Source organism: Bacillus sp. NH11B, from assembly GCF_001884205.1.
Lineage (GTDB): Bacteria > Bacillota > Bacilli > Bacillales > Bacillaceae_G > Bacillus_A > Bacillus_A proteolyticus.
Genome location: NZ_MAOG01000147.1, coordinates 1 through 115,343 on the forward strand (window position 1 = coordinate 1; position 115,343 = coordinate 115,343).

Sequence of the window (115,343 nt, forward strand, 5' to 3'; positions counted from 1 at the left end):
TAACATCTTTTCTCTTATAAACTTAGGTACAATAGGGACGAAAGCTGGAATAGATGCAAGAATCATCTTTATGCGTATTTGCGCAAATACAAAGACTGGGTCCAATAAACTAGCCGTAGCAATATGCTCTGGATTATATCTGGCCAAATTCATTGTTGTCCAACCTTCTGTAGAAAATCCTGTATAATTACCTTCACAAAAAATAAATTCATCTTTAATATTGTAAACCCATTATCTTTGTTATTTGTTTGAAACGCTCCCCAATATCGATTTAAACAAAAACTCCCCTTAAATCAAAAATGATTACGGGGAGTCAGTTAAATATGATGAAGTTACAGTTCGGATTTCACTTGAACAGAAACATTGTTTTTAATTAAATTTTTGACGTCTTTAAAGGTAACAAAATTGTTACTTTGCTCATCCCAAAGACGGAAACGAATTGAACGCAAGCTTGTGGCAAGAGTAATCGTTGGTACATTTTTTAAAGGAAGCGTATTATTGTGTGCCTCTTCTAGTTTATAGTTAGGTACTCTTGGACTCAAATGGTGAACATGATGATATCCAATATTACCAGTTAGAAATTGCAGAATTTTCGGAAGTTTATAAAATGAACTTCCCTCCACTGCCGCTTTCACATATTCCCACTCTTTATCTTCTTCAAAATAAGAATCCTCGAATGTGTGCTGTACGTAAAACAGCCAAATACCTACTGAACCTGCTATTAAGAATATCGTACCATGTACTAAAAGAAACGATTGCCATCCGATTGCCCAGCAAAGTACCCCTACTAAAGCAACAATTAAAACATTCGTCAAATAAGTGTTCATGCGTTCTTTCTTTCTAGCACCTTTTCTGTTAAATCTATTTTTAAGAAGGAAAACATAAATCGGACCTAATCCAAACATAACCAACGGATTGCGATATAAACGATATGCTAAACGGCGTCTAAATGGTGCTGCTAAATATTCATTCACTGTAAGCGTCCAAATATCTCCTGTACCTCGCTTATCCAAATTACCACTTGTAGCGTGATGAACGGAATGCTCATGCCCCCATTGATCAAACGGGAATAAAGTTAAAACACCCATACATGTTCCTACTATTCTATTTACACGGCGACTTTTAAAAAAAGAATAATGGGTACAATCATGAAAAATAATGAAAATCCGTGTCATAAATCCAGCTGCTAACAGAGATGGAACCAATGCTAACCAATAAGAAACGGACAAACTTTTATAAGCAAGGTACCATAAGATAATAAATGGCACTACCGTATTGATGATTTGCCAAATACTTTTTTTTGCCGTTGATTTTTCAAAAGGAGCAACTTGTTTTTTTAAATTTTTAGTATTTTGTAAGGTCATTTTTCTAATTCCTTTCCTTTTTGTTGCTAATTCGTATTATAACACATTATTAGTAGTAGGTGTTATATGTAGGTATAATAAATATTTTATAATATAAAAATCTCTTTTTTCTTACTCATTCCTTACAAATTGCTTACGTCCAGAATAACTTCTATTAATGCTAGTCTCATTATCTTTTTACGAAGATTCGTCATTGGTGTTCCTCCAATAAGCTGTTTTCGACATCCTCAATGTAACATTCGTATGTAAACAAGGATTTTATTTTACATAACATTTACGTAAGCTTATATTTATTCTTTTTTATTATTAATTCTCCATTGTCACGAAACTAACAATAACCAGTTTTCTAAAACGATAAAAAACGAATAACATACACAATGAACGTAATGTTCACTTGTTGCAACTGATTTTACCGGAACTGGATCTATTTCATGAAACAAATCAAATTGCATTTTAAATAAAAAACTAGTCTATTTTGAAAACTTCCCTCACTTTTATTTAACTTTTATTCTATATAAAATGTAAAAATTTAATGTCCGTTTATTTAATTTCAAATCTATGATATATTCAAAATATTAATCACACAAAGTTAAGATTTAGAAAACAAGTTAAATTTATGAAAAAATACATTTTATTTTCATACTAAAATCACATAGTTTTTAGTATAGAAAGGAGATTCAAAATTTGAATAAGAATTTAACCAAAATTACATTAATAAGCGGTATCGCTCTTATACTTTATCATTTTTTCAAATGGTATTTAGTTGAATTCCTTACCCCATTCGTTATGCCATTTCTTTCAATAATAGTTCATGGATTGTTTTTCTTAATATTAATTTTCACAATCATACATCTTATCAAATACAAAAATTGGAAACCGTTAATTATTCAACTAATCATAGTAATTACTTGGATTTGTATACCATTTAATGAGATTTATATAAATTTAGATTTTATTATCTATAAAGAAGACCGTGAAAAAGTTATAGCACTTATAGAACATAAAGAGTTAACTCCTAATGTTCATTATGATAGTAGACAAATTCATTTACCTAAACAGTTTGCATCCACTTCCAAAAACGGTGGGGATGTAATTATTCAACAAAATAAAAATGGTATTTCTGTTTTCTTTTTTACTTATCGTGGTATATTAGATAATTTTTCAGGATTTATTTACACACCAAATGATACTAGACCAAACAAATACGACTTTAATAATGAATATAAAGAGATCACAAAAATAGAAAAAAGCTGGTATTATGTCACATCATATTAAAGAACACAAAAATTTTCTTTTAATTATATTAAAAACATACCGTATTTATAGAAAGAGAATGCTTGTATACTATATACTGATTTGTACTGTATTCCCTAATTAGGCCCGACACGAATTCTTGTCGTATTAGCTCATTCAAGGTGATGCAATTTTTTCACAAGCGATACATCTTTTTTATCATATACGTCGCTTTAACACCACTCAATATAGAGGTTGCTGTTTTAAATGACTCGAATCTTAACATAGGAGTAGCATCACACATCAATCAACTTAAGATTTTTCTCGTTTCGGATTATTTGTTTTTCTCAGCTTGATTGTGACAGGGTACTGCCAACAAAAAGTGATTTTCGTACGCTAAGCAATCTTCTATATAAAAAAGCCGATTTCCTGTAATCTAAAGGATAATCGGCTTTTTTATATTCATTTATTTGTAGTAGTTGAAGAAATTCTAAAGGTATAATCATATTAATTATTATCTATAAAATAATTCGCTTCTCAGTTTTAGAGTCGAAATAATGAACTTTATCCATATTCAAAACTAGATCTATATTTGATTGACTTTGCACATCTAAAGAAGTATCCACACGAGCTACAAAGGATTGACCATTAATGTTAGAATATAGATATGTTTCTGCCCCCATTAATTCTGCTACATCAATACACACCGTTACTTTTGCGTTATATGGTAACGCCTTGATTGCTTTTCCATAATAAAAATCTTCTGGACGTACTCCTATTATGATTTCTTTATTCGTATATCCGTTATTTCGCAAGCCTTTCATCTTCTCTTCTGGCACTTCAATTTTCCACTTATCAATCATAACTGCATTATCTGTTAATACTCCTTTGAAAAAATTCATTCCAGGAGAACCAATGAATCCGCCAACAAATACATTCTCTGGATTATCATACACTTCTTTCGGTGTACCGACTTGTTGTACAATCCCATCTTTTAGCACAACAAGACGAGTTGCCATCGTCATCGCTTCTATTTGATCGTGTGTAACGTACACGGTTGTTGTTTGCAGCTGCTTGTGTAATTTTGTAATCTCAGCACGCATTTGAACGCGTAGCTTCGCATCTAAGTTTGATAAAGGCTCGTCCATTAAAAATACTTTTGCATTTCGAACAATCGCTCGGCCCAAGGCAACACGCTGGCGCTGCCCACCTGAAAGTGCCTTTGGCTTTCGGCTTAAATACTGCTCAAGCCCAAGAATTTTTGCTGCATGTTGCACACGCTGGTCAATTTCTTCTTTACTGTATTTTCGTAGTTTTAATCCAAATGCCATGTTTTCATAAACACTCATATGCGGATACAGTGCATAGTTTTGAAACACCATTGCGATATCTCTATCTTTCGGCGAAATATCATTTACACGTTTTCCGTCAATATAAAAGTCGCCATCTGAAATCTCTTCAAGTCCTGCAATCATACGTAATGTTGTAGATTTCCCACACCCTGAAGGGCCAACCAAAACGATAAATTCTCCATCATTTACTTCTAGGTTAAAATCTTTTACGATTGTCACATCATGATCATATTTTTTGTAAATGTTTTTGAATGATAGTTGAGCCATAATATCCTCCTAGAATTTGAGCTATATTTATACATATTGTTAAAAATTATGATGACATGAATTATAAAATTTTCGAAATATCCTTCATACTGTCTAAAATATAATCTGCTTTTCCTTCTAAATCTTCTTTCCTACTCGCACCCGATAAGACGCCCACTACTTTAATATTACTATTTCTCGCAAATGTAACGTCTGTTAATGTATCACCTACCATAAGCACATCTTCTTCAGTTAGAGAAAATTTTTCTTTAAACATATGATAAAAATCACTTTCAGGTTTTGTTCTATTCACACCATCATCTGCACCTAAAAAATCTACGTAATCATATAACTCAGTCATTTTCAGAGAATGAATCGCTGCATCCACATCGTCTGCCGTAACAACCCCAATAATATATTCATTGTCTTTTAAATATCGTAACGTTTCCTTTGCACCTTCCACTTCTGTAAATACAAGATCGTCTGCTGTAGAGTACTTTTTGAATAAAAGACATACATCATGAATGAAATTCTCTTTATCCACATGTTGATTTTCTAACAACGAGTACCACGCAGCCGCAATAAAGTAATTTGTGCGACATGCTAGTAAACTCGTACTCTCAAAATCGTTGTCATTCATACCAATAATCGATAAGTAATCATCTCTTTTACTTTTTTCATTTGGATACGTTTGAAATATATCATCTAACACACGATGCACAATTTTGTACCAAACTGAATCTAACTGTATTAATGTTCCATCTTTATCAAAAATAATTGCTTTATTCACCTTTTATTCCCCCTATAACTTCATTCCATGTTTTCATATTTTTATTCTCAACTTTATTATGAATAGGATTAATAAACGCTACTAATTCGTCCTCTTCCCATCCCTCAACCCTAGCATACACCCCTTCATTTAATGAAAATTCAAAAGTTACGTTGCTGCCAGATTTTTGTTCAATTATTTTCCCATTTATTATTAGTCTCCACTCACACGGTTTGTCAGTAGAAATATTGTAAATAATGTTTCCTTTAGCCTCATCACCGACATAAATCGTTTCACCTTCGTTTTGAATATCTATCGCTAATTTTCTAAATCGAGAGAAATAAATCCGTCCCTTTTTGATTGCAAATTTTAAGTTTTTAATAGATAAACCATTACATAATACATATGTTCCTGGATCACCATAAATGGATGGGTCTTTTGATCCTGGGAATGTTTTAGACGGATGTAAATGAGAATCACTTCCTCCTATTCCCCAGATTTTAAGACCATTTGACCACATTTGATCGAAACAACGTAAAGCTTCTAAAGTAGATGATTTACTTTTTTTATAAGTTGGATCACACATAATTTCCATCGTATGAACATTTTCTAAGTTAATATTCACTTGGTTCGCCCAAGGCTTCATAAACGGATGATTCACACTCAATAAATAACCTTTTTCTTTCAAGAAAGAAAATAGTTCATTCATTGTTTCCGCGCTAAACGATTCATCTACATACTTTGTAAAATCAACGTATTCCTTTATCCCGAATATGTTGTAATGACCGTAAGGAGTTGTAAGTTCCATAGATGGTATAATTAATGTGTTTCCTTTTTGATACGATGGCATAACAATATTGTGTTCCGTCGCATATAAAAAATCTAATTCCTGTTTTTCACATACTGTCATTCCAAGTTCATCATCTATCTCGCCATCGGTTAAATCTGTGTGCTCATGAAATTCTCCTTTGTACCAGCGATATTCTTCATTTATTATCTTTTCATAATTGTATTCATCAATAAAAACATTTTCCTTGCAAAAGTGATCTCTATTATACTTTCGTTCCAATTGATCATTCACTACTATATTTACTGTATAGTTAACTTTTTCTCCGGTAAACTTTACTGCTTTCTTTGCACAATGCGGAATATAGACGACTTCTAATTCCCAATTACCTGACTGTATTTCTCCTCCACTACAACCAGCAGAGCAAAATATTGAATCTTTCGAAACGACTAGTTTTTCATTTGCAACTGGCGTTTGATATTGTATACGTACATAACCGTTAGGGTCTCGCAAGATTAATAAAAGCGGGATTTTCCGGCTGTCCCCTTGATCAATAATTAATGTGAAATTTTTAATATCAGTTTCATCCATTTGGAAACAATGTTTATTTTTTACGAATGGAGAGAGTGTTATCATACTTGTTATTTCGATCATCATTCTCACACCTTTTTACGTTTTAATGAAGGAATTTTAGAGGCACTTTCTTCGTTCAAAAGCACCTCATGTTGGTAATATTACTTCTTCTTTTTCAGAACTTTATCTAACTCTTCTTGCGCAACTTTAGCTGCTTCATCTAATGCTTTTTTCGCTGGAACTCCTTCAATCTCTACTTTATCTTTCGCCACATTTAAGGCGTCATTAATTTTACCGCCCGTTGGATCTACAAATGGTCCCACTCCATAATTGTTAGCTTGTTCTAATGGAACTAATGCTTGTGGTTGTTTTTTAACGAATTCAGCATATGGACCATACTCTGTTACATTGTTACGAACAGGGATATATCCTGTAGCCATGGACCATTCAGCCGTTTTCTCCGTACTTGTCGCAAACTTCATAAAGTCATACGCGCCTTTTGCTACTTCTGGATCAATGTTTCTCGTTAATGTGAATAAATATGTTTCTAGCTTTGGCGCTGGTTTATTATTACCCCAAGCAGGCTGAGGTAATGCTTCAAATGTGTTAAGGCGTTCTTCTTCCGTCATTCCTTTTCCTAATGATTTAAAAACAAATCCTTGATCACCAGATGATCCTGTAAATCCTAATGTTCTACCTTCAACTAAATCAATTACAGTTTTATCCCAATATTCCCATCCAGTACCACCTGAATGTATTTTCATAATTTTATCTTCATGTAGCCATGTACGGAATTTCTCCCATACCGAAACCCAAGTGTCATCGTTAATTAATACTTTTTTACCATCTTCGCTTAATACGTTTCCACCGGCACTGCGAACCGCATCAATTAAATTGGAAGTTCCCCACATCGGCATCCAGCCCGCATATGTCACATTTCCATTTTCACCACGTTTTGCGACTGTTTTTGCTACCTTTTCTACACCTTCCCACGTCTTTAAATCATCTTTTGTAAAGCCATTCTCCGCTAATGCTTTTTTATTGTAATAAAGAATTTGCGTTGTACCGTAGAATGGAATTCCATACAACTTCTCGTCAATTGTTGCTTGCTCCATAAACCCTTTTCCATAATCTTCTTTTTTGAAATTAGTATCATTTTTAACATATTCATCTATAGGTACGATTAACTGTTTTTTAGCATATTCTTGAATGACATCAGAACCTAGTAATGCAATTGCTTCTTGGTTATTCGCTGCAAATCCACTTTGTAACTTTTGATATGACTCATCGTAGCTACCCGTTTTTGTCGTTTTCACTACATATTTGTCCTGACTTTTATTGTATTCTTCCACAATCTTATCTACACGATTCGCAAGAGAGCCCCCTACTCCATTAATGAATGGAACAACAACCTTCTCTCCTTCTTTACTCGCTTTAACCGTACTTCCTTTTCCGCCTGAACAACCCGCAAGTGCACTAACAAACAATGTTATAACTGTTAGAAGCATGAATAGTTTTTTCATCCCACAAATCTCCCTTACTATTTAATTACCCCTTTATTCCTGAATCAGTAACACCTGATAAGAACCATTTTTGTAGAATCAAAAATACGATTAAGAGCGGCACTGTTGCGATTGTACTTGCAACCATAATGTGTGACCAATCTCGCCCTAAGGAACTATTAATGAAATAATCAGCAATTCCATTCGTAATTAACTTTTGCGTATTATCTTTCAATATAAGAGCCGGCCAGACGTAATTATTATAATTACCAATAAATGTGACCAATCCTAGTGTTACAAATGATGATCGTGTCATTGGAAAAATAATTTTCCAAAGAATACGCCAATCACTTGCTCCATCAATTTTGGCTGCTTCTACTATTTCAAAACCAACTTTGTGGAACGTTTGTTTTAAATAGAAAATACCGAATACGCTAACAGCCATAGAAATCATGTATCCAAAATGTGAATCAAGTAGCCCGAATTTCCCTAACATTACATATACAGGAACATACGAAACAGCTCCAGGAATCATATAGGTTGCCATCACGACACTAAATGTAATATTTTTACCTTTAAACTTGTAAAATGCTAACATATAAGCAAACAGTGCAGATGAAACAAGCACATATATAGTAATGATGAAAGATGTATAAAAACTATTAAATAAATATGTGTTAAATGGTAGTATGTCTAATACTTGTCGATAATTTTCCCAGTGAAATTCTTTAGGCCAAAAACCTCCTTGTAATACTTCACTAGATGTTTTAAACGAACCAAGTACCATCCATATGAACGGAAAAACAAATAGTATACTTGATAATGCTAAAAAGAGATGCTTTACAATTAATGGACCTTTTTTCATATTATTCACCTTAATAGTTCACCCACTTATCACCTATTATTTTGTTAATAACAGATAGTAAAATTGTAATGATTAGTATGATAAATGCGATTGCTGTTGCAGATCCCATATCAAACTGTTCAAACCCTTGTTGGAAGAATAAATACAGTAACGTACGCGTCGAACCACTAGGCCCACCTTGTGTTAAAATCTTTATTTGATCGTAAGCCTGCACCGAAGAAATTGTATTGACGACAACTAAGAAGAAAGTTGTTGATGAAACCATTGGCAGTGTTACATATCGAAATTTCTGCCATGCATTTGCCCCATCAATACTAGCTGCTTCATATAAACTATCTGGAACTTTTTCTAATGCACCGATATAGAAAATCATCGTCCAGCCAACTAATTTCCAAACCGTCATTATAATGACTGCTAACATCGCTGTTTGACTACTTTGAAGCCAGTCCAAACCTGGTATCCCGAAAAAGTTTAGCACTTTATTAATAACTCCAAATTGAGGTTCATATAAAAGTGACCACACAATGGATACAGCTATTGTTGGCGTTACCCAAGGTGAAAAGATCATTAATTGGTACAATGCGGAACCTTTAAATTTTTTTCGAAAGAATAATGCGAATCCTAAACCTAATGCTATCGTCGGAATGACTGTTCCAATTCCGAAATAAAACGTATTTAACAATGCTTGCATAAAAGAATCTTGTGTAAACAAATTGAAATAGTTTTCTAATCCAACAAAGTTAAAATCATTCGTCATAAAATCCCAATCAGTAAAACTAATACCTAAACTAATGAAATTCGGAATAATCCAAAACAATATTAGAGGTATTCCAACTGGTATTAAAAAGAACACAGCTTTTGATAGTTTTAATTGCATTCTTGCCACCCCCTAATTCATATTGTACGAGTATATTATTAACACAATGTTGTTAATTTGTTAACTAATTGTAAAAACAACAAATTAACAAAATAAAACAACATATAAACAAAAAAGACTATTTCTCAACTTACTAAGAAATAGCCTTCTTTTAGTTTTTCTATACTGTTATTACTTCAACCCCATTACTTGTTAGCATATTTTGCCACGATTCATCGAGCTTCGCATTCGTATATAACGCATCTATATCACTAAAACTTCCGCTTTTATAAAACTTTGTCAAATTAAACTTTGATTCATCAGCCATCATTACAACTTGTTTTGCATTATTCTTTAGCTGCTTAAATATTTGTGCATCTTCAATATACGAACATGTCAGTTCTTTTTCTAATGAAATACCATCACAAGAAGCAAATAATTTATTAACAGTGAAATGATCCAGATAGTTTAATGTCATTTCTCCAGACAATGCTAAGGAATTCGTATTCAATATTCCCCCTATGACTATTAACCTACAATCAAAGGAATCATACTGGTCTTTCAGCTCAATAATTTTATTTACAGCTGGTATCGAGTTTGTTAAAATTGTCAAATTCTTTTTATCGTATATGTAATCTAAAATTTGCATTGTGGTTGTCCCAATTTCAATTGCGATAATATCATTATCTTCTACGATTTTACTTGCTTCCATTGCAATTTTTCGTTTTTCTTCAATATTTTCAGATCGACGTTTATCAAAATGAAATTCTAGTGTTTGATCTTTCTTCTTAATTGCACCACCATGTATTTTCGTAAGCTGCCCTTCCTTGTGCAACATATCTAAATCTCTTCGTATCGTTTCTGTTGTAACATTTAATACCTTTGCTAAATCATTTACCATCACTCGGTTATACTTTTCTAATTCATCTAGTATGTGTTTTCTTCGTTCAAATTGTGTGTACGATTTCATTTCATTAACACCTCGTCAAATTACGCAAAATATTGATTTTCTAAAAACTCTTAATATACAAAAGGCTTAATCTTTACTTTTAACATAACATCATTTACAGAAATAAGGAACGATTATCTTCATGAAATTTCAAAATTAGTTTAACAATAAAAACAATATTAAAATAAATAAAAATTTATTGTTAAACGATAAATTTCATGTTAAATTTAATAGATAATTAATAAATGAGGTGCTTTATATGAAACAAGGATCAACACTCTTTTTAAAGACAGCTATTATCCTTATCGGTATTCCTGTTCTTGCTTTATGTATATTTTTAGTTCCTAACATAGGGAATTATGCAGCGGAATTGTACCCCGATATTGCATATATAAAATATCTTGTTTTACTTAATCTATATGCAACGGTTGTACCTTTTTATTTTGCTCTGTATCAAGCTTTTAAACTTGTAAGCTTCATTGACAAGGGGAACGCCTTCTCGAAATTATCTGTTAGAGCTTTAAAGAAGATAAAACACTGCGCAGTAACAATTAGTATATTATATGTAGTAGGCATGCCACTCTTCTATCTTGTGGCGGAGAGAGATGACGCACCTGGTATTATTATACTTGGGATGCTTCTAATCTTTGCTTCAATGGTTATCGCAGTCTTTGCTGCCGTTCTCCAAAGACTGTTAAAAGATGCGATAGATATAAAATCAGAAAATGATTTAACGGTCTGAGGTGAATAACATGGCAATAATAATTAATATTGATGTAATGTTAGCTAAAAGAAAAATGAGTGTAACTGAACTTTCAGAGAAAGTTGGAATTACAATGGCTAACCTTTCTATATTAAAAAATGGAAAAGCAAAAGCAATTAGAATTTCAACTTTAGATGCTATATGTAAAGCATTAGAATGCCAACCTGGGGATATTTTAGAATATCAATCTGAAGAAAGCGAATAAAAAGAGTCCTTCTTGTATGAAGGACTCTTTTTATTCAGTATTACGGCGCAAAACTAACTTGACCAGTCAAAACTAAAATAATCGCGATCATCCAAAATATAAAGAATGATGAGGACAGTATTAATGAAATAATAGCAATCCCCTTCTTCTCTGTTTTTTTCGTCATTGTGATTATTGAAAGTATAATACCTACACCTGTCAGAGCAATCGTTATATAATCTCCAACTATATTTCCTGCATTCGCTATCCTCGTCGGAGTTATAAAAACGAATAAAAAACACATAATTCCGATGAGCAAAGATACATAGCTTATTATGCTGTACTTCTTTTTGAGAACTATTTCTGTTTTCATAATTACCCACCCCTTTTATATAGCTATGAGTTCATACCAGCGCTAATAACCATAATTTGGTTAATGCAAAAAAACAGATACAGCGGAAACTTCCGCTGTATCTGTTTTTTATTTAATATATAAACCTGCTATTTCTTCTTTATCATTATAAGTAATGATAAAGGTCCGTTGTTCTTTACTATATTTCGCTACAAGAACAACAGTATATAAACCAGCTTTTTCTTCTGATAATCCCGTTTTCATTTTACTATCAAATTTATCATGTGCACTTCTTTATACTTCGCTTCATTTGCTGCGCTTGTAAAAGTAGAAGCTTTAATCAAGCCATTTATAAAGAAAACTCCCTATTTCTATCAATAACTACCTTAAAAAACTCAGAGTAATGCGATAAAGAATAGTCCGCTACATCACATTTATCTTGAAACATACATGTTGTAATACCTAATTCCTTCGCAGGCAATAGATCTAACTCTCTATCTCCAATTGCTAGATCAATATTGTGCTTTTTATGTAAATGATCATAAGCTAAAGAGCTCGGTTTTCGAGGGAAACCATCGTCAATTGTAACCATATCGATGAAGTATTTGTCCCATCCGTAATACTTTAAGATTTCCATAACTCCTGCCCTATGTTTATGTGTCATAATCACGTTTTTATGCGCAAATTTCAAAATCTCTTCGACATCTTCAAATGGTTTCATATCTTTTGGAGTAAACTGTTTCTTCAAAACTTTAATCTGTTCTTCCTGTTCATTTGAAATGTTGTAATATTGAATTGCGTGGGAATATGATATTTTTAAGTTTTTGTATATTTCTCGTTTATCTACTGCATCACCTAATATTTCAGAAAGCATCATTGTATATGCAGGATACGTATTAAATAACGTCCCATCAAAATCCCATAATATATTCATTTTATCCACCTTCTATTTTGTACTTACTTACATTGTTACATATTGCGTATTACGAAATCCGCCCTCTCCCTCGGCAATTCCTCTTCCAAATAATACTCCTCAGCTTTCCAATACCTACTTTGAAACTTTGGAAGGTTTTTCTGCGTTTCCTCACTCTCGCGAAGAAACCTTGTTTCTCTTGAACAATCTAAGTACACCATATAATAAAAGAAATTTCTCCATTCTTTTCGCTGCAGAAAAACACCTTCAACAATTATTACACCTACTAAAGGAAGGTGTATTTCTTTCATTTCACATGTGTCTGTTTCATCATGATAGAAAGGTACTTCTAATTTAATATCGCTTTGTAACTTTTGAAAAAAGTTTCGCAGTAACCAATCGATATCCCACTGAAGGTTGTAGTACTCATACCATTCTGCAAATCCAGTATTATATCGCTTGTTACGCTCGGTAATATGATCATCAATATGGAATATATGAAACGGGATTCCACTTTTCTTCATATCTTCTTCCAACTCTTTAACCAAAGTTGTTTTACCTGAACGACTTAGACCATCTACACCTAATATAAATCTCTCATCTTTATGTTCCTTAATAACTTTCATTATTTCACTTGTGCTCATTACTTTTCCCAATCTTCTTTTAATAATGAATAAACGACTGTGTCATGAGCAACATCATTTTGAATCATATATTTCCGAAGTAATCCTTCTTCCTGAAACCCTGCTTTTTTTAATAAATTACGGGAGGCTTCATTTTCTATATATACAACAGCGGCAATTCTTATAAAGTGCAAATTTTCAAATCCGTAAGCTAGCATTGCTTGCAGTGCTTCCGTTGCGTATCCTTGTCCCCAATATGTATCATCTAGCTCATAACCAATTTCAGCTCGTTTATGATGATTGTTAATTAAATGAAATCCACACGTACCGATTAATTGATCCGTACCTTTCTTCTCTATCCCCCAGCGAAATACACTTCCCTCTTCATTACGCTTTCTAAACGTTTGAATAGTCGTTTTCGCTTGTTCAATATTTTCGAAAGAATCCATCCCAAAATAACGAATAACGGATTCTTTTGAAAAATAATGGAACATTGTATCTGCATCTAACAGTGTAAGTTCTCTTAATAGTAAACGTTCTGTTTCTAATTTCGGAAACCCCATCCTCTTTATCTCCTTCTATTCTAATGAACTACAAATTTCAATATAATTACCGTCTGGATCAGCAATGTAAGCAATTGTTTGTCCCCACGGTTTCGTCATCGGTTCAACTAGCACCTTAACTCCCTGTTCTTTCAATTCCGTAATTGTTGCTGTTACATCCTCTACAACAAACCCTAATTCAAAATGAGAAGACTGTAATACCCCTTCAATAAGTGGTAATCCAGTTAACTCCTTTACATCCTCTCGCGTATTCATTGCTAAAATTGTAGATCCTGTTTCAAATTCGATATATGTACCGTGTTCAGCTCTTATTGGTAATTTTAAAATTTCTTTATAAAACTGAAGACATTGTTCAAACTTTTCTACATATAAAATAATGTATTTCATTTTTAAGTTCATAATTATTCCCCCTTTTACCTTCACCTCTAAAAATTCGACAAATGTTTTTAAAAACCTTGTACCTCATAGAGCCGAGCACAAAAAAATGAGGCCGATTTCTCGGCCCCCAGCTTATTGGCATAAAACAGGAGATTTGGTTTGGACATAACCAGTTCGTACTTTTATTATATTTTATTTTTTCTGTATTTTAAATGCATTAAACACCTAATTTTATTGAGAAAGTTTTTTACTTGCATAAAATCATACCGCTTAAGAAATGCTACAAATGGAGGTGTATACATATGGAACCAATGCTATGTCCAAGCTGTAAAACGAACCGTACTCGCTTTAATATTCTTGAGCAACAAGTAAAACCAGTCAAGTTAAATCCACAAACTGGTCAAGTAGAAGAAGAATACACAAATGAAACGATGAACGCTTTTCATATGGCTTATCAAGGACCTACTTACCGCGTCCAATGTGCTGTATGCGGGCTTGTTGAAAATCCAGAACAATTTATTAAACCGGCTCAAAATCAGTCTTTTTCTTAAACATTTTCCCTACCCCCTATCAATTTTCTATAGGGGGATTTTTTCGTTTTACGTAAGTAAGGTGGACAATTGCCGTTTAATCAAAGGTTCCTAATTCATCTACATGTCTACTATTCATACACCGTCATATATATTTCTGTTCCACACAAATATAGCGGCCCAATAGAATCAAAGAACAGCTAAGCCTTGCGACCCAAAGTAAGGAAAATTGGATGAAGAAACAACCTGCAACCTTACTAGACTACCATCACTTTGAATATTAAATGCTGACACTGTCCCCTGATTTCCGTTAAGGGTGTAAAAATGTCGTCCATCTTTACTCACTCCAACATCCATCGGAAGACCTGGTGCTGTCCCCGGCGGTGTACTAGTAATATGCCTTACTACTGACAGTACTCCATTGGGGGCAATCTGGTAGGTGGATATGGTGCCACTTAAAGTGTTCGTAGTATAGGCAAAACGTTCATCCTTCGTTGTTATAACCCAACAAGCAGTTTTATATCCGTTTTGTACAGAGCCGCTGATTACTTGAAGAGTACCGTCATTGCTCAATGAATAAGATGACAACGCATTTGAAACTGCTTCTGTAACTAAGAGAATTCCGGACGATAGAAAGTAAGCACCCAATGGGCCTTTACCGTAAGAATCATTAACAATTGGTCCTGTAACCGTACCATCTTTATTTACATGGAAGACACTGAGATGGTTTGATGTAAGCTCGGAGACAACGATTTTACTACCATCCGGGGTGAAGAGAACTTGCGCGGGCTGAGCATTAAAGGTACTGAGAGCATGAGTGGATTCTGGAATATGTGTAAGGTTTCCTTTATCATCTATGTGAAATCCAGTAATATTTGATGCAAAATTGTTTGCAGCACTACCTACATTGGACACGTAGAGAAGATTATCATACACACCAATGCTATTGGGCTGAGCACCTCCTGATGGCTTTACATCCACGAAAACTGGCACCCCGTTATCTGCTATGATAAAACTACTGATACTATGACTGCCTGCGTTAACTGCAAATAGGAAACGACCATCACGGGACAAAATGAGAGAACCTTGTGATGCTAGTGGATCTATACCATCGTTTGCCGTTTCTGTAGAAACTTCCTTTATACCAGTACCTCTTCCGTAAGTTCGGTAAGAACCCATAAAAGTGAGCATTCCATTCGTATCCATATGAAAAGCAACAATGTGATTCATTACTTCATTATTAGTCATCATGTATACCATACTCGCACGAGCACGAAAATAATTGTTCATTCTCTGCATTTTATGACTCTCCTCCCTTCATAATTTTATATGGTTCTTTTTTCATTTAAATTCCCATGCAAATGGAAATTGTTTTAGAAATATCTCTTACTCATCTCGTAGTTTCTTTAAGTGAAAACCTTATGCACTTCCCTATTATATTTTCAACTCCACACTCTTTTGGTAATATTTACATAAGAGAGGTGAAATAAATGATTTTAAATAAAAAGTTAATGATTCCATCTACATTTCTACTATTCACTTGTCACATAGTCATCTTTTACTTTTGGATTTTCGATTGGAAGAAGATAACAACTCCTTACGGTCTAGCTATATGGATTGTTTCTACTGTTTGCGGCTTTTTACTTTATTACCACTTTAAACATCAAAAATCTAATAAAATAGTATTAATCAGTGGTTCATTATTATTAATCGTTTCTTCATCATTTATGATTTTTTTAGGTATTATCACTGGTATTATCTTTGTAACTGTTAGTTCTATGCCTTAAATATATAGTTTTTTATTGTGTAAAAAAGAGTGAACAAAATAGAATTACATGAAAATTAAAGAAGATGATTCCGGAATCATCTTCTTTTAAAATCCAATCTTTATTATAATATTTCGCTTTTCAATTTCTTGATTTTCCATAAGAGTCTCGTAAAGAAATAAGCATACATACAACCTACAAGCCCTGTCATAACTTTCGCCCAAATTGGCACTCTTGATTCTGTTGAATTTAAAAATACGCTATACATTGAGGGTAATATAGTTATTGAAATCAATGCGAAAAATTGTAATAACTCCTTCATTTTTTGCACCTTCGTGTCCTTCTCTGAATATATGTCAGGTAACTCAATTCCCTCCTCTACTTCCTTACAAAAATAATTCCATCTTGTAAAACTTGTGACACGTTTCCAACCAGACATTTCATATATTTCAAAGTACTCTTGTTGTTTTTCTTTTGAATCCCTGTAAACCAATCTAAAATCCGCTTTATATATTATATCTTTTGGTTCTGTTTTCTTAAACGTATACATCAAATTATACCTTTGTAACGCCCAGCCTTTTTGATGCATTTTCCGTAAAAAAGCTTCTTCTTTTTCTAGACTCCATGCCATGAAAAATTTGAATACCTTTTTTGTCTTCATCTTTCATTCACTCCCCTAATATACTATTTCCATTTCTTACAGATCGCTGTAATCTATTGTACTCCAGTTCCAGTACTTCCCTCCCAAACGGCGTTAACTCATAACACTTTTTCCTATCGGTAGAGGCAACTTCAACAATTAATTTCTCTTTTAGTAACTTCGTCGTATTCCCATATAAAGTACCAGGACCGAGCTTTACTTCCCCATTTGTCATCTCTTCTACCATTTGCATAATTCCATATCCGTGCATAGGCTTCACTAATGACAACAGTATGTAATATGTCGCCTCTGTTAATGGAATATATTTTTGCGCTTTCCCATTCATTATAACTACCTCCGATACATCGACTTATGATATATCTACTTACGATACATCGTATATCGATATTGTATAATCATATTCCAAAATATGCAAGGGTAATTTAATAATTAAATATCTGTTTCTTCAAATTTAAAAATCATATCAATTTTCTGAATAATTTGTTAAAATATAGAAATACTAGCTCTTTTATTATGAAAGGAATGTTACATATGATTAATAAATTAAAAGAAAATATAGGATCTGTTTTTGTCGGTAAAGAAAATGTTATAGATCTATTACTCGTTTCATTGCTTGCTGACGGGCATGTGCTTCTGGAAGATGTGCCTGGCACCGGAAAAACATTACTTGCAAAAACAATTTCTAAAAGCATTGGTGGTAATTTTTCTCGTGTTCAATTTACCCCTGATGTACTTCCGAGTGATGTAACAGGTATTGAATATTTCAATCCAAAAACTAGTGAATTCGAATTAAGACTTGGACCAGTTATGACAAATATACTACTTGCAGATGAAATTAATCGCGCGATGCCGAGAACACAATCTAGTTTGTTAGAAGCTATGGAAGAACGACAAGTAACGCTTGAAAAGCAGTCTACTCCTCTTCCGAAACCGTTTTTTGTTATTGCGACGCAAAACCCAATTGAATCACAAGGAACTTTCCCTCTTCCAGATGCACAGCTTGATCGCTTTTTAATGACGATTTCAATTGGTTATCCGTCTCCTGAAGATGAATTAAAAATGATGCGACGTTTTCGCAACAATACACCGTTAGAAAGCGTCAAATCTGTTATTTCTTTAGAAGACATTTTAGGGGCACAGAAACAAGTGAAAGAAATATTCGTATCAGAGGCGCTAGAACACTACATTATTAAACTTGCTCACGCTACAAGAAATCACGATTACATCGCTAACGGTGTAAGTCCACGTGCCACATTGGCTTTAGTACGTGCAGTTCAAGCATTAGCCTTTTTACGCGGCAGAGAATATTGCACACCTGAAGATATACAATTTTTAGTTCCTTCCATTTGGAATCATCGTATCGTCTTGTCAATGGAAGGAGCTTTACGTACGACAAAAAATGAAATCATGCAAAGGATTTTAAAAGAAGTTGACGTACCTGTGGAGATTGAACACGCATGAATGGACAGCGCGTTGTAACTGTACCTTTATTTTTCCAACTTCATATTATTCAATTAACTGTTCCAGTCGCGTTGCTTTTCACATTCTTTTTCCCGCAACGAATGCTTATGTTTCTCTTTTTCTTTTATTATTTATTTGCTATTTTCATTTATAAATATGTCACTTTCATAGAGAAAAAGTTTCAAGTAATAAACGAGAAACAAACAACGCGGCTATTTCCTGATGAATCTGGACAGTTTTTTATTCATTTAAAAAATGGGGCAAGCATACCACTCGTAAACGGTGTTTGTTATTTTCATTTAAATTCATCTCTTATACCGCATAAGGATCAAGGGATTGAACAAATATCGAAAACGTTATTTTCTTTCCCATTTTCACAACCAGCTCATTCAGCACAAAAATGGGATTTAACATTAACCGCAACGAAGCGTGGTGTCTTTCAAATTGAACAGTTCGAATGTGTTTTAAAAGATCCTTTTCATCTTTTAACTATACATTTACCTGTTTTCGATAAGTTAAAGGCTGAAATTATTGTGTACCCTTCTCCTAAAGAAGTAGCCGGTTTACAAGAACTTCAGCAACTATTAACAGGTTCGTATCGAACGAATTTCTCTTTTTACAATGATGAAACATCTATTATCGGTGTAAAGCGCTACGAGCGTGAATCATTCCGCTCTATTCATTGGAAAGCATCCGCCAAAATGCAGGCGTTACAAGCGAAGCAATATGAACCTGTAAAGAATTATAGTTGGACGATTTGTCTTTCTTTAGCTGCTGATCGCGGATTCGGTTGGAAAGAAAATGTAGAAGACCTTATTTCATTTACAACATACATTTGTCAATTCGCAACGAAGCATCAAATACCGTTTGAATTATTTATTAGTGTATTAGCAGAAACTGGTGCATTGCATTTACCATTAAACGAAGGACAAACACATTACGGGAAGGCTTTGGAAGAATTAGCACGTATTTCAGATGATAGTACGTTACTTCCAAAACAAGGATTTCTTCACTATATAACGAGAAAAAGAGAGCGATCCTCTACAATGATATACATTGGTATGCAGAAGAATGATCTCCCTCTTCTCTCTCAGCCTACGTTTCTCATTAATAATGAAGGGATGGTGGAAAAGCTTGAAAACTTGGCTCTATCACGTTAATGACTTTATTCTACTCCTCCTTCTTTCATTATTAACAGAAAGCGATGAACTCATTGGTATTGCAATATTTTTAACAACAGGCTATGTAGGGGTATTTCTTATTCATAAATTAATGCAGAAAAAAACGACAGGATTTGTAATACTATTAGTTCTTCAAATAGTTGCTTTCTCTATATTTTTACCTTTTTCTCTTTTTGGCACAATCATGTTACCACTATTTTTCTTTATCGTGCACGCGGTCGGACCTGGATATCCAGTTCAAAAATCTCTAGGTGGCATTGTATGGTTTGTCGTTTCAGCTATATTTTATGCACCCTTTCCACCTCTATGGAAACTATTAATGTTAGCCTTGCATCTTATGATTACATTTTGGCTAACCGGGGCAAATCGAAAACAACAACTATTACGTTTTGCTTCTATCATTACGATTGGTGTAATGAGTCTATTAATTGTTCAAGTTTTTCCTTTTATTCGACTTATGTTTGGTTTTTTGACGGAATTTATCGCATTAGGAGTCGGCTATGCTTTAATGCCATTAATTAAAGCAGCGGAATTAAAGGATACTGAAGGTGTTTGGGCAAATAAAGGACATCTCTTAAAACCACGAATTGAAGACGGGAAAAAACTTCCTGATTTTGACCCAATACTCATAAATACCGCTACAATAATAGTCTGTACAGTCATCGCTATTTATGTCGTAAGGAAAATAATAAAAAATCGAAAATATTTAAGTTTACCAAATATACCTATCTTCGAATCTACTATCATTACTGATAAAGAAGGAATAGGTCAAAAACGCTTCAAACGAAATAAACCACCAAATAACGAAATTCGGAAAGAAATTTTCAAACTCGAGAGTAAACTATCCCCCCCTTTAAACCGAGAACGAGGAGAAACGGTTGAGGCTTGGTTAGAAAGAATAAACCTTGAAGAAGGTGCAAATATTCAGAGTCATATTATTATAGATGCCTATAATACAGTACGGTATTCAAATGGTGAAAACACTGTGCTTTTACATGAATTTAAGGAAGAGGTTTATAAGCTTTATGCGTATCAGAAGAGTTTGAAGAAGAAGAGAAAATGATGTATACAAAAAGACTCCTATTAAACTAGGAGTCTTTTTGTGTAAAAGTCCACGTTGCTTTTCACAAATTATGCTTTTTTTCCTGCTTCAATTTCTAAAGATTCTTCATGCCACCAAAGTGTTTCTTCAGGATCCTCTTTAGCAATTTGATGTGCTTCTTTTTTCGATTCTACAGTAGGGTAAGAACCTTTTAGTGCACGTCCTGATGTTGTGACAAATAGTACACTAAATACAATTAATCCAATTACACTTACACCTGTTAAATAAAATGCTGGTGCCAGTGGATTACCAGTAACATGAACTAAGTATGAACATACGAGCGGTGTCGTCCCGCCAAATATAGATACAGAAATATTAAAGGAGATAGAAAGTGCACGATAACGTACATCGGTGAAAAAGAGTGCTGGTAATAACGAAGGCAATGTTCCTTCATATACACTAAGGAAGAAACCTAAGACGAAAATACCCGCAAACATGGCTACAATATGTCCGTTACCAATTAATAAAAATGCTGGAATTGAACATAATGCTAAACCAAGTAAACCAATTTGTACTACGCGTTTATTACCTACTTTATCACTTAATTTACCGAAATAAAGTGCCAGTGGAATCATAAGTGCCATCGTAATTGAAATGATTAATAAGCCAGTTGTTTCTTTGACTTTTAATACTTGTGTTAAATAAGAAGGAATATACGAAAGGATCATATAGTTTGTAATGTTAAAGAAGGCAACAATTACTGTGCTTAATAAGAAGTCTTTTTTGTGATATTTTAATATATCCATAAATGAAAATTGTTCGTTTTCTTCAAATTCCTCTTGTGCTTTTTCCATCTCTTCAAAGATTGGGGATTCATCTAAATGACGTCGTAAATATAAACCGACCAAACCAATTGGTGCAGCAATTAAGAAAGGAATACGCCATCCCCAGCTGAGCATTTGCTCATCTGTTAATAATAAGGTTAAAATGGTAACAATTACCGAGGCAGCAATGTAACCTGAGAGTGTTCCAATTTCAAGACCACTACCGAGTATACCACGCTTTTTATCTGGGGAAGATTCTGCGATATAAACCATTGCTCCTGAATATTCGCCGCCTGTAGAGAAGCCTTGAATCATTCGAGCAATTAAAAGTAGTATTGGTGCCCATACACCAATTTGTTCATAGGTTGGTAGTAATGCGATGAATAATGTAGAAAGTGCCATTAAAATAATAGTTGTACTTAAAACAATCTTTCGGCCATACTTATCTCCTATTCTACCAAAGAAAATACCTCCGATTGGTCGAACTAGAAAGGCCGCTGCAAATGTACCGAATGTAAGTACAAGTTGCAATCCACTATTATCAACACCTGAGAAGAATAATTGACTTAAAATTACCGCTAAATACGCATATAATCCGAAGTCAAACCACTCCATTGCATTCCCAATGCCAGTAGCAACAACTGCTTTCCGCGCTTGTTTAGGATTGACAATATTAACGTCTTGAGGTTCAAAATTTAAATCATTATTTTGTTGCATATAGTAAAACAGCTCCTTATTTAATTTAACTTCTTTAAGCACACCTTCTCTTACTAGAATAAATTCAATACGAAGCACTTAAGGAAAAGCAACGTCTCCTTATCTGTTATTATTGTTTCACATAATTAATTATTTGTCCAATGAGATGCTCCCTAGGTTAAGTAATTTACTATTTTAAAAAGCTGAAGAAGCCGCTAAAATAGCGCCTTCTTCAGCTTTTTATATTTTTTTATATTTTTTTAAATACTTGCTGTAGCTGCTATGCTATGAACACAGGAAATAAACTCATAAGTGAACGCGTCAATTTCCTCTTTCGTAATAATATACGGCGGAAGCAAACGAATAATATTCCCTTGTGTAATATCCACTAGCATCCCTTTATCCATTAATGCTGACTGTAATTCTTTCACATTATTATTCGTATCATTCACACTAATACCAAACATCATACCAGCATGGCGTACTTCTTTAATATAATAAGAGTTTTCTTTTTGAAATTCTTGCAGTTTGTCATTTAAATATAGTGACGTTTCATAAGCTGCTTGCATTAATCCATCATCTATTAATGTATTTAATACCGTTAAACCAAGAGCTGTTCCCATTGATGAATGTGCAAATGTTGTACCATGATCTCCTGGTGAAAATACATCACATAACTTTTCACCTACAATGATTCCGCCAAGCGGTATCCCGCCTCCTGCTCCTTTACCAATTTGAATAATGTCCGGTATAATATTGAAATTTTGATAAGCAAATAGTTTTCCAGTTCTCCCCATACCACTTTGTACTTCATCTACTATTAGAAGTACATTGTATGTATCACAAAGATGTTGAACACTATGCAAATATTCACTTGATAAAGGATAAATCCCCCCGCTTCCTAAAACAGGTTCTAGCATAATTGCAATAGGCTTTTCATTTATGATTGTTTCTTCTAATTGCTCTATATTCTCGCGCTCTACTTCATATACAGGAATAGATGTTTTAGGGAAATTTTGATATACATTTTCTTGTCTCGTAAAATGAAGTGCACCTAATGTTCGTCCGTGGAAACTATCTTTCAGTACAACGACTCCGTCACGTTCTTCGTTCGTTATAGATCTATATTTATCTATTAATTTTAACGTTGTTTCTGTCGCTTCCGTACCAGAGTTTGTAAAAAAGACTTTTCCGTTTTTTAAAGAGTAATCAACTAACTTTTTTGCGTACTCAATCGCTACTGGATTTAAAAAATGAAAAGGAAGATGCAACGATTTCGTAACTTGTTCCATTGCCGTTTGTACAATTTTCGGGTGGTTGTAGCCTAATACATTCACCCCGACACCTGAAAATAAATCTAAATAATCTTTACCATCTACATCATAAAGTTTACTTCCTTCTCCTCTTTCTATCGCAACCCCCGTACGACAATACGTAGGCATAATGTATTCTTTATCTAATTGAAACCAATCCGACATTTTAAATTCCTCCTAGTTATTTTTCTCGTTTTTAATGTTCATTATCTATAAAGTCATTTTTAAATTAATTTTTAAGATTGAAATTTTAATAGTGGTTTTCTTCCACCTTTTTAATAAAACGTGTTATTTCTCTTTCCGATATTCATTTTTTCATAATTTCCTCTATTTCAACAGGTCCACTATAAGTGCGTTTTTTACATCTAGCGGTATGTTACTAATTTGAACTTTGTATGTAATACATAATCAAGGCTATAGAATCATATTTAGTAACAATCGACGAAAAAATTTGGAGGCTAAATCGATGAATGAAAAATATGATAAACAGAGGCAATCTTTATTAGGAGAAGACTTTAATCAAAATCGAGAACGTAATGAACCAGCTAAACTTCACTCTCAAACAGTTGGTTCACGTGGACCTATTTTAAAGCAAGATAGTGTGCTTCACGAGGCGTTACAAGAATTTATTCATGAAAAAATTTTAGAAAGACCTGTTCATGTAAAAGGATTTGGTGCGTTCGGTTATTTTCAAACGATCTATCCAATGTCCGAACATACTAAACTAAATTTTCTACAAAATCCTAATGAGAAAGTTCCCGTTATGGTGCGATTTTCATTAGCTGTTAGTACGAAAGGAACACCTGATACTTCTAGAAATGTACGCGGTTTTGCTACAAAATTTTATACAAATGATGGAGTTTTTGACCTCTTATGTAATCACATTCCTGTCTTTTCTGTTCGTGATCCGATGCGTTTCCCTGAAACTATTAAAGCGCTCTTGCCTTCACCTAAAAATAACTTAATAGACCCTGATAGCTTTTGGAGTTTTGTCGCTAGAGCACCCGAATCAATTCATTTTGTTGTCCATTTATACTCTGATGCTGGTACCGCAAAAAGCCTTCGCCACATCCCAGGACATAGTGTAAATATATATGTTTGGAGAAATGCGGAAGGTAATCGAAAGTATGTAAAGTATCATTGGTATCCATTTGAAGGTGTACAGTACATTACTAGTAAAGAAGCAAATAAACTAGCTGCCGAAAATCCTGATTATAGCGGGAAAGATTTATACGATGCAATTGCAAATGGTAAAGCAGTGGAATATGGTTTATATGTCCAGCTCATGGATCCAAAAGATGAAGCACATCTTTCTTATGATCCTTTAGATGATACAAAAGTATGGGACGAAAAGGCGTATCCACTTATACCAGTCGGTAAAATGGTATTAAATAAAAATCCTGAAAATTATATGGAACAAGTAGAAAAAGTGTCCTTCTCTCCTTCTAATTTACTGGATGGAGCAGAATTATCTGATGATAAAATGCTACAGGGCCGTGCTAATATTTATAGCGATTCTCAAAGACGAAGAATTGGACCAGAATTTCGTAAATTAGCGATTAACCAGCAGCAAGATTGGACACCTGTTAATCAAGCAACAAGCGGTGACGGAAGATACGTCGAAGGGAAACTTGAAAGAGCTTCTATAGCTAAGCAAGATGACTTTGGGCAGGCTGGTGAATTTTATGAAAAGTTATCACTCATTGAAAAAGAACATCTTGCTGAAAATTTAGCTAGTGATTTGAAAGTTATATCCGATGATATTAGGAAGATAGTTTTGGGGTATTTCGATCAAGTATCAACTGATTTGAAAACAAGAATTGAGACAAAACTGGAAGAGCATTAAGAAGATTAAAACATGCTTTACGAATGAGAATTCAAATCTATATTAATTATTTTCTTGTCAAAATCCAATAAGGTTATTTAATTTAAAAATAAAAAGCCAATATATCCCTGTTCTATAATTAGAACAGGGATATATTGAAGTAGTTTAATGTTAAACATTAAATACTTTACTTAGCTAAAAATGCAATAAGTAGCCTTTCAAAACAAACTCTAGTAAATTATTTTACTTGCACTGTATAATTCCCTGTTCCACCACCATATTTATATACACTTAAGTAATATTTCCCTGGCTTCGCATTATAATTGCCAAGCAATTTGTTTCCATCACGTTTTGTTGCATAAGTTACATAATTATTTAAGTCTGATTCAGAATATAGTACCCAGTTCAATCCAATGTTTTGTTCGTTCGTAATAGTAATTTGTAAATCTTTTGGGTCCTTTACATCAAGAACAAATCGGTCAACCTGATCTTGATCGCTTAAGTTCCCTCTTAGTAACGTATTTAAAGATAGTGGATTCGCTGTTTCAAATGAATTATTCGGTTCTTTTTCTACAGCCGTACCTTCTTCCGTATTCACTCCGCTAAACACAATATCATATTCAAATTGTCCAGCATTATTAACACGGTAATTTACAAAATAAGCAGTCAATGTTTTATATCCAGTCCACCCTTTTCCTGAAAGACGTTTCAACATATCATTTGTTGCTTGATTCATTACTTTCCAATCCTCAATCTCTCCTTTTGCCGCACTTCCTGTATATGTCCCCTGTAGTGTAAATGTATTAAAGAATTGTGATTTATTCTTTGTTACTTTCACATCTTTTAACTTTGCTTCATTAGTGATATCTGAAGTAACGTCCAAAAGCGATTTTGGATCATGCTGCGCTAAGTACTCATCTGATACTTGTGGAATTGTATACTTATCGCGATTATCAATAAGCGTTTGCATATAAGATTGATAGTCTTCATTTAATTTATTATCTTTGCTTAATGTAGAACGATATGCGTCGTAACTTGAAACATCATTTGCACGAATTAAATCATGCACTTTATCGAACATTTCAGGACGGTTATTATACATATATGATTGCAATGCAAACGAATAGTTATAAAAATCCCACGTTCCATATTTCGCATTTAATGTTTGTGATGCTGTATAACGTTTTGCAGGATCATTAGATAACCCACCAATTATACTTTTTCGCGGTACTACACTATCTAATCGCGTTGCACCTGCAAAGAACTCTGCATTCCCTTCTTCAAACCATGTTAAACGTTCATTTTGATACATTTCCCCTTGGCCCCATAATCCCTGAACCTCGTATCTTCCCTGTAAGTAGTGCGTAAATTCATGGCGGAACAATTCTTCCAAACTATAAATACTTTGCTGTGGTGTACGTTCATATGTAAAGAACGTTCCTGTCCCTTCAATGTAAATTCCACCATTATTCGTTTCATATCCGTACAGTTGACGATTAAATTGATACTCATCTGGACTATTATAAATAACCATCGTTAGCACATCATCAGCATGTCCACTTTCAAGTGGTTTATCGCTACCAACTGTACGATAAAATTGAGAGCGTACTTCTTTTGCCGCCCAGTATAGACGTTTAATTTTCTCTTCGCTAACTTTATCCCCAGCCTTAAAGACAATCGCTCCATCATCAAATGTATACGTTTTCGGTAAATATTTCTTTTTTCCATCTTCTCGGATTTGATCTAAACTTATTGTTTTTCCGTTCGCATCTACTCCTCCGTAATTTGTAGTAATTTGTTCTGCTGCAACAAAATATTGCTCCCCTAAATGTGGATAAATCCTCATCGCTTCTGTAACAACTTGCTGGCCTTTTGTTGGTGTACTATAAAGCTTGCCTAATCGACCAGCATAGTAAATTCCATTATTAATTAACCATCCGTTTTTATTTGTTACAGTACCAATTAGTGCAAAACGATTTACTTCATTAATAAAGTTATCAATATTTCGAAACCACATCGTATCTTTTGGCTCTTTTTCAGTTGTGTACATATCCGTCTGAATATCAAAGTCAATTCCCTTCATCAACTCATAAATAGCGTCTCCTTTCGTTCGGTCTTCAATGAAAGTTGCAAGATTATCGTTATATTGTTTGAAAATTTCACCTGCATATAAAACCGTTTCAACATCAGCCGATGCATTTCCAATTAATTTTCCATATGATGAAATAACTTTATTTTGTTCTGATGTACCAAGTTTGAAATTCGGATTTTTTGCAATTGTTTTTAAAGCGGGTAAACATTTATCATGGTAGCTACGCTCATTTAGTTTGCTTAATTCATCATGGTAAAAACCTAAATAAAATGCTGCACGTAGAGCTTCTACTAATGTTTCAATCCCTTTTGAATCATCTTTCGTATAAGCTTGTCCTTGTTCTGCTAGTTTATTAATAATCGCTTGCATTCGGCTATCATCTTGATAGAATTTGAGACTATCACTATTAAACTGGAATAATTCCGGAATTTGATACCAATTAATTGTCACAAGAAGATCAGTTAATTGTTTGTTACTTAATTGATTTAACTCAGCCATCGAATACTTTTTTTCTTCAGCTAACGGTTTAACATCCTCGGTTGGTGCTAGTGGACGCTGCGATAAATCCGCTAACTTTAACCGTTTTGTAAAAGATGCATTTTCTTGTACTGCTGAAGAGTGCGCCAACTCATCAACAGATTTCTGTATTCCTACCGGCTCCATTTGTAATACGCTCTTCACGCTCTTCACATTTTTCTCTTTTGTCTCTGCTTGAATTTGCAAACCATTACATGATATTGTCACTAGTCCAACACCAAGAATCAACTTAGAAATTTTTGAATATTTAACCATACCATTGCCCCCTGATAATTTTAAAGAAAATTCTGAATTTTTATACTAGAACATACTTATTTGTATGTATTTACAGTTCCGCTATAAATACAAGTATGATCAATGATGCAATAGTAGCTTATTTTATACTATTACGAATACAGATTCCTTAAATACAATTTCCCTTCCTTAAATTTAATACAAGCAAAAACTGTGCCAATGATGTTTTTTGTGAATAGTAAACATTTCTTTATAGTACTGTAGAATAAAATATACATAAGTGGTTCAGCAATGTATAAATCTTTTGACACATACTCCTCTCTCTTTTTACGATAAAAAGATCCTTTGAAAATTATAAGCACATTTACTAGCAAGTAATTTGCAATATACACCATCCAAAATGTTAATAACCTCAAAAAAAAGAAGGTAAGTATACATAAGGTTAATATGTATACTTACCTTCTTCTATAGCAACCTTTCAGCTGATAAAAACAACATTAATTAGTATTTCATTTCATATTATGATACTCATTTCTCTTTTTCAGATAATGCTTTTCACATTGTAACGGTTTGTATTCCACTATTTTGCCTTGCTTCTTTTTTATTTCGGTAACAATCCATTCCCCTTTTTCAAGGTTTAGATTTAGGCGTTTCATTACATTAGTATCGTCTATTTCTTTATAAAGTAAAAATGCTTCTTGCGCCCTCACAAATAAGCTAGGCTGCCCTCTAAATCCACCACTATCATAAATTTTAGTTAGTGAATTATAATATGAATCAATTTCCTTTCCGCCATATATCAAATGCGCAGCCTCTAGGTCTCTTTTACTAACTTCCCAAAAACTGTTTTCATCAATATTTAAATTAAATGTGGATTTAATGTCCTGTATTATATTTTTCGCATACTTTTCATCACGCATTTTACTTTCTTCCATACAATCCGAAGATAACCTTGGCGCATCTGTTTGAGAATGTACCACATGCTGGATAGATACACATAAAATAAATACACTTAATACATACAATAGTTTTTTCATATTTAACTATCACCTCAAATCATTTAGATACTATATTATTTGAGGCTTAGAATATTCTTATGCTAGGAATGAGAAAGATCCTATAAAAATTTTTTTATAGGATCTTTCCTTTTAATATTGCTTGATCAAATTCACTGGCAAAGCAAGTACTTTACTACTTTTCACATCATATAACCCTATAGGGGTTACTCGTATAAAAGGCAAGTGCGTCGCAGAAAAGAATAAAATAGTAAATGCCGGATCGTTATAAGCATAGCCTCGCTCTTGCAGTAATTTCACCATCTTTTTCTCTTCCTTTATTAAATCACTCATATTTACATTAGACATAATCCCTAGCAACGGTAAAGCAATTTCGTGTAACACTTCATTCTTTTCAGCTATTACGATCCCCCCGCCTAGCTCTTTTACTCTATGAAAAGCTGTAAGCATGTCTTCTTTTCTCTTTCCAATGAGAATGATGTCACCTGTACCAGAATAAGAACTAGCAAGACCTCCTAATCTATTCGCAAAACCTTTCACAACTGTATTCACTCGCCAAGTGCCATCACGAGCAATCATCATAAGGAAACATTCATCATGCTCAATAGAAAGTTCCTCAACGTTTAAGTCGATTTCAGTTACATATGGTTTTGAAATAACATCATTTAATAATTTTATACCTGTTGTTTCAGAAAAAATCATATCTTCTTTCTTTAAAGACCAGTCTAGTTGTAGAGGGGTTACTTGAAATTCATCCCATTCTATACGTAATGATTCATTTTTATTTTCTCCATCACGTTTCACCCATTGTCCTTTTGCAATTACACTAATCGGCACCGGGTTTTCTTTACTTTCCAAAATATTAATATTGGCGATTCTCCCTGTGGCAATCGCACCATGTAAATACTCCATATTATAATAACGAGCAATGTTATAACTTGCCATATTATAGGCATCAATAACCGGTATCCCTTGCTTAATCGCTATTTCTATCAATCTATTTGTCATTCCGTTTTCATAAAATGATGGATGCGAACCGTCTGTTGTGAAAATGAATCTATCAAATTGTTTAACACCTAGTTCTAGCAATTCTTTTACTAAAATTTCTAAATCTGGACGGATAGAAGAATTTCTAAGAGAAACGGTGTAACCTTGCATAAGGCGTATTAATGCTTCCTGCCCTGTCATCGCTTCATGATCACAATCCGTACCTAACAATTTTAACTTTGCTAAAGTTGTTTCAGATGCTCCAGGAAAATGACCTTCTACTTTCTTCTGTAATCGTTTTGTTTCCTGTACCCAATTTAACATTTCCTCATCGCCATGTAATAGTTTTGGCCATGCTGTTAACTCCCCGCCTTGAAGAACATCTTCATGATTAAGCCATTCCATTATTTCTTCACTATTAAACAATGATTGGCCATTTTGCAACTCAGTTTGTCCATCGAAACGACACCACCAATACATGCTTGCCGGAACCTTTTTAAATTCATCTAATAAACGAAATGCTTCTTCACGTTGTAATGTGAAAAATAAAGTTAAATTATCATTAATAAAAGTTGTTGTCCCAAATTGCATTGCATGATTTGCTAAAGTCTCTGGATTGTATAATTGATATGGATGTGCATGCGGTTCTATGTAACTAGGAACTACATACTTCCCTTCGCAATCAATCACTTCACAATGAGTAAATTGCTCTGGCAGTTTTTCTCCTACGTATACAATGCGGTCATCATAAACCCAAATATTTGCTTTCATCCACTCACGCATATATGAATTTAAATATGTCGCATTCTTTAATAAAATGTGTGGACTTCTCGTGCCATCTAGTACTTCAACATGTTCTCGTAATTGCTTATTACTCCATTTATAATGATTTTGTCCCAATGTACTCAACTCCAAATCTATTTATTGTTATATTGGTTAAAATGAGAAATAGTTAATCAACTAAAGTATTTTCCATTCATAACTCCCCTGTATAAATCCCTATAGCCTTTATTATATGGAACGATTCGAAAAATAACAATTTTCAGAATTAAAGATATACCTCTTTGCTCCAAAATAAAAGGGATGTCACGCAACTGACATCCCTTTTATTTTTATACTAAGAGCTATAAGATTGACTTTCACTTTGAAATACAGTTATATCGTATTTACGTTCCACATAAACTTGATGCCATATCATAAATGCTAACACTGTCCATATTTGCAAAATTTAAAAAACATCTCTTTTATATACAACTATAGCAGAATCCAATTCCCTTTCTTTTTTCTATTTATTAAATTCAATTTGCATCATTTTATTAAACTGCGTAATAATATCAATCGCACCTAAAGAGTTAATACTGACAGCCAATGTATGTTTGCCCCCAATTACTCCCCCAGCAAAAGTTGTAAACCCAGGAATTGCCCCTCCGTGACCCCAAATTGAAACACCGTTTGGAAGTTTAGTCTCATAGATTCCAAGACCATATCCATCACCAACACCTTTTCCTTCTACAGGAACTGTGGTAAGCATCTCTTTTAGCTGATTTTCCCTCAGTAACTTACCACCGAGTAAAGATGAAAAGAACGTATTTAAATCGTCCGCATTGGAAATCATATCTCCAGCTGACTTAGCTAAACTCGGATTATAATACGTTATGTCTTTCAACTCGCTTGTTCCCTCCATTTTCATATACCCTCGAGCATGATTCTTTCCTGGGATAACGGTTGAATTCCCTGGTAGAAACGTATTTGACAGATCCAAAGGTTCAATAATTCGCTTTTCAATTTCTTCTGCATAACTATTTCCAGTTATTTTTTCAATAAGCATTCCCAATATTACGTATCCTGTGTTTGAATACGACCACCCCTTACCTGGCGAAAAATCAGGCGGTAGAGAAAGCCCCATTTTTACTATTTCTTCTGCTGTATACGTTTTTTTCGAATTCATTATGTCAGCGTCTTTTGACTTTAAGTATTCAGCTATACCACTCGTATGATTCAAAAGTTGACGTATCGTAATTTGATTACCATCATACCCATTTCCTTGAATGAGACCCGGTAGCCACTTTTCAATTGGATCGTCAAGTTGTACGCGATTTTCTCCTACTAATTGAAGAACAGTCGTAGCAGTAAACGTCTTCGTCACACTACCAATCCGAAAACGATAATCCGATTTCATCGGTTTCTTTGTACTTAAATCTGCCACGCCAGCTGTATAAATACTAGTTTTTCCGTTGTTAGACGTCTTAGCTAATATTCCTGGTGTTCCAAGCTGCACTGATTCCTGCATTACTTGTTTCCATCCATTCCGGTTCTTTTGATCATGTGCTTGTGACGGACTAGATATATTTTGAACAGACTCTGCTTTCACAGTAAAACCTGGTGTAAATAGAGTAGTACCCGCTAATAAAACTGCCAAACTTGTTAACTTAATTGCATTACATTTTTTCATAAGGCTCTCTCTCCTCTATTAATATCGTATTGATTCAAGTTATACTTTAATCCTATATGATAAAACTCTCTTTTTTCTTATCCATTCCTTACGAAATACTTACGTTCAAATTTTGATACGATAAGCTGAGAAAGAGTTTTGTATGAAAATAAAAAGAGAACATAACAAAAGTTATATTCTCTTCCCTTCTTATTCATATCGCAAACATTCAATCGGATCTAATTTTGCTGCTGTATTTGCCGGTAGTATACCAAATACAATACCGATAAACATAGATATTCCAACCGAAATCAGTCCTAAATTTACTGAAACAATAAATGGCTATTCTGCGAATATCACAATTAACCACGCAAAGAATACGCCAAGCATAAATCCAATTAAACCACCTAGTGCTGTTAAAATGCAAGATTCAGTAAGAAACTGCATTAATACTTTACTACGCGTTGCACCAAGCGCTTTTGGGATGCCAATTTCACGCGTACGTTCTGTTACAGATACAAGCATTATATTCATAACACCGATGCCACCAACTAATAACGAAATTCCAGCAATTCTGCCAAAGACCATTTTCATCATATTCGTAGACTCGTTTCCATCCTCTGGAGCTTTGAATTTATGTTCAAATTTAGGCGATTTAATTTCATTTATACGTGCTACTGCTTCTTTCCCAACACTTTCCCGATCATCTCTAGAATGTAATTTCACTGTGACCGTATCATATTCGCTTACTCCTGAAATTAGAGAAGTGAATATGAGCGATCAAAATAAGGAATAATTCTATTCGATTCATCCCCCTCTTTTCACAATAGTTCAACTATCTATTACAACTATGTAAATTTGAATCGAAAAATTCATAAAAAACGTCATCCTTTCTGCATGTTTTCACAAAAAGAATAACGTTTTTCTCGTTATTTATATATAAATTTTTAGCTTGACGTTGATGTGGTAGATCCCTTTTGAACCGGTATGTTTTTTGAAGCTAAGCTTACAATAAAAGTTATTACGATATTTATTAATAATGCTATCGCTCCTGTACTAATGTCGTTAATAGTGTGTGGGACTGTTGGGAAAAAGGTAGCGATTTTTATATTGAAAATCGTAGCATACAATACAATGAGCACTCCTGTAATAATTCCAGTCATTGCACCGTATTTATTAATGTAATTTTTTTTGGAAAAACTAAGGAATAATGCAGGTGCTAATTGTGCGATAAGACTGTATGACATGATATTTAACAGCGCCAGTGCTGTCCCGCCAAATACTGTGAAGAGTAAAGCAGTCAAAGAAAGGATAATGATGAACAGTTTTGAGGCTACTAATTGTTGTTTTTCGGTAGCTTTTGGAAAAATCACATTGTAAATCCCTTTTGTTAAACCAACAGATGCAGACATTAACATAACGGATGCTGGTACTAACGCCGTTAGTAAACCAGCTGCTCCAACTATTCCAATGACCCAAGGATCAAATGTTTGAATAGATAAACTTAAAAGAGAAAGGTCTCCATCAGCTCCTTGTAAACCAGGAATTTTTACAATAGCTGAAAAGCCAATAAAGAAAACAAACAGTAATAATATAGTGTATAAAGGTAGGGTAATTGCATTTTTACGAAGTGCTTTTTCACCATTTGCTGAGAACACCACAGTGAAAGAAGTCGGTAATAAATAAAAAGATATTGCATTTAAAAGGATAGTAGAGATAAACCATGGTACACTTAGCCCCTGATCAGCTAACGTTAACACTTCAGGTTTAACAGCCTCAACAGACTTAAACATTTGCTCAATTCCACCAAAATAGTGAATAGGGATGTATAGGCCTAAAAAAACAACTACTCCCAAAATCATAATATCTTTAATCACAGCTGTCCAAGCTGAGCCATGAATACCAGAAATTATTACATATGTTGTAATAACTATTGCGCCTATAATACTTGCAACTATTGGTGAAATAGCTCCAAAAGAAGCCTCTGAAACAATGATTCCTAACCCTTTCATTTGTATACAAATATATGGTATAAGGGCTAAACCTCCCACAATAGCTACTATAACCCCCATTGCACGACTATTATATTTAGATGCAAAGTAGTCAGGTTGTGAAATAATACCATGTTCTTTACCGTATCTCCAAATTTTAGGTGCAATCCAATAAGATATTACATATGCTAGAAATATGTACGTGGGCACATAATATGCAGCAGCACCTTTGGAATACGCCCAACCACTTCCACCTAGAAAAGTAAAAGTCGTATAAACCTCTCCAGCTATTAATAGGAATATGAACAAGGTTCCAAAACCTCTGCCACCAACTGAAAATTGCTGCAAGTTCATCTTTTTTCCTCTTCTTGCTGCTATCCCTAAATAAAGAGATAGGATTAAGAAAATAAAAATAATAAATAATGATATATTCATTCTGTCTCACCCCCTTTATTATAAGGGTCAAGCTTATAAACAATGGTTAAAATAATTGAGGAAAGTATCATCCAAAATACAATCCAAAATAAAAGAAAAGGCATTCCTAATACGTAAGGCTCAATTCTATTTGCAAATGGTAAAAATCCAACACACCCTATAAAAGGAATTAAGAGTAAGAGTTTAATATATTTCAAAATATGCTCAACCTCCCATTTCATCGTTTGAATTTTTATGGATTAAGAACCGCTATCATACAAGGATTTGTTAACACGTTAATATTTTTTAATTTTCTGATATTCCATAAAAAGGATCTGGCCACTTTTATTCATAGTCCGATACTCTCTCCAATCTAATAAGAGGGGGGATTTCATTTTTTCAAGTAATATAATTGCCCCCCTTTTTTGCCTAAATCTAATTTTTCATCATTAAATCATTCTCTTTTTGATAGACAATTTCTCCATCAATAATCGTTGTTTCCACTTTCAAATCCTTAATACGGTCTGGTTCAGCTTTTAAAATACTTTCACTTAAAATAACTAAATCGGCTAATTTCCCTACCTCTAGGCTGCCTTTTATATCCTCTTCAAAACTTGCATAAGCGCCATTCCATGTGTAAAGTTTAATCGCTTCTAGTACACTAACAGATTGATTCGTGCCAATTTCGGCTCCAAATTGACTTTTTCTATTAACTGCAGTATGAATTCCTAATAAAGGATTATAATCCGTAACCGGTGCATCTGAACTACCTGCTGCAATAATACCTTTATCTATATAGTCACGAGCAGCGTACATATAATTCACACGTTCACCATAATTGTGAGCATATATCTCGCCATATTCATATGGAAATGGTGGATTTGGAATAGGGATGACTTCCAGTTGTTTCATTCTTTCTTGTAAATCTGGTGTTGAAACTCCTGCATGCTCGATTCGATGACGATGATTTTTCCTTGGTGCTTCTTTTAACGCTCTTTCTACGCAATTTAAATACATTTCAATAGCTTTATCACCTTGAGCATGTACCGTAATTTGATAGCCTTTTTTATGTGCTTCACCTAGAACTTTATATATTTCTTCTTCACTATAATAAAGAATCCCGAAATTGTTAGCATCGCTGGAGTATGGTTCTCGAGTTGCAATTGTTGGACCAGAGCTACTTCCATCTAAAAATATTTTAGCCGGACCAACCCTAAATTTCTCATCCCCTGTACCGGTTACTATCCCTGCATTCATCATTTTATTTACAAATTTATCGGATTCATTTATGGTACCAATTATTGCGTATACGCGAACACCGATGTCTTTCGTTTTTATAGCTGTTTGTAACAAACGATAGCAATTCGAATCAAAAGTAGCCGCTTCATGAATACTCGTAATGCCCCCTGAAATGAAATGATCCGACGCAATTTTAACAGCTTTCATAAGTTCATCATCTGTATAGCTTGCTACATCATTCATCTTCATATTTGCAGCCTCAAATAATTTCCCTGTAATTTCTCCCTTCTCATTCTTTTCAATTACTCCACCTTGAGGATTCGGTGTATTTCCGTCAATTCCAGCCTTCTTTAGTGCTGCTGTGTTTACGATACAAATATGTCCGCACGTACGAGAAATGATGATTGGATGCTTCGTTGAAATGGCATCTAACTCTGCAATCGTTGGATACCTTTTCTCCTTTATGGTAGTTTCATTAAATCCCCAAGCTCTTATCCACTCACCTTCTGGAGTTTCCAACGCTTTTTTCTTAAGCTCATTCAGCACATCTGCAACAGAGTCGATGTGACTTTCTTTACAACTGATATTCAACTGAAAAACCCCATATAAAACCAAGTGTGTGTGTGCATCAATAAATCCAGGAAGAAGAGATTTGCCTGCTAAGTCAATGACTTCAGTCTTCTCCCCAATAAATTTATTCATTTCTAAATTTGACCCGACCCCAATTATTCGATTATCCTTTATTGCTACAGATTCCACTATTGAGTTTTGTCTGTCTGATGTAATAACCTCACCATTGATAAATACTACATTTGCATTCATACATACACCATCCTTTTTATATAAGTACAATTTAGTAATTGTTATCTATCATCCTATTCATTATCACAAGCGCAATTAAAACCCTTTCATTAAACGACATCCCTAGGATAAGGCGTTTTTCTTTGTTAGTAAAAGTGGTGCCCCTAACATTCCAATAAAAGAAAAAACCCATTGCATACCTCCCTTTATAAAGTGAACCTTTAATCATTCCATACTGTACACTTTTATATCGCAAAAATCATGCCATTAATTTGGAACGAAAACACGAAAAATAGACGGAAAATTATAAAAATTTTAATTAAATCTAGCTATTGTGAGATATAATGAATTAAATTCGTTTCAACTGATTCATAAATGGTTCGTTCTTTTCACTAATCTCTATCAATTTTGAACCACTTTTGGTTCGAAATTGATGCATGAATAGGAGGATTCACGTCATGTCCGACATTCCTGTCCAAATTGAAAACAAATATCTTTTAAAAATTCTCGATAGTCTTGAAAGTGGGATGAATATTGTTGACAAAAATGGAACGATTATGTGGATAAATCAAGCAGGTTGTAAGCTTTTCAACAAAAGCAAGGAAGATTTAATTGGCAGGAATATTTTCGTTCTGAAAAAAGAAGGTGCATTCACTCCATCCGTAATCGAAATGGCTTTACAAAATGGAAGTTCTGTAACCACTGTGCAAGAAATCACCGGTGGTAATAAGATGACAGTAACAGGGGACATTATTTTGGATGAGCAGGAAAACCCCCTTTATTTTGTAGCACATGGTCATGATATAAACAATTGGATGGATAATGTTTCTAAGCTAGAATGGGAAGAATTAGCCCCCGTATTGAAGCGGTATTTGCTAGAAATAAAAAAAATGAATACCCGGTATATTCTAATGCAAGAGGAACAGTCCTTTATTGGACATAGTAAAATACATAATTTGCTTGCTGAAATCCTGGAAAGAGTGGCAAGTGTGGATTCAACTGTGCTTATTAACGGAGAAACAGGCGTTGGAAAAAACGTAGTTGCGAAACGTATTCATGAATTGAGTGAACGAAACAGTCAACCCTTTGTCCACTTAAATTGTGCAGCAATTCCCGATACACTTCTCGAATCTGAATTGTTCGGCTACCATAAGGGAGCCTTTACAGGTGCGAATTCAAAAGGGAAAACAGGACTCGTCAAAACAGCCGAAAAAGGAACGCTTTTTTTGGATGAAATTAGTGAACTTCCGCTACATTTGCAGCCCAAGCTCCTTCAATTACTGCAGGACAAGACCTATATGCCTATTGGCGGTTCACAGTTAGTAAAGGCTGATATTCGCATTATTGCAGCAACAAACCGAAAAATCGAGGAAATGGTAAAAGAGGGAAAATTCCGGGCCGATCTATATTATCGCCTTCATGTTTTACCAGTAAACATTCCACCGCTACGCGAGCGACATGAAGATATTTTTCCACTACTCCATTTCTATTTGCAAAAGTATAACCAAATATTCAACCAGACACGTACCTTCTCGCAGCAAACGATAGATGTTTTTCAACGTTACCAGTGGCCAGGAAATATACGCGAGTTGGAAAACACTGTTGAGCAACTCGTTATTATGGCTAAAAAAGAAGAAATCTCGATTCATGATTTACCAGATCGCTTTCACTCAGTAAGCATGGAAAAAGAAGCTTTACAATCTCTGAAAAAAGGCAACAACTTAAGCGAGATTATCGAAAGTATGGAAAAAACAATTATTGAACAGGCAATGAAGGAAAATAAGACTACACGTAAAACGGCAAAAGTTCTTGGAATTACTCAAACTTCACTGATCCGTCGGTTAAAGAAATACAATATCCGTAATGAAAAAGAATAGCTTTTTTGTTGTAGGGGGATATTTGATGGCTATAAGGCAGTACCCCATGCCCACCAAATTAAGATTTTGAAGTCCGTCCAAAATTTCATCTTCCCTTTTCCTATTCAAATGACTATTTTGTTAAAGTATAATTGGTCCGATATGATAGATTACTTCTAAATATTCACAGTTACTCTTTGTAATTTAAAAAGAGGACCTGCTATTCGTAGCAAATCCTCTTTTGTTAACCTGAAACTTAATAACAAATGCTTTCTTCAAATTATTTTTGAATGAATTCCAACAAAAAGGATATTTCCATTTTACTTTCATTCGCTATCAAGCATATACAGTTTCATACGAAATCGATTAAAAAGTCGTACCATCCTTTTTAACCTACATTGGATAATAAGACTGTAATGGATAATAGGACTGTGATGGATAATACGATTGTAATGGGTAATAAGGCTGTAATGGGTAATAAGGCTGTAATGAGTAACATGATTGTGATGGGTAATAAGGCTGTAATGAATAACACGATTGTGATGGATTATGGATTCCCTGCATTTGCTGCGCTTGAAATGCTTGTTGCTGCGCTTGTATAGCATGATGAACAGCTTGAATAGTACTTTGTGCAGGCCCCTGCCCCCCTAAAGGACGAATTTGCTTCTCATTGTAAAAACAATTACGAAACATTCTTTATTCACCTCACTCCTGCAGATATTTTTGTCTTCCACCTTTCATACTATGAATATTGAATTAAGGTGGATAATACATGAAACATTACACCTTGTAATTCCTAAATCTCTTTCTTTCAATTATTTTAACTTAATCCAATTTCCCATCCCCCTCTATCCACTTCATTGTTTTTTCTACATCTAATTCCGTATAAGTCTTTTCGCCATAGCGAACTGATTCATACAACGAAATAATGTCTCTCGTTCTACATATTCGTTTTAACCATTGTTGCATCGTTTCATAGGACCTTCTCTGTTCATGAAATGGTAAAGTCCTTTCCCATTCAACTAACGCTTTCCTTATCGTATCTGTAGGTAGCGTCTGCTTTAACTGATGCATCACTTTCTCGTTTTTTTCGGTTCTTACCGTATATTCTTTCGTTACCGATTGTTTCTCCTGTTCTATTTCTGATTTCATTAACTTTTTCCTAACTGATTTATAAAGAAAATATGTAATTACCGCTGCAATAACTACATAAAAAACTACAGTAATCCATGAATTTGAAAGAAAAGAAAATACGTCTCCCCATGAATTTTCCTTTTTAAAACCTTTAAATTTTTTACCCGTTGGCGTCCTATCCCTATTTTCTCCTACTTTTGTATTTTCCAAAGGTCTTCCAGTGCCATAATCTTCATTATTTTCATTGTTTATTGTTTCCTTATAAATTTTTTTAGATTTCTTCTCACTAAAAAAACGCTCTTTTACTATGTCTTGTACATGCACCACACCTTGTGATAACGATATTGCACTAATCGTAAAAAAAAGTATGATTAAAGCTCTTACACTCCATAACTTCACTTTTATATGCCGCGCTTTATTAACCATGACATAAGCCCCTTCTTATTCTTTAATTACAATCCATTTATTCGTTCTACTATATTTCTTTGGTGAAGTACCAAGAATTAAAGGAACTGCATCCAGTTCCTTACGACGAAAGCCAGCAGTGTAAAAATAAGAAGATGATACAGGCGTATCTTGGTCCGATATTGAGGCAAGTATTTTTAATACATTCTGCAAATGTTTTCGATTATCGCCGTTCTTTATATGTAACAATCCATTATCTTTTACGCTATTGATCCATACTTCAAATGAACAGTTTTGCATGAGCAGTTGTTTGCTTATACCTGCGGTTAATTCAATAAGCTCTTCAATATCATTTCGTAAAGAAACGCCACTTTTATTTTGTAAATTGAGATAGATCGCATATTTATCAGATTGTGTTCGTTCATATTTTTTCGCAGTTATCGTTCCTGTTTTCGCTGTTGCACTCCAATGGATGGAACGAAAATCTTCATTTTCATAAGATTTTACGCCCATTACTTTCGTCTCATCATATAGCGGTGAAGACATCGCTTTTCGAAATCCCCGTGACCATTCTTGTAATTCAGGAACTTGCATTTTCGGAACGGCTGGTAAAACTAAATAGGACGGCGTATCAACTTGTTTATATGTTATATGGTTCGTTATGAATCCAAAGGGATCAGTAATAACAATTTCAACTTCTTCCCATTTCGCGATTCCTCTTTTTAAAGCTACAGCTTGCAAATCAAATGAAACTGACTCTCCTCCTTTTATATTGAAATTCATATAATAATTTGAACCTGTACTATGATTTTTGTTTAGTTCTTCATGATCCCAAGTTAGCTTATTTTCACATTTAAATCGAAATACAACATTAAAAATAGGGAAAATCGATTTGTTTGAAATTATTATTTTGCAAGTGTTCGTTTCACCAATAAAAACATTCGAATTCCCTTGATCGTATTCCCAGTAAATACGAGATACTTTCCGTATGTATACATGCGCAGCACCTATTAAAATTAAATACAAAAATACGAGAGATAAAAACAGTAGATTACTTGAAAATATACATAAAATAACGGCTACAACTGACATAACTCCTATTATGAAAGGCTCCGCTAAAGGTGTATACACAAGTTGTTGCTTCATCGTACATTCTCCACTGGCACATCGATCGTATGAAGAATTTCTTTAATAATTTGTTCTTTCGTCGTTTTCATTTCCCCTTCAATCGTCAGTGTTAAACGATGAGCACAAACGGATGTTGCTAGTAGCTTTATATCATCTGGTGTACAATAATCTCTTTCATTTAATATTGCTCGTGCTTGAATTGCTCTCATAAATGCCAATGTGCCTCTCGGGCTTACACCGATTTCAATTAACTCATGTTTACGAGTTGCTTCAATTATTTCAAGGAGATAATCTTGCACATCATCCCCTACTAACACTTCTCTTGCACGCTTTTGCATTATAATAATTTCTTCACTTGAAATAATAGAGTGTAATGTTTCTAATGGATCATTCATTTGAAACCGATTCATCATTTCCTTTTCAGCTTCTCTCGTAGGATAACCTTGGCGAATCGTAAGTAAAAATCGGTCTAATTGAGCATCAGGCAAAGGAAATGTACCAGCAGATTCAAGAGGATTTTGCGTTGCAATTACTAAAAAAAGTTCTGGTAATGAATGCGTTTGTTTCGCAATCGTAACAGTACGTTCTTCCATAACTTCGAGTAACGAAGATTGTGTTCTCGGTACAGCCCGATTAATTTCATCCACTAATACTATATTTGCAAAAATCGGTCCTAACCTCGTTTTAAAATCCGATTCCTTCACATCAAAATATTCAAGACCAATAACATCCCCAGGCAAAGTATCCGCTGTGAATTGTATTCTTTGAAATTTAGCGTCCACACTTTTTGCCAAACTTTTTGCTAATGTTGTTTTTCCCGTACCAGGTACATCTTCTAATAAAATATGTCCTCTTGCTATAAGAGCTATTGCAGTCAGCTCAATTGATTCATCTTTCCCTATAATAACCTTCGAAATATTGTTAGTGATTTTCTTTAATATGTTCATTTTTCACTACCACCTTCAAATATTTATAAAATTAAGAATATTTTTCCCGAATTATAGCACATTACGTTAGAAGTAAATATATTCCTATCAAAATAAAAAAGATGACCCCAGCAACACGCTAAAGTCATCTTTTTCTACCTTATTATTTTACTAACTCTCCACTATAAACTTTTACATCAAGCGGAGCAGTTAAAAATTGTGGTGCTTTGCTAACGAAAGATGTGAAGTGTTCACTCGTATTATGACTCGCAACTGCTGCTTCATCTTTCCATACTTCTACCATCGTATAAACACTTTCTTTTTCTGTATCTTTATTAAGATTATAAGATACATTTCCACTTTCTTCTCTTGAACCATGAAGAAGTGGCTGAATTTCCTCTAAAAATGATTGTTGTTTTGCTGGATCTACTTGAAATATTGCGTGAATAATAATCATGGTGTTTCCCCTCTCATATTCCACTTATTTCTTTAAAATTACTTCCACTCAGCAACTTTTTCAACTGGAAGACGTACTGATTGATAACCACTGTCAGCAGCTTTTCCGATTGAAATTAACATTACTGGTACGTGACGCTCTTTATCTAATCCGAATGCTTCTGCGATTTGGTCTTTTTCAAATCCACCAATTGGGCAAGTATCATAGCCGTGAGCACGAGCTGCTAGCATAAATTGCATTGCTACAAGACCACCGTCAATTAATACCGTATCTTTCATTACTTCTGGTGTAACCATAGAGAAGTAACCTGAAAGTTTTTTCATTTGATCTTCTTTTACTTCAGCTGGCATTAAACCACGCTCTACTGCTGTACCGTAAATTTCTTCTGCGTTATCAAAGTTGTTTAAGTCACCAAATACAGCGATCATTGCTGAAGATGTTTCTACTTGAGATTGATTGAATTTCGCAAGTGGCGCAAGTGTTGCTTTCGCTTCGTCACTTTCAATTACTAAAAATCTCCATGGTTGCATGTTCACTGAAGATGGCGCAAGTGTTGCTTCTGTAAGAATTTCTGTCATTTCTTTTTTGCTAATTTTCACTGAAGGATCGTACTTACGAATTGAACGGCGTCCTGTTAAAATTTCGTTAAAATCATTTGTTTTTAGTAAGTTTGTCATAGTTGTATTCTCCCTTTTTTATAATTCTTTTATGTTTTCTTGAATGCGATCTAACATCGTTAAAAGATTATCGCGTTCTTCTTCACTTAACCCTTTAAATGCAGATGCTGCGAAACGCTCTTTTTCCTCTTGAAACGCCTGAATTTTATTTCGTCCCTCTTCTGTAAGAGAAACTAACGTAATTCTGTTATCATCTGGATTTTTACGTCTTGTAATCATTCCGTTTGCTTCCAGCTGTTTTAAATGCCTCGTAATCGCAGCATTATCAATATTCACTTCTTGCTGAAGTGCTTTTTGACTAATTTCACCTACTTCATATAACTGAAGTATAAGCTCTAATCGAGACTGGCTCATACCGGTACACCCTTCAAACTTCGAACTTACTTCTTTATTTAGAAAGTGTAATTTATATAAAATTATCGCTTCTTTTGAGCATGAACTTGTCAAATTACCCCTCCTTTACATCCAATATAAAAACGTTTGATGTATCAATAGTTGATATGTCAATTAATATAATCTATATCGATTTAGAATGCAAGCATTTTGTTTTCATTTATATTTTTCCAAATTAAGGCGCCTTGTCGCGTTACAAAAAATGGGAATTACATTATAATAGTAATAATTTAAATGACTGGAGAGTGATTGTAATGCGGCAATACACAAATAGAAATGAGGAATTAAAAATGGAAAATGAAATGAGGATATTCACATATGACAACAATAAATATAGGGATTGTCGCGCACGTAGACGCTGGCAAGACGAGTTTGACTGAGCGTATTCTTTATGAAACGAATGTGATTAAAGAAATTGGCCGAGTTGATAGCGGAAGTACGCAAACTGACTCAATGGAATTAGAAAGACAGCGCGGAATTACGATTAAAGCATCTGCCGTTTCTTTCTTTATTGATGATTTAAAAGTAAATGTCATTGATACACCTGGACACGCTGATTTTATCGCTGAAGTGGAGCGATCATTCCGCGTTTTAGACGGTGCGATTTTAGTTATTTCTGCCGTTGAAGGCGTGCAAGCACAAACGAAGATTTTAATGCGAACACTACAGAAACTAAACATACCGACTGTTTTATTTGTTAATAAAATTGATCGTAGTGGCGCAAATACTGAAAAAGTTGTGAAACACATAAAAGAGATTCTTTCAAATGAAGCATGCCCCTTCTACTCTGTAAAAAACGAAGGAACAAAAGAAGCACGGATTATTGAATATAAATCATATGACGATTGTATGGAACTGTTAGCACCATATAACGAGTCATTGCTTGCATCATATGTAAATAACGAAATACTCCCGGACGCACTATTAAGAAAAGAACTAGAAAAACAAATACAACAAGCAAATGTTTATCCAATCTTTTTCGGTTCAGCAATGACAGGTATGGGCGTAACTGAACTACTTGAAAAACTTCCGGCCCTAATTCCAGTTAATAAACCGGCGCAAGATAAAACATTATCCGGTGTTGTTTTTAAAATTGAACGTGAACCTTCTGGCGAAAAGATTGCTTACGTAAGAGTTTTTTCAGGTAGTTTACACGTTAGAAAATATGTTGATATACAGCGTGGAGAGTCTCTATCACATAAAGAAAAGATTAAAAAAATGTGCATGTTTCATAATGGAGATACCGTTCACTCTTCTACTGTTCAAAGTGGAGAGTTTTGCAAAGTGTGGGGACTAAGTGATATAAAAATTGGTGATATTATCGGTGAACGGACGGATTATATAAAAGATATTCACTTTGCTGAACCGCAAATGGAAGCTGCAATTGATGTATTAGCAAAAGAGCGAATTCATGATTTATACGCTGCACTTATGGAACTATGCGAAGAAGATCCTCTCATTAAAGTGTGGAAAGACGATGTTCATAATGAACTATATATTCGTCTTTTCGGTGAAGTGCAAAAAGAAGTTATTGAAACAACACTTTATGAAAAATACCGTCTACAAGTTACCTTTTCAAACACGCGAGTTGTATGTATTGAAAAACCAATTGGCTTAGGTAATAGCGTTGAAGTAATGGGCGAAAAAACGAATCCATTTTACGCGACAATCGGTTTCAAAGTTGAACGGGGTGAACTTAGCTCTGGCATAACGTATAACTTAGGCGTTGAACTTGGATCATTACCTTTAGCGTTTCATAAAGCGATTGAAGATACAGTATTTCAAACGTTAAAACAGGGATTATACGGATGGGAAGTTACGGACATTTCAGTCACATTAACACATACTGATTATGCTAGTCCTGTTACAACAGCGAGTGACTTTAGAAACTTAACACCGCTCGTTTTAATGAATGCTTTAAAGCAAGCTGAAACATATGTGTTTGAACCATTAAACGAATTTGAATTAACTGTCCCAGAGCACACAATTAGTACTGCAATGTATAAACTAGCTGCCATTCCAGCAACTTTTGCAGAGCCTTTATTATATAATGACTCCTACCATTTAACAGGATCATTACCTGTTGCGAAAACGGAGAATTTTAAACGAATGCTCCATTCATTTACAGAAGGAGAAGGAATCTTCACAACGAAGCCAGCTGGTTTCACAAAGCTGAAGGCTCCCTTCCCTACTCGAAAACGTGTTGACTTTAATCCGCTGAATCGAAAGGATTATTTGCTTCATGTGTTGAAGGCTTATTAAATAAAAAAGAGGTGCAAATTGCACCTCTTTTTGCATGTATTGAAACTTAAATTAGTTTGTCCTAACAACTTCTCTAAGTTTTTCTATTACTTTTGCTATAGCTTCAATTGAATTCTCTGTTTCATATTCCCCAACATTTAAAGAATGGTTCGCATTCTTAACAACATCAATTCTTAAATTCGTTTTATGTAATTGATTAATTTGATCTACATTGTATTGGTGATCTTTATCCCCAATTACTATAAGCCCTTCGTGACGACTATGTAACATTGAATCAAAAATGGAATCAAGAGTTAGTAAAGGTGTCAATAATATCATTTTTGACTGTAAGTATTCCTCTCTCTTCATTAAATCATTTGCGATTGGAATTGTTCCAAGTGATTTTCCTAAAAACATTGAATTGCTATAGCGTCCATTTTTCAACACTTCATTCATTACAGGATCAATATCATCCATCATTATTTGCACTACTTCTTCCATTGGTTCATTCATTACCTGTTCATCGTAAGAATAGTGAATATGCACTACATCTATTTTATGTTCAAGCATTAACATCGTTGCATAATAAAATAACGGTTTATCATAATTGTAACCTGAACCTGAGAACATAAAGCAAACCGTACTAGAACCTTTTTCGATATGTGTGTAATGAATTACTTTGTCATTTATATGTACCTCTTTTTTAGTTCCCTTCACCCTTTTCTCCCTCCGAATACCTTTACTTTTGTAAAACGATATGTTCTGTATGAACTGCTATATCCTTTACTTTCTCTTTTATAAATGCTGGCTGTAAGTTATATGCATGTAATTCTTCTACTGGCACCCACTTAAACAAATACGTTCTACCCTCTTCTTCCAAAATATATTGATCCGCTCCATTTGCAGGCAATTCATGCAGATCTACTTCATAATAAAAACTAATCTCATGAAACTTTCGCTCAGAAAGTGTAAAGAAATTTTCTACTGACCATATTAATCTCTTCCCTTTAATAGGAACACCTAGTTCTTCTGCAAGCTCTCGTTTTAACGCATCTTCACTATTTTCTAGCATTTTCACTCTTCCGCCTGGTACGTACCAAAAATCTTCACCGTCACCTTGCTGAATAAGAATCTTATTACTCTGTTTACAAATTGCTCCGACTCGGTAATTAAAACATGTTTTCTCTACTTTAAACGTAAGATCCACTATTTTTTACCACCTTTATATAGTTTTGGATTAAGAGATAAAACAATTGTAATTGCAAGTATGTACAATAAAAAACTATTTTCACAAGCATTTTACCTAATTACACACTATTATTTATAAATTAAGATTACTAAATCCACTCATGTCTTTCGATATTTTTAGATAAAAAACACTATTCTAACTATTTATTCATTAGTTTTTGCTAACTAACTCGTTGTAATGAATAAAAATAATAATTTTCATCCCATAATAACAGGTTGAATATTCTTAATTTTTATATTGTTTCTTTTGTTTTTACCAATTAATATAAATATGTGGAATAAAAGTAGATATTTGGATATATCTACCGTATTAAATAACAAAATTGTTTCATGGGGGGAAATATGTGTTTACTAAATTGAAAATAGGAATGATTACTTCTCTTTTTGCTTTTACAACATTTACATCTGTGATTTCTGCTGAAGAGAAACCGAAAGATCAGCCAAAATGGGAAGAGTGGATAAAGGAAAATGCACAAAAGTTGAACGAACCAAATGCACAAACAAATGAAGATTTATCCTTTTTAAAAGAAAAAGCAAAGGATAAACGAATTGTTCTACTTGGTGAAAGTACACATGGGGCTAAAGAAATAAACCAATCAAAAGTACGTATGATTAAGTATTTACATGAAGAGATGGGATATGATGTTATTGCATTTGAAACAGGATTTGCGGAGGCAAATGCTGTAAATCAAAACCTCGATCAATTAACTGCTTTGCAGGCCATGAAAAAATCTTTATACGGTGTTTGGCATACTGAAGAAATTTTAGAGCTATTTCAATATATAAAAGATCAAAAAGAAAAAGGAACACCTCTTATATTAACAGGGTTTGATGCTCAATTCAGGTGGTATTCTTATTTCCCTGAGTTTGCAAAAGAATGGTTAGAAAAAATTAATCCTGAAATTGCTAATGATATAGAAATAGCTCATAAAGAATTACTCAATATAGAGGAGAAAATTGCACCTGTAGATAATAAGTACTCCTACGAACAATATAAAGCGGACGTTCAGCAAGTAATAGCGAAATATGAAAAAATTAAAGCGTTTGTTCAACAACATAAAACCGAATTAAATAAGATAGCTCCATCAAATACATACGATGTAAATCTATTAGAAAAGACTATCAGTATACGCATTGATACAATTAAAACACTCCAAGATGCTACTGTAAAAGAAAAAAACTTTATTTACCCAACAAACTTTAAACTTACAGATCTATCACTTTATATTCGAGATCAAAAGATGGGACAATCTTTAGCTTGGTTAAGTGATATTCAATACAAAAATAAAAAAATCATTGTATGGGGACATAACTATCATATCCGAAAACAAAATTCAAAAATGATACTCGATTGGACCAAATACGAACAATACAATTTTAAAGCGCCCAATATGATTGATTATTTACCTCAACAGATAAAAGATCAAATGTACACAATTGGCGTATATGCATATAGCGGAAATAGTTGGGATAGTACTGAACTTGATAAAATAGTCCCTATAGATACAGACCATGCTGAACAAAGTATCGAGAATATATTACGAACATCTCAAAACTCTAATGTATTTGTCAATTTGAAAGGAGAACGCAATCGTCCAGAAACATCTTGGATGTTTACTCCTACTACCGCAAGACACTGGGGTGATAAAGACTTTGAAGAAATTTTGAAGCCAATTGAACAATACGATGGCATACTATGGCTAGAACGTATTTCGCCATCACAATATAAGTAAGGAAAAGAGCACACTTTCGCTATGAATAAGTGTGCTCTTTTCTATTCATAATAATTACTATAGTTTAGAAATTAATAGAATATCTCCTAGAATAAAGCTATATACAATAAATTATACCACCCCTTAAAATCAAATCATTCTGAAAACACCCTTATTTACCCTTCGTTACACCACTTCTCTAATAATACTCTCTCCCTCTCACCTGAAATACCTGCTTTTAATCCCCTTTCTTCCATTTCTTTCATCCACTCATACACATCTGTAACAGTATCTTCTAATCTTCTAAAAGTAAGCCCTACTTTAACAGCATTCTCGACACTAATAGAAAATCCACCTTTCCATGGCTTCGTTTCACCTTCTAACGAAAAAGTTTCAGGAAGCCATAATGGCATCTCCGTCCATGGCTGTACTTTATTCTCATGCATAAATGATTCATCAACCCAAACGAATTCAGCATCACTATTCGTAACTTCTTTACACGTATTTAATAGTTCTTCCATCGCCAATGTATCATTCGGTCCTGTTACATTGAATGTACCTACTTTATTATGTTCTGCCATGTTTAGTCCAAAACTCGCAACATCCCTTATATCAACGAACTGCACTGGACGGTCTTTCCTTCCTGGAACTAACACTTTTCCACCCTTTGCTACGCGCTGAATCCAGTATGGAAGCCGATCTGTATAATCAAACATTCCCGAAAGAAGTCCTGCTCTTACATGTAAAACACGCCCTGGCCAATACTTCTCTGCTTCTTTTTCACATAACACTTTAAGCGCACCATAATGCTCATAAGGAGATATTTCACCATTCTCTACAGCCTTGATTTGATCAGCCGGTGGTTCAGGTTGTAATGTATAGTCTTCTTTTATGTGGTGGGGAATCCAGTCTTTATACACGGAAAGGCTTGAGATGAATATATAGTGTTTTATATTATCTTTTAATACTTCTCCTACAATTCTAATGTGATGCGGAGAAAATCCACATGTATCTATGACAACGTCCCATTTTCGATTTTCTAAACTTGATACATCGTCATTCCTGTCACCAATTAACTGCTCCACTTCAGGAAAAATTTCTTTATTTGTTCCACGGTTGAATAATGTAACTTCATGCCCTCTCTTTAAAGCCTCTTCTACAAATGCTCTTCCTAAAAAACGTGTACCACCTAGTATTAGAATTTTCATGGTTCTCCCCCATTCGCGATTAAAAATCCTTTCTAATGTTTAACGATTTTTTGTTGTGAAAAGTTACGGTGGATCTGTTGTTTTACTTTAATTTTAATTCTATAAGCAAAAAAGAGACCATTTTGAAAAATTAATCAAGATGGTTTCTAAATTAAAAAGTAATTATATTTTATATGTATCTTAATTAAATTGCTAACTCTCATTCTGTTCATTAATTCTTTAACTCCGCACAACTTCCCCATCAACAACGAAAAATAAGTCCGATGCAAAGGCATCGAACTTATTTTTTTAAGCTTGATAGCTAATAGGTTTGAATTAAAATTAATATGAAGTCCAGCCGCCGTCTACAGAAATCACTTGTCCGTTTACGAAACTAGCTTCGTCTGAGCCTAAGAAGATAGCCAGTTGTGCAACTTCTTCTGGTTGTCCAGCACGTGGATTAATTGCCATACCTAATGCCAGGCGGCTTGCACCAAATTCGCTCATATTTGTCATTGTAGAAGCAATGTTTGTTATGACTGCTCCAGGAGCGATACCGTTACAACGGATGTTGTTGTTAGCATACATAAAGACCGTGTTTTTTGTTAGGCCAACGACTGCATGTTTAGATGCTGTGTAAGCAGCACCAGCACGTGCACCGTATAATCCACCTGCAGAAATATTATTGACGATCGTACCATGTCCTTGTTCCAAGAATAGATTCACTGCAATACGCATTGTTTTCATTACAGATACTGTATTCACAGAGAAAACCTTCTCCCAGCGTTCGTCTGAAATTTCACCAACAGGCTCCATTCCATCCATGATACCTGCATTATTAACAAGAATATCTAATTTCCCGTAAGCTTGTTTTGTTTCATCGAAAAGGCGCTGAATATCTTCATCAGAGGTAACGTTTGTTTGAACTGCAATGGCCTCTGCACCTGTAGCTTTAATTCCTTGTACTACATGTTGAGCCCCTTCTAAGTTTAAGTCTGATACAACGACTTTTGCTCCTTCTTTTGCATAACCTTCTGCAATTGCTTTCCCCATGCCTGACGCAGCACCAGTGACAATTGCTACTTTACCTTTTAATCTCATCTGAAACGGCCCCCTTTATCTTTTATTGCACAGTTGTTCAATAAAAATTATAATAATATAAAAGAGCGCTTACAATGAGCAAAAAAGCGATAAATGTTCAATAATTAACACATCGTACGAAATGTGTCCAATAAGAGGTGAAAAAAATGATGCGTACAGATATGCGTATTGTGAAAACAAAAGAGGCGTTACATAACGCATTGTTAGAATTATTAAACGAAAAAACTTTAGAAGTCATCTCCATCTCAGAAGTTTGCAGAAAAGCAAAAATAAATCGTGGTACATTTTACTTGCATTATAAACAAGTAGAAGATTTATTTGAGGAGTATTTTAAAGAAATTACAGCAGATTTGACACGTTCTTATCAAGAACCTTATCGCTACGTATCAGTATTGAAAACTAGTAAATTAGATCCTTCTACAATTCGGATTTTTCATCATATCGAAAAATATAAAACTTTCTATAGAATTGTTTTTTCAAAAAAGGTTCCTTTAATGTACTATTATTTATTTTTCGAGGAAATAAAGCATTTGTTACTTCACGATAAAGAGGCTTTGCTTAAAGAAGGAGTGAACCATTCACTTTATTGTTCCTACCAAGCGAATGCGATTATTGGCATCATTATTGAGTGGTATCAAAATGATTTTTCTTATAATACAAGTTATTTAAATGATCAACTTGTTCAATTTTTAAATATAGGAGTAGACGGTTAATTTAAAACAAAGTTGTTTTATGGAATTTTTCATTCCGTCTATTTTCATTTCATATATAATTAAAATATCGGATATTCGATTAACAACTTATATATACTTAGGTAGGTGAAAAATATTAATAGAAACATAGTTTATCATTCTACATTATGTATTTATTGTCTCACATCGCTTGTATATATTATCTTACTGAACATAGAAAATGGTCGTAACTATTTAGGATTTACGATGGTTGTTCCGCTTTTAGCTGTTATTTTATATCAGAAATTATATAAGAAACAAAAAATAGTTCATACATTTGGAATTTCACGTCCCAAAATAAAAACACTCCTTTTCTCCATATTATTCCCACTACTTCTAGGACAATGTCTCCATTTTTATTTTTATATTTATGATATAAAGTTCTTATATAATCATTGGAATGAATTAGGATTTCTCTTGCTTGTTGGTCTTACAGTTGGATCTTTTTCTGCATTATTAGAGGAAATCATATGGCGTGGAAATTTTCATTACCATTTACGAAAAAAATATTCATTAACGCAAACAGCAATCATTACTGCATCGCTTTGGTCTTTATGGCATTTACCAGTAGCACTCTTTTATAAGAACTATGAGTTATGGATTGTAGGAATATTTAGCTATCTCTCGTTATTATTTATATTATCTATAATTTTGACCTATACGAGAGAGTATAGCCGTTCTGTAATAACACCTACAATTTTACATGGTATGTTTAATGTATTTTATTTAACAGATGGAGTGGCAACCAAGTGCAATATTAGCCTAATGGAATTAACTAAATTTATCTTGCTGGCAATTGTGTTTGGCATGATATACCTTATACATCGAAAAGTTAAAGAATAATTTACAATAACAGAAAAAGGTGTTTCAGCTTGCAGTTGAATGTACCTTAATTAACTCATAAGTACTTCAACACCTTGCAATTATTCAATAATCGTATAGGTGTTGAAGTTTTCTAATCTTAATTTAACGACTTCTTTCTCACAACACTTACTTCTATCATGGAGAACAAAACAAGTATAACTAAATCTTTTATTCTCATTTTCATAAAAATACACATCTTAATCTTTTAAATAAGGAAGGATACAGTCTTTAATTAAATTCCATCTATCCCCCGCTTCTGGTACAATTTCAGATGCAATCGCCACCACCAATTCCTTCTCCGGTATACAACAAACCACATTCCCACCATCACCCATTGCACAGTATGAAAAGATTCCATCTTCTTCTCGTAACCACCATAAGTAACCATATCGATTTGAATTCATCGCTATTGATTCTTGTACCCATGCTTTCGAAAGAATTTGCTTTCCATTATAAGTACCATTACTCAAATATAATTGGCCAAACTTCGCCATATCTCTAGCTGTTAGCGTAAGTCCCCAGCCGCCCGTCGAAATACCATTTGGATCGTGAACCCATCCTTTTACATCTTTTCCGAATAAGTCATCGAATTCAAATGCTTTCATATTGTAGTTTGGAATTTCTCTCATACTGATAGGCTGAAATAGGTGTTCGTTCGCAAACTCACGAGCACTTTTACCTGTTATGCTCGTAATGATTGCTGATAGTAAATGCGCTCCTGCGGACGAATATTTAAAAGGTCCAATTTCTCCTCCTTTTCCGATTCTATTGAGTGTATACTGCACCCAATCCTGTTGTGTACATAATTCTTCTAACGGTTCCTGCCAGTCTACAAAAGGATATGGCGCTGTCATTGTTAGAAGATGGCGTACTGTTACTTCAGATGCCTTAAGTTTATATTCAGGGAAAAACTCTATTACTTTTTGATCAACGCTCTTTATATATCTTTTATCTATACATATCCCAATTAGCGCAGAGATTATCGTTTTTGTAACTGACGCTACATGAAATGCATCATCTATACTGTAGCCGTTATAATAGCTCTCAAAAATAACATTACCTTTCTGCACCACTAACATTCCATTAACATTTTCATATTCTTCTTTTATAATCTGATCTAACTTTTCAGCAGTTTTCATTATTCCTTCCCCTTTAACCTATAATTAAAAAGGTTCGATAGGTACATATATATCAACTATATGTTTATGTTCGGGATACTGCTTTGGATCATTTCTATACACTTCAAATGGATACGAGTCTCTCGGTTTATATCCGCTATTTGGCAACCATTCACCGTATAAGAAATCCCATGCTCCTTTATATTCATCTTGGAATATTTCAAAATGTCCTACTGCATACTTGCCTGAAGGTATTACCATTATTCCTATGTCGTTCGTTTCTATTGCGGATTCATCTGGAATTGTTATACATAAACTTGTTCTTAAATGATAGTCCTCAGTAAATTCATGATGATCGTGGTAAATGGTTAATACTTTCGTATCCTCAAATACATGATAGTTTTGCTCAACTGCGTAATGAAATAGTTTTTCTATCATTTTCGGAAACGCTATAGTTAACTCTCCATATGTACCGATATGTCTTATGTATGCGACGTTTATATTGTTCGCTGTTACAATTTCAACATTCCCTCGAACCTTCTTACATTCATTGTATTGAGAAGATTCACTTACGTCTTTGCAATTCTTGCTATTGTGGTTTCGATATTGAGACGGACTTACACCATAATGACTTTTAAATGTTCGGGAGAAAACTGCTGAATCTGTGAATCCGAAGTGATACGCAATATCTGTAATCGTCATGTCGATGCGATATGTAAGTAGATGTGTTGCCCTTTCTAACTTCAATCGATTTACATATCGTGATAACGGCTCATCTACTATTCCTTTAAAAATCCGATGAAAATGAAACTTTGAAAATCCTGCTACATCGGCTAACTCTTCAATGGATAGTGAACTATCTATGTTGGATTCTATATAATCTTGAACTGTATGTATACGTCTTAAATACTCATTTCTACTTTGTTTACTCTCCATACTCCTATCTCCTCACAACAAAAAGGCTAACTTTACGTCAGCCTACTTTACACATTTTTTAAAAACAAAACTCTACTCCCGCCGTTTCCATCATAATTTGTATGTACGGATACACCTTCTATTTCATCATCCCCAGCCTCAATTCGAAAGCCTATTTCTTGATGAAATTGTATCGATTTTTTATTTACTGGTGATGTGATTGCTTTTACAACTTTACGATTGTTTGCACGAGCGGCATCAAAGAAATAAGAATACAATGTCGACGCGATTCCTCTTCTTCTAAACTTCGGATTTACACCGATAAAATGAACATATGCTTCATCTTTATATGTTTGTGAAAAAAATCCGCATAAGAAACCTAACGTTTCTCCCTCTTCTTCAATGATAAAACTCGTTTCTTGAAAGTGAACGAAAAACAGCTTCGGCAACATATTAGCCATGTTTCTCCCGCCCCACCAATCATTTAATACAGAATGAATCTTTACATAATCTTCCCCTTGAATGTTTCTTACTCGCATGTATTTCTCCCTCTCACTCACTTCATTTTTTCATATATTTTAATAACCGTTTCGACTAACAGAATGAATACCCATATCCCGCAAAATACAAGCACAGACTGGAATATCGATCCAATTACCATAACACCAACTGCACCTGTTATTGAAAATGATATTCCACCAAGCCCTGGATCCTGTATAAGTGCTCCAGTAGAAAAAGCGGTTATAATAGATACTATTAAATAAATCACACTCATTATTTTTAATATTTTTATAGAAAGATACGAAGTTTGTTCTTCTTCCACTTGTGATAATTCGATCTCTCCGCTCGCAATTCCTTTTTGCAAACAGTCTTCACATAAAAATTCTTCCTTAATTTTTTTACCACCATGCAACGTACCTGTTATTTCTTTACATCGTGAACACTTTCGATTTATCATTTTGTTATCACTCCAATCTCGTAAGATTATACTTATATAATTCTGTATTTACCTTAATATTCCTTTTATGTATTTTATAGAGAAATGAGGTGTTTTATGATGTCTAAACTTACTTTTGGTTATAAAAAGCCCACTGAACAGTATGTATTACGACCTAGTTGCTATGCGGTTATTTTTAACGATACTTGCTCAAAAGTGGCTGTTATCCAAAAAGGAGATCGTTACTTTTTACCTGGTGGCGGTATGGAAGGTAACGAAACAAAAGATGAATGTTTGCATCGTGAACTACTAGAGGAATTAGGATGGGCTGTTGAAATTGATCAATATATCGGTAATGCAATACGATATTTTTATGCGGAAAAGGAAGATACATATTATTTAAACGATGGGCTCTTTTACATTGCAAACATGGTACAGAAACAAACCGATAACTGTGAAGAAGATCATGTTTTAAAGTGGGTGTCTCCATTACATGCTATAGAGCTTTTAATTCATGATCATCAAAAATGGGCTGTTGAACAAGCGCTTTTATTACAAAAACAAAAAGGATCTCCTTCTATATGAAAGGGATCCTTTTTACCTTTAGCTTACTTTTTTCAAATTGAGAGCAGGCTTTTTGATTCCGCCTTTTTTGACTACATATAAACCGATGAAGATAATAAGACCGCCAACTAATTGCATCATATTGATTTCCTCTCCGATTGTTACAGCTGCAAAGATAACTGCGAATAATGGTACAAGATACATATAAACCATTACTTTCGTTGAACCTATTTTACTAATACCGACATACCACATGGCAAGTCCGAAGATTGTCGCAAAGACGATTGAATATGCTAGAGAGCCCCAGCTTGGCATATCTACTGGCCACGTTAACGTATTTACATTGAATAAACAGTATATAACTAGCGGTACAATTCCAATTAATGTAGACCATGATGTAACTCTCATTGCAGAGTATTTTGTAATGAGAGGTTGCGCTAAAATTGGATACCATCCCCACGCAATTGCTGCGACTAATCCAATTACATTTCCGAGCCATGCATATTCGTAAGTAGCTCCTCCCGTATGCCCTGTTAATAAAACAAATGCTGCACCAATAAAGGCTATTATTGAACCAATTTGTACTTTCATCGAAAAGCGTTCTTGTTTGTGTAATACTGCTAATATCCCTGTAAAAATCGGTGACATCGCAATTAATAATGAGGCGTTCGTTGCTGAAGTATATTTCACAGATAGCATAAACATCGTTTGATACATCGTCGTTCCAACGATACCGACTGCTAATAATCGTAACCAATCTTTTCTTTCAATACGTAATGAGCGTTCCATCATAAATGTAATAAGTAATAATACCGGTGATGCTACTAAAAATCGTAAACTATTAAATTGAATGGATGACATAAATGCCACGCCATACTTTCCAATTGTATAATTTGCTCCCCATACTAATGCAACTGATACTAGGAGCCACTCCATTTGCCATCGTTTCATCCGAATCTCCCCTTCCCTATTTAGCATAGTAAAATTGGCTGGATAAAACACCGTCCAATTGGCTGTTTTTTTACCCAGCCAATTTGTTATACTTGATGTATATAAGATTTGCGGAGGCGTTTGTATGGAATGGAAGCTAGATAACGACAGTAAAATCCCAATTTATCAGCAAGTTGTTGACTTTATTGAAAAACGTATAACATACGGAGAGCTTCCCCCAGGTAGCTTCCTCCCTTCAGAACGGAAATTAGCTACACAGTTAAATGTAAACCGAAGTACGGTAACGACTGCTTATAATGAACTTCGCGCTATGGGAATTGTAGAAAGTACGACTGGTAAAGGTACACGTGTAAGTACACATATGTGGGGCGTTTCTCCAACATTAACGCCGAACTGGAGAGGTTTCGTAGAAGGTGGTACTTTTTTACCAAACTTACCGCTACTTCGCCATATTCGGGCAGAAGTACAACAAAATGAAAACATGATAGATTTTGCCAACGGAGAGCTCGGTTGTAATCTCTATCCTCACGATCAACTACAAACGATTTTACGAGAACAACCGTTAACACAGTCATTAAGTTACGATCATCCGCAAGGGTATCTCCCGCTAAGGCAAGCGGTAGTAAAATATATGAAAGATTATTTAAAAATCGAAGCGACTGAACAATCCATTATGATTACATCTGGTGCCCAGCAAGCACTCCACCTAATCGTACAATGCTTATTAAATCCAGGTGATGCAGTCGCTTTTGAAAGTCCTTCACACTGTTATTCATTACCGTTATTCCAATCAGCAGGTATTCGTATTTTCCCATTACCTGTCGATGAGCACGGTATTAATCCAGATGATGTGCAAGAGTTGTATAGAAAGCATCGTATTAAAATGATCTTTTTAAATCCAAATTTCCAAAATCCTACGGGAACGATGCTTCATCCAAATCGAAGAAAAAAACTTTTATCACTTTGCGCAGACTTACGAATTGCGATTGTTGAAGATGATCCGTCCAGTTTACTTACGCTAGAAAATAAACAACCTTGCCCTACTTTGAAATCGATTGATGAAAATGGAACAGTCATTTATGTACATTCCTTATCAAAAATGATTGCGCCAGGTTTACGAGTTGGCTGGCTTGTCGCCCCGCAGTCAGTAGTCGAGAGGTTATCCGACGCACGGCACCAAATGGAATTAGGAATGAGTATATTCCCGCAGTGGCTTATGCAACAATTTTTCGAAACTGTCCCATTCCAGTCGCATATCGTACCGTTACGAAAACAACTGACAGAAAAAAGAGACATTATCGTGCGCGCCCTAAACGAGCAACTTCATGATAAAATCTCTTTTTCAAACCCTACTGGTGGTATTTACATATGGGGAAAATTAAACGAACCGATAAACGAAAAACAACTTATTATGCAAAGCTTAAAACAAGAAATTTCTTTTATGCCAGGTAGTATTTTCGGCGCGAAAGATGGTTATATACGTTTATCTTATGGAAAAGTGAATATTGATCAAATTGAGGAAGGTATTTCTCGTTTGCGTGAGGCTATTTTGGTATGTGAAAAATAACTTTAAATAAAGCTGTATCGTTTGACAAAAGAAAATTCTACCATTATCATCAACTCGAATCTATTTATAGGAGTGATAAAAATGAAAATTTACATTGATGCAGATGCCTGTCCTGTAAAAGATGTGATTATTTTTGAAGCTACGAATGCAGAAATTCCTGTTACCCTCGTTACTAGCTTTTCTCATTACTCTAATGCAGAGCAGCCAAAAGGTGTGGAAACAATTTATGTTGATTCTGGAGCGGATGCTGCGGATTACCGAATTATGCAGTTAGCAAAAAAAGAAGATTTAATCGTAACACAAGATTATGGTCTTGCTTCGCTCGCTTTAGCAAAAGGCTGTATCGTTCTACACCATAAAGGCTATAAGTATACGAATGAAAACATTGACCAATTATTACAAACACGTTATTTAAGTGCAATGGTTCGAAAAAGCGGTAAGCGTACAAAAGGTCCAAAACCATTTACAGCAGAAGATAAAGAGAAATTTAGAGAGCTCTTTAAAAGTGTAATTTCACGTTAGAGATGAACCTTCTATTTGTAGAGAACACTTTGCAAAGAAAAGAAGAGAATATCCAAATGAACATTCTCTTCTTGAGGTTTACCCATTTAAAATGAAGGTAAATTATCTAAGTTATTTTCCTTTATTCCATCAGGTTCACTACGTATAATATCCCTACCATACTTATGAAATACGTCCATATGAGCTAACTTCCCTGATTTTACTTCACTAATAGCAGTAATATAATCTAACTCTCTCCCGCTACTTGTTTTAAACGCTATTAAATCACCATCATCATTTTTACGAACGGCAACAATTTGTTCTACTCCTGAATTGACTTCATGGCCTATTTCAAATTGAGCTTGCTCTTCTCCTTGATGTAAGTAATCATTATAAACTTTTTCAAAGTCTTTTTTGTCCATAAAATTCACCTCCAACACATTTTATTAGTATGGTTGGGAGGTATTGGTTTTATGTATTTTTCTCTAAACTTTAGTATTTTCAAATGAAAACATAGTCCCCTCACTATTGGATTGTAAAGTGTATTTTATATCGAACATCTTTGATATATCTTCAATATTTTTCAAACCAAGTCCCGTTCCTTTTTTATTTATATCAAACCCAATCCCGTTATCTCTAAAGGAAACAATATCTTCATCTATAATGATTTTGAGTTTTTTAGCTTGTGAATGTTTAAGAACATTTTGAAAAATATTATCAAATAGCCTTTGAATCCATAACTCATTACTATCCCATATCAACTCTTTATCTTGTGGATTATATACTAATTCAATTTTATGAATGCTATACAAATAGCTCCATTTTTTAATCATATTTTCTATTAAATTATGTATATTCACTTCATCATTCACAATATAAGTATTCTCTAATGTCTCTGTAGATTGAATATTAAATTCGTTAGTTAAATCACTTATATATTGTATCTGCTCATACAGTGATTCAAGTACTGTTGCTTGTTCTTCGTATTCGCCTTCTAAATAATATAATTGTAATCTAACCGCTGTTAAGGGTGTATTAATATCATGCTGTAATTTATTTAATAGCTCTTTTTTTATTTGTTCTTGTTGTCGTAATTCTAATTCTCGATAAGTCGTTCTTTCTATAAGCAAGTTTACTGACCTAATCAATTCTCCCATCTCATCATCACTTTTGACATCTATTATATTAGGGATTTTTTTATCACTAGCTAAATCTCGAATCGTTTGATTTAATACATTAATTTTATTTAATACTGTGTTAATCGATTTTGAAAATACAAAAGCTAATACTAATAGTGATAATAAAAAAATGATTAACATAGTAGGGTATGCAAAGGATTCGTGAAAAGGAATGTTCTTATTTTTAGTTTTAAAGGCAGCATTATAAATAACTGATACAAAGATACTAATCGACAACAATAACAATGGTACGCTAATAATAGCGGAGAATAGTAGTAACTGATATTTTTTCTTTAAGTTCATTTTTTCATATAGGTATTTAGTCTATACCCTTCTCCATAAATATTTTGAATAATATCACCTGTTTTATCATCGATTTTGGCCCTGATTTTTTTTATATGTACGTTCATGATATTTTGATTTCTATCTTCGAGTTGCCATAAGTAACCAAAGAAGTGTTCTTTTGTTAAAATTCTATCCCTATTTTCATACAAATAGAAAAATATTTTACGCTCAATCGCTGTAAACACAACTTCATCACGCAAACCATTAATGAAAACCCTTTTATATTCTGCATCTATAAATAAATGTTTAATTTGCGTGAAAGTACCATATTGATTATCTAACATTTTCTGAATTCTTAACAATAATTCTCGAGGATCAAAAGGTTTTATCATGTATTCTTGTCCAATGGTAAGACCTTTTAGTTTACTATCAATATCATTCCGAGCTGATAGAAATATGATTGGAATATTTAATCCTAGATTTTTTATTTTCTTTGTAATTTGATAACCATCTTCACCTGGTAACATAACATCCATTATGACTAAATCTATTTCATGAATTACATCAAGAACATTCTTTCCTTCTTTCTCCCAATACACTTTATACTTCTCACGCTGCAAAATTTTTTGTAATAAATCTCCTATCATCAAATCATCTTCAACAATTAATATGTTATATTCTTTCATTATGTAGACCTTCCATCACTAAAATAATAATAGCTTAGTTCTTCACTACTTTATTATTAATAAAATCCGTAGCAAGTTTGTATATTTCATCAGGAGCGTGTAAATAAATACTATGTGTACCTTCAATTTTTTTCACATCAGCTATCAATAACTTGCTAGCAAACTCCTCATAATCTTTGTTTTTTTGCTTTGTATATTTCGAGTTTTTATTTTCCCTAGCAATCGCATCTATAAATAAAATTGGTGTTTCTTTTGGGAATGATAAGGAATTAGATTTGTTACTGTTATTGTAACTTTGTAAAAGTTCTTGCTTCATATCATCATTAAAAGCTTGTTTATATGAGAGCGCTTTATAAATATTTTTTTCCTGTTCAGTTAAAAAGGATTGCTGAATTACTTCGGGATTATAAGTAATAGAAGGAACTAATCGCTGAAAACCAATTTTCGTTAAAATATTCATTCCTTTTATTCTTAATGAATCAAGCTCGTCTATTTTATGAGTTACGTACTGATTAGGTAAACCAATATCTAACGCAATAATCCCTTTTACTTCACTTGGGTATTTTTGTGCCCAATAAATAGCCTCAATACCCGATAGAGAGTGTGGCACTAAAATATAGGGTGGTTTATTTCCACTTCTAATAAGCGCTTCTCTCGTTTGTTCTAATATCGTATCAATATCTCTATCATCATGAAAAACATCACTGTATCCATAACCAGCTCTCTCAATTACAGAAATCTTGTTTTCTTTCGAAAATTCACTATATAATCCTTTCAATTCATAAACAGGAGCGGCAATTCCAGATCCGGCCATAAATACAAACGTATCCTTCCCGCTCCCCTCGTTATAAACATTCACTTTTTTATTATTGAAATTAACAAGTTCCCCTTCATTGTTCATTAATTTCGATTCCATTCTTAATTGATAGTTATGATATATAAATACAGCGCCTAATCCAAGAAAAATAATGCTACTACAAACAAAAAATATAATCTTTACTATCTTCAATAATTTTTTCATTTGACACCCCTTTCAGCCTATACTGAAAGGGTACAATGTAAAAATAAATTTCTAATAAACTTTTTGAAATTAATATTTTCTCTTTGTTTCTAAGTATGGATTTCTTTTAAATTTTCCAATTCAAATGCCTTTTTAATACCTACGCAAATCCTTCAAAGTCTCCAATATATCATCTGTAAAGGCTGTACTACCCTCTGTCTCTAAAACTCTAAAATATAAACTTCTTAAGAAAGCTCTAATATTTTGTACTAAAATAGCATGCTGCGGATGTCGGATGTCTTCAACAGTTGCTATACTATGTAACCAGTTGCTCCACTCTTCTTCAGTTAAAAGATTTTGGTTACGTAACGACATAATTGGTGCTACTAATCTTTCATCCTCAAAGTGAATGTATACGTAGTCATGTAAGCGGACCTTCTGACGAACGGCAGCTAGTATTGCATATGAGAACTCACGATTTTGGATTGTACGTGCTAAAGCATCGAGTGCATCTGCTGCATGTGCAGTAGAGTGTGCCCAGCCTTTTCCTTCTACGTAGCCTCTTACATCTTCTTCTAAATATACATATTCCAGCACTTGTTCTGCCACACTGTACAGTTGTTCTTCAGATAACAGTGGTTCTCTTTCATGAACAGATAAAATAAGTGGTGGAATTAATACAGAGAATGCACGTTTAAAAACAGAATCTGTTCCCTTTTCGCCAATTTTATAAAATAAATAATCAGGGCTAATTGCTTGCAGCATTAATCCTCGTAACTCTTTTTGTCTAAACACATCATTTGTAATCCATTTGTGAAGCGTACTATAAATTAAATCATCGCGTAATTCAGCATCCGGTGATCCGATATAATCTAGCATCCACTGCGCATATGGATATGCATCTACGTCTTCTGGTACAGCATAATTATTATTTTTAATTTGTAGTAGTTCTTCTTTTAGTTCTAGTACTTCTGTCATTTTTTTATCCCCTTTAAATTTCTCTTCCTACATTATTCCCTATTAGTATCATAAAATTAAACCCATTCTTAAAGCAATATAAAATGGAATCATTAATTATCTTCACTATGTAACAGTTCTTCCAATGTTGCTTTAACTTCTTCTTCTAATTCATTAATCGTTCCGCTATAAAGTGTTCCTATGCTACTACTTTTTCGATATCCTTGGTAATAGTACCAAAGCGAAATAGTACAGACTTCCCACAATTTTGAAGCATCATATTCAAAATTAATTTCTGATCTATATTCATACTCTAAACAATTATTAGATGTTAGTTCTTCTAATTCATCACCGTCTATATCTCTTTTAATTGACAGCTTCAAATTTAATTTACCATTTTGCGCAAAACGTTCTTCATATATTTTTTGATACTTACTGCAAATGTCTTCACTTATACTCTCTAGTTCCATTATTTTTTGTTTTAACTGTTCATTTATCTGTTCATTTTTGATTTCTAAATATTGTCCATCCTCATCTTCATTCACTTTATTATTTTTTTGAAACCATCTAAACAAATGTTCATTCCCCCTATATAAACTGTATTAATGTCTTTTAAATAGAACTACCGGAACATCAAATTTACTATTTTCAAATAAAACATCTGCAAGTTCTTTCGGATTATGCTCATCTATATACATTTTACAAGCTGCATGATACCTGTTCAAAAACATTTTCTCTGCTTCTTCATAACTTCCAAAAGCTTCAGTTTCCCGCTTAGCACCACGTTTTCTCGCAATCTCAAAATCTGTATCTACAAAGATTTTGTAATCAAATAAATGCGCAACGTCTTTTTTCAATAGCAACGTTCCATCTACTATTAATATCATATTTTGCGTGGCCAATAGCGGCTCATTATGTACAGGCATATCCGTTATTAAATTATGAGAAATCGTTTCATACTGTAAATTCCCGTTAGGTCCTAAAGGCATTAATAATCTTTCTTTGAAAGCTGTATAATCGTGTGCATCTTCATAATACCCTCTTGCAGATTCTTTTCCTTTTGCATAGCGAATCACTCTTGGATTATGAAAATCATCAATGCTGGCGCGTGTTACTGGTAATCCTCGTTTTTTTATTTCTTCCGCTAGTTCGTTTGCAAATGTTGTCTTTCCTGAAGCCGTTATACCACTTACTCCAACTCTTATTGGATAGGTTAATTTTAACGTTAAAATATGATTAGCAATTTCTTTCATGTATTGTTTTCGGAGCATGACATTCCCTCCTGCACATTGTTTACATAATATAATTGCAGTAAATTAAGTTTGTCGCTATTTGTTGGTAAATCGATATATTGAAAAAAATCATTGATATATTTTAAGTTATGATAGATATATTAGAAAAATCGTTGATATATTTTTATTAATTTATATTAATTTATATTTTCCTTACTTCCCCTTAAACCCTCGATACAAAGCAGTCCGTAATTCTTGCTTGTATTCCTCAATTTCTGGCATATCGAGCTCTTCTGCTAACCGGATAGCTAATTCAATATCATACGGTACTCGTACGAGTTGAATGGAAAAGCTCGCTGCTTCTTTTTCATTGTATGTTCCTTCAAAAATTAAATAGGAAGCTTGTGTAATTTCAAGTGGATTTCCTACGCTACCAGCATTACATAACGTTTTCCCCCTAAAATTTTGAATGTATGCTTGATGAACGTCACCGTAGCAAACAACATCTGGTTTTCTTTCCACTTCTATATTCTCTGTCAACTCGCTATTTTCGAACATACTAACACGCTCTTCTCTTGAAGCGTGTGGTTGAATTCTTTCATACAAACTTCTCGGTGAAGCGTGGAACATACGAATGAGTTTTCCGCTCATAAAAAATTCAATTGAAAATGGTAAGCTTCTTAAATACTCATTTTGTTCTTCTGACAATTGTTTTTGATGCCATTTTAACGCTTCAAATTCAGTCGGTTTTGTAATAAAATCATCCCAGTTTCCCATTACAACCCCTTCACATTCTTTACGAATGATTTCAATTACTTCGCTAGAATGAGGGCCTTTTCCTACTAAATCTCCAAGACAAATAATACGCTCAATACCTCGTAATTTAATATCTTTCAGTACAGATTCTAACGCCGGAATATTACCATGAATATCTGAAATTACCGCTATTTTATCCAAATGAATCCCTCCATTATTTATTGTTTATTATATCCATATGATATGATTGATACCATTTCGGAATATAGGATGAAAAATGATTATGTTCTTCTATAATTCGGTTCAATCTTTCTTTCATATCCTCTACTAAATGTGGCGTGCTTCGGTTTGTCCATACGATATCCGCTGGGAATGTCATCGCTGCATATAATGAATACAGTTTCCAAAAATGGAGTGATGGTTCACCTCCGCAATAACCGTGAACTTGACCAACCGCAAATGGTTTGCTTATTCTTGTAGTAAAAATCGCTACATTATAAAAATCATGTATTGGATCGCCAAAATCATATCCACCAAAATCGATAACGATAAACTCCTTATTATGAATCATACTATTTGCTGGGTGGTAATCATCGTGTAAAAATGTGATAGGACGATTTTTCAATAAGTCTTTATGATCCTCTACAAAGGTTAATACTGGCTTCATATCAAGAAAGTCTACCTCAAAGTCTGCTAATGCTTTCAAGTATCTCTCGTACTTGTTCCACCGAAACGTTTCCCACGAATCAATGATATTCTCTTTTTCTATTGCATGAATTCTCTTTAAAACTTCTCCAGCTCTTTTCCCCGCAGCATACTGCTCTTTCACCGATAACTTACCTAAACTCTCTTCTCCATTTACACCTCGGGTCCATTCAAATATTTGAACGCATTTATTTAATTCTTCAAGTCTTATGAAATGAATTAATTTTGGCGTCGGGATATGTAATGACTCCAACTGTTTCATATACGTATATTCTTCTTGTTTTCGTTCAAAATTAGCAGAATCACACACTTTGACAAAATACGTTTCTCGATTCGCTAATTCAACTTTATATTTCTCTTCATGTGAAAACCCTTTTGTAATAGCTGTACATTTTACAATACGTGACCACTCTAGTTTTCTTTCTATCTCTCTTAATATTTCTTCCACAAACTCACCTCTATCAATATACGTACAAACTACCTAACACTTCATGCTCTCGTTTATTTTCCCCTTTAAACTCCACTGCAAATGGATATTCGCCCTGGTCCTTCAAACGATCTTGAACTGGACCTTCTCCCATTGGTTCGCAAAACTGCACATGAATATCTCCAAACGATACGCTTTGACACTCAGCATTCCACTCTTCATTTCTTATGACTGAGCTTACTGTTAGTCCCATTATTTCTTTCCATTTCCGAACTGTTTCTCGAACGTTTTTCACCGCATAATGAATCGTTTCAATTTGTTGTACTTTATTTTTATGTTCAGTGATCGTTCCTGTTTTACGTAAATCGTTTCTTCTTTCTTCATCCGTTTCATTCCACTGTATAAAGAAAGGTAGTTTCGGTCCGCTCTCTTCTTGCTTTACAAATAACATTTTCCATTCTAAAAGTCGGCCATCTTTTCTCATCCGTTTCCCTTCAAATGGTCCTATCGTATGTAACCCATGTTTGCTTAAGTTAACTGCTAGTTCTTCAATTGCATCTGTTCGAATTGCGATTTGTAGCATTCCTTCTCCACTTTGTAATTTCACTACTGTTTCTTGTACTAATGGATTTTCTGCTTCTTTCGCTTTTTCTTCATGCTGAACTGCTAAAAATTCTATATATGATAAATCAAAATAGCATAAACTATTCCAAGTACCCCAAGTCGTATGCTCACCGCCTAACGCAGTATGAAAACCTAGTGCCTGCATTTGTTTTGCCGCTTCCTCCGGTGTGCCATGAACTGCGTGAACGAGATGATCAAATGCTAACATATTCTTTCTCCCCTTTCTCTCCATCCTTTTATTGTATATTTTATTTTTCTTTCGTTCAATTCAAAAAACTTTAAAACCTAGTTGATTTATACGATTAATATGTATTATAATGAAACAAATTTAATTATTGCTGATTGGAAAAACCAAAGGCACTTTTCTCACACAGGAAAAGTGCTTTTTTCATTTATTATTACAGGGGGATTATTTATGCAGAAATTAATTATCTTTGCTATTATCGGATTTTTCGCTCAATTGATCGATGGAGCGCTTGGAATGGCGTATGGGGTAACGTCTTCTTCTTTATTATTAATGTTTGGTATCGCACCAGCTGTTGCTTCTGCATCAGTTCATTTAGCTGAAGTAGTCACTACTGCCGCTTCCGGTGCATCTCATATACGATTCGGAAACGTTGATAAATATACAGTTTCTAGACTTACATTACCAGGAGCTATCGGTGCTTTTGTCGGGGCATGTTTTTTAAGTAATTTACCTGGTAATTTAATTAAACCGTACATTTCCTTATTTTTATTTACTTTAGGGGTTTATATTTTATTACGATTCATCATTCAAAAACAAATTGTTGCTTCAAATAAGCGTATGCCTACTAAGCAACTTGTGCCGCTTGGCCTTTTTGCAGGATTTGTTGATTCTACTGGCGGTGGTGGCTGGGGACCTATTACGACACCAGTTCTTCTTGCAAGAGGAAATGACGCTAGAAAAGTTATTGGCTCTGTAGATACAAGCGAATTTCCTGTTTCACTCGCTGCAACAATCGGCTTTTTCATCTCACTTGGTTGGGAACAAATAAGCTGGGTTTGGGTATTTTCTCTCATGCTCGGTGGTATTGTTGCCGCACCAATTGCCGCATGGTTAGTACGCATCGTTCCGTCGCATTTACTTGGCGTACTCGTTGGCGGACTTATTATCTTTACGAATATACGTACATTACTTACATCATTTAAAGTTGATCCAACTATTATTACACTTTCTTATGTTGCAGTTGGTCTTGTCGTTATTATCTCTATTTTCATTTCTGTTCGTAACCATTCAAAGTATTCGAAACAAGCGACGAGTAGCTATCCAACAGATCAAAAACAAATGCTACCATAATTAATAATAATACCGCCCGATTTACTTCGAGCGGTATTATTTATTTTTCTATTTTCCAATTGACCATCGTATCTGTTGTATCTACTCTCTTCATATGTAATTTCTCTAATACACGAATCGAACTACCATTTTCAAGGAGTGTCTCCGCAATAATTGTATCTACCTCTCCTGTCTGGAAAGCCCACTTTATTAATTCCTCTACAGATTCTGTAGCATACCCTTTATTCCAATATTTCTCAATAAAACCGTAACCAATTTCTACTGTACTTTTTTCGTTCGGTTTCCCTTTAAATCCTATATCCCCTATTACGATGTCATCTTCTTTTCGAATGACATACCACGCACCCCAAGGTAATAAAGCTGCGTCTTGTTTTACACTTTCTACATGCCCTGCAATATGCGGGCCGCTATTGTATCCTTGATTCTTCGCAATTTGAACCCATTCTTCTGCACATGGGATAATATGTAATCTTTCCGTTTCTAATTTCATAGCGATGTCCCCTTTTTAATTAAACAGTACTTCGATTTTACTACAAAAAGAAAGAATATTCACTCTTTTGATTTGCACATATGTTTTTCCTTTGAAACAAAATAAAAGAAGTGATCCCCTTCAATAGTTATGTCGAATTATATTTTCTGAATTTTCTTTTAATTTTAAAGGGTTTTTCATTATTTTTTGCGAAACATTTGTATAACAATTTTTTCTTTGCTTATTGCTACATAATAGTAGGTTCGGGTGGAGTTTTGCAAGCGTTTCCTATACAATAACCGATATTTTTTGACTTTTCCTAACAAAATTCCTTGCAATATATTCAGAAAATCATTACAATTGCCATATATTAAATATCTTAGCAATATATAAATCCTCATCAATCCGATGAGGTAGAGGTTGCGACTTTTAAAAGTAAAACGGACGAGACTCAGAGAATGTCACTGACTCCGTTTGAAAGGAAAAGTTGCCGAAGTTTATATTTCTTCTCTGGAAATATGAGCTGGGGCTGTCTCCGAAAGGAACAGAACTGTCACGTTTACAAAATTACCGTGTAGACGTGGGGTGCTATCTTAACGGAAGGGTATGATGGGGTGGTTATTTGTGAAACGTTCCGCCTAATTCTTTTGGCGGTTTTTTGTATTTTTCTCCCCCGCTCCTTCCTAACCTACAAGAAAAGGAGTGTTGAACATGAATAGCGCAACAAATCAATCTACCTCTAAAACGCAAACTACACAAGGACAAGGTGAATTGAAACGCGGATTAAAATCTCGTCACCTTACGATGATTTCTCTCGGTGGTACAATCGGTACCGGACTATTTCTTGCCAGCGGTGGTGTAATCCATTCAGCTGGTCCTGGCGGTGCACTAGTCGCATACGCCGCAATTGGAATTATGGTTTACTTTTTAATGACAAGCTTAGCTGAACTCGCAGCTTACATGCCTGTTACTGGATCTTTTAGTACGTATGCAACAAAATTTGTTGATCCATCACTTGGCTTTGCACTTGGATGGAACTATTGGTATAACTGGGCGATTACGATAGCGGCGGAACTCGCAGCGGTAACATTAATTATGAAATTTTGGTTCCCTGATACTCCTTCCCTCATTTGGAGTGGATTATGTTTAGCTATTATTTTTCTCTTAAACTATTTATCTGTTAAAGGTTTTGGTGAATCTGAATATTGGTTTGCACTTATTAAAGTAGTTACAATTATAATCTTTTTAATTGTTGGTTTTATGATGATTTTTGGAATTATGGGCGGCGAAGCTGTCGGTTTTAAAAACTTCACTGTTGCAGATGCACCATTTAACGGCGGTATCATGGCAATTATCGGTGTATTTATGGCTGCTGGTTTCTCATTCCAAGGAACTGAATTATTAGGAGTGGCTGCTGGTGAAACTGCTGACCCAGAACGCAATATTCCAAAAGCAATTCGTTCTATCTTTTGGCGCATTATATTATTCTATATTTTAGCAATTCTCGTTATCGGTTTATTAATTCCTTATACGACTGAAAGCCTTGCAGCAAGTGATGTTACAGTAAGTCCATTTACACTTGTATTTGAAAAAGCGGGCGTTGCCTTCGCTGCTTCTGTTATGAACGCTGTTATTTTAACTGCAGTACTTTCTGCTGGTAACTCTGGAATGTACGCATCAACTCGTATGCTTTGGGATTTAGCTCGTCAAGGAAAAGCACCAAAGTTCTTAGGCAAATTAGATAGCCGCGGTGTACCTGTTAACGCATTAATCGCAACATCAGTTGTTGGTAGCGTCGCTTTCATCGCTTCTTTATACGGTGACGGTGTTGTATACATTTGGTTATTAAATGCTTCTGGTATGTCAGGATTTATTGCTTGGGTAGGAATTGCTGTTAGTCATTACCGTTTCCGAAAAGCTTATGTTGCACAAGGGAAAGATTTAAAAGATTTACCGTATAGAGCAAAATGGTTCCCGTTCGGTCCAATCTTTGCATTTGCACTTTGTGTCATTGTCATTTTAGGACAAAACTACGGAGCATTTATGGGCGCATCTATCGACTGGAACGGTGTACTTGTTTCTTACATCGGTTTACCACTCTTCTTAGTACTTTGGTTAGGATATAAATTTACTAAGAAAACAAAAGTAATTCCACTTGATAAATGTGAACTAAAATAAAGTAAAACGAGCAAACAAATTTGTTTGCTCGTTTTTTATTACAGTCCTCTTCTCTTCCCTATTTCTCCTGTTTTTGCAATAATAGAAGAAATATACATAAAGGTTGGGATCACATGAACATTCGTATTACTGATGAAGCAAAAGCAGCTATACATAGATTAGAACGTGAGGACAAAAAGGTCATTCGCATTAGAGGAACAATGACAAACTCTTGTAGTATTTTCGTTGATGTTGATTTAATTTGGGATACATATCATGCAGATGATGTTGTATATGAAGATGCGGAGCTTATCGTACAAATGGATTCATTTACGAAAGACTACACTGGTGATACTGTGAAACTTGATTATAAGACGACAGGTTTTAGTATTACGACTCCTAGTGAGACTTTGGTGTATGGATTGTCGATTAAAAAATAAAAATTATTTTCAACTGACCATTGGGGTGAAAAAATGGGCAAATATGTTCCGTTAAAATTTTTATTCAACGAAGAATTAGCAGAAAAAATGGCTGATTCTATTTGTAAACACGATCCTAATTTCTCTAAAAGAAACTTTGTATCTTCCGTAACATGTAAAGTTGAAAATTTAGAGTTAAAGCAACGTATAGAAGTAATAGCAGATGAATTACACTATGCATTACAAAAAGATTTTAATGAAGCGATCCATATATTACTGAAAACATTGGGACCAGAAAACACAACAGAAATAGGCACATTTACAAATGGCTATATATACATGCCTATTGCAAAATACGTTGAAAAATATGGTCTTAACGATTTTGAATCCTCTTTCAACGCAATGTATGAAATAACAAAAAGGAATACTGCTGAATATGCAATTCGGCCTTTTCTTGAAAAATATCATGTAGACACACTAGACATATTACAACAGTGGATTCATGACGAAAACAGCCACATTAGGAGATTAGTTTCCGAAGGTACAAGACCGAGACTTCCTTGGGCTAAAAAAATAGGAGCTCTGAACGGTGACTTTAGAAATAATTTAAAGCTTCTTGAGCTATTAATGAATGACACTTCTAAATATGTCCAAAAATCAGTAGCCAATCATATTAACGATATTACAAAAGAAGATACAGAACTCGTTTTTCAATGGTTACAACAATTACGCGATAACAAACTTCCTGTTAACCCTTGGATTATAAAACATGGGTTAAGAACGGTGATAAAAAATGGTACTTTACTAACAGATTTTTGTTTTTAATTATTTGTAAAGAAGGCTATACAAAAACATCCAACAATAAAAACGCTTATACTTCTTTTTGAAGCATGAGCGTTTTTTCTCTTTAAAACATTATCCTTGTCTTAATACCTTATGAAACATCCTCGGCTTAAGTTGATTAAACGCATCTATTAATTCTTTTCCAAATATCGTTATACTCTTCTCCCAAGGGTGGCCTAAATAGCCCCACTTATAGTCCTTCTGAATAAAAAAATAGTAATCTCCATTTGGAAAAATCGGGATTGTCCACTCATCAAATTCATTTCTATCGAACTTTAAATGTGGATTTACCCAGTAGCATTCATGTTGCCAATCAAGTGCCATTATATATTCATCCGATACTGTATTCTCTTTAAAAACTAGTAATGCTTTTTCTTCCAGATCGTCATATACATTTAAATCTACCGATTCTCCGAAGTAATGAGAAATATCATATGTCACAAAAGGACTTGGCACCTTAAATGATGGGAATATAGAAACACTTGGTGAAAACTCAAGTTCACTATCTATCCTATCCCATATTTGGTCATACTCTTTGTCTGTAAACTCCATCCAATTTTTCATTAAACAACTGCCTTCCCTTATAATTTCAAAGGATTTCCTCTTGGTTATCCCGAATATATAAATAACCATTCTCGCAAGGAGCGAATTTGTATGAATTTATTTGAACACGAAACGTAAAACCGCTTTATTTTAATAAGAGGTCCTCCATTTCTCTTTTCTTACTATATCATTCATTAACGAAATAGGAGGACATAATATGAAACGTGATCCATTATTTTCGGCACTATTAGAAAGTGCAAATGCAAACTTTAGTGGCTGGGATTTTTCTTTCATTTCAGAAACTGGCCGTATGAATAGCGAGCCTTTATCATGGTCGTACGGTAGTACAGCCTTCCAGCTTATGCAACGTGCAAAATCAATGCTAGATATGGGTACTGGCGGCGGAGAGTTTTTATCTATGTTACAACCGTTCCCGCCAACTATTTACGCTACTGAAGGCTATGCTCCGAACGTACCAATTGCACGAAAGAAATTAGAGCCTTTAGGAATTACAGTTGTAGAAGTGACCGATGATACTGCTTTACCATTTCAAGATGGTCAGTTTGATTTAATTGTGAATCAACATGAATCCTATTCTGCTTCTGAAGTGAAAAGAATTCTTTCCACTAATGGAACATTTCTTACCCAACAAGTCGGTGGTCTTGATTGTGCGGAACTTAATGAACAGTTTGGTACACCGCTGAATAGCGAATTTTCAAGTTGGTCACTCAAAATGGCATGTAATGAACTAAAGGAGAATGGATTTACTATTTTAGAAGCGAAGGAAGAGTTCCCTCTTCAACGTTTTTATGATATCGGTGCTGTTGTCTATTACTTAAAAGCAATTCCGTGGCAAATTCCTGATTTTACAGTAGACAGCTATACCGAGGAATTGTATCGTATACATGAAATTATCTTGCAAAAAGGATATTTGGATGTGAAGCAACACCGCTTTGTTATTAAAGCATATTATGAAGAGTAAACCTTGAATTAGCATTCCCTACAAAAAGCCAAATCCCATTAAAGGATTTGGCTTTTCCTTAGTATTTTAACTCATCTTTTCCTATTGTGAAACGAGATGTTTTACATATTAATTCATTGATTGTTTTTGAGGAAAATAAAATAAAAATACTAAACTAGTCTATCATTTTCATTTCTGAAAAAGGATAATACACAAATTCCACCTTGCCAATAACGTTATCTTCTTCAATATACCCTAAACCATTTCGACTATCCTTACTTTGTTCACGATTGTCTCCCATTACAAATAACTTATTTGGCGGAATTCTTGTCTTTTGAAAGTTGTAAAACACTTGTGTATTATTATATAATTCTTTATTTATATAAGGTTCATCTTGCTTTTTGTCATTTACGTATACAGTTCCATTCGTTATGTTAATTATGTCACCAGGAAGTCCTATTACGCGTTTCACATAATATTTCGACTCATCCTCTTCCTTAATAATGACAATTTCTCCGTGCTGTAAGCTAGAAAAATGTACAGCAGCTTTATTTACAAATACGTAGTCTTCTTCATGTAAAGTCGGCTGCATCGATTTTCCTTCCACCTTACATAAAGTAAAAGACTGGTACGTTACTACCATGACAAATATAAATAGTATGTATTTCCCCCAACCTCTCTTAATCTCCTCTTTCATATCTATTCCCACCTTATCAAAACACTTTTCAACTCAAAAATATATCACTGCACCTGTTCATTTGCGCAGTGATATACTACAATTTGAATTTTATTTTACTGTGCCGTACTCGGCTGTTGTGCTACTGGGACTAGACTTACACCTGATCTCTGCGCTTTTAAATCAAAATATGCATCCAAAATCTCTTTACCAATTGTAGAATTAATACCTGATTTATCATTATTCACCCATGGCACAACAACAGAAAAAGCGACTTCCGGATCAGCGTCATATGGCGCATACCCGGCGAGAGTTAAATTATAACATTTTTTTCGATAGTTGTTTTCATCTCTTCCAATATCACTTTCTCCACCGTACACTGTCTCTGCTGTTCCTGTTTTTCCAGCCGGTTTATAAGGTAATCCTTTAAAAGTTCCAGCACCGGTCCCATCTACCTCTTGGAAAACCCTTCTAAATCCTTCTTTCACATGATTTATATATGAAAGGTCCATATCCACTCGATTTAACACGACTGGTTCCATCGATTGCATAACTTTCCCGACTTCCTCTGGTCTATTTGGTTGCTCTCTAATTTCTTGTACAATTTGTGGTTTCATTCGGTAACCGCCATTTGCAATCGTTGAAATATATTGAGCAAGCTGCAGCGGCGTATATGTATCATATTGTCCAATGGCATAATCAAGTAAAAAACCAGGTATATTATCGGTTCTACCCATTTGACCAATCGATTCATTTGGCAAGTCAATACCAGTTGGCACACCTAAACCAAATTGTCTAAAATAATAACGCATTTTATTAAACGCTTCTTGTTTAATATCTAACGGATTGTTTGGTACATAATCAATCCCCGCAATCTTTAACGCCGTATTAAACATGTAGACATTGGATGAAACTTGCAATGCTCTTAAATCATCAATATCTCCAAAGTCTTTCCACGATTTCTTCGGCTTCGAACTTCCTTTAAAGTACATTGGTGCATCGAAAAAATGCGTATATGGCTTAATCGCTTCTGTTTGATATCCAGCTAATACCGTAGCTCCTTTCACAGTTGATCCTAACTCGTAAGAACTTATCATCGTTCCTAAAGCGTAGTCTTCTATTTGCATCCCGCCGTCTTTATTTACAATTTTCTTTCCTGCTAATGATAGAATTTGACCATTTTTCGGATTCATCATAACGACGAATGCACGATCCATCATCGGTTCAGAAGAATGGAATGCTCTTAAATTCCTTTCAAGACTTTCCTCCACCTTTTTCTGTAAATCCATATCAACTGTTAACATTAAATTATTTCCACTTTTTCCTTGTGTCACTTTTTCAGTCCGAATAATATTTCCAGCTCTATCAGTAATATTTTTAGACTGTTCTTTCGTTCCATGTAATACATCTTCGTATTGTTTTTCGATGTAACTCTTACCAATACGGTCATTTCGGTTATAATCTCGTACTAAATAGTAGTCTAATTGTTCCCTTGGTAACCCTTCATTTTCACTCGAAACACTACCAAGTACAGAACGTAGTATTGTGTCATTTGGGTATTCGCGCTCCCAATCCACAGTCGTATCTACGCCTGGCAAGATCGATAATCTTTCACTCACTACCGCATATTCATTTTGACTTACATCTTTTTTGACGATTTGTGGCGTCATTTTATATCCCGCATTCATTTTGCTTTTAATTGCTAGTACTTCTATATCCTCTTTCGATAGCTCGTTTAGTTCTTCTTGTGTAATTCTTTCTCGTCTCAACTCTTCTACTTTTTTATCTAATTCTTTTCCTTCTATTTCCTGCTTCCTAAATTTACTCTCATCTTCTTTCGTTACTTTTGTTGCTGCACGTTTTTCGTTTAACTGCATCCAAAAATCTTTTTTATCTGTCTCTGTTAACTTGTCCATATCTTCTTGTGGCATTTCAATTAGCTTTGCTAAATTTCTTGCCACTATTAAAACCTCTTTTGAGTCCACTCCTTTCATCTTCGTATATGTAACTGTTCGTAACGGTTTATTATTTACAATAACTTTTCCTTCCCGGTCAAACATCTTCCCTCTCGGAACTGGAGTACTCACCGTTACATCTTCCTTTTTATTCACTTCATTTCGATACGTTTCTCCGTCAATAATTTGTACTTTACCTAATTGAATAATAATAGCTGAAAATAAAAGAAAAACGATAAAAAATAGTACATTTAACCGAAACGGAATATGAGTCTTTTTCTTTTTCGACTGTTTCTGCTTCTCCTTTTTCTGTCTCATTTTGCTCCCTCGCTTCATTCTATTAACATTTCTGCGCAAAAATCATTATGTATTAAATTTATTTATATGATATATATAGAATTTTATATTAGTTACAAAAGAAATAAAAGATTTAATTTTCAGTTTTTGTATTTTACACCCTATTTATTACCATTCCCCTTAGTACGTAATAACATGAATATAATGCATACAAAAAACTGAGGTGGACATCATTCACCTCAGTTTCTTTACGAAAACAAAAACTTATTTAATCGAAGATAACCCTTGGGCAAATTCGCCGATCTTATTTTGAAAAACAAAATCAAAATTATATTCTTGCCCTGTTAACTCTTCATTTACTAAAATCGTTGTTGCACCTACTTCCCTCTTTGCGATCTCTGGGAATGAAGCGACAGGCTGTACTTTGAGTGATGTTCCCATTACGAGAAGTACATCTGTTTCATATAAACGTTTGATCGCATTTTGATATTGAGGTAACGTATCTCCGTATAAAACAACATCTGGATTTAGTATGAAATTACACTTCCCGCAGCGCGGCACTTCATGATCAATCATATATTGTAAATCATACCCCGTTTTACACTTCGGGCAATGTGCAGTTTGAAGTGTTCCATGTAAATCAATTACATGTTTACTACCACCTACTTGATGCAAACCATCAATATTTTGCGTTAAAATCGTTATATCTTTTCCTTGTTCCTCTAGTTCCGCTAAAAAGCGATGCCCACGATTTGGTTTATATTGATGAAACGTATTTATTTGAAAGATTTCTTTATAATGCTTCCAAAATTCTTTCGGATTTCTATTATAATAACCTCTCGACAAGTACATCTCTACATTTGCATCAGCATACAATCCATTTGCTGAACGAAAATCAGGGATTCCACTTTCTGTGCTTGCACCAGCACCTGTTAATACTGTAATTTTCTTCGCTTGTTCTAAAATTGAACGTACTTCTTCAAATTGCACAAAAATCACCTCTATGTATTTTCCTATACTATATTATACCAGTTGTTTACAGACGGTGTTGTACAATTCATTTTACTTACTACATTGCATTATCTAAACCCAAACTTTTTTGGGCGTAATTAAAGTTTCCAAGATAACTACTGTTCAATTAAAATAAAGTTATTTAATTTTAATTCCGCAAACTGGCATAAAACCTTTCGAAAATTCAAACCAGCTTTAAGAATAATTGTTTATCTTATAAATTCACAACTGATTATGTTATGGAGAATACTTAAGATTACTGAGTGTTCCAGATACATACGTTATTCCGCCTCATATACCATTAAGTCAACAATATACACTTGTTTGTAACGGCGTAGCATTCTTAGTAGCTAAAGCACTCTCACCATCAATTTTGGATTGTTTAGAGGTAGATTCAGTGAAAGGTGTGTCTAATGAGCAAATGACGATTTTTTCAATTCATTTAGAAAGTAGCCAGAAGGATGCTTTTCTTCATCGATGGGCTTAGATAGTTATGGACTACTGGGAGCCCCTTAAGTTATACTTGTATAATATAAAAAATTAATAAGGGGAAATATTAACATTATGAAAGAAAAAAACGAACTTGTTCAAAGTATTCCTCAAACAGGATTTTTTGGGCATCCAAAAGGATTATTCACTTTATTCTTCACTGAGTTTTGGGAAAGGTTTTCTTATTACGGAATGAGAGCTATTTTGCTGTATTATATGTACTATTCGGTCGCAAAAGGCGGATTAGGAATTGATCAATCTATCGCAACCTCGATAATGGCAATTTACGGCTCCTTACTGTTCATGTCTAGTATTATCGGTGGATGGATATCGGATCGTTTATTTGGTCCAAGTAAAACCGTATTCTTTGGTGGCGTTTTAATTATGATTGGCCATCTTATTTTAGCTTTACCGGGTAGTAAAAGTGCGTTATTTATCTCTATGGTCTTCTTAATTCTAGGAACAGGGTTGTTAAAGCCTAACATATCGAACATCGTAGGAAGTTTATACAGTAAAACAGATGCGCGTCGTGACTCAGGGTTCAGTATATTCTACATGGGTATTAACTTAGGTGCCTTACTTGCACCTTTAGTTGTCGGAACATTAGGTCAGCAATATAATTTCCACCTTGGTTTTGGAGTTGCGGCAATTGGTATAGCGATTGGGTTAGGGGTATTTGTTGGAACAAAACAGAAAAACCTTGGTCTAATCGGTACACAAGTACCTAATCCATTATCAGATTCGGAAAGAAAAAAGACTATTAAGTATTTCAGTGTTGGTCTGGTTGTATTAGCATTGCTAGGTGTGGTTACAATTCCAACTGGGTTGTTAACTATAAATCGTTTTACATTCCTGATTAGTATCTTAGGGATTGTTATTCCAGCCTATTATTTCATTTATATGTATCGTAGTCCTAAAACAACAAAAGTAGAGCAATCTCGTCTTCTTGCGTATATACCACTCTTTATTGCAGCTACAATATTTTGGTCTATACAAGAACAAGGTGCTATTATCTTAGCGACATACGCGGATCAACGAACTCAATTACAGTTCCATGGAATTACATTGCATTCCGCTTGGTTCCAATCATTAAGTCCAATCTTTATCGTAACGCTTGCCCCGATTTTTGCATGGATTTGGATAAAGTTAGGCAAGAAGCAGCCTTCAACGGCAAAAAAATTCGCTATTGGATTGCTATTTGCAGGTTTATCATTCTTAGTTATGATTATTCCGGCTTTAATCAACGGTACTCACTCTTTAGTGAATCCTATGTGGTTAGTCCTTAGCTTCTTTTTAATTGTAATTGGAGAAGTTTGTTTATCTCCTTCAGGGTTATCAATAACGACGAAGCTGGCTCCAGCTGCTTTCTCTTCGCAAACCATGAGCTTATGGTTCTTATCAACTGCGTCTGCGCAAGCAATAAATGCCCAAGTTGTTAAACTGTATAATCCTGCAACAGAATCAATTTACTTTGGTGTTATTGGTGCTATCTCCATTTTAGTTAGCATCCTGCTGTTTGCATTATCATCAAAAATCCAAAATTTCATGAAGGGACTTCAATAACGGTCTCTTATTGAAATGAACAAATACAAGTTTCTATGTGAAGAGTAGCCAAACGGGTTACTCTTTTTTTCTATAACCATAGCAATCTCCAAACAAACGCAATATAATGTGTACTGGAGCAATGATATTTCTAGGAAAACAAAACATACCTAATAGACTAATGCAACTTGGTAAGAGCGCTGACTATTTATCTAAAGAGGAGCTTCTTAAACATAAAGACTGCGTCATCGATTTACTCGATGAACGGGAAATTTGCGAATAAAAGACCAAAACTCCAACTCATTCATGGTTTAAAATACTGATGAGCTGGAGTTTTCTCATTGCTATATATACAAATAAAATAAAGATTACTAAAGGGATATATGTGAAAAACATATTACGCCTATGTTTAAACCTCAGTTAGTTGAACCACTACTTGCTTTTCTTCTAATCTACGTAATACTGCATCTTCATAGGTTTGAAATACTTGATCAACATTAATAACATCTAATAGATATATGATTCTTCTTTTTAAGATAGGATCTAAACTCTGTATAAGCTGTAACAGTTCTTCATTTGTCCTGCTAATCTTCCTAGGATATTTCACTCCAGCTTAATTCATACAGGAGGTGTTGTACAATTCATTTTACTTAATGCGTCGTACCCCCGCACTCTACAATATCTACTTCAACTTCCGTCGTTACCTCAATCGCCAATTCTACCCCTTTACTAATAGTAGAAAGTGACATACTCGGTTGCCCTGGATAGTTACTCGCTTGTTCTGGTAAGAACGGAATATGAACAAATCCACCTTTTATTTTCTTATCATGTTTCTCTAGTTCATGCATGAGTCCATAAAATAAATGATTACAAACGAATGTACCTGCAGTTTGTGAAACGGAAGCTGGTATACCTTCTTCACGAAGTTTCTTCACAATTGCTTTCATCGGAAGTGTAGACCAATACGCAATAGGTCCTTCTTCTATAACCGGCATATCCACCGGCTGATTTCCTTCATTATCAGCAATTCTTGCATCATCAATGTTAATTGCTACACGCTCTATCGTAATATCTGGTCTGCCCCCAGCTTGTCCAATGCATATAATCATTTCAGGCTTTAGCTCTTCTATATACTCTTTTAATACGCTTATTGATTTATGAAATACAGTTGGAACTTGTTTACTTATAATCTTGTATTCTCCAATTGTTTTTTCATGTAAACTTTTTACGACTTCCCAAGCTGGGTTGATACTTTCTCCGCCGAACGGATCAAATCCTGTTAATAATACTGTTTTCATAGTTTCACTCTCCTAATTAGAAACGATATACAAGACCGTACATGATAAACATATTAATAATGAAAATGGAAAGAGCAATTGGTACTTGTGCCTTAATAACAGCGTTCTTATCTTTCAATTCTAAAAGCATTGCCGGAACAATATTAAAGTTTGCCGCCATTGGCGTAATGAGCGTTCCGCAATATCCAGCAAACATACCGAGCGCTGCCATAATTGCTGGGTTCCCGCCGTGCATTTGTACAATTAGAGGTAAGCCGATTCCGCCAGTGATTACTGCAAACGCGGCGAATGCATTCCCCATTACGACTGTAAACAGCATCATTCCTAAACAATACGCCATAACAGCAACGAACGGGTACTCTGTCGGTAACACTTGTCCTACTAAATCAGAAACGACTTGTCCTACGCCAGACTTCGCGAAAATACCGCCAAGCGCTGCTAACATTTGTGGTAAAATAACAGCCCAGCCGACAGCCTGTAGTAATCTGCTTCCTTCTTGGACAGGCGTTGTTATTTTCGCTTTTGTAATACGCATCGCCGCAACGAATGCGAGTAATGCTCCTAACGCTAATGCAACTAATGTTACTTTATCTGGATCAACCAGTGCAACATTTCCCCATTTGATTTTCCCTAACGTTAACGTTCCGATAATTGTAAAAATAGGTATTAATATTGCAGGCATAAAAATTTTATTTTTTAATTTCTCAGCATGTTTCACACGTTCTTGTACTGGTACTTCTTTCTCCTCGGATTTTGTTACTTTATTCAATGAAGCTAAAACGACCATAGCGAGCACAATACAACCAACGTAAAACGAAGGGATTACATTTCCGAATAAAAATGTAACTGCAAATAACGCCCAAAATAAGCTAGAACCAAATCGATTTGGATGTTCACGATCAAATGCAATACGAACAGCGATAAAGGCAACGATTATACCTAATACATAATAAATTGTATCCATTGTTATGATGTTCATCTTATATAGCCTCCTTCTCTTGTTTTTCTTCTGCCTTCATCGTTTTCTCTATATACTTATCAAACCTTCTAAATCTAATCCAACTTACAATAAGGGCAGATATTGCAGTTGGAATACCCCAAAGTGCCATATCCCATACACCGACATGCATACCTACTGAATCGAAGAACCCTTTCATTAATAAAATGGCTCCAGTTGCGATGAAAATATCCTCTCCGAAAAACCAAGCTGTATTTTCCGCGGCGGCTGCATTTGCTTTAATCTTTTCTCTCAATTTTTCAGGGAGTTTACCGTATCTTCCTTGCGCAGCTCCTTCTGCCATCGGGGCAACGAGTGGTCTCACTGTTTGCGCATGACCACCAATATTAAGACCTAGTGCTGCTGATGATTCTCTTATCGTAAAATAGGACATTAATACTCTTCCAGTTGTTGCGCCTTTTGATTTCGTTATAAGTGCCTCTGCTCTTTCTTTTAAACCATAACGCTCTAAAATTCCGATTACCGGTAAAGTTAGTATAATAGGCATAGACATATATCTGTTTTCTATGAAAAATTTACCGAACATGCTGATTACATCATAAAAACTTAAGCCTGAAACCATACCAGTAACAATACCTGCAACCATTACTACTAACAGTGTATTTAATCTAAATAAAAACCCAACTGCAACAAGTAGTATCCCAATTAATTTAATCATTTCCAGCACTTCCCCTCATTTTTTATCCCGCCATTTGCGGGCAGTAAAACTCCCAGCTCAAAATTCGGCTGGGGCAAAGAAATTTAGATGGGAGATCAACTGCCCGTAAACGCCCGATTGGTTCAACTAATAATCAGTGGAGGATGAACCTCCCCACTGATTAAAGTTTCACTTTATTTCGGTGCATTTATAGAAATACCGTTAAGTTCGAATGTTCTGTATATTCTCTCCGCAAATTGGACTGCTTTCTCCCCATCACCGTGTAAACATATCGTTTGCGCCTGAACTGCTACTTTTCCTCCATTAACAGCTTCTACATACCCTTCCTTTACCATTTGAAGTACTTGTTTTATCGCTTCATTCTCATTTTTTATAAGAGCATTTTCTTCTGTACGACTCGTTAAAGTTCCATCCTGCTTATACGCGCGATCAGCAAAAGCTTCTTGTACGAGAGTTATATTATATTTTTCTGTTGCCCTTATAAAAGCCTCACTATTTGCTAATCCGTAAAGTAATAGATTTGGATTAATATGACAAATTGCCTTTGCGATTGCATCTGCAATTTCCGAATCAGTTGCCGCCATATTATATAAGGCACCGTGCGGTTTTACATGTTGCATTTTCCCCCCAGCAGCTTTAACAAATCCGTCTAATGCACCAATTTGATATAAAACATAATCGTATACTTCACTTGCTGAAACATGCATGTTCCTTCTTCCAAATCCAATTAAATCGGGAAATCCAGGGTGTGCGCCTATTGCTACGTTTTGCTGCAGAGCTTTTTCAACCGTTTGCCTCATAACGGACGGATCACCAGCATGAAAACCACAAGCAACGTTTATAGAGGAAACGAACGGCAGAATTTCATCATCATTCCCCATTTTATAAGCTCCAAAACTTTCTCCTAAATCACAGTTTAAATCAATTGTAGTCACGATGTTTTCCCCCTAATCTCAGCTTCGTAAAGCGATAAATTTCTTTAATAGACACATACTTGTTTCCTGCTTTATATATAATTGTGCAGCTTCTTCCATAGTTATTTTTTCAAAAGTTACATAGTCTCCTGGTTTCAGCTGCGCTAGAAGAGGTAAGTCTACTGAAACTACATTTCCAATTCTCGGATAACCACCTGTCGTTTGTCTATCTGCCATTAATATAATAGGTTGTCCACCATTTGGAACTTGAATGGTTCCGAATGTAACTGGGCTCGATAAAATTTCTATCTCTTCCACTCTATTTAAAACATCTCCGTCAAGCCTATATCCCATTCGATCAGCATAATTGGATACTTTATACTCTTTCGAAAAAAACGACTTTATACTTTCTTCTGTAAATTGATCGTATTCAAAGTCTGTTATAACACGAAGAATAGGATACTTCTTATATTTTGGTAGAGCATCGTTGCAAATTGCCCACTTCGTTTTTATACGCTCTTCTTCTTGTAAGTTTTGAATGAAACGACTCGTAACTTCTGATCCTGTACCAATTTGAAAATAATCTCCTTTTTTCAGCATTCTCCCTTCAATACCACCAAGAGCAGCACGTATGTAAGTACTTTTACTTCCCATCGTACGATCAATATTTATACCGCCCGCAAAAGTCACATAGGCTCTGCAACCGCTTTTCACTTTTCCGAGGCAAAGCATGCTTCCTTCTTCAGCTAATATAGGGCGCCATAATGGAATTCGTTCTCCATTTAATAACGGTTCCATATCCGCACCGCCAATCGCGAGCAATGTCGTTTTCTTTATTAACAATTTAGGTCCCATTATTGTAATTTCGAGTCCCGCCTCATTCTCCTCATTACCGACTAACATATTGATTAGCCTAAGTGCATTTTTATCCATAGCCCCGCCAACAGGTACACCGTATTGTTGATAATGAGATCGTCCTAAATCTTGGACTGTTGTAAACATTCCTGCATGCAAAATCTCTACATCCATTCTTTAGCCCCCTCAAGCGATACGTACTCTTCCTTTGTTATTGGTATAAATCGTAAATACATACCACTTTGAATATATGTTGGTGTTTCTTCTTTTGGATTAAATAAAGAAATAGGCGTTCGGCCGATAATATTCCAGCCTCCTGGTGTTTCGAGCGGATAAATACCCGTTTGATTTCCGCCAATCCCTACTGAACCAGGAGCGATTTGTAACCGTGGTGTTTCTTTTCTAGGTGTTTCTAGTTCTTTTGATAATCCCCCTAAATAAGGGAAGCCAGGCGTAAAGCCTAACATATACACGAAATATGTTGTTTCACTATGTATTCGAATAACATCCTCTACTTGTAATCCTTGATAATGCGCAACTTCTTCTAAATCAGGTCCATATTCTCCCCCGTAACACACTGGTATAGAAATATGTTTCACATCTCGGTTCACTTCTTCTTTATAAGAATCAGACAGCTCCCGTATATACTGGCAAACGTAATCATATGGTCTTATATTTCTATCATTTTCCTTCCATACTTCGTACAAATTGTAATAAACCGCTAATGAAGTAAACGACGGAACGCATTCAACCATTCCTGCAAACGGATGCCGACTCAATGCTTGAAATAATCGTTGCACTTTTTCGTATATATCCATCCCAATTTCTTCACCAAATGTAACAATAATTGCTTGATCTCCTAACGCAGAAAATTTCATCCCACTCCCTCTTTCTATGTCAAAAAGCCGAGTTCTTTCGAAATGCGGTTCGCTGTTTCTTTCACTTTGGCAGTAAAATACGCAATGTTACTTTCGCTATACTCAATTGCCAATCCCGAAATACTAATGCCTGCTACAACCGTTCCATCACTTGCAAAAATTGGAGCTGCTATAGCCGCTGTATGATTTTCAAGTTCAGAATAACTAATTGTATATCCAGCTTGTTTTGCCATATGTAACACTTCTAGTAAATGCTCCTTATTCACAATCGTTCCATCTGCAAACTGCTTTAAATCCGTTTCTTCTACGTACTTTCTTTTCTCTTCCTCAGAAAAATACGATAGTAAAATTCTCGGACATGCACCCGCATAAAGCGGTGCTCTTCTTCCAACCGCTGTATAAACACGTACTGGCTGAACTCCTTCCATCTTCTCAACGTAAATTGCGTCATTACCATCTTGAATAATTAAATTTACTGCTTGCCCCAAACTATCCCTAAGCTCTTTCATATAAGGAATCGCAATATTTCTTACGGATAACCTTTGTGAAACAAGTTGGCCAAATCGTAAAAAAACGACTCCGAGACGATACTTGCCCTTTTCTGTTTTTTGTAAAAAGTCCATTTCTTCTAACGAACCAATTAAACGATAAACAGATGTTTTCGGCATGTTCGTAAGCTGAACCATCTCTGTCAAACTTAGCTCCTCATGCTCATAAAACAACTCTAAAATATCCATTGTCTTAACTGCCGTTTTATTTATACTCATCCTGTCTCCTTTTCGTTCCGAATTTCGGAACTTTAATTCCGTTTTTCGAAACAAACCTATAATTTAAAATTATAAAATATTCTATCAATTCTATCAATATATTTTTCGCAAACAAAAAAGTATGAAAGAATATTTCTCCCATACTTTTGCTTTACTTTATAACGCTCTCACTTGTTTCAGCGGCCAGAAAACAGCTTGTCCTTTTCCAACGATTTCATCTTCTGAAATAAATCCAAACATACGACCGTCTTTAGACACTTCACGATTATCTCCTAAAACAAACACTTGGCCTTCGGGCACTTTCGTTTTTCCTGTGATTTGTTCTAACGTGAAATCAGGAGTTAATACACGACCAGACGCCTTTTCTTTAAATTCTTTTAAATATGGTTCTTCCATCGCTTTTCCGTTTACATATAAAACATCGTTTTTATACTCAACTGTATCGCCTGGCAAACCAATTACTCGTTTTACTAAATCGTATCCTTCTTTTCCGTGGAAGACGATAACGTCAAAACGGTCTAATCCGTTTATACTATAACCAATCTTATTAACGAGAACTCGCTCATTATTTTCTAAAGTTGGCATCATCGACTCACCTTGTACTAATGACGGTGTAAATAAAACACCGCGAATAATAGCGATTAATACAAGGGTAAATCCTATCGTTTTAGCCCATGAGAATAATTCTTTCTTCGTATTTTCCTTCATCGTTTCTCCTCTTTCTTAAGTGTTTATTTTATCCCGCATTAACGGGCAGTAAGACCCCACCTCAAAATTCAGCGAAAACAAAGAAGCTAGGTGGGGATCAACTGCTCGTAAAAGCCTGATTGGTTCAACTAATAATCAGTGGGGGATGCCCCCCCACTGATTAAAGTTTCACTTTATCATTTGAACTAATTCTTGTACTAAATTAGAATCAATTTCAGAAAAACATGATTTCCCTTCTCTTACCGCTGTACCGACATGAGCTTGAGAAATCCCAGTTTCATCTAGCAATTGTTTTACATTCTCTTTCGTTACTCCGCTTCCGACAACAAGTTGAATTTGACCATTACTTACCTTTTGCATCTCTGTAAGCACTGGAATATTATCGACTATACTTCCCTGTCCACCCGAAGTTAAAACGTGAGTCACTTTATGAAATCCCTTTAAAGTTTTCATCACTTCCACTGGATTTTCTGTATCATCTATCGCACGGTGATACGTTACATTTATGCCATCTACAACAGATAATAATTCTGTCAATTTCTCTTCATCTACTTCATTTTGTTCATTTAATACGCCTAATACAACGCCTGCTGCACCCAACTTCTGTGCAACGATAATATCTTCTTTCATCATTTCAATTTCTTCTTCCGTATATGTAAAAGACTTTGCATGCGGACGAATCATAACATGAACTGGTATTTGCACTGCTTCTACTGCTTTTTTTATAAAAGCATAGCTCGGTGTTAAACCACCTTCTGTATATGATGAAATGAGTTCAATTCGATTTCCACCAGCCTTTTCAATTCGCTTCACATCTTCTAAACAAGTTGCAATAACCTCTAGCATGAGATAACCTCTTTTCGTGCTTTTTTTTCATTATACAGTAGGCGAAATAAGAAGCATAGCATTCCACTATAAAACTACAAAAAGAAGAATGAAAAGAAAGATTTTTTAAATTAACAATAAATGAAATATATGTTATGTTTTTCTTGGAATTATACATTCTTATATTCTTATAAAAGGATATAAATATATATTTCTTACAAAAAACGGTTCGTTATCTCTAGTTCATTTATTGTAATTACATCACTTTGCACGATTACTTTATTAACAAAGCAAAATACAAAACTAGATTCCTCATCTTCAAGTATAGAAAAAGAAACGATTACCCTTTCATCAAGTAATAAAGAAGAAATCCAAACATTTCGTTCGTCTTCATTTAATAATTCACATACATTCAAAGGTGACACAGGTACAGGCTTTGACTTTAGCGGCCAAGGTGACTTACATATTACAATTAAAAATACTGGTACAAACAGTTTTACCTATTCAATTAAATTCAAAGAAGATCGTTTAGTAAAACACACGTTACAGCCAAATGAAAGTAAATCCTTCACTTTACGTTCACTAATCGCCAATCCTTTACCAGGTGATTATTCATTATTTGCACATAATCAAGACGTTTCTGAAAGTAGTACGAATCTTGAAGTACAGCCACAATAGAACAATGACATAGTACACGGAATTATATCAACGATTTTTCGAATATATCTATCACAACTCTAAATATATCAATGACTCAACATAGAGTATCAATTCACCGACAATAAAAAGTCTGCTCCAGAACGGAACAGACTTTTTATTTCTTCATCACGACCGAAACGCCGCATCCGCCAGCATAGATAGTGTTGCATCATCCATCGGCGGATTGTGTAGTCCTGCTCTGACGTTTAAATAGTAACGATGAAGCGGATTTTTTTCTGATAAACTTTTCGCTCCTACGATGCGCATTGCTTTATCTACAATAGATATTGCCGCATTCGTTACAGCATATTTCACTGCTGCTAATTCTGCTTGCAATGATAATTTATCTTCTGTCTCATCGTATTTTTTCGCAATTTGATATAAAAAGACGCGAGCTTGCATAAGCTCAAGTTCTAATTCTCCAACTAATCTTCTAACATTCGGTAATAAACTTATAGAATGATTTAAACTGTTCGGCTTGTATGATACCGCAAACTGAACTGCATAATTTCTTGCTGATTGTGCAATTCCTAAATAACATGCTGGTATATGTAGCAACCAGCCAATACCCTTTTGTTTCATTTTCCCGCCCCATACATCCGTAAAAAAGCGGTTTTCTATCTCTACATTTTGTAAAACAAGGTCGTGACTAGCAGTCCCTCTCATCGCGACGCTATCCCATGTTTCTTCAATGGATACACCGAGCGTATTTCTCGGAATGACAAACTCACCCACTTCTTCCCGGCCTTCAATACTCGCTGAAATAATAAAATAATCAAGTATTGGCGCCATCGTTGTAAAAGTTTTCCTTCCATTTACAACCCACTTCTCGCCTTGTTGAATCGCTATTGTTTCTGGTTTACCACCACGCGTCGGACTCCCTGTTTTCGGCTCTGTTGCTGCCCGGTTAAAGAGCGCACCATTACGCACTTCTTCGCAAAACCATTTGAACATCTCATCATTCCAAGAGCGATTTTCCGCTAGCTCTTTCACAATACCAAGATGCCAGCCAATCGATAATGCAGTAGCTCCGCAGCCTTCCGCGATTTTCTCTTGAAATAAAACGAAATCATATAAAGAAATTGCACTACCACCAAATTCCTTTGGTAACGTTAATTTCGTATATCCGATATCTTTCAAATCATTCATATTTTCATACGGAAATGATCCTAATTCACTTAATTGATGCTCTCTTTCCATGAACTTCGGAATCAATTTATTTATTTGTTCAATAATGAAAGATTGTTCTTCTGTTTCAACAAATGAGAGTGCCATACTATAATCTCCTTTTATGTTCGATTCATAAACCGTTCATTTTGTCATTATGATTATATGAAGCTACCTCTTTATTGTTTCACTATTCCGATGAAAATACAATGTTTTTGAACAATAAGAAAATTCCCTATTAAAGATAGGTTCTTTCCTTATATTAATCTCCTTTCAATGCCTTTAATGGCAATGAGGTTACATATCCAATATACGAGCATAATTCTTTAAAAAAGAATGGAATCTCTGTATCTAACGTTTTATACGCTGACGTTGGAGTTGGTGATGCATACGCTTCAATTTTAATATGTTTTGCAATTCTCATCGCACGTTTCATATGAAGTGGATCACTTACAATCGTATATGTGTGTATTCCGTTCTCTATTCCAACTTGCTTTGCATTCTTTAAATTATCCTCTGTGAAAAGGGATTTTGTTTCAATTAAAATATCCTCTTCTTTTACTCCTTGTTTCAATGCATACACTCTAGCAGTACGAGCTTCTTCAAGCTCTGCCTCAAACTTTGTACCACCTGTGAAAATAATCTTTTTAATATTACCATTCTTATATAAAGAAATTGCATGATTAATTCTCTCTTTAAATACAGGAGATGGTTTTCCGTTCCATGAAGCTGCTCCCAGCACGATACCAGCATCTGTCTTCACTCCATCATCTGTTTTAAAGCGATAACTCCAGATATCGTAAGCTGCATAACTTACATATAAAATAATAGAACAAATCATAAGCAAGAATACTTGCAAGATTCTTCTTTTCTTACTCTTCTTATTTTCTTTCATTTATAACTGCCTCCGCACATCATCCATACTTCTATATAAAAACGTATATATCAAATCATTTTGTTTGAATTTGTTTAAAAGAAGGAATTTTTCTTGTCATATATGTTCATTAAAGGGTTTTCATTTAAAATTGAGGATTATCAATTCATTTTTCGTTTGCGGTTTTCTTTACCTTTATGTAATTTATAAGTTTATTACCATACAACTACATTGTAACGAATTTTTTATCATAATGGAATGATGAAACAAAAGTAAATAAAAGACGTAACTGTTTTGTAAGAAAAAAGGTATATTTTTCAACTAGACGATCAATACACCTTTCTTAATATGAATTATCGTTTTTCTTTATACGATTCTAATTTTTCTAATAACCGTTCCTTTACAGCTGGCCATTCACTTGCAATAACACTGTATACAACTGCATCTCTAACATGCCCACTCGGTAATTTTCTCTCGTTTCTAAGTACACCCTCTTTTACTGCGCCGAGTCTTTCAATTGCTCTTTGTGCTTTTTCATTTCGTGCATCCGTCTTAATTTGTACTCTCCGCATATGCAACTTTTCAAAAGCATATTGTAATAACATGTACTTACATTCTGTATTCATACTCGTACGTTGCACACTTGGGTCATACCACGTTTTCCCTAATTCCACCGTCTTATCTTCAACTGAAATGTTATATAAGCGTGTACTCCCTACTATTTCATTTGTCTTTTGATCCACAACAACAAATGGCAAATCCTTCCCTGCCCCATAAGCTTTTATCGCCTTTTGAACATATTGCTGCATATCTTGAACAGTATCCATTTTAGAGATTAAATACGCCCAAATATCTCGATTTCCTTCCACGATTGAAAACATTTTTTCGACATCATTGCTATCCATTAACCGTAATTTTGCTCTTTCGTGAATCATTTCCATTTGTAAGCCCCCTCTTTGTTATTACTATATCATATGAAATAAAAATTAATTATAAGAATAAATGAATATTATTAAAAGAATCCCTTCTATAAAAAGCGACTCTCATGTCATTTTATCTTTACTTAGCCTAAAACAATTTTACTCAACATCTCTTCCTTAGAACCAAACATATGAATTCTTTTTCGAATATAAACATCCCATATAGGGTGGGATGGCTCATCGATAATCATTAATATCGCACCTATAAAAAAAGAAAATTCTAGAAATTCCCAATAAATACTATATAATAATAAACGGGAGGGGATAAAAATGCTAGATCAAATTACTTGGGGAACGCCAGGCAGCTTATTATGCTTAGGATTCTTTTTTGCAGGATTAGGAATCTTCTTAAGAAGCGTTACGTCATATACGAAAGATAAATAAAAGTATCCAAAAACATGAAAGTTGTACATTTTCATGTTTGGGATATTTGATTTTCTTAGCGGTACCCTGCTTTTAAACAAAAGAATCCTTCCTTTTACAGAAGGATTCTTTTGTTATAGCTTTATCTTTTTAACACTTTAAAGCAACAAATAAGCAATCGGCGTAATAATAAGTAACGTTAAGATCGTTCTTTGTACATACAGAATAATAAGTTCCGATACTTTTAACGGAATATCTGTCGATAATATACAAGGAATGGAAGCTGAGAAAAACAATATAGATGAGACCGAAACAACCGCAATAACAAACTTTGTCACGAGCGGTGCACTTACTACTAATAATGATGGTAAAAACATTTCCGCAATACCAACGGATGCCGCTTTAGCAGCTAATTCTGCTTCTGGTAATTGTAATAGCCATGTAAACGGATAGAAAATATAACTGATCCAATCAAATATTGGCGTGAATTTCGCTAAGACGATACCAATTAATCCTACTGACATAATGGATGGTAAAATTCCCATTGTCATAATAAATCCGTCTTTTAAATTCACTGCGATATTTTTCATAATACTTGGCGCAGATTTCGATACTTCTAATGCATCTTCCCAAGCTCGCTCTAACATTTTCTCTTTATAAACGGGCTCTGGGAACCCTTCTTTCGTAATATATGTATCTGGTTTTTTACTAAGAGGTGGGATTCTTACGGTGATAGCGGTCACGATGAATGTTACAACAAGAGTAGTCCAAAAATAAACATTCCATAAATGCATAATGTCTAATGTTTTTGCGATAATGATCATAAATGTTGCGGATACTGTAGAAAAACCTGTAGCGATAATCGCGGCTTCTTTCGTTGTATACTTCCCTTCTTTGTACACGCGGTTAGTAATAAGAAGCGCCAACGAATAACTCCCAACGAAGGAAGCAACCGCATCGATTGCTGAGCGCCCAGGTGTTTTCCATAACGGTCTCATAATCGGACGACAAAACGTGCCGATAAACTCAAGCAATCCGTACCCGACTAATAACGCTAAAAAAGCCGAGCCGATTGGAACGAGTAAACTTACTGATATAACTAATTTCTCATACAAAAACGGTCCAACGTCTGGCGCGAAGAACCAAGCTGGCCCTACTCTCAAACAATATAATACGCCAAAAACAACACCTACTACTTTTAAAATAGAAAAACAAATATCTACAATAGATGCATTCCATTTCTTCGTATAAAATGGGTAAATCGCACCAATTATCATTACAAGTAATGCGTAATATGGTACTACAGAAGGAACTGAAGTCCGAATCCACGATACGATATGATCAATCATAATTGACGAAGTACCGTTTATCGTAACTGGTACGAAAAACATAAACACCCCAACTAAACTAGCGAGTATAAACCGAAGAATAATCCCCTTCTCTCGCCCTGTCTTAATTACATTCCTTTTCAATTCAATTTCACTCAAAATTCGACACCTCTTATTATCTAAATATTCTGTATAATTATATTGAATTCCTCCTTATTAATCGAAAATTAAGCAAGTAATAATCTTACTTTTTCATTGTCAGTCTCCAAAAATTATCATATAATGTTCTTTAGAAATGTTACATATACATATTAAAAACACATAATTAGTAACAAATTTTTCCCTTTTGTTAATTTATTCATTAACTTAACATACATAATATAAAAGGAGAATGTACAATTGAAAACAATAAAAATAACTATGGCAAGTGCGCTACTTCTTGGCGCCCTCATCGCTCCATCTAGTTCTTTAGCTGTGAGTGAAACTGTAATACAAAAAAATAATGCGCAGCCTGAAATTCATGAAGACGATAGCCACTATCAGTTTCCCGATGTTATTGGGTGGGCAAAGCCGTCCGTTGATTATTTAGTAAAGAAAAAAGTTTTATCTGGTCTACCAGACGGTACATTTGGACCTAACCTTGAAATCGATAGAGCTTCTGCCACAATTATTATGGCAAAAATATTAAACTTACAAATAGATGCTTCAGCTAAGCCATCATTTAAGGACTCTCAAGAGCATTGGGCTACTCCTTATATTGCTGCAGTTGAAAAAGCTGGAATTATTAAAGGAGTAGGTAATGGGGATTTCAATCCTTCTGGAAAGCTAACGAGAGCTGCTATGGCTTCTATGCTTGCTCATTCATATAACTTAGATAAAAAATCTACTGAACTATTACCTACTGTATTTCAAGATTTAAAAGGACACTGGAGTGAAAAGTCGGCCAATCTTCTTGTTGCTCTTCGTATTTCAGCGGGTTATGGCGGGTTATGGTGGTAGTCATTGGTATCCAGATAACACTATTACCCGTGCAGAAGCTGCAAGTTTAGTTGCTCGCACAGATCAATCAAAAGATAAAGAAATTAAATTAAAGCAAGTTACTATGAAACAACATTATTTTATTTATCCTGAAACCTCTCTTCATTCAGGTATACTTGCTGAATATGCACCACAAACCGTTACTGTATTCGATGAATCTGAAAACGGATGGATTAAAATTGCTACAGATCATGGTTTAAAGTGGACACCATTACAAGAAAAACAAGTTTATATTGATATAAATTTCGTTACCTTTGATAGACCGTCAAGGACAGGATATGTGGTTGGGAAATATCCCCCTCAAACTGTAACAGTCGTTGAAGAAAATAGCATTTGGTTAAAAATTCGCACTAGCGAAGGTCTTCAATGGATGAATCCATACTTAAAAGAGGGTGAAGGAAAAGAACTAACATACATACCAAGAACATTTTTCGCTTACGATAGCCCTAATTTTTCTTCTAGAGTATCTGGAAAGTATGCTCCACAAGGTGGTATAGAAGAATTAGCTAAGACAGATGACGGATGGGTACAAATTCGTACAGACAAAGGACCAAAATGGGTAAATATGTCTTATCTCTTACGTCCAAAACTTCTCTTAGACGTTCCTGCCATTAATCAATTACCGGAACTACAAAAAGGAAGTACAGTTGTTTCACTACAAATGCTTTTAGAATATTACACAGGACGTTCATTAAATAAAGTAGACTTTGCGAATCAAATGCCATTTGATACAACGCGACGCATGACTGATGGAAACGGAAAAGTTACAGTTTGGGGTGATCCAGACATCGGATTCGTTGGTGACGTAAGTGGAAAGAGATATGGTTACTCTATTAACCCAGCACCATTGAAACAATTACTTGATAAACATGCAAGAGGTACAGATTTAACAGGACAGGATTTCTCTGTATTAGAAAGCTATGTACGTAATGGTAAACCAGTTGTAGCGTGGGTAGGGAACAAAATAACTGCTCCGCAACTAGAACATACTTGGCAAACACCTCAAGGAAAGACCGTAAATGGATACAGAAATGCACATACTATTATCATAACTGGTGTAGATGATCGTAACATTTACTATAATGACCCATTAGACGGTAAAAAAGACCAACCAATGGTAAAATCCCGATTTGAGCACAGTTATAATCAAATGGGTAAAAAAGCTTTAAGTATCGATTAATAATGTAAAAAGCCTATTTCGATCATATGATTCAAAATAGGCTTTTTCTATTACATCTCAAAATCATCAACAATTAGTTGAATTACACGATACGATTCTTCGGCTACTTTCCCATTACTATCCCTATTCGCATCATATGTAATTAACGCCTTCCAAAGCGCCCAACCTCTCGCTCTATTCCACGTTTCTTCGTCCATACGTAATATTTCTTTAAATATGTTTCTACTATTCTTATCAAAGAATGTCCAAGCCATCGCTGCATCACAAGCAGGATCTCCTACTCCTAATATCCCAAAATCAATTACGGCACTAAGCTTTCCGTCTTTAACGAGTAAGTTCCCTGGCGCTATATCTCCATGCACCCAAACTGGTTTGCGCTCCCACGTTGACCGAAGTGCTAAATTCCAAAAATGCTTTAATAATGCCTCATCAAAAACATCTTTATTATTTTCGATAGCCACTCTCGCTTCTTGATCGTATACAGATATCAATCCGCCTCGATAAAAATTATGTGCACCCGCTATTGGTCCGTTACTCGCATCGATTGATTGCAATGCTACTAGAAATGATCCTAAATCCGTTGCGAATTCATTTAAGTCATGTACATTTTCTTTCGTAACTGTCTCTCCTTCTACCCACTTATTAATAGACCAAGACCACGGATATTCTTCAGACGGATTCCCCTTCGCAATTGGGGAAGAAATTGGTAAAGAAAGTTCCTTACTTAATATAGGAAGCCACTTGTTTTCCTTCTCTACTTGCGGTGCATATGCTGCATCACTTGGTAATCTTACACTCATCTGATCGCCTAGATGAAACGTTCTATTATCATGCCCGCTAAGCTTTACAGGTTTCACTTCTAAATGTGCCCATTCAGGAAACTGTTCCTGTATTAACTTTTCAACTAAACTTACGTTAATTGGATGCATTCACATTCCCCTTCTCTTTTGAAACTTGCTAAGCCCATCCGTACTCCCAACATACTCAAAACCATTTTTCTTATAAAAATCATTTAGCGTACGATTATGCCCAATACAATCTAACTTCAAATACTTTTTATCCCTTTGTACATTCTCTTCTACCCACTGTAACATCCATTCTCCTATTCCATTCCCCTTATACTTCCGTTTCACCGCAAATCTATGAATATATAATGAATCAGAAACTTCCTCTTTACCAAAAATACGTTCATCCCATTCATTTTGTTTAGGAGATACTGTAACCGTACCCACTATTCCATCTTCCTTTGTAACAACATACGTATATTTCTCTCTTATACCTTCTAGTATTTCAGCCGTAGCTTCTCCACCTAAAAGATACTGCCATTGATCTACTTCTTTATCTTGTAACCACTGTGCTACTTCTTTTAATAGAATTATAATATTATCGCTTTCCTCTTCAGAAGCAATTCGAATGTTATAAATTTTAACAGTATTTCTCTCCATATTGTCGTTCCCCTTTCATATTACTACCAAACGGATAAACGTGTTCTACCATCATTTTCGTCTGTAACGTATTCAACGTAAAAACCTTGATTCATTGCATTTTCATACATCAATTTAATCGCTTTTTGATCTTTCGCATAAATTTGTATGTATTGACTATCCACCACTAATACGACTACTTCACACTTACTCTCCTTAAACTCTTCATATGTTTCAATATCTACTGCTGCTTCTCCTTTTGGATATGCCTTTAAATCTGCAAAAATGAGATAATATATGTTGTCTTTAACTAACTTTTTCAAATCTAATCCTTCCACTACACTTGGTTCTTCTGGAAATAACGCATCATCCAATCCACCACGTGCTACTAAGTATGACTCCTCACTCCCCACCCACCAATCAAATGAAGAAATTTGCATTGGCTTTAATACTTTCCAAAGTAAATTATCATAACCATTTGGAATATCTACAAAAATTCCTCTTTTCATTTGTTAGCTCCTAACTTATTTATTTCCGTTTTCATTTCATACATTATATACCAAATTCAAACACTATATTTTGTCAATCCTATGTAACTTGCATTTCATCGCAATAAAAAACCGCTCCACTACTGTGAAACGGTTTCCTTCTACTTATATTTAAGTATTGCATTCAATTACTGCACTACGTTTTAAAATAATTTCTAATATGTTCGTCACATCAGCTATTCATTTCGACTTCACAAAATAATATAAAAACCACACCGCATGATTTTGTTCATCTGCAGCTATTCTGCGCAACAAATCTTTCATAGATGCATCTGATGCTTCATCTGAAATCTCCAAATAAAAATCTACTGTCCTTTGCTCATCCTGTATAGCGAATTCTAATCCTTGTAAGTACGTATTCGGGCAGTCTTCGGTAATCTGTGGTTTAGGCTGCCTGCCAGTTAAGTTCGTATAAATTTGGACAAAGTTTTGAAAATGCTTTATTTCATCATTACGAATTTCAAGAATCTGATTTCGTTCTACTGGATTTGGAGCCATGTTAGCTAATTTTGCGTAACAGCTTATAGCGCTATACTCTCCGTTTATAGCTTTTTCAATATCACTTATCAACTTATCATTCTGCCTATACCAATCATGATAATTCGAATTATACATCGTATCCCCTCCATAATTTCGCATAACATTTTATGCATTTCGAAATAGTAGGAGCATGTATACAAAAAAAAGAACCGCAAACACGAATACTTCAATCACTTTTAACATATTGAAAAAGCCTATCTATCGCTTCTTAATTCCCTTAACGATTCCTAATGATCTCATCAAAAAACGCTTCACTACGAGTGAAACGTTTTTTATCTTTTAAGCATTCACTTCCGTTTTTTGTCCCTTTACTACACTACGTTTGAAAGCAGTTGCTAGAATAATAACCATACTTACTACACCAATCCAAACGAGGACAGTAACTGGTGTATTCCAGCTTAAACCTTTTCCGAAGAAGAAGATTTCTCTTAGTCCTTCGATCATAAATCTCATTGGTAACCATGAGTAAACCCAGTCTTGATAAAATGAGGGCAACATCTCAGGCGCTAGCGATAATAATGGTGCTCCGAAGAACAGCAATAAAGCAAATAATCCGATCCCATTTAGTCCAACTAATGAGAGCAGTGCTGTAATCATTAAGAAGAAACTAAACGCTGTAATAGATAAGAACAACGCCGTATCCGTTACATTCGAAATATTTAGCCCTACCATTCCATCTGCAATCCATGTAAGACCAAATCCAATTACAAGCGCCGCAACAGCTCCTGTTACTATTTGTTTTACTTTTAATACAAAGTTTTCTTTTCGTGAGCCGACTGGCATTTTATGAATCGCAATAAAGATAATTGCGGCACTCGCTAAACTTGCAATCCATAGCGGTTGGAATAAAGAAATTGGCGAGTTACCGTTCGCACTATTTTTGCCGATTTCATTCACATTTGTTACTTTCTTTGTAATAGGTGTTACTAAATTTGAAGCTTGTTCTGCTGTTAACATAGCTCCTTTCGCTTTCAATCCGTCTAATAGTTGTGTACGAACAGTAGTATTCATATTATCAACGATCGCATTTAACATTTGCCCTGCCATAGTTGATGCAGCTGTATTCATTCCTTGATTTATGAATATTTCTATCTCTGGTGAAGATGGCTGTGGTGTTCGTAATGATGCCTGTTTTGCACTAAATTCTTTCGGAATGACTAATGCCGCGTAATACTCTTGATTGTTTAACCCCTTTTGAACCGATTCCTTATTTTTTACTTCTACCCACTTCACCGCAAGTTCTTCATCTGATTTCGATGATTTTTTCATCGTATCAACGATTGTTTGCCCCATATTCATTTTAGGCTGATTCGGAATTTCTACTCCTTGATCCTCATTTACAATTGCAATTGGTAAATTTTTTGGCTGTGGTTGAACTGTCGGGAATAATGTTAATGAAAAAATAAAGACAATAAGTAGTGCAATGACTGGTGATAATAATAATAGTTTATTTTTAAACATGTTCTTTTCCCCTCCTTTAATTTCAGTTACAATAAACGAACAACGTGTTGGTTATATCTTTTTAAAATTATATGTTTGAGTTGAATCTTATACAATAATCAAAAACCGCGAATGTGTCGGTTATAAGACACATTTGATAAATATGTTGAAGAAAATTTAGGAGGGACACACTTTGCGAGATAGTAATTTAGATTTACGCGTGATTCGTACGAAAACGGCAATACGAAATGCATTTGTGGAATTAATTGAAGAAAAAGGCTTTGACGCCATTACAGTAAAAGATATTACAACGAAAGCGAACATAAACCGTGGTACGTTTTATACACATTATCTAGATAAATTTGATTTAATGACGAGATGCCAAGAAGAAATTATGTACGAGATGTCTAGCATTGCAAAGAAGAAATTTCCGGAAGTTATTGCGGATCTTGGATCAAATCCTTCCCCAACGACTCCATTTGTACTTATCGCTTCTATACTTGAATTTCTAAATGAAAATAGTGATTTTATAAAAGCTGTACTTAGCCCAAAAGGAGATTTATCATTCCAAACAAAGCTGAAAGACTTTATGTGGAAAACACTGTTTGAAGATACAAATGATGCTCTTATTAAGAAAGAGAATTTACTTGTCCCAAGCCAATACTTAGCTTCTTATATGGCATCTGCTCATATAGGTGTCATTCAGCAATGGTTAAATAGTAGGCAAAAAGAAACGCCGGAGGAAATTGCTCACATTTTATCAACAATCGCAGTTCATGGACCTTTTTATGCAGCTGGCTGGAAGAAATAAGCTTGCCTGCATAGGAGTATGCTTTAATCAATCTGAACATCAACAAACTTCTAAATGAAATGTATAGCTGAATAGTTACTATTACTTTTATCCCGCTATTTGCCGACAGTAAGACTCCCACCTTAAAATTCGGCTGGAGCTAAGAAGTTAGATGAGAGATCAACTGCCCGTAAACGCCCGATTGGTACGGGCTGATAATCAGCGGGGATGAATAACCCCCCACTGATTAAAGTTTCACTTTATTAATAACTTAAAATGTATGTTCCTATGAAAAAAGCTGTTGAAAGGAATCCTCTTCAACAGCTTCTCCATTATTAACGATATAAACGAACTGCACCTGCAGAATTATCATCTGCTTGTCCAACTACTTCAAATTTCAGTCCAAGCTTCGGTAATTTACGTCCTGCATCTGGAATTAAATCGTTCATATACGATTTAGAATCATCAAACTTCGTTACACCTGGTAACCCTTTGTAATCATATGTTCCGCGTGTTGGAGATACAACTTTCCACGCTGGCGCTTGGTTAAAGGAGAACGCAGCATCTGCGATTTGGTATCGTGTACTATTTTTAACAGTTGGTTTGCCATTTAGCGTTCCAACAATTGCCTCTGGGTGAGAGTCAACAACCCCTAAGAAACCTTCTCCTGGATGCAGACCAACCCAATTATCTGTAAAGCTAGAGTCTGCATACCATACAACAAGACCTGTATTATACGGTACACCGCTGCTATATTTTAACGCTTGATCAGCACCAGCGTAGTTTCTCCACTCTAAATAGTAGTTATGTTTCTTCTTATCAAAACCGTTTGATACAACGAAACCATTTAATTTTAATTTCGCTTCGCCCTCTGCATCATCAGAGAACACAACATTTCCATCTACAGTTAATGTAGCGTTATCAAGAGTAAAACCGTTCGGTGCTAAACCACCATCTGTAATGTATTCAAATACTAGTTTTATTTTTTGACCTTTAAATTGGCTTAAGTCATATGACTTATCTACCCATTTACCATCCGTTGTGTCTAGACCATTTTTCACATTCTTTTCGCCAATTCGATCCACTAACGTTTTCTTACCATCTTCTGTCACTGCATGTACTTCAAGGAAGTCATAATCTGTTTCAATTTCATACAATGACTTGTAATCAAATTTCGCCAGTGTTGCATTTGTTAAATCAAACACTGGTGTTTCTATTGTTGTATGAAGATTATCACCTTTTGTACTATAGTAATATTTCTTACCGAATGCAGACTGAATACCTTTTACATCTTTATCTGGTAAGTTAACGCGAATCAGGCCAGGACGATTTGATTTCGTTACACTTTGATCTAAGTACGTCGCCAAACCGATACCGCGATTTAATTTATTATAATCAACCTCTACAATATTTGCCCAGTTTCCACCCATGTTCTTTTGAAAGAACTCTTTGTTTTGCGGAGAGAAACTCGGTGGCGTTGTACCCGCAATTTTACCAGCCCAGCTGCCGCCGCTCATAACAGACCAAGAGTTAATTGGCTCACCTGCTCCTGAATACTTCGTATCATACTCATCTGGAAGACCTAAATCATGACCAAATTCATGTGCGAATACACCAACTGCTCCGTCTTCCGGCTCAATTGTGTAGTCGTATGCTGCCATTTTACCGCCCCAGTTATCAACATTTGCTTTTGTTCCTTCAATCGGATATGGTGTTCCAAGGTTCCAACGATGTGACCAAATTGCGTCATCACCTAGTCTACCACCGCCTCCATCTTGCCCAACTCCAGCGTGAATGACCATTAAGTGATCAATAAGACCATCTGATTCGTTTTTATTGCCATCACCATTATTGTCATATTGATCGTATTGGTCAAATTCAGATAAATCAATACCACTTTCTACTGCTGCATTTAATGCCTCTTTTACAAAATCACGAGGTCCTTTTGGTCCTTTATTATCATGACCACCATCCCCTGCATCTGCACCATAATCCGCTGCATTACCAGGAACTGTCAACCACTTTGTTACTGTCCCATCGACTGTATAACTACCACCCGATTGCTCTTCATAGTATTGTTTAAATGTTGGGACTTTTGAACCATCAAAGAGTGTGAACGGCTCATCACCAAATAACATTTTTTGATAATGTTCTGGATTAAAATCATTTGAATACATATAACCTGGTACTTGATCAATATTGTTATGCTTAAAGTCAGCAAACTCTACTAACAATACAAGAACTTTATCTTTACGAACATCACCATTATATTGTTTTTGCTTTGCTGAAGTAGTTGGTACTTTGCCGTTTAATCCCCCTTTAACCGGCTCTTGTCCAGCTACTGGGCCAATAGCCGATTGATCAGCTTTTTCTTTCTCATCTGCTTTTGCATCTTTAACTTTTTTCAAAAAGTCAGAAGCTTCTCTCGTAACACTGTCCCCCGCTGCTGGTTCTTTTCCAGCATTTTCGCCTTTTTTCTTCTCTACGTAGTTTTCAACAGCTTTTAATGTGTCTTCTTTCGACGCAGATTCACTAATTACACCGCGTTTCTTGAGCGCATCTGCTAAACGATCCTCTTGAATTAAATTTTCATCAATTGGACTTAAAGTTCCTGTATGAGACGGCGTTGCCGCATAAACAGATTGACTACCAAATCCAAATGTGCAACTAAGCACAGCTGTCGCCGCAAGCGTAGACAGTACCTTAAAAGGCTTTTTCTTCATCCCTATTCCTCCCCAATTTTTCATTTTACCTAACATTCATATAATAATGAAAATTCTGATATCTTACAAGATATTGTCTTAATTTGTAATATTTTTGAAAATATTCTTTATTTTAGATTGGTGTACATTCTGATTTATCGATGTTTCAGGTGATAGTAGCTGGCTAAAAAAATAAAAAGATCATCCACTATATATAGTGGATGATCTTTTTATTTATCTAAAGTACAATTACAGTATCTCAATATACCCTTCTGTTCCATGTACCCGAATTCGTTGCCCCTCTTTTATTAGTTTTGTAGCATTCTCTACCCCGACGACTGCTGGCAATCCATATTCACGTGCAATAACTGCTCCATGTGTCATCAGTCCGCCAACTTCGGTAACTAACCCTTTTATAGACACAAACAATGGTGTCCATCCAGGGTCAGTGAAGGCAGTAACTAATATATCTCCATCTTCTAAATTCGCATCTTCCATATTTAAAATAACACGTGCTCTCCCCTCAATCACTCCTGAAGAAACAGGCAGACCTACGATTGCTTCAACCGGGAGATTTTCTCGTTTGTACTTCCCAGTAATGATTTCTCCATCAGACGTGATAACACGGGGAGGCGTTAGTTTTTCATATAATTTGTACTCATTTTTCCGTTTATTAATAACCTCGTAATCCAGTTTATTCGTGCGGACGACTTCGTGAAGTTCTTCAAAAGTTAGATAGTATATATCTTCTCTTTCATTAATAACACTATTTTGCACGAGTTGCTCGGCTTCTTTCAATATTGCCTGCTTATATATGAAATAGCGATTAATCATGCCGTATTTTGGATATTCACGATAACCGATAAAATTACGGATGTTACGAATCATTCGTTTCGTCTCTTCTACTTTTTGTTTGCCATCCGGCAAGTGCTGTAATCGCTCTAATAGCTCTTCTTTTTTTTTCAAAGCCTCCTGCAGCCCTTCTTCAAATTTCCGCTTACTAGCACCAATTTCAAAGTCTCTTATATTATTTAAAATCATCGGGATAATTGTAGTTGGCTTTTCACTCCAACGTGTTTTCGTAATGTCGATTTCTCCGCTGCATCTCATTCCATATTTATTCAGAAATGCACAGATTACATCTCGAGCTTTTTCCCCACCTTTAAACTTAACTAATTCATCTAAAAAGCTATCATCCTCTATATGCTGTAAATACTCAATGACTTCTGGGTACGGCCGAATCACATCTGCAACATCCAATAATGCTAGCCCCATTTCTGACGTAATATTGTTTTGTACAGATTGTGAAAGTGTGTCGGCTACATTTTTTTCACTTAGCCATTGCTCCATCTTTTCATTGATCCATGACGAGGCATTCATACCTGCCATAATTACAGCCATACTTTGCGGGTGAAATAATATTTTCTTTAATTGCTGGATATCTTCTAAAATAAAATCAAGTACATCTGATCCTGATTTCGTTTGCATGTTTTGTTTTAACTCTTCTATCGAAGCTTGACTATTCTTTACTAAATCCGTAACGATTGCTGGATCGTTTTCGATTTGTGGTTGCGCACTTGTAGGTGGCATACTTTTACCTGGATTCTTTTCTTTTTCATCATCCGGCAACAATTTGATAAAATCATCTCGCTCTATTACAGTCATTAATGCATCTTTAATAAGCGGCTCCGAGTTCCCTATTGTATTTAATAAAAGTTCTCTACTAGCGGGCGAAGCCAATCTTTGCGCAACATCTACAAACAACCTTCCTCCAGCTTGAAACCTCGGTCCAAAGGATGTTAACTGGAATAAAGACATTCCTAATGGCTTCAAAGGATCGGTCATCATTTGTTGGTGACCGACCGATACATACACATGATTTTCCTGATCATTTGCTTCTGGAATTGGATATAAAGTCGTTATCGGCCTGCTTTGAACAATATAAAATGTATCACCAACTAAACACCATTCAATATCTTGCGGACAATCAAAATAAGCTTCAATCTTTCTTCCGATACGTGCTAGCTGTAATATTTGTTGTTCAGGCAATGTTTGAAGCTTTTGCTGAACCGTTTCAATCTGTTTCGTCTCTGTTCCGCCCTCTTTTAAAGCATAGATAGCTAATTTTTTAGTCGCTATCATCTTTCCGGTAATTTCGCCTTCTTTTACTTTATAATTATCGGCTGAGACCAGTCCTGATACTAATGCCTCACCAAGCCCAAAACTGGCATCGATCGATAACACCTTTCGGTTAGAAGTAATCGGATCAGCAGTAAATAAAATTCCCGAAGCCTGCGGGAAAACCATTTTTTGAACGACAACACATATAGAAACTTGATTATGCTCAAAACCGTTTTGCATTCGGTAAATAACCGCTCGCTCTGTAAATAAAGAAGCCCAGCACTTTCTTACATACTGCAAAATTTCTTCTTTTCCAATGATATTTAAATACGTATCTTGTTGACCAGCAAACGAGGCATATGGTAAATCTTCAGCAGTAGCGCTAGAACGCACTGCATAAGCATGTTCATTTCCAAAACGAGAGAGATAATGAGCTACCGTTTCCACTACATCAACTGGAATTTCCACTGACATAATGGCTTCTCTAATCTTCTTACTAATTTCACCAATTTGATCTCGGTCCTCAGTTTTTAGTACTGCTAGTTGATTCAACAAAGTTTGAAACGCTTCATTTTGCTCGATGGCCTTTTCATATCCTACCGTTGTAACACAAAAACCTTCTGGCACTTGTATCCCTTGCATGTTAGATAACTCTCCTAAATTCAATCCTTTTCCACCAACAAGTGAAAGCTGCGTTTTTTCTATTTCCTGAAAATCGAGAACGAAAGAACTCATTTACCATCTCTCCTTACTATGCGTGTGTTCTTGATTGTAGCAGTAGTAAATAAGAATAAACAGTCTATTTTGAACTTGATTTACATGATATAATTAAGTTAGGAAGAGATAATTATTTTTATTTCTCCCCCTCTAATCCACTTCAATTACATCTCCAAACTTAAACATTCTTTGATTATGAAAAGCATCGGTACAAGTAATCGTCTTATTTAATGGATTTATATCAGCTACTGTTATGTAATTTTTATATAGATAGCCATTTTTATAATATGTAAGTACAACCTCTTCTTCACCTAAATATGAAGTTAATAGCTTATTTTCAATTATTTCTTTTGCATCTTGCGTTAAGATTGGACGCGAGACTTTCGTTTGCTCGTACATCATTTCTTTAATCACTGCAAACTGCTCTGGCATACTGGAAAACGGTTGCCACTTTACCATCCCTCTTCCTTTTGGCATATTAGCATTTTTCACGATTTGTGTCCTCCTAATAATGTGTTTCTATATCTTGCTGTTGCGACGCTTGTGTAGGAAATTCCACGTAAAATACTGTTTTTACCAAATCGTGTTCGAATTTCGTCCATAACTTTCGTTAATCTCATTTCTTTTTCTCTTTGTATAATGTTATCGAAAAGTGAAATTTGCTCCTCTCCTTCATTAATAAAGTTTGTTAATGAGACGCTTAACGAACGAATCGGCTCTCCTGTATAACCTTCGTATAAAAAATATGTACAAACATTGTAAATATCCATCGTTAAATTTGTTGCCCGGTTTAACGTATGTGCCTTTCGTATTCCTCCGCCATATTCCTTGCTATATCCAACTGAAAAATGGATTGTTTGTGCATATTTCTTTTCTCTTCTCAACCTGTAACAAACCTCTTCTATATGCTCTAATAAAATAATGACGAACTCGTCTACAGAATAATCGCGTAATAATATTTGGCTTTTCGCTATAGATTTTGTTGCGGGAACATATTTTTCTGCTATTCTGCTAAAATCAATCCCGTTACTATGTAAATGTAATTCTTCTCCTATTACACCAAACGATTGTTTTAAATATTTCAAAGGATACTGCGCTAATTCTCCAATTGTATGTATACCTTTCCGGTTCAATTTCATTTCCGTTTTATACGATATACCCCCAAATTTACTGAGCGGTCTAATGCTCCATAACTTCTCGGGTATATCGTCATATGTCCACTGCACTATTCCGTCTTTATTCTTTTTCGCTTCCACATCCATCGCTACTTTACTCAATAATAAGTTCGGACCAATGCCAACCGTACTTTCAATCCGTGTACGTTCATATATTTCTCTCTTAAACTTTAATGCAAACTCACGCGGATTACTCGCAAACAAATGAATACTTGCGGTCATGTCCATAAAAAACTCATCGATACTATATTGATGGAAATCTTCCGGTGCAACATATTGTAAAGCTAAACCAGTTATGTAAGTTGAACACTTCATATACGTATGCATAATTGGATTCACAATAATAATATCTGGTCGCTTCGGTATTTCGTACAATCTTGCCATCTTCTTTATCCCTAATGCTTTTAATGGCGGTGTTGCCGCTAATACGATTGATCCGCTCTGATTCACATCCCCTACGACGGCCAATTTTGTATAACGTGGATCCAGTCCTTTTTTAATGCAGGAAACACTTGCATAAAAGCTACGAAGATCTACACAAAGAATAGTACGATTCGGTAAAAGAGAATAATCATACAAGGTAATCCCCCCTAACAAAAGAACATTTGTTCTCATTATATACGAACTCTTGTTCTTTTTAAAGGTATTTTTATGAAAATTTTGGTTAAAATAACCGTACTTTAAAAATCTTATTAAGAAATACTTAAGAAATTCCCCACTATATTTATAAGAATTTTTTTCTATACTTACATATGTAAATTAACAAGAGGAGAAACGATCATGAAAAAATTTGTAATTTGCATAATAGGAATAAGCCTTCCTATATACTTACTACCTTTCATATTACGCGGGGATTTGGATAGATTTAATCCAATTGCTGAAGAAAAAAATGTATATGCCGTTGCGAAAGGATATGGTGTTCCGGATTATAATCATAAAGGACGAGCTATGTACTCACTAAAAGGTGTTGATGAATTAAAGAATGAGAAAGAATATACAGTAGGAACTAGCACTCCTAATGATTTTATAAGAGAAACTCACTTAAAAATTCATGTAAAAGGCAAGTATGTCTATTCTTATGATGTTATTTCTGAAAATGACATACCGGAGGGAATAAGAAAACAATTGGGAATAGAAGATAAATAAAAGTTCCTTAGTATGTTCCTACCAAACTCTAAAACATAACATATAAAGGTATTTCTACAGAGAGGCGACCCTATGATGCCAAAGATCATACCTGTAGTTTTGTTAGTAAACCTATTAATTAGTTGTAGCTCCATTAATGATTCATCACCTGCTAAGAATAACGAAACACAAAATCAATTACAAGAAACAAAAAATAAAGGTGAACATTTCAAAGATGATACGCTAGAAACAACATCTAATGTTAATACTCCTAACATATTTTTGATATTACGAATATGTTAGGAGTATTTCGTATCAGGGCTCCTCCATCTCCATCAAGCTAAGATTTTGAAGTATCCCCAAAACGAAAATTTTGTATCTCTACACTTATTTATTTAAATTCGGATGGCTTCTTCATTTTTGAGAAGAATGTTTTTTTACTTGATGGCAATGCTGCTGGCCCTCTAGCCAGTACAATATGTCAATAATGTTTCCTGTTTCTGTTGATGAATATGAAAATACTACCCACACACTGGAGTAGGGTTCTTTCAAAAGACATACTTCAGGTGAAACGAATTATATTCAATCTAAACTTTAAAAAGGGATCATAAAAGGACACCATCGGTTTATTGGCCATTATATTCGTCGACCTGCTATTATTTTAAACCAGATTGAGAATATAATAGATAGCCGATTTCTTATATATATGGTAAGATAGATCGCCTTGAAAAGGTAAAAACGCTATGCTAGGAAAAGTAAAGTCACATTTAACTAGAACAAAACAGGTAACAGATGCACTATCAAAATTCGTAAAAATTAAAGGAATGAGAAAGAATATACAGTAGGAACTAACACTCCTAAAGAAAAAAGCCGATTTCTTTATCGTATAGGAAATCGGCTTTTGGCTTAGTTATTGATTTAGTAATAAAAAACAACTTTTTAAGATAACTATGTTTATACTATAGACGTTGATCTTTCTGGAAGTTTAGACGAAAATGATCCTCATCATTATATACCCCAAATTTATACCCTTGCTCTTTATAAAATTTAATAATGTCAGGAAGAGCTTGTAATGTTTGCGCCTTTTCATGCATTAAAACAACTTCTACTTCTTCTGTTGTCTGTTTCTTTACATTTTCGATAATCTGAGTTGGATTATCTTTTAATTTCCAATCATTTGAGTCTATTGTCCAATCCCAAACTTTTATTGCTGCTTCTACAATTTGATTACGAATTTCCTCTCCCTTTAATCCTGGTGCAGATCCATATGGCGGACGAACTAGTTTAGGAGTTGTACCCGTAATATTATGGATAAGATCTAACGTTTCTTTCATCTCTGGTACAAATTGTCCCTTTTTGTATAGCTTATCACTATCATGTGTCATACTATGTGCACCAATATAATGTCCTTCTTTTACTGCTCGTTTTACATTTTCCTGAAAACCTGTATTTTGTAGATTACTACCTTGCATAAAAAATGTCGAAGTAACATTTTGCTCTTTTAGTACATCTAAAAATTTCCCCGTTAATTCGCTAGGACCGTCATCAAATGTTAAATAAACAACTTTTCCTACTGGCTTTCCATCAGGTCTTTTTTGTTTTGCTGGTGATGTTTCCTTTTGCTTTTCTTGTTGTTGCGTATTAACTTGTTTCATACTTTCATTAGCTACTCCCTTCGCTGGGATAGAGTGCCATTTTCCAATTAAAAAGAAAGTGAAAAAGGTCGTTGCTAAAACAACTCCTAGAGATATTATTGCCTTAGTTAATACACTTGTTTTTTTCTTATTTTGTGATTCTTTCATTATTTTCCGATCCTTTCCCTATTAATTTTCATATTCATTATTTATAAGGCTGAGCCTTTACTCGACTGAATCATTCGTTTCAACCGGTATTTACAATAAACAGATTAATAGAGACGGATAAAAATAAAATGCAGATAATGTCGAAATCAGTTAAAGAATAACATATTGCATCCACTCTTTAGAAAAATATTTGTTTCTTATTTGAAAACTGGATATACACCCAAAATAAAAAATACTACTCTTCCTAATTAAGATTTAGAAAGAATAGTATTTTTCTATTTGCCTATTTTATTACATAATAAAATAATTAATAATGCCATCCACAATACCTTTTTGCGATTTTGCTTGGAATTCTTCTGAATTCATTCTTTTTTCATCACTCGCATTAGATGTAAATCCTAACTCAATTAAGATAGCCGGAGAGGGATTTTCTCTTAAGACAAGAAAATCACTTCCATGAATGCCTCTATCTCGGCTGTCTATATTTTGATCAAAAATAGCTTCTTGTACGATCTTAGCTAACTTTTTATCTTGCCTTTTATTAGCTCCATAATGAGTTGTTATTCCTTTTACATCTGTATCCTCAAAAGCATCATGATGAACGCTAATATAAAGATCCGCCGAATGTTCTTTAGCTACTTTGACACGCACTTGTAATTCTTCCTTTTGCTTTGTTTCTGGAAGTAAGCTCGTATCTTTTTCACGTGTTAATATAACTTTTGCATCCGTTCTTTCTTCCAATTCTTTTTTTATATTTTGTGCTACTTTTAAATTAAGCTCTTTTTCAATCGTTCCAAATTTCTTTCCTTTCGTCCCTCTATCTCCTCCACCGTGCCCCGGATCAATTACAATAGTTTTTCCTGTTAATCGTAAATCCTCTTTTGATATATTTTTGTGCCCCTTAGCATGTATGAAACTAACGCCAGTGCCCATTATTAATATAATAAACAAAAGCAATATCGCTCTTTTTTTCATTTTAATAATCTCCTTATCAGCTTTTCATTCAGTTTCTAATGAAAATAGTAATGAATGCTGATAAAGATAAAATGCAGATAATGTCGATTTTGTTTAAAAATGATAAAAACGTGTAGAACGAAAATTCTACACGTTTTTATTTAAATAGAAGAAAAATAATACTCCATCTTCTGTATTCAAAACACCATATTCCGCGCCATGCAGCTCTAATATATTTTTTGAAATAGCAAGGCCCAATCCTGTTCCACCTTTGGAGCGTTGACGAGACGTATCTCCTCGATAAAAACGATCCCATATTTTCTCTAAATGTTCTAGTTCAATATGTGCTCCTTTATTTTCTACACATACTTTTACACGATTATTCTCTTCTATTGTAGAAATAATAATATTCTCATGTTCTGGTGTGTAACGAATCGCATTCGTAATAAAGTTCGTTATAACTTGTTCTATGCGATGTTGGTTTGCAACCACTTCAATTTTAGAAAGTTGTTTATGCACATGTAATTGCTTAGCTGTTATACCCGAGGTTAATTGCTCACATATATAATCAATCATCTCATCAATATGGAAAACATCTATTTCCATTTTATACGTACCAGACTCGAATTTCTGTATGTGTCATACTTATGTCTTCCCCATCTACAGTTACTGTACGAGAAGGGAAATGTACATGGATACCACTATTAGTTAATGTGTCTGCAGTAGATACATTAACAGTGGAAGAATATCGGCTTTCAATTAATCGTTTTGCCCTTGCCAATAAAATAGGAGGACTATATGGTTTTGTAACATAATCATCCGCTCCCAGTTCAAATCCGAGTAAGGTATCATCCTCATCCACCCGAGCCGTTAGCATAATAATAGGTACATTAGATTTCTTCCGAATTCGCCGACAAACCGACCAACCATCTAATTCCGGTAACATAATGTCTAGAATAATTAAATGTACCTCATGTTCTTCAAATATAGGTAACGCTTCTTTCCCATCAATCGCCTCTAAGACGTTATATCCTTCGTTTAGTAGGTAATCCTTCATAATTTCACGTAAAATATCTTCATCTTCCCCACGATTCATTTTATTTTTATGAAGAAATAGTTCATTTTATATGTTAACCAATTAGAAATCTTTCACTATTTCTGTCACCATTAAACGCAATATAATTATATAAAGATAATACCATGCTGATATAAAGATAAAATGCAAAGATAGCCTTAACATTGAAATTCTATTATGAATTTTGTATTTGTAGGTAATGAGCTACCGCCACATCGCTATCAAGCTAAGCGTATGCAAAGTCAATTTTAGTCGAGATTGTTTCTTTTTTCTAAAGGGCAAGTGTAGGAGATTGAAAGATTTGCATACGAAATAAACCCTAACGGGTTTCACTTTTTTGAATTAAGCGGCTTGATTATCAGACAGGGTACAATTGTAAACGACACCTAATATATCGAAGACTGTTTTTTTCTCATATCGATGAGATTTTCGCCCGTTTTGCTGTAGGAGATTGAACAGGCGAAGTAACACTTTTGATAGCTCTTGTATGTTTTTTTGTATAGTTTGGAATAGAAGCAGAAAATAGTCTTTAATCATATATATGGCTTTATACTCACTTAGCTCTCGTTTTTTCTTTATGAGGAGCAATTGGCGCATTTGAAACATGATAGAAGAACAGAGTAGAATGGCAATCAATTGACCATATAAATGGCACTCCAATCGTTCTGGTTTTATCTTTTTACAATGCTGAATTTGAAAGAATGACTTCCACGTTTTAAATAAAATTTCGATTTGCCAACGCAAAGAATACCAGTCATGTACCTGCCCCATCGGGACAATATCTGTAGGGGTGTTTGTCATATATACATTGATACCACTGAGTCGTTTACTACGAGGAGAATACTTCATTCCTTTCTTTTTTCTCTTACAGCCTGATCTTGTAATCGTTTTTGTTGCTGTTGTTTTGTTAATCGATGAACAATTACACGAGCTGGCACTTTATCAATCATTCCTACATAAGCATCAGCTATTTCACATGTTTGTCCTGGTTGAAGGGAGTTCATTAACGTCTCCATATCTATCTGTATATACTCTGTACCTTTCTTAATTCTTCCATCTTGAAAATAATCAGGTTCAGGATTTTTTTGATAAATACGTGTATTCGATTTGATGCGTGAGATATAATAAGCCTTTTTATCTTGTATATGTTGAAGATCTTTTAAATGAAAATAACCTAAATCTCGGATACATAAATCATTCGCTGTCACTGTCGGAACACATAAAGAACCGTAGGTTCGATCATGTTGTTTACTTGGACCTGTATGAATATGTAGAAACTGTCCACTTAACAAATCATACTCAAGTTGAATTTTTATCCCAGCTGTATGGCTGCAGCCTCCTGCACCTGGATAAACCGATGAAAATACATTCGGGAGTTGAAATGCAGTTGAATCTAAAATACGAATACGCTTGAAAATAGAAGTATATGGAGAAGAAATCGGCATAGATGAGGCCAATTTTTGGTTTAGTAGTTTAGCTAGTATGTGTTGTAAAAATTGGACGGCTGCTTGATTAAATCGTTGATTTAGTCCTTCAGGACTGATGAGTACTTCTGTTGATGCTTCTAAACAGCTAGATAACTGAGTTAAAGACGTCGTAGCGACATTTTGATTCATCCATACACATAAAGCGACTAAATCTTTTGCTTGGTACTTACTGGCTCGTTGAACAAAACCAGCATCTTTAGCAAAATCTCGTAAGATATTTGGAGATAAGAAGCTTTGAATTTCCTGAGCGAAGAGTTGTAATTCATCAGATACAGAAATAGACATACAAAACGCCATCCTTTCCTATGATTCTACAGAAAGAATAGCGTATTTTTGTAACGGTGACATAAAGTTTGGTAAATTAATATAGATAAACTTAATAAATTTTCATCTATCAACTATACCGAAGTCATATTCGCTATAATCAAATAGTTAGAGAGAAATTTATACTTGTTTCTGTTGTTAGGTTTCCTTAGCGTGACAAAATTCACATTAGTTTATGCTGGAATTTGTTTAATAGTAAATGTTCTCCAAATAGTTCTTCAATGTGTTGCTTGAATTGTTCGATATGTATATTTTCCTCTCCCTTTATAATCTCATTCCCGCAAAAATTATAATTCTATGACTCTATCGCATACTTGTGCTACATATGGATCATGCGTGACAATAACAATTGTCTTTCCCTCTTTATTTAGATTTTTTAAAATTTGTATGATTTCATTTCTATTGTTATCATCTAAAGAGCCTGTTGGTTCATCGGCCAATATTAACTCGCAAGGCTTTAGAAGTATCCTTGCTATGGCAACCCTTTGTTGCTCACCACCTGAAAGCTCGTGTATTTTTTGCTGTAATGATACGCTCAGTCCAACTTTTTCTAAGGCGGCTGCTTTTAATTCTTTCTTTTCCGTCTTTGTTTTTTTTGCATAAATCAAGGGAATTTCTAAATTTTTATTTACAGTATCATTGTCGATGAGTGCATAATTTTGAAAGAGATACGACATTCTTGTCCTCAGAAGCTTATTTGCTTTACTAGAACCCATATTAGGACTCTCTGCACCAAATAATTTAGCGACTCCGCTATCTGGGTTCTCTAGCATTCCTATAATATTTAGAATCGTTGTTTTACCAGATCCGCTTTTTCCAGTAATCGCAACCATTTCCCCTTCATAAATTTTTAAATTGAACTCATCTAAAACTGCATGATTTCCATAACTTTTACAAACATCTATTAGTTCACATATATATTGCATGCGTTTATATTAACCTCCCTTTATCACCGTTTTTTTATTTCTTCGTTCCATCGTGATTAATGCAATAATTGAGGCGGTAAATTCAATTAAAATAAGCATTGCCACCACTGTAAGTAATTTCAAATCAAACTCTTTCTTTACGATGAAGCAAATTGATAGTTGTACAATCCACATTAATACAAATTGC

At 34.7% G+C, this 115,343-nt stretch carries 108 protein-coding genes, 10 pseudogenes and 1 riboswitch (1 of these 119 running past the window's edge); of the genes and pseudogenes, 28 read left to right on the forward strand and 90 right to left on the reverse strand.

All coding sequences use genetic code 11. The annotated features are described in order from the left end of the window. Window positions 1–174 (reverse strand): annotated as a pseudogene (locus BAU27_RS29405) (alpha/beta fold hydrolase); the annotation flags it as partial. A 158-nt stretch (window positions 175–332) separates the two neighbouring features. Then, window positions 333–1,364, reverse strand: coding sequence for a Delta(5) desaturase DesA (desA, locus tag BAU27_RS29410; RefSeq protein ID WP_071746362.1), 1,032 nt, complete (start codon window positions 1,362–1,364; stop codon window positions 333–335). 684 nt (window positions 1,365–2,048) lie between these two features. Here desA and BAU27_RS29415 point away from each other — a divergent pair. Next, on the forward strand, window positions 2,049–2,639 hold the full coding sequence (locus tag BAU27_RS29415; protein WP_071772901.1) for a hypothetical protein: 591 nt from the start codon (window positions 2,049–2,051) through the stop codon (window positions 2,637–2,639). Between the two features lie 169 nt (window positions 2,640–2,808). Here the strand turns inward: BAU27_RS29415 and BAU27_RS33655 are convergent. The 8 genes and pseudogenes from BAU27_RS33655 to BAU27_RS29450 all read right to left on the reverse strand — a co-directional run. Next, window positions 2,809–2,883, reverse strand: a pseudogene (locus BAU27_RS33655) (IS6 family transposase); the annotation flags it as partial. A gap of 232 nt (window positions 2,884–3,115) precedes the next feature. After that, on the reverse strand, window positions 3,116–4,216 hold the full coding sequence (locus BAU27_RS29420; RefSeq protein ID WP_071772902.1) for an ABC transporter ATP-binding protein: 1,101 nt from the start codon (window positions 4,214–4,216) through the stop codon (window positions 3,116–3,118). Window positions 4,217–4,277: 61 nt separating this feature from the next. Continuing rightward, complete coding sequence (locus BAU27_RS29425; protein WP_071772903.1) at window positions 4,278–4,985, reverse strand: HAD family hydrolase; 708 nt, start codon at window positions 4,983–4,985, stop codon at window positions 4,278–4,280. Beyond that, on the reverse strand, window positions 4,978–6,405 hold the full coding sequence (locus tag BAU27_RS29430) for a CehA/McbA family metallohydrolase (protein WP_071772904.1): 1,428 nt from the start codon (window positions 6,403–6,405) through the stop codon (window positions 4,978–4,980). The genes BAU27_RS29425 and BAU27_RS29430 overlap by 8 nt, the downstream gene beginning before the upstream one ends. A gap of 80 nt (window positions 6,406–6,485) precedes the next feature. Then, window positions 6,486–7,847: an extracellular solute-binding protein gene (locus BAU27_RS29435; protein WP_071772905.1), complete on the reverse strand. Its 1,362-nt coding sequence runs from the start codon at window positions 7,845–7,847 to the stop codon at window positions 6,486–6,488. Between the two features lie 25 nt (window positions 7,848–7,872). Continuing rightward, window positions 7,873–8,691, reverse strand: coding sequence for a carbohydrate ABC transporter permease (locus BAU27_RS29440; RefSeq protein ID WP_002200098.1), 819 nt, complete (start codon window positions 8,689–8,691; stop codon window positions 7,873–7,875). A gap of 10 nt (window positions 8,692–8,701) precedes the next feature. After that, window positions 8,702–9,568 carry a carbohydrate ABC transporter permease gene (locus BAU27_RS29445; RefSeq protein ID WP_071772906.1) on the reverse strand — a complete coding sequence of 289 codons (867 nt, stop codon included), beginning with the start codon at window positions 9,566–9,568 and terminating at the stop codon, window positions 8,702–8,704. Between the two features lie 160 nt (window positions 9,569–9,728). Beyond that, entirely contained in the window at window positions 9,729–10,517 is a 789-nt protein-coding gene (locus BAU27_RS29450; RefSeq protein WP_071746369.1) for a DeoR/GlpR family DNA-binding transcription regulator, read from the reverse strand. A 238-nt stretch (window positions 10,518–10,755) separates the two neighbouring features. Here BAU27_RS29450 and BAU27_RS29455 point away from each other — a divergent pair, with 238 nt between their 5' ends. Together BAU27_RS29455 and BAU27_RS29460 are read left to right on the forward strand one after the other, a co-directional pair. Beyond that, window positions 10,756–11,238: a DUF2975 domain-containing protein gene (locus tag BAU27_RS29455; protein ID WP_071772907.1), complete on the forward strand. Its 483-nt coding sequence runs from the start codon at window positions 10,756–10,758 to the stop codon at window positions 11,236–11,238. Between the two features lie 10 nt (window positions 11,239–11,248). After that, a complete protein-coding gene (locus BAU27_RS29460; protein WP_071772908.1) occupies window positions 11,249–11,464 on the forward strand; it encodes a helix-turn-helix domain-containing protein in 216 nt (71 codons plus the stop codon). 40 nt (window positions 11,465–11,504) lie between these two features. Here the strand turns inward: BAU27_RS29460 and BAU27_RS29465 are convergent, their stop codons facing one another. The 6 genes and pseudogenes from BAU27_RS29465 to BAU27_RS29485 all read right to left on the reverse strand — a co-directional run bounded on the left by BAU27_RS29465 (window position 11,505) and on the right by BAU27_RS29485 (window position 14,293). Continuing rightward, on the reverse strand, window positions 11,505–11,816 hold the full coding sequence (locus BAU27_RS29465) for a hypothetical protein (protein ID WP_071746371.1): 312 nt from the start codon (window positions 11,814–11,816) through the stop codon (window positions 11,505–11,507). Between the two features lie 108 nt (window positions 11,817–11,924). After that, window positions 11,925–12,133, reverse strand: a pseudogene (locus tag BAU27_RS31505) (DUF3887 domain-containing protein); the annotation flags it as partial. An 11-nt stretch (window positions 12,134–12,144) separates the two neighbouring features. Further along, window positions 12,145–12,729, reverse strand: a complete 585-nt coding sequence (locus BAU27_RS29470) for an HAD-IA family hydrolase (protein WP_071746372.1) — start codon at window positions 12,727–12,729, stop codon at window positions 12,145–12,147. A 35-nt stretch (window positions 12,730–12,764) separates the two neighbouring features. Next, complete coding sequence (locus BAU27_RS29475) at window positions 12,765–13,352, reverse strand: kinase (RefSeq protein ID WP_071746373.1); 588 nt, start codon at window positions 13,350–13,352, stop codon at window positions 12,765–12,767. Continuing rightward, window positions 13,352–13,894: a GNAT family N-acetyltransferase gene (locus tag BAU27_RS29480; protein WP_071772909.1), complete on the reverse strand. Its 543-nt coding sequence runs from the start codon at window positions 13,892–13,894 to the stop codon at window positions 13,352–13,354. Before BAU27_RS29480 ends, BAU27_RS29475 begins: the two co-directional genes overlap by 1 nt. Window positions 13,895–13,909: 15 nt before the next feature. Beyond that, window positions 13,910–14,293, reverse strand: a complete 384-nt coding sequence (locus tag BAU27_RS29485; protein ID WP_071772910.1) for a VOC family protein — start codon at window positions 14,291–14,293, stop codon at window positions 13,910–13,912. A gap of 281 nt (window positions 14,294–14,574) precedes the next feature. On the opposite strand from BAU27_RS29485, the gene BAU27_RS29490 reads away from it, so the two are divergent. Further along, window positions 14,575–14,823: a hypothetical protein gene (locus BAU27_RS29490; RefSeq protein WP_000433610.1), complete on the forward strand. Its 249-nt coding sequence runs from the start codon at window positions 14,575–14,577 to the stop codon at window positions 14,821–14,823. A 168-nt stretch (window positions 14,824–14,991) separates the two neighbouring features. On the opposite strand, the gene BAU27_RS29495 is transcribed toward BAU27_RS29490, so the two are convergent. Next, complete coding sequence (locus tag BAU27_RS29495) at window positions 14,992–16,101, reverse strand: lactonase family protein (RefSeq protein WP_071772911.1); 1,110 nt, start codon at window positions 16,099–16,101, stop codon at window positions 14,992–14,994. 191 nt (window positions 16,102–16,292) lie between these two features. Between BAU27_RS29495 and BAU27_RS29500 the strand changes: the two genes are divergently transcribed. After that, window positions 16,293–16,589, forward strand: coding sequence for a hypothetical protein (locus BAU27_RS29500; protein WP_071772912.1), 297 nt, complete (start codon window positions 16,293–16,295; stop codon window positions 16,587–16,589). 103 nt (window positions 16,590–16,692) lie between these two features. Here the strand turns inward: BAU27_RS29500 and BAU27_RS29505 are convergent, their stop codons facing one another. Both BAU27_RS29505 and BAU27_RS29510 read right to left on the reverse strand, forming a co-directional pair. Further along, entirely contained in the window at window positions 16,693–17,229 is a 537-nt protein-coding gene (locus BAU27_RS29505; RefSeq protein WP_071772913.1) for a DUF2812 domain-containing protein, read from the reverse strand. A 7-nt stretch (window positions 17,230–17,236) separates the two neighbouring features. Beyond that, window positions 17,237–17,554, reverse strand: coding sequence for a PadR family transcriptional regulator (locus BAU27_RS29510; protein WP_001013435.1), 318 nt, complete (start codon window positions 17,552–17,554; stop codon window positions 17,237–17,239). A gap of 206 nt (window positions 17,555–17,760) precedes the next feature. Between BAU27_RS29510 and BAU27_RS29515 the strand changes: the two genes are divergently transcribed. Genes BAU27_RS29515 through BAU27_RS29525 form a run of 3 tightly spaced genes read left to right on the forward strand, consistent with a single transcriptional unit; the run spans window position 17,761 to window position 20,934 of the window. Next, on the forward strand, window positions 17,761–18,690 hold the full coding sequence (locus BAU27_RS29515) for an AAA family ATPase (protein WP_071772914.1): 930 nt from the start codon (window positions 17,761–17,763) through the stop codon (window positions 18,688–18,690). Next, complete coding sequence (locus BAU27_RS29520) at window positions 18,687–19,850, forward strand: DUF58 domain-containing protein (RefSeq protein WP_071772915.1); 1,164 nt, start codon at window positions 18,687–18,689, stop codon at window positions 19,848–19,850. The genes BAU27_RS29515 and BAU27_RS29520 overlap by 4 nt, the downstream gene beginning before the upstream one ends. Then, on the forward strand, window positions 19,825–20,934 hold the full coding sequence (locus BAU27_RS29525) for a DUF4018 domain-containing protein (protein WP_071772916.1): 1,110 nt from the start codon (window positions 19,825–19,827) through the stop codon (window positions 20,932–20,934). The genes BAU27_RS29520 and BAU27_RS29525 overlap by 26 nt, the downstream gene beginning before the upstream one ends. Before the next feature lie 68 nt (window positions 20,935–21,002). On the opposite strand, the gene BAU27_RS29530 is transcribed toward BAU27_RS29525, so the two are convergent. Continuing rightward, window positions 21,003–22,454, reverse strand: coding sequence for an MFS transporter (locus BAU27_RS29530; protein WP_071772992.1), 1,452 nt, complete (start codon window positions 22,452–22,454; stop codon window positions 21,003–21,005). A gap of 239 nt (window positions 22,455–22,693) precedes the next feature. Then, complete coding sequence (locus tag BAU27_RS29535) at window positions 22,694–23,911, reverse strand: aspartate aminotransferase family protein (RefSeq protein ID WP_071772917.1); 1,218 nt, start codon at window positions 23,909–23,911, stop codon at window positions 22,694–22,696. Between the two features lie 301 nt (window positions 23,912–24,212). Between BAU27_RS29535 and BAU27_RS29540 the strand changes: the two genes are divergently transcribed. Continuing rightward, entirely contained in the window at window positions 24,213–25,592 is a 1,380-nt protein-coding gene (locus tag BAU27_RS29540) for a catalase (protein ID WP_071772918.1), read from the forward strand. A 217-nt stretch (window positions 25,593–25,809) separates the two neighbouring features. Here BAU27_RS29540 and colA read toward each other — a convergent pair whose 3' ends face one another. The 8 genes and pseudogenes from colA to BAU27_RS29580 form a co-directional block, all read right to left on the reverse strand. Further along, window positions 25,810–28,455, reverse strand: a complete 2,646-nt coding sequence (gene colA, locus BAU27_RS29545) for a collagenase ColA (protein WP_071772919.1) — start codon at window positions 28,453–28,455, stop codon at window positions 25,810–25,812. A gap of 488 nt (window positions 28,456–28,943) precedes the next feature. Continuing rightward, entirely contained in the window at window positions 28,944–29,471 is a 528-nt protein-coding gene (locus BAU27_RS29550) for a hypothetical protein (RefSeq protein WP_071772920.1), read from the reverse strand. A gap of 111 nt (window positions 29,472–29,582) precedes the next feature. Then, window positions 29,583–31,337 carry an adenine deaminase gene (locus BAU27_RS29555; protein ID WP_071772921.1) on the reverse strand — a complete coding sequence of 585 codons (1,755 nt, stop codon included), beginning with the start codon at window positions 31,335–31,337 and terminating at the stop codon, window positions 29,583–29,585. A 385-nt stretch (window positions 31,338–31,722) separates the two neighbouring features. Beyond that, complete coding sequence (locus tag BAU27_RS29560) at window positions 31,723–32,889, reverse strand: serine hydrolase domain-containing protein (RefSeq protein ID WP_071772922.1); 1,167 nt, start codon at window positions 32,887–32,889, stop codon at window positions 31,723–31,725. Between the two features lie 189 nt (window positions 32,890–33,078). After that, a pseudogene (locus tag BAU27_RS29565) lies at window positions 33,079–33,447 on the reverse strand (ABC transporter permease); the annotation flags it as partial. Window positions 33,448–33,815: 368 nt separating this feature from the next. Continuing rightward, window positions 33,816–35,294 carry a sodium:solute symporter family protein gene (locus BAU27_RS29570; RefSeq protein ID WP_071772923.1) on the reverse strand — a complete coding sequence of 493 codons (1,479 nt, stop codon included), beginning with the start codon at window positions 35,292–35,294 and terminating at the stop codon, window positions 33,816–33,818. Further along, a complete protein-coding gene (locus BAU27_RS29575) occupies window positions 35,291–35,491 on the reverse strand; it encodes a DUF3311 domain-containing protein (RefSeq protein WP_071772924.1) in 201 nt (66 codons plus the stop codon). The genes BAU27_RS29570 and BAU27_RS29575 overlap by 4 nt, the downstream gene beginning before the upstream one ends. Window positions 35,492–35,708: 217 nt before the next feature. Beyond that, window positions 35,709–37,334, reverse strand: a complete 1,626-nt coding sequence (locus BAU27_RS29580) for an amidohydrolase (protein WP_071772925.1) — start codon at window positions 37,332–37,334, stop codon at window positions 35,709–35,711. A 437-nt stretch (window positions 37,335–37,771) separates the two neighbouring features. On the opposite strand from BAU27_RS29580, the gene BAU27_RS29585 reads away from it, so the two are divergent. Further along, window positions 37,772–39,190, forward strand: a complete 1,419-nt coding sequence (locus BAU27_RS29585; protein WP_071772926.1) for a sigma-54 interaction domain-containing protein — start codon at window positions 37,772–37,774, stop codon at window positions 39,188–39,190. A gap of 372 nt (window positions 39,191–39,562) precedes the next feature. Here BAU27_RS29585 and BAU27_RS29590 read toward each other — a convergent pair whose 3' ends face one another. From BAU27_RS29590 to BAU27_RS29620, 7 genes are all read right to left on the reverse strand, one after another. Continuing rightward, entirely contained in the window at window positions 39,563–39,862 is a 300-nt protein-coding gene (locus tag BAU27_RS29590) for a DUF3947 family protein (protein WP_071772927.1), read from the reverse strand. A gap of 132 nt (window positions 39,863–39,994) precedes the next feature. Then, window positions 39,995–40,729, reverse strand: a complete 735-nt coding sequence (locus BAU27_RS29595; RefSeq protein ID WP_071772928.1) for a hypothetical protein — start codon at window positions 40,727–40,729, stop codon at window positions 39,995–39,997. A 15-nt stretch (window positions 40,730–40,744) separates the two neighbouring features. Continuing rightward, window positions 40,745–41,854: a DUF58 domain-containing protein gene (locus tag BAU27_RS29600; RefSeq protein ID WP_071772929.1), complete on the reverse strand. Its 1,110-nt coding sequence runs from the start codon at window positions 41,852–41,854 to the stop codon at window positions 40,745–40,747. Then, entirely contained in the window at window positions 41,851–42,783 is a 933-nt protein-coding gene (locus BAU27_RS29605; RefSeq protein WP_071772930.1) for an AAA family ATPase, read from the reverse strand. Before BAU27_RS29605 ends, BAU27_RS29600 begins: the two co-directional genes overlap by 4 nt. Window positions 42,784–42,925: 142 nt before the next feature. Continuing rightward, window positions 42,926–43,219 (reverse strand): putative quinol monooxygenase, encoded by a 294-nt coding sequence (locus BAU27_RS29610; RefSeq protein WP_071772931.1) that lies wholly within the window; start codon window positions 43,217–43,219, stop codon window positions 42,926–42,928. 38 nt (window positions 43,220–43,257) lie between these two features. Next, the gene (locus BAU27_RS29615) at window positions 43,258–43,896 is read right to left on the reverse strand and encodes a nitroreductase family protein (RefSeq protein ID WP_071772932.1); all 639 of its coding nucleotides are present in this window, start codon (window positions 43,894–43,896) and stop codon (window positions 43,258–43,260) included. Window positions 43,897–43,914: 18 nt separating this feature from the next. Further along, the gene (locus BAU27_RS29620; RefSeq protein WP_071772933.1) at window positions 43,915–44,343 is read right to left on the reverse strand and encodes a MarR family winged helix-turn-helix transcriptional regulator; all 429 of its coding nucleotides are present in this window, start codon (window positions 44,341–44,343) and stop codon (window positions 43,915–43,917) included. Between the two features lie 264 nt (window positions 44,344–44,607). On the opposite strand from BAU27_RS29620, the gene BAU27_RS29630 reads away from it, so the two are divergent. Beyond that, the gene (locus BAU27_RS29630; protein WP_071772934.1) at window positions 44,608–46,551 is read left to right on the forward strand and encodes an elongation factor G; all 1,944 of its coding nucleotides are present in this window, start codon (window positions 44,608–44,610) and stop codon (window positions 46,549–46,551) included. Between the two features lie 51 nt (window positions 46,552–46,602). On the opposite strand, the gene BAU27_RS29635 is transcribed toward BAU27_RS29630, so the two are convergent. After that, window positions 46,603–47,247 (reverse strand): alpha/beta family hydrolase, encoded by a 645-nt coding sequence (locus BAU27_RS29635; protein WP_071772935.1) that lies wholly within the window; start codon window positions 47,245–47,247, stop codon window positions 46,603–46,605. Between the two features lie 22 nt (window positions 47,248–47,269). Next, window positions 47,270–47,737, reverse strand: a complete 468-nt coding sequence (locus tag BAU27_RS29640; RefSeq protein WP_071772936.1) for an NUDIX hydrolase — start codon at window positions 47,735–47,737, stop codon at window positions 47,270–47,272. 385 nt (window positions 47,738–48,122) lie between these two features. On the opposite strand from BAU27_RS29640, the gene BAU27_RS29645 reads away from it, so the two are divergent. Next, a complete protein-coding gene (locus tag BAU27_RS29645; RefSeq protein ID WP_071772937.1) occupies window positions 48,123–49,511 on the forward strand; it encodes an erythromycin esterase family protein in 1,389 nt (462 codons plus the stop codon). 155 nt (window positions 49,512–49,666) lie between these two features. Here BAU27_RS29645 and BAU27_RS29650 read toward each other — a convergent pair whose 3' ends face one another. Together BAU27_RS29650 and BAU27_RS29655 are read right to left on the reverse strand one after the other, a co-directional pair. Next, on the reverse strand, window positions 49,667–50,698 hold the full coding sequence (locus tag BAU27_RS29650) for an SDR family oxidoreductase (protein WP_071772938.1): 1,032 nt from the start codon (window positions 50,696–50,698) through the stop codon (window positions 49,667–49,669). Window positions 50,699–51,019: 321 nt separating this feature from the next. Next, window positions 51,020–51,778, reverse strand: coding sequence for an SDR family oxidoreductase (locus BAU27_RS29655; protein WP_071772939.1), 759 nt, complete (start codon window positions 51,776–51,778; stop codon window positions 51,020–51,022). A gap of 146 nt (window positions 51,779–51,924) precedes the next feature. Between BAU27_RS29655 and BAU27_RS29660 the strand changes: the two genes are divergently transcribed. Next, window positions 51,925–52,491, forward strand: a complete 567-nt coding sequence (locus BAU27_RS29660; protein WP_071772940.1) for a TetR/AcrR family transcriptional regulator — start codon at window positions 51,925–51,927, stop codon at window positions 52,489–52,491. Between the two features lie 105 nt (window positions 52,492–52,596). After that, complete coding sequence (locus BAU27_RS29665) at window positions 52,597–53,352, forward strand: CPBP family intramembrane glutamic endopeptidase (protein WP_071772941.1); 756 nt, start codon at window positions 52,597–52,599, stop codon at window positions 53,350–53,352. A gap of 218 nt (window positions 53,353–53,570) precedes the next feature. Here BAU27_RS29665 and BAU27_RS29670 read toward each other — a convergent pair whose 3' ends face one another. Genes BAU27_RS29670 through BAU27_RS29685 form a run of 4 tightly spaced genes read right to left on the reverse strand, consistent with a single transcriptional unit; the run spans window position 53,571 to window position 56,364 of the window. Further along, the gene (locus BAU27_RS29670) at window positions 53,571–54,512 is read right to left on the reverse strand and encodes a serine hydrolase domain-containing protein (RefSeq protein WP_071772942.1); all 942 of its coding nucleotides are present in this window, start codon (window positions 54,510–54,512) and stop codon (window positions 53,571–53,573) included. A 24-nt stretch (window positions 54,513–54,536) separates the two neighbouring features. Then, window positions 54,537–55,427 carry an AraC family transcriptional regulator gene (locus BAU27_RS29675; RefSeq protein ID WP_071772943.1) on the reverse strand — a complete coding sequence of 297 codons (891 nt, stop codon included), beginning with the start codon at window positions 55,425–55,427 and terminating at the stop codon, window positions 54,537–54,539. Between the two features lie 47 nt (window positions 55,428–55,474). Next, window positions 55,475–55,945: a GNAT family N-acetyltransferase gene (locus BAU27_RS29680; protein WP_071746424.1), complete on the reverse strand. Its 471-nt coding sequence runs from the start codon at window positions 55,943–55,945 to the stop codon at window positions 55,475–55,477. A 17-nt stretch (window positions 55,946–55,962) separates the two neighbouring features. Further along, on the reverse strand, window positions 55,963–56,364 hold the full coding sequence (locus tag BAU27_RS29685) for a DUF3980 domain-containing protein (protein WP_071772944.1): 402 nt from the start codon (window positions 56,362–56,364) through the stop codon (window positions 55,963–55,965). A 96-nt stretch (window positions 56,365–56,460) separates the two neighbouring features. Between BAU27_RS29685 and BAU27_RS29690 the strand changes: the two genes are divergently transcribed. Then, the gene (locus tag BAU27_RS29690) at window positions 56,461–56,928 is read left to right on the forward strand and encodes an NUDIX hydrolase (protein ID WP_071772945.1); all 468 of its coding nucleotides are present in this window, start codon (window positions 56,461–56,463) and stop codon (window positions 56,926–56,928) included. A gap of 18 nt (window positions 56,929–56,946) precedes the next feature. On the opposite strand, the gene BAU27_RS29695 is transcribed toward BAU27_RS29690, so the two are convergent. After that, window positions 56,947–57,858: a DMT family transporter gene (locus BAU27_RS29695; RefSeq protein WP_071746426.1), complete on the reverse strand. Its 912-nt coding sequence runs from the start codon at window positions 57,856–57,858 to the stop codon at window positions 56,947–56,949. Between the two features lie 124 nt (window positions 57,859–57,982). Between BAU27_RS29695 and pdxR the strand changes: the two genes are divergently transcribed. Further along, entirely contained in the window at window positions 57,983–59,425 is a 1,443-nt protein-coding gene (gene pdxR / locus BAU27_RS29700; RefSeq protein ID WP_071772946.1) for a MocR-like pyridoxine biosynthesis transcription factor PdxR, read from the forward strand. 81 nt (window positions 59,426–59,506) lie between these two features. Further along, window positions 59,507–59,947, forward strand: a complete 441-nt coding sequence (locus BAU27_RS29705) for a YaiI/YqxD family protein (protein ID WP_071746428.1) — start codon at window positions 59,507–59,509, stop codon at window positions 59,945–59,947. Between the two features lie 86 nt (window positions 59,948–60,033). On the opposite strand, the gene BAU27_RS29710 is transcribed toward BAU27_RS29705, so the two are convergent. The 10 genes from BAU27_RS29710 to BAU27_RS29755 form a co-directional block, all read right to left on the reverse strand. Next, the gene (locus BAU27_RS29710; RefSeq protein ID WP_071772947.1) at window positions 60,034–60,348 is read right to left on the reverse strand and encodes a DUF3892 domain-containing protein; all 315 of its coding nucleotides are present in this window, start codon (window positions 60,346–60,348) and stop codon (window positions 60,034–60,036) included. 63 nt (window positions 60,349–60,411) lie between these two features. After that, window positions 60,412–61,407 (reverse strand): sensor histidine kinase, encoded by a 996-nt coding sequence (locus BAU27_RS29715; RefSeq protein ID WP_071772948.1) that lies wholly within the window; start codon window positions 61,405–61,407, stop codon window positions 60,412–60,414. Beyond that, a complete protein-coding gene (locus BAU27_RS29720; protein WP_071772949.1) occupies window positions 61,404–62,075 on the reverse strand; it encodes a response regulator transcription factor in 672 nt (223 codons plus the stop codon). The genes BAU27_RS29715 and BAU27_RS29720 overlap by 4 nt, the downstream gene beginning before the upstream one ends. 34 nt (window positions 62,076–62,109) lie before the next feature. After that, entirely contained in the window at window positions 62,110–63,096 is a 987-nt protein-coding gene (locus BAU27_RS29725) for an alpha/beta fold hydrolase (RefSeq protein WP_071746432.1), read from the reverse strand. Between the two features lie 132 nt (window positions 63,097–63,228). Beyond that, on the reverse strand, window positions 63,229–64,053 hold the full coding sequence (locus BAU27_RS29730) for a DUF2785 domain-containing protein (protein ID WP_071772950.1): 825 nt from the start codon (window positions 64,051–64,053) through the stop codon (window positions 63,229–63,231). Between the two features lie 92 nt (window positions 64,054–64,145). Further along, entirely contained in the window at window positions 64,146–64,607 is a 462-nt protein-coding gene (locus BAU27_RS29735; protein WP_071772951.1) for a hypothetical protein, read from the reverse strand. 27 nt (window positions 64,608–64,634) lie between these two features. After that, window positions 64,635–65,303: a nucleoside/nucleotide kinase family protein gene (locus BAU27_RS29740; RefSeq protein WP_071772952.1), complete on the reverse strand. Its 669-nt coding sequence runs from the start codon at window positions 65,301–65,303 to the stop codon at window positions 64,635–64,637. Window positions 65,304–65,477: 174 nt separating this feature from the next. Further along, a complete protein-coding gene (locus BAU27_RS29745; protein ID WP_071772953.1) occupies window positions 65,478–66,221 on the reverse strand; it encodes a metallophosphoesterase family protein in 744 nt (247 codons plus the stop codon). 13 nt (window positions 66,222–66,234) lie between these two features. Further along, window positions 66,235–67,173 (reverse strand): aminoglycoside phosphotransferase family protein, encoded by a 939-nt coding sequence (locus BAU27_RS29750; protein ID WP_071772954.1) that lies wholly within the window; start codon window positions 67,171–67,173, stop codon window positions 66,235–66,237. Window positions 67,174–67,186: 13 nt separating this feature from the next. After that, window positions 67,187–67,984: a VOC family protein gene (locus tag BAU27_RS29755; protein WP_071772955.1), complete on the reverse strand. Its 798-nt coding sequence runs from the start codon at window positions 67,982–67,984 to the stop codon at window positions 67,187–67,189. 207 nt (window positions 67,985–68,191) lie between these two features. Here BAU27_RS29755 and BAU27_RS29760 point away from each other — a divergent pair, with 207 nt between their 5' ends. Beyond that, window positions 68,192–69,094: a sulfite exporter TauE/SafE family protein gene (locus BAU27_RS29760; protein ID WP_071772956.1), complete on the forward strand. Its 903-nt coding sequence runs from the start codon at window positions 68,192–68,194 to the stop codon at window positions 69,092–69,094. Window positions 69,095–69,134: 40 nt separating this feature from the next. Here BAU27_RS29760 and BAU27_RS29765 read toward each other — a convergent pair whose 3' ends face one another. Then, window positions 69,135–69,584 carry a GNAT family N-acetyltransferase gene (locus tag BAU27_RS29765; RefSeq protein WP_071772957.1) on the reverse strand — a complete coding sequence of 150 codons (450 nt, stop codon included), beginning with the start codon at window positions 69,582–69,584 and terminating at the stop codon, window positions 69,135–69,137. A 385-nt stretch (window positions 69,585–69,969) separates the two neighbouring features. Beyond that, window positions 69,970–70,162, forward strand: a riboswitch (Lysine riboswitch). Between the two features lie 112 nt (window positions 70,163–70,274). Here BAU27_RS29765 and BAU27_RS29770 point away from each other — a divergent pair. The 3 genes from BAU27_RS29770 (at window position 70,275) to BAU27_RS29780 (ending at window position 72,964) form a co-directional block, all read left to right on the forward strand. Further along, window positions 70,275–71,741, forward strand: a complete 1,467-nt coding sequence (locus tag BAU27_RS29770) for an amino acid permease (RefSeq protein WP_071772958.1) — start codon at window positions 70,275–70,277, stop codon at window positions 71,739–71,741. Between the two features lie 113 nt (window positions 71,742–71,854). Beyond that, window positions 71,855–72,160, forward strand: coding sequence for an iron-sulfur cluster biosynthesis family protein (locus BAU27_RS29775; RefSeq protein WP_071772959.1), 306 nt, complete (start codon window positions 71,855–71,857; stop codon window positions 72,158–72,160). Between the two features lie 33 nt (window positions 72,161–72,193). Beyond that, window positions 72,194–72,964, forward strand: a complete 771-nt coding sequence (locus tag BAU27_RS29780) for a DNA alkylation repair protein (RefSeq protein ID WP_071772960.1) — start codon at window positions 72,194–72,196, stop codon at window positions 72,962–72,964. 90 nt (window positions 72,965–73,054) lie between these two features. Here BAU27_RS29780 and BAU27_RS29785 read toward each other — a convergent pair whose 3' ends face one another. After that, window positions 73,055–73,546 (reverse strand): DUF2716 domain-containing protein, encoded by a 492-nt coding sequence (locus tag BAU27_RS29785; RefSeq protein ID WP_071772961.1) that lies wholly within the window; start codon window positions 73,544–73,546, stop codon window positions 73,055–73,057. 196 nt (window positions 73,547–73,742) lie between these two features. Between BAU27_RS29785 and BAU27_RS29790 the strand changes: the two genes are divergently transcribed. Then, window positions 73,743–74,507: a class I SAM-dependent methyltransferase gene (locus BAU27_RS29790; RefSeq protein ID WP_071772962.1), complete on the forward strand. Its 765-nt coding sequence runs from the start codon at window positions 73,743–73,745 to the stop codon at window positions 74,505–74,507. A gap of 154 nt (window positions 74,508–74,661) precedes the next feature. On the opposite strand, the gene lepB (BAU27_RS29795) is transcribed toward BAU27_RS29790, so the two are convergent. The 3 genes from lepB (BAU27_RS29795) to BAU27_RS29805 all read right to left on the reverse strand — a co-directional run bounded on the left by lepB (BAU27_RS29795) (window position 74,662) and on the right by BAU27_RS29805 (window position 78,404). Further along, a complete protein-coding gene (gene lepB, locus BAU27_RS29795; RefSeq protein WP_071772963.1) occupies window positions 74,662–75,183 on the reverse strand; it encodes a signal peptidase I in 522 nt (173 codons plus the stop codon). A 95-nt stretch (window positions 75,184–75,278) separates the two neighbouring features. Next, window positions 75,279–77,453 (reverse strand): peptidoglycan D,D-transpeptidase FtsI family protein, encoded by a 2,175-nt coding sequence (locus BAU27_RS29800; protein ID WP_175546583.1) that lies wholly within the window; start codon window positions 77,451–77,453, stop codon window positions 75,279–75,281. Window positions 77,454–77,678: 225 nt separating this feature from the next. After that, the gene (locus BAU27_RS29805) at window positions 77,679–78,404 is read right to left on the reverse strand and encodes an NAD-dependent protein deacylase (RefSeq protein ID WP_071772965.1); all 726 of its coding nucleotides are present in this window, start codon (window positions 78,402–78,404) and stop codon (window positions 77,679–77,681) included. Between the two features lie 585 nt (window positions 78,405–78,989). On the opposite strand from BAU27_RS29805, the gene BAU27_RS29815 reads away from it, so the two are divergent. Next, entirely contained in the window at window positions 78,990–80,477 is a 1,488-nt protein-coding gene (locus tag BAU27_RS29815; RefSeq protein ID WP_071772966.1) for a peptide MFS transporter, read from the forward strand. 388 nt (window positions 80,478–80,865) lie between these two features. On the opposite strand, the gene BAU27_RS32145 is transcribed toward BAU27_RS29815, so the two are convergent. The 10 genes from BAU27_RS32145 to BAU27_RS29860 all read right to left on the reverse strand — a co-directional run bounded on the left by BAU27_RS32145 (window position 80,866) and on the right by BAU27_RS29860 (window position 88,398). Beyond that, window positions 80,866–81,063: a hypothetical protein gene (locus BAU27_RS32145; RefSeq protein ID WP_139254710.1), complete on the reverse strand. Its 198-nt coding sequence runs from the start codon at window positions 81,061–81,063 to the stop codon at window positions 80,866–80,868. A gap of 43 nt (window positions 81,064–81,106) precedes the next feature. Then, window positions 81,107–81,754: a pyroglutamyl-peptidase I gene (gene pcp / locus BAU27_RS29820; RefSeq protein WP_071772967.1), complete on the reverse strand. Its 648-nt coding sequence runs from the start codon at window positions 81,752–81,754 to the stop codon at window positions 81,107–81,109. Window positions 81,755–81,770: 16 nt separating this feature from the next. Beyond that, entirely contained in the window at window positions 81,771–82,733 is a 963-nt protein-coding gene (locus BAU27_RS29825) for a DUF979 domain-containing protein (protein WP_071772968.1), read from the reverse strand. A gap of 1 nt (window position 82,734) precedes the next feature. Then, window positions 82,735–83,430, reverse strand: coding sequence for a DUF969 domain-containing protein (locus tag BAU27_RS29830; RefSeq protein ID WP_002110619.1), 696 nt, complete (start codon window positions 83,428–83,430; stop codon window positions 82,735–82,737). 173 nt (window positions 83,431–83,603) lie between these two features. Next, entirely contained in the window at window positions 83,604–84,365 is a 762-nt protein-coding gene (gene pxpA / locus BAU27_RS29835) for a 5-oxoprolinase subunit PxpA (RefSeq protein ID WP_071772969.1), read from the reverse strand. Between the two features lie 18 nt (window positions 84,366–84,383). Then, on the reverse strand, window positions 84,384–85,373 hold the full coding sequence (locus BAU27_RS29840) for a 5-oxoprolinase subunit C family protein (RefSeq protein WP_071772970.1): 990 nt from the start codon (window positions 85,371–85,373) through the stop codon (window positions 84,384–84,386). After that, complete coding sequence (pxpB, locus tag BAU27_RS29845) at window positions 85,364–86,077, reverse strand: 5-oxoprolinase subunit PxpB (RefSeq protein WP_071746455.1); 714 nt, start codon at window positions 86,075–86,077, stop codon at window positions 85,364–85,366. Before pxpB ends, BAU27_RS29840 begins: the two co-directional genes overlap by 10 nt. A gap of 14 nt (window positions 86,078–86,091) precedes the next feature. Continuing rightward, on the reverse strand, window positions 86,092–86,844 hold the full coding sequence (locus tag BAU27_RS29850; RefSeq protein ID WP_071746456.1) for an IclR family transcriptional regulator: 753 nt from the start codon (window positions 86,842–86,844) through the stop codon (window positions 86,092–86,094). A gap of 156 nt (window positions 86,845–87,000) precedes the next feature. After that, entirely contained in the window at window positions 87,001–87,552 is a 552-nt protein-coding gene (gene lepB, locus BAU27_RS29855; RefSeq protein ID WP_071746457.1) for a signal peptidase I, read from the reverse strand. A gap of 168 nt (window positions 87,553–87,720) precedes the next feature. Continuing rightward, window positions 87,721–88,398, reverse strand: a complete 678-nt coding sequence (locus tag BAU27_RS29860; RefSeq protein ID WP_071772971.1) for a copper homeostasis protein CutC — start codon at window positions 88,396–88,398, stop codon at window positions 87,721–87,723. A 148-nt stretch (window positions 88,399–88,546) separates the two neighbouring features. On the opposite strand from BAU27_RS29860, the pseudogene BAU27_RS33465 reads away from it, so the two are divergent. Then, window positions 88,547–89,055 (forward strand): annotated as a pseudogene (locus BAU27_RS33465) (hypothetical protein). A 147-nt stretch (window positions 89,056–89,202) separates the two neighbouring features. On the opposite strand, the gene BAU27_RS29870 reads toward BAU27_RS33465, so the two are convergent. The 4 genes from BAU27_RS29870 to BAU27_RS29890 all read right to left on the reverse strand — a co-directional run bounded on the left by BAU27_RS29870 (window position 89,203) and on the right by BAU27_RS29890 (window position 93,947). Beyond that, window positions 89,203–90,351, reverse strand: a complete 1,149-nt coding sequence (locus BAU27_RS29870) for an acyl-CoA dehydrogenase family protein (RefSeq protein ID WP_071772972.1) — start codon at window positions 90,349–90,351, stop codon at window positions 89,203–89,205. Window positions 90,352–90,505: 154 nt separating this feature from the next. Beyond that, on the reverse strand, window positions 90,506–91,138 hold the full coding sequence (locus tag BAU27_RS29875) for a YdcF family protein (protein WP_071746460.1): 633 nt from the start codon (window positions 91,136–91,138) through the stop codon (window positions 90,506–90,508). A 332-nt stretch (window positions 91,139–91,470) separates the two neighbouring features. Continuing rightward, window positions 91,471–92,058: a GNAT family N-acetyltransferase gene (locus BAU27_RS29880; RefSeq protein ID WP_071772973.1), complete on the reverse strand. Its 588-nt coding sequence runs from the start codon at window positions 92,056–92,058 to the stop codon at window positions 91,471–91,473. A 560-nt stretch (window positions 92,059–92,618) separates the two neighbouring features. Continuing rightward, window positions 92,619–93,947 carry a YjiH family protein gene (locus BAU27_RS29890; protein ID WP_071772975.1) on the reverse strand — a complete coding sequence of 443 codons (1,329 nt, stop codon included), beginning with the start codon at window positions 93,945–93,947 and terminating at the stop codon, window positions 92,619–92,621. 240 nt (window positions 93,948–94,187) lie between these two features. Between BAU27_RS29890 and BAU27_RS29895 the strand changes: the two are divergent. After that, window positions 94,188–96,006, forward strand: a pseudogene (locus BAU27_RS29895) (S-layer homology domain-containing protein). Window positions 96,007–96,056: 50 nt separating this feature from the next. Here the strand turns inward: BAU27_RS29895 and BAU27_RS29900 are convergent. The 5 genes from BAU27_RS29900 to BAU27_RS29920 form a co-directional block, all read right to left on the reverse strand. Further along, window positions 96,057–96,935, reverse strand: coding sequence for an aminoglycoside phosphotransferase family protein (locus BAU27_RS29900; RefSeq protein WP_071746464.1), 879 nt, complete (start codon window positions 96,933–96,935; stop codon window positions 96,057–96,059). Beyond that, a complete protein-coding gene (locus tag BAU27_RS29905; protein ID WP_071772976.1) occupies window positions 96,936–97,451 on the reverse strand; it encodes a GNAT family N-acetyltransferase in 516 nt (171 codons plus the stop codon). It abuts the gene before it with no gap. A gap of 23 nt (window positions 97,452–97,474) precedes the next feature. After that, on the reverse strand, window positions 97,475–97,939 hold the full coding sequence (locus BAU27_RS29910; protein WP_071772977.1) for a DUF2691 family protein: 465 nt from the start codon (window positions 97,937–97,939) through the stop codon (window positions 97,475–97,477). 219 nt (window positions 97,940–98,158) lie between these two features. Then, on the reverse strand, window positions 98,159–98,593 hold the full coding sequence (locus BAU27_RS29915; RefSeq protein ID WP_071746467.1) for a ferritin-like domain-containing protein: 435 nt from the start codon (window positions 98,591–98,593) through the stop codon (window positions 98,159–98,161). Between the two features lie 204 nt (window positions 98,594–98,797). After that, a complete protein-coding gene (locus BAU27_RS29920) occupies window positions 98,798–99,979 on the reverse strand; it encodes a YhgE/Pip domain-containing protein (RefSeq protein WP_071772978.1) in 1,182 nt (393 codons plus the stop codon). Window positions 99,980–100,151: 172 nt separating this feature from the next. Between BAU27_RS29920 and BAU27_RS29925 the strand changes: the two genes are divergently transcribed. Beyond that, a complete protein-coding gene (locus BAU27_RS29925; RefSeq protein ID WP_071772979.1) occupies window positions 100,152–100,769 on the forward strand; it encodes a TetR/AcrR family transcriptional regulator in 618 nt (205 codons plus the stop codon). A gap of 314 nt (window positions 100,770–101,083) precedes the next feature. Here the strand turns inward: BAU27_RS29925 and BAU27_RS29930 are convergent, their stop codons facing one another. From BAU27_RS29930 to BAU27_RS29945, 4 genes are all read right to left on the reverse strand, one after another. Further along, entirely contained in the window at window positions 101,084–103,471 is a 2,388-nt protein-coding gene (locus tag BAU27_RS29930; RefSeq protein ID WP_071772980.1) for an immune inhibitor A domain-containing protein, read from the reverse strand. A gap of 228 nt (window positions 103,472–103,699) precedes the next feature. Beyond that, on the reverse strand, window positions 103,700–106,306 hold the full coding sequence (gene ppsA / locus BAU27_RS29935; protein ID WP_071772981.1) for a phosphoenolpyruvate synthase: 2,607 nt from the start codon (window positions 106,304–106,306) through the stop codon (window positions 103,700–103,702). Between the two features lie 132 nt (window positions 106,307–106,438). Then, a complete protein-coding gene (locus BAU27_RS29940; RefSeq protein ID WP_071772982.1) occupies window positions 106,439–106,780 on the reverse strand; it encodes a YolD-like family protein in 342 nt (113 codons plus the stop codon). Beyond that, complete coding sequence (locus BAU27_RS29945; protein ID WP_071772983.1) at window positions 106,777–108,042, reverse strand: Y-family DNA polymerase; 1,266 nt, start codon at window positions 108,040–108,042, stop codon at window positions 106,777–106,779. Before BAU27_RS29945 ends, BAU27_RS29940 begins: the two co-directional genes overlap by 4 nt. A gap of 201 nt (window positions 108,043–108,243) precedes the next feature. Here BAU27_RS29945 and BAU27_RS29950 point away from each other — a divergent pair, with 201 nt between their 5' ends. After that, on the forward strand, window positions 108,244–108,609 hold the full coding sequence (locus BAU27_RS29950) for a YxeA family protein (RefSeq protein WP_071772984.1): 366 nt from the start codon (window positions 108,244–108,246) through the stop codon (window positions 108,607–108,609). Window positions 108,610–108,684: 75 nt separating this feature from the next. Then, window positions 108,685–108,873 (forward strand): annotated as a pseudogene (locus BAU27_RS29955) (PCYCGC motif-containing (lipo)protein); the annotation flags it as partial. Between the two features lie 674 nt (window positions 108,874–109,547). Here BAU27_RS29955 and BAU27_RS29960 read toward each other — a convergent pair. The 7 genes and pseudogenes from BAU27_RS29960 to BAU27_RS29990 form a co-directional block, all read right to left on the reverse strand. Further along, window positions 109,548–110,390 carry a polysaccharide deacetylase family protein gene (locus BAU27_RS29960; RefSeq protein ID WP_071772986.1) on the reverse strand — a complete coding sequence of 281 codons (843 nt, stop codon included), beginning with the start codon at window positions 110,388–110,390 and terminating at the stop codon, window positions 109,548–109,550. A gap of 291 nt (window positions 110,391–110,681) precedes the next feature. Further along, window positions 110,682–111,365: an N-acetylmuramoyl-L-alanine amidase family protein gene (locus BAU27_RS29965; RefSeq protein ID WP_071772987.1), complete on the reverse strand. Its 684-nt coding sequence runs from the start codon at window positions 111,363–111,365 to the stop codon at window positions 110,682–110,684. A 126-nt stretch (window positions 111,366–111,491) separates the two neighbouring features. Continuing rightward, window positions 111,492–111,980, reverse strand: a pseudogene (locus tag BAU27_RS29970) (sensor histidine kinase); the annotation flags it as partial. Further along, window positions 111,964–112,440 (reverse strand): annotated as a pseudogene (locus BAU27_RS29975) (response regulator transcription factor); the annotation flags it as partial. The pseudogenes BAU27_RS29975 and BAU27_RS29970, both read right to left, overlap by 17 nt. A gap of 321 nt (window positions 112,441–112,761) precedes the next feature. Next, window positions 112,762–114,191, reverse strand: a pseudogene (locus BAU27_RS29980) (IS4 family transposase). A 326-nt stretch (window positions 114,192–114,517) separates the two neighbouring features. Further along, a complete protein-coding gene (locus BAU27_RS29985; RefSeq protein WP_064449545.1) occupies window positions 114,518–115,156 on the reverse strand; it encodes an ABC transporter ATP-binding protein in 639 nt (212 codons plus the stop codon). A gap of 9 nt (window positions 115,157–115,165) precedes the next feature. Beyond that, on the reverse strand, window positions 115,166–115,343 hold the 3' end of the coding sequence (locus BAU27_RS29990) for a bacteriocin-associated integral membrane family protein (RefSeq protein WP_071772989.1). It continues 2,027 nt past the right edge of the window; only the last 178 of its 2,205 coding nucleotides appear in the window; the start codon falls outside the window, past its right edge; its stop codon occupies window positions 115,166–115,168.

Coding starts and splice junctions, on each gene's coding strand:
- BAU27_RS29475 (WP_071746373.1), bottom strand. CDS start 13,352: ATGAGCACAAGTGAAATAATGAAAGTTATTAAGGAACATAAAGATGAG.
- BAU27_RS29825 (WP_071772968.1), bottom strand. CDS start 82,733: ATGAACATCATAACAATGGATACAATTTATTATGTATTAGGTATAATC.
- BAU27_RS29455 (WP_071772907.1), top strand. CDS start 10,756: ATGAAACAAGGATCAACACTCTTTTTAAAGACAGCTATTATCCTTATC.
- BAU27_RS29590 (WP_071772927.1), bottom strand. CDS start 39,862: ATGTTTCGTAATTGTTTTTACAATGAGAAGCAAATTCGTCCTTTAGGG.
- BAU27_RS29730 (WP_071772950.1), bottom strand. CDS start 64,053: ATGACAGAAGTACTAGAACTAAAAGAAGAACTACTACAAATTAAAAAT.
- BAU27_RS29540 (WP_071772918.1), top strand. CDS start 24,213: ATGAATGAAAAATATGATAAACAGAGGCAATCTTTATTAGGAGAAGAC.
- BAU27_RS29930 (WP_071772980.1), bottom strand. CDS start 103,471: ATGAAGAAAAAGCCTTTTAAGGTACTGTCTACGCTTGCGGCGACAGCT.
- BAU27_RS29615 (WP_071772932.1), bottom strand. CDS start 43,896: ATGACAAACTTACTAAAAACAAATGATTTTAACGAAATTTTAACAGGA.
- BAU27_RS29715 (WP_071772948.1), bottom strand. CDS start 61,407: ATGAACTTAAAGAAAAAATATCAGTTACTACTATTCTCCGCTATTATT.
- BAU27_RS29420 (WP_071772902.1), bottom strand. CDS start 4,216: ATGGCTCAACTATCATTCAAAAACATTTACAAAAAATATGATCATGAT.
- BAU27_RS29435 (WP_071772905.1), bottom strand. CDS start 7,847: ATGAAAAAACTATTCATGCTTCTAACAGTTATAACATTGTTTGTTAGT.
- BAU27_RS29550 (WP_071772920.1), bottom strand. CDS start 29,471: ATGAAAAAACTATTGTATGTATTAAGTGTATTTATTTTATGTGTATCT.
- BAU27_RS29600 (WP_071772929.1), bottom strand. CDS start 41,854: ATGAAGCAACAACTTGTGTATACACCTTTAGCGGAGCCTTTCATAATA.
- BAU27_RS29495 (WP_071772911.1), bottom strand. CDS start 16,101: ATGCAGAGAATGAACAATTATTTTCGTGCTCGTGCGAGTATGGTATAC.
- BAU27_RS29740 (WP_071772952.1), bottom strand. CDS start 65,303: ATGCTCCGAAAACAATACATGAAAGAAATTGCTAATCATATTTTAACG.
- BAU27_RS29690 (WP_071772945.1), top strand. CDS start 56,461: ATGATGTCTAAACTTACTTTTGGTTATAAAAAGCCCACTGAACAGTAT.
- BAU27_RS29850 (WP_071746456.1), bottom strand. CDS start 86,844: ATGAGTATAAATAAAACGGCAGTTAAGACAATGGATATTTTAGAGTTG.
- BAU27_RS29900 (WP_071746464.1), bottom strand. CDS start 96,935: ATGCATCCAATTAACGTAAGTTTAGTTGAAAAGTTAATACAGGAACAG.
- BAU27_RS29515 (WP_071772914.1), top strand. CDS start 17,761: ATGATTAATAAATTAAAAGAAAATATAGGATCTGTTTTTGTCGGTAAA.
- BAU27_RS29450 (WP_071746369.1), bottom strand. CDS start 10,517: ATGAAATCGTACACACAATTTGAACGAAGAAAACACATACTAGATGAA.
- BAU27_RS29675 (WP_071772943.1), bottom strand. CDS start 55,427: ATGGAGAGTAAACAAAGTAGAAATGAGTATTTAAGACGTATACATACA.
- BAU27_RS29655 (WP_071772939.1), bottom strand. CDS start 51,778: ATGAGATTAAAAGGTAAAGTAGCAATTGTCACTGGTGCTGCGTCAGGC.
- BAU27_RS29680 (WP_071746424.1), bottom strand. CDS start 55,945: ATGCGAGTAAGAAACATTCAAGGGGAAGATTATGTAAAGATTCATTCT.
- BAU27_RS29910 (WP_071772977.1), bottom strand. CDS start 97,939: ATGAAAAGAGGAATTTTTGTAGATATTCCAAATGGTTATGATAATTTA.
- BAU27_RS29485 (WP_071772910.1), bottom strand. CDS start 14,293: ATGAACTTAAAAATGAAATACATTATTTTATATGTAGAAAAGTTTGAA.
- BAU27_RS29950 (WP_071772984.1), top strand. CDS start 108,244: ATGAAAAAATTTGTAATTTGCATAATAGGAATAAGCCTTCCTATATAC.
- BAU27_RS29470 (WP_071746372.1), bottom strand. CDS start 12,729: ATGAATATATTATGGGATTTTGATGGGACGTTATTTAATACGTATCCT.
- BAU27_RS29870 (WP_071772972.1), bottom strand. CDS start 90,351: ATGGCACTCTCATTTGTTGAAACAGAAGAACAATCTTTCATTATTGAA.
- BAU27_RS29755 (WP_071772955.1), bottom strand. CDS start 67,984: ATGTTAGCATTTGATCATCTCGTTCACGCAGTTCATGGCACACCGGAG.
- BAU27_RS29780 (WP_071772960.1), top strand. CDS start 72,194: ATGGGCAAATATGTTCCGTTAAAATTTTTATTCAACGAAGAATTAGCA.
- BAU27_RS29720 (WP_071772949.1), bottom strand. CDS start 62,075: ATGAAAGAATATAACATATTAATTGTTGAAGATGATTTGATGATAGGA.
- pdxR (WP_071772946.1), top strand. CDS start 57,983: ATGGAATGGAAGCTAGATAACGACAGTAAAATCCCAATTTATCAGCAA.
- BAU27_RS29585 (WP_071772926.1), top strand. CDS start 37,772: ATGTCCGACATTCCTGTCCAAATTGAAAACAAATATCTTTTAAAAATT.
- BAU27_RS29650 (WP_071772938.1), bottom strand. CDS start 50,698: ATGAAAATTCTAATACTAGGTGGTACACGTTTTTTAGGAAGAGCATTT.
- BAU27_RS29560 (WP_071772922.1), bottom strand. CDS start 32,889: ATGAAAAAATGTAATGCAATTAAGTTAACAAGTTTGGCAGTTTTATTA.
- BAU27_RS29960 (WP_071772986.1), bottom strand. CDS start 110,390: ATGAAAGAATCACAAAATAAGAAAAAAACAAGTGTATTAACTAAGGCA.
- BAU27_RS29630 (WP_071772934.1), top strand. CDS start 44,608: ATGACAACAATAAATATAGGGATTGTCGCGCACGTAGACGCTGGCAAG.
- BAU27_RS29440 (WP_002200098.1), bottom strand. CDS start 8,691: ATGAAAAAAGGTCCATTAATTGTAAAGCATCTCTTTTTAGCATTATCA.
- BAU27_RS29965 (WP_071772987.1), bottom strand. CDS start 111,365: ATGAAAAAAAGAGCGATATTGCTTTTGTTTATTATATTAATAATGGGC.
- BAU27_RS29785 (WP_071772961.1), bottom strand. CDS start 73,546: ATGAAAAATTGGATGGAGTTTACAGACAAAGAGTATGACCAAATATGG.
- BAU27_RS29875 (WP_071746460.1), bottom strand. CDS start 91,138: ATGAAAGAAAATAAGAAGAGTAAGAAAAGAAGAATCTTGCAAGTATTC.
- BAU27_RS29710 (WP_071772947.1), bottom strand. CDS start 60,348: ATGGACAAAAAAGACTTTGAAAAAGTTTATAATGATTACTTACATCAA.
- BAU27_RS29765 (WP_071772957.1), bottom strand. CDS start 69,584: ATGAAATTAGAAACGGAAAGATTACATATTATCCCATGTGCAGAAGAA.
- BAU27_RS29535 (WP_071772917.1), bottom strand. CDS start 23,911: ATGTCGGATTGGTTTCAATTAGATAAAGAATACATTATGCCTACGTAT.
- BAU27_RS29985 (WP_064449545.1), bottom strand. CDS start 115,156: ATGCAATATATATGTGAACTAATAGATGTTTGTAAAAGTTATGGAAAT.
- BAU27_RS29480 (WP_071772909.1), bottom strand. CDS start 13,894: ATGGGGTTTCCGAAATTAGAAACAGAACGTTTACTATTAAGAGAACTT.
- ppsA (WP_071772981.1), bottom strand. CDS start 106,306: ATGAGTTCTTTCGTTCTCGATTTTCAGGAAATAGAAAAAACGCAGCTT.
- BAU27_RS29770 (WP_071772958.1), top strand. CDS start 70,275: ATGAATAGCGCAACAAATCAATCTACCTCTAAAACGCAAACTACACAA.
- lepB (WP_071772963.1), bottom strand. CDS start 75,183: ATGAAAGAGGAGATTAAGAGAGGTTGGGGGAAATACATACTATTTATA.
- BAU27_RS29915 (WP_071746467.1), bottom strand. CDS start 98,593: ATGTATAATTCGAATTATCATGATTGGTATAGGCAGAATGATAAGTTG.
- BAU27_RS29570 (WP_071772923.1), bottom strand. CDS start 35,294: ATGAATATATCATTATTTATTATTTTTATTTTCTTAATCCTATCTCTT.
- BAU27_RS29705 (WP_071746428.1), top strand. CDS start 59,507: ATGAAAATTTACATTGATGCAGATGCCTGTCCTGTAAAAGATGTGATT.
- BAU27_RS29725 (WP_071746432.1), bottom strand. CDS start 63,096: ATGAAAAAATTATTGAAGATAGTAAAGATTATATTTTTTGTTTGTAGT.
- pcp (WP_071772967.1), bottom strand. CDS start 81,754: ATGAAAACAGTATTATTAACAGGATTTGATCCGTTCGGCGGAGAAAGT.
- BAU27_RS29595 (WP_071772928.1), bottom strand. CDS start 40,729: ATGGTTAATAAAGCGCGGCATATAAAAGTGAAGTTATGGAGTGTAAGA.
- BAU27_RS29490 (WP_000433610.1), top strand. CDS start 14,575: ATGGAACCAATGCTATGTCCAAGCTGTAAAACGAACCGTACTCGCTTT.
- pxpB (WP_071746455.1), bottom strand. CDS start 86,077: ATGAAATTTTCTGCGTTAGGAGATCAAGCAATTATTGTTACATTTGGT.
- BAU27_RS29880 (WP_071772973.1), bottom strand. CDS start 92,058: ATGGAAATGATTCACGAAAGAGCAAAATTACGGTTAATGGATAGCAAT.
- BAU27_RS29460 (WP_071772908.1), top strand. CDS start 11,249: ATGGCAATAATAATTAATATTGATGTAATGTTAGCTAAAAGAAAAATG.
- BAU27_RS29790 (WP_071772962.1), top strand. CDS start 73,743: ATGAAACGTGATCCATTATTTTCGGCACTATTAGAAAGTGCAAATGCA.
- BAU27_RS29520 (WP_071772915.1), top strand. CDS start 18,687: ATGAATGGACAGCGCGTTGTAACTGTACCTTTATTTTTCCAACTTCAT.
- BAU27_RS29685 (WP_071772944.1), bottom strand. CDS start 56,364: ATGATAAATCGAAAGTGTTCACGATGTAAAGAAATAACAGGTACGTTG.
- BAU27_RS29445 (WP_071772906.1), bottom strand. CDS start 9,568: ATGCAATTAAAACTATCAAAAGCTGTGTTCTTTTTAATACCAGTTGGA.
- BAU27_RS29465 (WP_071746371.1), bottom strand. CDS start 11,816: ATGAAAACAGAAATAGTTCTCAAAAAGAAGTACAGCATAATAAGCTAT.
- BAU27_RS29860 (WP_071772971.1), bottom strand. CDS start 88,398: ATGCTAGAGGTTATTGCAACTTGTTTAGAAGATGTGAAGCGAATTGAA.
- BAU27_RS29430 (WP_071772904.1), bottom strand. CDS start 6,405: ATGATCGAAATAACAAGTATGATAACACTCTCTCCATTCGTAAAAAAT.
- BAU27_RS29610 (WP_071772931.1), bottom strand. CDS start 43,219: ATGATTATTATTCACGCAATATTTCAAGTAGATCCAGCAAAACAACAA.
- colA (WP_071772919.1), bottom strand. CDS start 28,455: ATGGTTAAATATTCAAAAATTTCTAAGTTGATTCTTGGTGTTGGACTA.
- BAU27_RS29905 (WP_071772976.1), bottom strand. CDS start 97,451: ATGGAGAGAAATACTGTTAAAATTTATAACATTCGAATTGCTTCTGAA.
- BAU27_RS29760 (WP_071772956.1), top strand. CDS start 68,192: ATGCAGAAATTAATTATCTTTGCTATTATCGGATTTTTCGCTCAATTG.
- BAU27_RS29840 (WP_071772970.1), bottom strand. CDS start 85,373: ATGGATGTAGAGATTTTGCATGCAGGAATGTTTACAACAGTCCAAGAT.
- BAU27_RS29670 (WP_071772942.1), bottom strand. CDS start 54,512: ATGAAAACTGCTGAAAAGTTAGATCAGATTATAAAAGAAGAATATGAA.
- BAU27_RS29830 (WP_002110619.1), bottom strand. CDS start 83,430: ATGATTAAATTAATTGGGATACTACTTGTTGCAGTTGGGTTTTTATTT.
- BAU27_RS29695 (WP_071746426.1), bottom strand. CDS start 57,858: ATGAAACGATGGCAAATGGAGTGGCTCCTAGTATCAGTTGCATTAGTA.
- BAU27_RS29530 (WP_071772992.1), bottom strand. CDS start 22,454: ATGCAACAAAATAATGATTTAAATTTTGAACCTCAAGACGTTAATATT.
- lepB (WP_071746457.1), bottom strand. CDS start 87,552: ATGAAGGAAAATACGAAGAAAGAATTATTCTCATGGGCTAAAACGATA.
- BAU27_RS29580 (WP_071772925.1), bottom strand. CDS start 37,334: ATGAATGCAAATGTAGTATTTATCAATGGTGAGGTTATTACATCAGAC.
- BAU27_RS29920 (WP_071772978.1), bottom strand. CDS start 99,979: ATGTTTAAAAATAAACTATTATTATTATCACCAGTCATTGCACTACTT.
- BAU27_RS29505 (WP_071772913.1), bottom strand. CDS start 17,229: ATGAAGACAAAAAAGGTATTCAAATTTTTCATGGCATGGAGTCTAGAA.
- BAU27_RS29815 (WP_071772966.1), top strand. CDS start 78,990: ATGAAAGAAAAAAACGAACTTGTTCAAAGTATTCCTCAAACAGGATTT.
- BAU27_RS29800 (WP_175546583.1), bottom strand. CDS start 77,453: ATGAAGCGAGGGAGCAAAATGAGACAGAAAAAGGAGAAGCAGAAACAG.
- BAU27_RS29500 (WP_071772912.1), top strand. CDS start 16,293: ATGATTTTAAATAAAAAGTTAATGATTCCATCTACATTTCTACTATTC.
- BAU27_RS29775 (WP_071772959.1), top strand. CDS start 71,855: ATGAACATTCGTATTACTGATGAAGCAAAAGCAGCTATACATAGATTA.
- desA (WP_071746362.1), bottom strand. CDS start 1,364: ATGACCTTACAAAATACTAAAAATTTAAAAAAACAAGTTGCTCCTTTT.
- BAU27_RS29605 (WP_071772930.1), bottom strand. CDS start 42,783: ATGAACATATTAAAGAAAATCACTAACAATATTTCGAAGGTTATTATA.
- BAU27_RS29510 (WP_001013435.1), bottom strand. CDS start 17,554: ATGAATGGGAAAGCGCAAAAATATATTCCATTAACAGAGGCGACATAT.
- BAU27_RS29660 (WP_071772940.1), top strand. CDS start 51,925: ATGATGCGTACAGATATGCGTATTGTGAAAACAAAAGAGGCGTTACAT.